This window comes from Pseudoselenomonas ruminis, assembly GCF_008271295.1.
Lineage (GTDB): Bacteria > Bacillota > Negativicutes > Selenomonadales > Selenomonadaceae > Selenomonas_A > Selenomonas_A ruminis.
This window is the reverse complement of record NZ_VTOY01000005.1, coordinates 1-115,343: the sequence shown is the minus strand read 5'-3', so window position 1 is coordinate 115,343 and position 115,343 is coordinate 1. Positions and strand designations below refer to the sequence as shown.

The following is a 115,343-nucleotide window of genomic DNA, read 5'->3' as shown; positions in this document are numbered from 1 at the left end:
TTACGGCATCATTGCTGACGCAGAGACCGATGTATTCGCTAAGAGCGCCGTAAATATCGACTTCGCAGGATACCGGGATGCCCTGGGAAACCATGCGGCTGTTGACATAGCAGGGTTCAAAGCCGAATTCCTTCGGGAAGGCCGGCCAGCATTTATCGGCAAAGGCGACGTAATCGCGGGCACCTTTGTGTTCTGCCATCCAGTCTTTTAACGTGAGTTCAAATTGTGCCATGCGCGGCAGCATTTCCGGATACGGATTGCCTTCCTGACCGAGTTCTTTGGCCATTTCTTCGACGATAGCGGTAATGCGCGGGTCATCCTTATGCGCGCGATAGGAGACGAGCAGGTCAAGCTCGGAATTTTCCTCGATTTCGACCCCAAGGTCGTACAGCGGCTGAATCGGTGCATTGCAGGCGAAGAAGTCCTGCGGGCGCGGGCCGAACGTAATGATTTTGAGATGGGAAAGACCGATGAGCGTGCGGGCAACCGGCTGGAATTCGGCAATCATCGTGGCAATATCGTCAGCCGTGCCGACCGGGTATTCCGGAATGAAGGCTTTGAGGTGACGCATGCCTAAGTTGTAGGAACAATTGAGCATGCCGCAGTAAGCATCGCCGCGGCCATTGATGAGGTCTTTGCCAGTTTCCTCGGCGGCCGATACATACATGACCGGGCCGTCAAATTCTTTGGCAATCAGCGTCTCCGGCGTTTCCGGGCCGAAGTTGCCGAGGAAGACAACCAGCGCATTGCAGCCGGCGTCTTTGGCTTCTTTGACGGCTGCGAGCATATCGGTTTCATTTTCAACGGTTTTCTTTACTTCGTAAAGGGAACCGTATTTTTTGTTGTAACTATCCACAATCGCGTGGCGGCGATTCTCCGACAGGGAAATGATAAAGCAGTCGCGGCTGACCGAGATGATGCCGCATTTGACAGTTGGGATGTTGCTCATTGTCATGGTAAACGCTCCTTTATGAAATAATAACACAGATAACTGTTTTTGCGTGCGTTCATGTGCACGCTTATCACGGTTCTTAGGATAGCACTGAAAAATCCTGTTGTCAATTGTTTTATTTTTATTTATCGCAAAATAAAGGGCGTGGTTTGAAAATGTACCTATTATAGCCCATATTTTTTATTACTCATGCACTTTATTAAATTTTTAGAAAAATACAAAATCGTATTGACGCGTGTTTTATCTTGTGTTATATTGATTACAAGCTCGAGCGTGCATGAGCACGCAAGAGGGCTGTGAAAGAAAAAAATGGGGGGCTAAAGCAATGAACTATCTGATTGGCATTGATATTGGTACTTCAGCTACCAAGACAGTGCTGTTTGACGAAAACTGCCAAGTGGTACAATCGGCGTCACAGGAGTATCCGCTCTATCAGCCACAGAATGGCTGGGCAGAGCAGGAACCGTTGGATTGGTACAGTGCGGTAGTGCGGACCGTAAAGAAAGTGGTTCAGGAGTCAGGCGTACCGGCTGAGGCAATCAAGGGGATTGGTCTTTCGGGACAGATGCATGGTCTGGTCATGCTCAATGAAGCCAACGAAGTCATTCGTCCGGCAATTATCTGGTGCGACCAGCGCACGGGCAAAGAGTGCGAGGAAATCACCCGCCGGGTAGGGGCAAAACGGCTGATTGAGATTACGGCGAATCCGGCGTTGACGGGATTTACCGCGTCGAAAATTCTTTGGGTCCGCAATCATGAAGCGGAAAATTACAAAGCCTGCCGTCATATCCTGCTGCCAAAGGATTATGTCAGATTCCGCATGACCGGGGATTATGCCACGGAGGTTTCCGATGCCAGCGGTATGCAGCTCTTGGATGTTCCGAACCGTTGCTGGTCGAAAGAAATTCTGGAGAAACTCGAGATTGACGAGTCACTGCTGCCGAAAGTATATGAATCGCCGGAAGTGACTGGTCATGTTTCCAAGGAATTTGCCGAAGTCACGGGACTTACAACGGCTACGGTAGTTGTCGGCGGCGCCGGTGACAATGCAGCGGCGGCAGTCGGTACTGGCATTGTGGAAGATGGCCGTGCCTTTACGACTATCGGCACCAGCGGGGTGGTTTTTGCGCATACAAGCGCGCCGCGCATTGACCCGAAAGGCCGGGTGCATACCTTTTGCTGTGCGGTACCTGGGTGTTGGCATGTTATGGGTGTCACCCAGGCTGCTGGTCTGTCGCTCAAATGGTTCCGCGATAATCTGGCCGAAAAATACAAAGACGAAGCTGTTCTGAAGGGCGTTGACTCGTACGACCTCATCAATCAGGATGTGGCCAAGGTGCCGATTGGCAGCCGCCGCCTCTTCTACCTTCCGTATTTGATGGGCGAGCGTACGCCACATCTGAATCCGGATTGCCGGGGCGTATTTTTCGGACTATCCGCTATCCATACCAAAGCAGATATGCTGCGTTCGGTTATGGAAGGTGTCAGCTATTCCTTGCTCGACTGCTTTGATGTGCTCAAAGAGATGCAGGTTGATGTCAATGAAATGATGGCCTGTGGCGGTGGTGGCAAGAGCCGTATCTGGCGGCAGATGCTGGCAGATATGTATGCCTGTGAAGTCAAAACCATCAAAGCACAGGAAGGTCCGGCACTTGGCGTGGCTATCCTGGCCGGGGTCGGGGCAGGCATATTCCCTGATGTTCCGACGGCCTGCCGCCAGTTCATCGAGCAGGATACCTGGTGCCAGCCGGAACCATCGGCACATGCCTACTATGAGAAAGGCCACCAGTTATATAAGAAGTTATATACCCAGCTGAAAGAGTGTTATAGCGAGTTAGCAGTATTATAAGGGCAGTATTATAAGGGAGGAATATCAATGGATGCTTCGTTACCTAAGAACATGGCCGACAAGGCTGCTGAGCGGGCGGCTGCGCATGTCCGCATGTTTATTTATTTCGCCGCTGGCATGGCTGGCCTGTTGTTTGGTCTCGACCAGGGCGTCATATCTGGCGCTTTGCCGTTTATCAGCCAGGAATGGAATCTATCGAGTGCCGCACAGGAATGGGTAGTCAGCTCGATGATGGTTGGCGCAGCTACCGGCGCCATCGTCGCTTCGGTCATGGCCAAGAAAATCGGCCGTAAAAAGAGTCTGATGATTGGCGCAACGCTCTTCATCATCGGTTCGCTCGGTTCCGGCTTTGCCGTCAGTGCTGATATGCTGATTGGCTTTCGCCTGATTCTCGGTCTGTCGGTTGGCATTGCTTCCTATACGGCACCGCTTTATTTGGCAGAGATGTCGGATAAAAATGCCCGTGGACGGGTAATATCCGGCTATCAGCTGATGGTTACTGTGGGTATTCTCGCTGCGTTTCTTTCGGATACGGCATTCAGCTACAGTGGCAATTGGCGCATGATGCTGATGGTCATTGCCCTGCCGGCAGTCCTGCTGCTGCTGACGGTCATCCGTCTGCCGGACAGCCCGCGCTGGCTGGCCGCAGTGGGCCGCATCGAAGAAGCTTCGGGAGTCCTCGAAGCACTGCATGGCAGTGTTGAAATCGCCCGCGAAGAAATGAAGGACATCAAAGATGCACTGAAAATCAAACAGGATGGCTGGGGGCTTTTCAAAGCCAACAAGAATGTCCGCCGCGCCGTATTTTTGGGTGTGCTGTTACAGGCAATGCAGCAGTTTACGGGCTTTAACGTCATCATGTATTACTCGCCGAAAATCCTTAGCCTTGCTGGTTTCTCCACGACGGAAGACCAGATGATTGGTACGGTTATTAATGGTATCGTCTTTGTCTTGTCGACGTTCATCGCCATCTTTATGGTTGATAAGAACGGCCGCAAGCCGACGCTCAAGATTGGCTTCGGTGTCATGGCCCTGTCGATGGCCGTGGTAGGTGTCTGCATGTCGATGCTCGAAGCTGGTACGGCCGATATATCGATTTCGTATCTGGCTGCTATTATGACGATGGTCAGCATTGCCGGTTTTGGCATGAGCGCTGGCCCGATTGTCTGGGTACTCTGCTCGGAAATCCAGCCGCTTAAATCCCGTGAATTTGGTGTAGCCTGCTCGACGATGACGAACTGGATTACCTGTGCAATCGTCGGCGCAACGTTCCTGACGCTCGTCGATACGCTGGGTTCGGCCCATACCTTCTGGCTCTATGCTTTCCTGAATGGCTTGTTTATCGTCCTGACGCTTGCCTATGTGCCGGAGACAAAGAATGTTACGCTCGAAAACATCGAGAAAAACCTCATGGAAGGCAAGAAGCTGCGCAATATTGGCTGCTGATAAATCTGATTGAGAGAGGGATAGAAAATGAAAATCACCAATGTTAACGATAAATCGTTCCGTTCGTATGGCCGCGTGCTGCCGCTTGATGTCGATGGCTTTGTTAAGACAATCAAAGCGCGCCCGGCCGTCAAGGAAGGCGAAGTTGTCTATGAGCCGTCCGTGCGTGAATTTGAGGATTTGCCACTGTATCAGGAATTGAAGGATAAGACATACGGCGAACAGGACATTGAATTCGGCCATTGCAGTGGCTGGAATGAAAAACTCAACGCCGTGGAATACCATCGCTCGTCCGAAATTGATATTGCGGCAACTGACCTGTATCTGATGCTTGGTCATCAGCAGGATATTGATTATGAAACGAATACCTATGATACGGGCAAGATGGAGGTATTCTTCGTTCCGGCTGGTACGGCGGTGGAGCTTTATGCGACGACGCTTCACTATGCGCCGTGCGGCAAGGAGGGCAAAGAATTCCGCTGTGGTGTCGTATTGCCGAAAGGAACCAATGAGGCACTTCAGGAACCGGGCAGCACTGAGGCCGAAAACCGCCTGTTGTTTGCCGAAAACAAATGGCTGATTGCACATAAGGAAAGCGGCCTTGATCGGGATGGAGCCTGGATTGGACTGAAAGGGGAAAACCTCACGCTTTGAGGTGTTTTCATAAGACAAACTGCGAGCCTTCCGTTTGGGGAGGCTCGCAGTAGTTTTGTGCTCCTTCGTTATTTACGAATGATAAAAAAATTGCTAAAATACGACTGAAGAGATTATGAGAAGCAGCTGACAGGAAAGAAAACGTATGGTTACAATGAAGCAAATCGCCGAGCTTTGCGGTGTCTCACGGGGAACGGTTGACCGTGCCTTAAATGGACGTGGACGCGTAAACGCCGAGACGGCAGAAAATATCCGCAAAATGGCCAAGCAGCTTGGCTATGAACCGAATCCGGCTGGCAAAGCGCTGGCCGCCCGCAAACACCGCCCTGTGATTGGAATCATCCTTTCGTCCGAGGGCAATGCTTTCTTTGATCGTGTGATTGAGGGAATCAAGGCCGCCGCCGAGGAATATAAGATTTATGGCTTGCAGGTGGAAATCCATACCATGAAGGGCTATCTGCCTGAAGATCAGCTGGCCCTGATTGAATCCATCCAGGCGGATGTCAATGCGCTGATTTTGAATCCCATCAACGATAAACGGATTGTTCAGAAGATCGACGAACTGGTCGATGCCGGTGTGTTTGTAGTCAATCTGAACAACGATGTTGACGGGTCAAAACGCCACTGCTATGTAGGCAGTGACTATTATAATGGCGGGATTACCGCCTGTGCGCTCTTGGAGGCGATGATTGGCACCTCGGCCAAAATCGGGCTTGTCCTGGGAAGCCGGCAGGTGCTCGGTCATAAACAGCGGCTGGAGGGATTTTATCATCGCATGAAGCGGGTCAAGGACTTCGAGGTCATCGATGTGATTGAACATGAGGACGATGAGATTTTTGCCTATGAGCGGACCAAGGAATTCCTGCGCCTTCATCCCGAGACAACGGCGATTTGTGCCCTGGCGGCTGGCGTTTATGGAATCGGCCGGGCGGTCATGCAGCTGCCTGAGGAAAAGCGGCCGATGGTCATTGCCTTTGACAGTGTGCCGACAACGGTTGAGATGATGAAATTCGGTGTCGTGCGCGCAACCCTGTATCAGCATCCTTACCGGCAGGGACATTTAGCCGTTGATTTAGCGTTTGCCTATCTGGTGAATGGACGTCTCCCCGAAAAACAGGAATACATCATGAAAAATGAAATCCGCCTGCTGGAGAATCTGTGACGTCAAAGAAAACAGCCAGCCATCTTGAAGATGGCTGGCTGTTTTTATTGGGCTGTAACATTTAACTGCTGGTTTTCCCTGGCGGTCTGGGCGGAAGTGAGTTCCTGCCGCAGTCCGTGGTAGAACTGGATAAGACCGCCCAGAATGGCATCGCGGTCGGTATTATTGAGGCTGGCCGTTTTTTTGAGTTCGCGGGTGGTTTCGAGGACGTTGCCGATGGTCAGAATGTAATTGTATTCTTCTTCGAGAATCTGAGCCGCATCGAATGGGTCAAGGCATTTGACGTCCTGGCTCAGTTTATCGTATTCGCGCGAGAGGGATTTGAGATTCTTTTTCTGGGTAAGGGCCAGCGAGAGATTGTCTTCCGTCACGCGGGCGAGGGCTTTATTGATGTCATCGCGCATGGCATGCATATCGCGAAGGCGTTTTTGCAGAGCCTGGATGTTGCGGGTCATGCGCTGGGCTTCCGCAGGGGAAAGGTCGATTTGTTTATCGGTCATATTTACATCTCCTTATCGATTCTGATAGAATCTATTGTAGCGGATTTTGGGTGGAAAGTCCAAGACCTTGACGAGTTTGCTACAATAACTATGGTAGATAGATATAGGGAGAAAACCCATGATTCAAATCGATAATCTCGTGAAGAAATTCCCGCATAAGACAAAGGCGGGGAAAAATAGTGAAAAGACAGCCGTGGATAACTTGTCCCTGTCAGTGGGCGAGGGGGAAATCTTTGGCCTGCTCGGCCCAAATGGTGCCGGCAAGACGACGACAATCCGCATGCTGACGATGCAGACCCAGCCGACGGGCGGCCGCATCCGTTATAAGGATATGGACTTGGCGGAGCATGCCCAGGAGCTGAAGAGCATCATTGGCGTGGTGCCACAACATGTGAATTTTGACCAGGATTTGACGGTGGGAGAAAACTTGGAACTGCATGCACGCCTGCACCACATGAAACGGGCGGAGCGGCAGCAGCGCATCCGTGAACTGCTGGCGTATGTCGAGCTTACCGATGTGGTAAACGATGGCGTCCGGCGCTTGTCGGGCGGTATGAAACGGCGCCTGCTCATCGCGCGGGCGCTTTTGCATCAGCCGCGCATCCTGTTTATGGATGAGCCGACGGTAGCGCTTGATCCCCAGGTGCGCCGCCGCATCTGGCAGCTCATCCGGCAGATGGCCCGCGATGGGGTTACGGTCTTTTTGACGACGCACTACATCGAAGAGGCCGAAAACCTTTGCGACCGCGTGGCTATCCTGAACAAGGGCAGGCTCGTCGCGCTCGATACCCCGCAGAACTTTTGCGAAAAGCTCGGTCGCTATACCGTGGAGTGGGATGGCAGCGCGGGGCGCGAGTACCAGTTCTTTGCGGAAAAGCAGGCGGCAGCAGCCTTTGCCGGCCAGCAGGCGGGGGATGGTTCCATCCTCATCCGGCCGACGAATCTTGAGGACGTATTTATCGAACTCACCGGGCGAAGGGAGGGCATTTGATGCTTTACGATATCTGGACGGTATTCTGGCGCGATTGGGTTGTGCTGAAACGCCGGATGACGAAGTTCATCCTGTCGCGCATGGTCGCGCCGATGCTCTATCTGGTCGCGTTTGGCTGGGGACTTGGCCGCAGCATTCAGGTGGAATCGGGGACGTATCTCGATTTCCTCGTGCCGGGCATCCTCGCCCTCAATTCGATGAACATCAGTTTTAACAGCATCACGCCGGTTCACGCTGAGCGCATTTACCATAAGAGTTTAGAGGAATACATATTGGCGCCGATATGGCCCGATGCGTTTGTCATCGGCAAGGTGCTGGCCGCCGTATTGCGTGGGCTTATATCCTCGGCTATCATTGTGGCACTGGCCTTGGCGTTTGGGGCGCATTTTACTATGACGCCGCTGTTTTTGCTCGTGCTGGTGCTTAACTGCATCATCTTTGCCGAAATTGGTTTTATCGCCGCGATGAAAATCCGGACCTATGAGGAAATGAGTCAGGTCAATACGTATATCCTGCTGCCGATGTCGTTTTTGTGCGGCACGTTTTTTTCCACACAGGCATTGCCCGGAGTGCTGCGCGGTATCATCGAGCTTTTGCCGCTGACGCATACGAGTTATTTGCTGCGGGGGATTGGCAGTGGCAGTGAGATTGCGCTGGCCTCGGTGTTCGTACTGCTCCTTTATGCAGTACTTGGCTTTGTCATCGGGAGCCGGTCGTTCCGCCAGCTGACCCGTTAAGAAAGAGGAGTAACGAATTTGTTTAAGAATATTATGCATCATCATGCGTCTTCCAGTGAGGACTGCGCGAAATTATGCTGCACCCGAATCGAGGATTTTGCCGTAAAAATTGGCCATCTGACGATTTTTGAAGACGTCAATATCCATATTCATTGCGGCCAGCTGACCGCGATAATCGGGCCGAACGGTGCGGGCAAGAGTACGCTTTTGAAGGCAATCCTTGGCGAGGTGCCGCATCAGGGAAAACTTCACTATGTCGATGCCAAAGGCAAGCATACGGGCCATCCGGTCATCGGTTATGTGCCGCAGTACCTGCGGTTTGATGTCAGTGCGCCGACGAGCGTCATGGATATCTTTATGGCGTGCCTGTCGAAGCGCCCGGTCTGGCTTTGCTCGGATAAGAGCCTGCGTCCGCGGGTCGAAAAGAGCCTGGCCCGTGTCCATGCGGAGCATTTGATTGACCGCCGCCTCGGAGCGTTATCGGGCGGCGAACTCCAGCGGGTGCTTTTAGCACTGGCCCTTGACCCCATGCCGGATTTATTGCTGCTCGACGAGCCGGTATCGGGGGTCGACCAGAATGGATTGGAACTCTTTTATGAAATACTCGCAGAGCTGCGGGAAAAAGAGGATATGGCGATAATCCTGATATCCCATGACCTCAATATGGTCGCGCGTCATGCCGACCAGGTCGTCTTGATGAATAAGAGTGTTGTCTTAAACGGCACCCCCGATGAAGTGTTCAGCGATGCACGCACGCGCCATATCTTCGGTATGCTCGCAGGCGGTGAGGCATCGGCTATGGATAGCGGAGAGAAACAGAACGGGAGGGATGCGTAATGGAAATGATTTACAGCTTCATGGATATGGTTCTGCCCTTTGAATGGGCGAGCCACATGTTCATGAAACATGCCTTGCTCGCCATCCTGCTCGTAACGCCGTTGTTTGGCCTGCTTAGCACTATGGTGGTCTCAAACCGCATGGCCTTCTTTTCGGATTCGCTCGGACATGGTGCCTTTACGGGAATTGCGTTAGGAGTGCTGTTCGGCGTGGTATCGCCGCTCGTATCGCTCGTCGTGTTCTCGATCCTGTTTGCGCTTTGCATCACCTATATCAAAAACAAGAGTACGGCATCGACCGATACGATTATCGGAGTGTTTTCCTCAACGGCGATTGCGCTCGGCCTTATGATTATGACAAGTGGCGGCGGCTTCAATAAATTTTCGTCGTTTCTGATTGGCGATGTGCTGAGCATCACGGAAGAGGATTTGCAGGCGCTGGCCGTTGTCTTTGTGCTGGTTTTGGCAGGCTGGGCGTTCCTCTATAATAAACTTTTGGTCTTGTCCATCAATTCCTCGTTTGCCCGCAGCCGTGGCATTGCGACGTTCTGGGTGGAGGGATTGTTTGCGGCAATTCTGGCCGTTGTCGTATCCATCAGCATCCAGTGGGTCGGCATCCTGATTATCAACGCCTTGTTGGTGCTGCCAGCGGCGGCGGCGCGCAACGTGACGAACAACGTCAAGCAGTACCATGTGGTATCTGTCAGCCTGGCACTCATTACCGGTGTCAGCGGCCTGATTCTGGCCTACTACTTCAATATGGCGGCTGGGGCAACGATTGTCGTCCTGTCATCGCTGGTATTCTTTGTGACGATTGTCCTCAAACCACGGTTTATCCGATAAGTTTTTCCCATAACGGGCTATGCTGGCAGCTGCGGCTTCCGGCACAGCCCGATTTTTTATTTGGGAGGAATTATATGCAGCAACTACTAGGATATGTGCGGGTGAGCACCAGAGAACAGAATCTGGACCGTCAGCTGGCGGCAATGAAACGCATGGGGATAAAGCCGAAAAATATTTATATGGATAAACTATCGGGGAAAGATTTTTCCCGGCCGCAGTATCAAAAACTCATGCGGCGCATTAATTCGGAAACCATTTTGTGCATCCATTCGATTGACCGGCTTGGGCGGAATTATAAGGAAGTATTGGAACAGTGGCGGCAAATCACGAAAATCAAAGGAGCAGACATCGTCGTTCTGGATATGCCGCTATTGGATACGCGGAAAGGGCGCGACCTGCTCGGAACTTTCGTCAGTGATGTAATTTTGCAGGTGTTATCCTTTGTCGCGGAGAATGAGCGGCGCAACATTCGCAAGCGGCAGGCCGAAGGCATTGCCGAGGCTCGCAAGCGCGGGGTACGCTTCGGACGCCCCTGCAAGCCGCTGCCTCCGGGATTTTTGCAGGCCTATGCTGCGTGGCGGGAAGGGCGGATGTCAATGAATCAGGCCGCAAGACAAATCAATATGCCTGTATCGACTTTTTACAACAAATGTCAGCAACGAAAAAAGCGCGAACGGTAAACGCTCGCGCCTTGAGCCTATTCAGAAAGGTATACTTTTCTGAATAGGCCTTTTTCTTTATTAATCTACTATATCTATCGGTGAAAATGCTGTTTTTCTTAAATAAAAATTTGTCATTTCAAAAAGTATAGGTTTTAAAAATCCAGATGAAGGTTGAGGCAGATATGAAAGAAATCAGCAAAGTACCAGCTAAGGCCGAGCAAGGAATGGCAGGAATCGGCAGGAGACAGGGAAAGTCGCCAAGACCAGACAAAACGGCATTTGACCGCGAACTGCAAGCGGTGGAACATGGCGTCAAATTTTCGCACCATGCGGCCAAGCGCATCGAGATGCGTGGCGTGAAATTAAGTGACAGCGATATGGAGCGTCTGAACAATGCGGTGGAGCGCATGGCGGAAAAAGGTGTCCGTGATGCGTTGATATGGATGAAACAGACCGCGCTGGTCGTCAGCGTGAAGAATCGCACGGTCATTACCGCAGTGGACGAAGAAAGTGCCAAAGAAAACATTTTCACGAATATAGACAGTGCCGCCATACTCTAAGGCACAAGGGATAAAGGAGAAGTGATTTATTATGATGCGTTCGTTATATTCTGGTGTATCGGGACTTAAAGGACATCAGACGAGAATGGATGTAATCGGCAACAACATTGCCAATGTAAATACGACCGGCTTCAAATCCAGTCGCGTGACCTTTGCGGATACGTTGCTGCAGACTTTATCAGGAGCTGGTTCTCCTAGTGCAAATCTTGGAGGAACAAATCCTAAACAAATTGGCTTAGGTACTGGGGTATCGAGTATTGATATGTTGTTTACAGACGGAGCAGTACAATCAACAGGAAAGAATACAGATTTGTGTCTTTCGGGTAATGGGCTATTTGTGGTAAAAAAAGGAAATGAAACTTTTTATACTCGTAATGGTGCGTTTGAGTTTGATGCTAATGGGAACTTGGTAATGCCGGGAAGTGGTATGAAGGTCCAGGGGTATATAGCTAATAATGGTGATATTAGCAATGCCGCTGGGGATCCTGATGGAGATATTCAAATTCAGGTAGGTAAAGGAATGGATGCTGCAGCAACCACTTTAATATCATATACGAAAAATTTACAGGGAGATATGACTGGCTATGACATTAGTAATATGATTATAAAATATGCTGATGGCACGCAAGAGACTATAAACTCGTATACGCCGACTAAGGTAGATAAGGGGACGATTTCACTCACTACTGATACCGGTGAAGTAATTGAAGTGGATGATACTGCAGGCTTTAATTTTACGACCAATCAGGTTTTGGATGGTGTCAAATTGTGGACGGAGAATATAGATTCTGTTACTGCAAATTCTTCTGGAACAGTTGATGTGCAAGTAAAATCGGGGGCTTCGTCAACTTTAGTTAGTCCTAGCCCTTTGGATCTTAAAGGTTTGACAAATGGTAATTATTCTTATGGCGGTTCAATAGCTCTTTCGGGAACAATTATTACTAATGGTGTTACCGCTATAGGCCCAGCTACAAATCCAAATTCTGCTGTGGAAGTTAGTTTTAAGCTTGATGATACTTATGGGACTTCGGCTGGAACGGTGGTTAAAGTCCGTATCCCAAATCCACAAAATGCTACATATAGAGATGGTGATACGGTAGCTTTTGGTGGATTTACAATTGGTGATATAACGGCTAATACTGGTGCTGTAGTTAATTGTGCTAATGGAAGGACAGATACGTTGACAGCACCGTATAGCGTTACATCTTCTGCACAGTCATATGAGCGGAAGGGCAGAGGTACGGATGGTTCGATAGTAGCAATTACCCGAAATGGAAAGGGAACAGCATATAAATATAACGGTAAAGAGGTTAATTCTTTAAGTATTGTAACATCAGATGGTAAGACTTTGTCTGGGTTATTGGGGAAAAATTATTCGAGTGGTGATACGTTCTATTCGTCTATAACCACAACGGTAACGTTATATGATACTGATGGTGGTGTTCATTCTGTACCAGTTCTGTTTACGCGTACTGCAGGTGCGGAGAGTACCTGGGAATTAAGTTTAGCTGGTGGTAGTGACACCTATAATACTGTAGAAGATGATGGAACAACATTCTCGGTTTCCTTGAACAAAAGTAATTTAGTTTTTGATGGTAATGGTAGATATGTATCAGGCACTGCATCATTATCGACTTCGAGTTCGGGTGATAGAGCTTATGATGATGGAGATGTAACTTTAAATTTAAGCGGTCTTACTCAGTATGCAGGCACAAGTACAATTTCTAATAAAGGGGATGGAAATGCTTCTGGAACATTGCAGAGTGTTTCTATTGACAGTACTGGCGTTATAACGGGAGTATATTCTAATGGAGTAAAACAGGCTGAGGCTAAAATAGCAATAGCTACGTTTAATAATGCCGCAGGTTTGACTAAAACAGGAAATAGTCTTTATCAAGAATCGAATAACTCGGGTAAGGTATCGTATGATTCGACAGGCTCTACAATTACATCGTCGGCTCTGGAGATGTCTAACGTTGACATTGCCAGTGAGTTCTCGGATATGATTGTTACCCAGCGCGGTTTCCAGTCGAACTCTAAGATTATCACGGTTAGTGATGAAATGCTTGAGACAATGATTAATATGAAACGCTAATATAGGCAAGCGGCAATCAATTCGGTTGCCGCTTGTTTTTGCTAAAAGGAAAAAGTAGTAGATTTCGTATAGTTTTCTCAGTGAAATGAAAAAACTATACGAAATCTACTACTTTTTGATATAATATAGAAAAAGGAGGTGGTTGCGATGATACAACGCAAGGATTACTTACAGGAACTATGTCGTTGGCGGGATAGGCAAGTCATTAAGGTGATTAAAGGCATTCGGCGCTGTGGCAAATCGACGTTATTTTCCCTTTTTATCGATAAACTGCGAGAAGAAGGTGTGTCGTCGGAACAGATTATCTGGATTAATTTGGAAGACTTAGCTTATGAAGAATTATTGGACTACCGCAAGCTTTATGTCTACGTGAAGGAAAAATTACAGCCGGGAAGAAAAACATATATTTTTTTGGATGAAGTTCAGAACTGCCAAGATTTTGAGCGAGCCGTTGATAGTTTATTCATCCAGCCAGATACGGACGTATATATCACAGGTTCTAATGCTTTTATGTTATCTGGTGAACTGGCAACTCTTTTATCCGGGCGCTATGTTACGATTACCATGCAGCCCTTATCCTTTGCTGAGTATTATTCTGCGACAGCTCAGAAAAATAGTGGTGAGGCCTTTCAGGAGTATATGCGCTTTGGTGCTTTTCCTTATGTAACGCAGTTGAATCGTAATGAGGAGTCGGTGCGCACTTATTTGGAAGGCATTTATAACACGATTCTCGTCAAAGATGTTGCTATGCGAGAAAAGATTAACGACTTGACGATGCTAGAGAGTGTTGTGCGGACACTAGCCAGCAACATTGGCAGTCCGGTTTCGATAAAGAAAATAGCCGATACGCTGGTTTCTAGTGGACGAAAAATATCAGCCAATACGGTGGAGCGGTTTGTACGGGCGCTTACAGACAGTTTTATTTTTTATAAAGTAGACCGTTATGATGTCAAGGGGCGGCAGTATCTTAAAACTTTGGGCAAATACTATATCGCGGATACAGGATTACGCCGGATATTGACGGCAGAAAGTACTGCTGATTTAGGTCATTTGTTGGAAAATATTGTGTACTTGGAATTGAAGCGGCGTAATATGCGCGTTAACATTGGCAAGGTAGCGGAGTATGAAGTTGATTTCGTCGCTGAAAATGGAGAGGAAGTCACCTATTACCAAGTATCTGCTAGTGTGTTGGATGAGAAGACTAAGGAACGCGAATTACGTGTCTTGCAAAAAATAAAAGACAATCACCCCAAAATCTTGCTGACGCTCGATGTGGTTGGTGCCAATGCGAACTATGACGGGATTCGCCAGTATAATCTGATTGATTGGTTATTAGCAGCGAGGACGCCTTGAAGTTAGGTGGGGGTATGACAGCAAAAGACGACAGCCGATTGGACTGTCGTCTTTTTGTTATTTTCGATGCACGGGCATTTTCTTGTAGATGTCAGCAAGTCTTGTCAATGCTTCGTTTAAGGTGTCGTCATTCTTGGCGAAATGCAGGCGCAGGTAGTCGTTGTTGTCTTCGTGGAAGAAGGCTGAACCTGGGACGGCGCCGACGCCGACTTTTTCGGCCAGCGTCTCGCAGAATTCTTCGTCGCTGGCGAAACCGAAAGCGGATATATCGACCATGACGTAATAGGCACCTTGCGGCTCGGTATGCGGCAGGCCGATTTCGCGCAGGCCATTCAGGAGGAGTTCGCGCTTTTTCGTATAGTGCTGTTTCAGCCAGTCATAGTAGCTGTCGTCAAAGCTAAGGGCCGTGACGGCCGCTTCTTGCAGTGGCGCTGCGGCACCGACGGTCAGGAAATCGTGGACTTTGCGGGCAACTTCGATAACCTCGGGGCGGGCGATGACGTAGCCAAGACGCCAGCCGGTGATGGAATAGGTCTTGGAGAGGGAACCGCAGGAAATCGTGCGCTCCCGCATGTGCGGCAGCGTGGCAAAGTAGATATTCTCGTACGGCTCGTAGACGATATGCTCGTAGACTTCATCGGTGATGACCCAGGTATCGTATTTTTCCGCCAGGTCGGCAATAATTTGCAATTCATCGCGCGTAAATACCTTGCCACAGGGATTGGATGGATTGCAGAGGATCAAGGCTTTGGGGTGCTGCTGGAAGGCTCGTTCGAGTTCCGCGGCATCAAAGGTATAGGCTGGCGGTGTAAGCGATACATAGATTGGCTCGGCACTGCACAGGATTGCATCAGCGCCATAGTTTTCGTAGAAGGGCGAGAAGACTATGACTTTATCGCCGGGGTCAGTGACGCTCATGACAGCGGTCATCATGGCTTCGGTGCCGCCGCAGGTTGTGACGATTTCGGTGTTGGGGTCGATGTCAAGCCCTGTGAAATGCGTTTGCTTCTTGGCCAGTGCCTCGCGGAAGTTTTGCGCGCCCCAGGTGATGGAATACTGATGCGGGCCGTAGGCGGCGATTTCGGCCAGCCGTGCGGTGAGTTTTGCGGGAGGATCCCAGTCAGGGAAGCCCTGGCTCAGATTGACGGCCTGATATTTGAGTGAGACGCGCGTCATGCGCCGGATGACGGAATCCGTAAAGGTCTCCGTGCGTTTGGATAGTCCTGTCATAGTGATTGCTCCTTATTCTGCCGGTACGATGGTACCATGATATTGTTCCTGGATGAATTTTTTGACGGCCTCCGAGTGGAAAATCTGGGCGATTTTCTGATAGTCGGCATTGTCTTTGTCCTTCGTACGGGCAGCCAGTACCATGACCGCCAGCGGTTCCGATTTATCTTCCAGATAGATGCCCTGCTTTTCGACATCGAGTCCGCCGCTCATGACGTAATTCATGGTGATGACAGCGATATCAACATCCTGCAGGCTGCGGGGCAGCTGGGCGGCCTCGAGCTCGACAAACTGGAGATGCTTGGGGTTGGACTGGATATCCTGAATCGTAACCTTGAAATTGTTTTCCGGCAGGGTGATGAGTCCGGCTTTGGCGAGGAGCATCAGCGCGCGGCCGCCGTTGGTCGGGTCATTGGGGATGGCTACTTTTGCCCCATCGGGAATGTCCTTTGTGCTGTGGACTTTGTCACTGTAAATGCCCATGCGCATGAGAATCGTCGTGCCGATGGGGGATAGCTCGGCATTGTGCTGAGCGGAAAAGTTCTTGAGAAATGGTTCGTGCTGATAGCTGTTCAGGTCGATATCGCCGTCAGCGAGCGCCTGGTCGGGCGTAACGTAATCGGAAAACTCGACGACGGTGACCTTGAGCCCCTGATTGGCGGCTTCTTTGGCTACCGCTTCGGCTACTTCGGCATGTGGACCGGACGTTGCGCCAAGTTTTATTTCTTTTTGCGCCTGCTGGCCGCAGCCGCTGATAAATAATGACATCATGGTGAGTGCACCTATCGCAAGAAATGATAATTTTTTCGTATTCATGTTTATCCCTCCAATTCATATTTGTATTATATGATAAGTCGCTGATGTAACTTTGTCAACTATAAACATATATTTTTTATATGTTATAACTTATTTTGTCGATTTCTGAGAAAAGGATTTTGACCTTCCGTGACGAATTCATACCTAGAGATGATGTGGGATATGTGAGGGGCAAAACTAAAAGTGAGGGGTGGCTATGGCGAAGGATAAAGCGTGGCGAAAGCGGCGCGAATTGATGCGGGATATGTTCGAAGAAATGATGGGGCTGCATAAAAAAATGCTGCTGGTGGCAATCGAACTGCATAAGGCCATGGAGGAAGACAAGGACCCAAGGGGAATCCAGCATAGCAAGGAGTTTTTGGACCTTATGCGTCAACAGCGCACGCTGATGATTCTCGGAATGGTTCATAAGGTCAATGCCCTGGACTCGGAAGAGGAGGGCGGCAAGTTAATTCCATTCCCGGTTCAAGCTACCCGTGAAAATATGGAGGCAACGGTCCGGCAGTACATCCCGCGTGACCGGGAGAAGCTGGCCAAAGAACATGCGGCCATCATGCGCATGGCGGAAAAGATTGGATATTTTGCCTGGTCCTTGCCGAAATCCTGCGTGCAGCATGCGAAAAATGGCGGCGTTACCACCTATGAGTGTTCCCGTTGCAGCGTGCTTCGCAATGCGAAGTTTGCGCAGGGCGATGATGGAGAGGGCTATGAGCTGTTACACCGTCAGTTGTTCCGGCTCTATGAAAAATGGAATGCCTGGATGTGGCAGTTTGAGAAGGAAGAACCCAGAAAATGGGATGAGATACAGGAAGAGGTAGTATCGGCGGCTTGCGAGAAACACCTCCGCGAACATTTTGCCGAAAAGGAAACCTTCGACGGAGCTGATTGTTATGGTTGTCCGATTATCCGTCAATCCTTTATGCCACTGCAAAAAAACAATAGCGAAAAATAAAGGGCGAAGCGGTCTTTGAAGGCCGCTTCGTTTTTATTTTTGATTGTTTGTTTCGAAAATGGATTGGTTCGATTGAAACAGCGTTTCACAGGCGGGGTTTTTTGTTGGGGAAAACGATATTTTTTGTGTAATAGTGTTTCAGTTCATCGAGTGCTGATTGTTTAATATTATTTGTTAGTGATAAGCTTAAAGCGAATTAAAGAATACATTATAATACAAAAGGCGAAAACTAGGGGGAGAAGAACGATGAAACTGAAGAGGGAAAGAAATACAGCTCTCGCGCTGACGGTTTTACTTGGTCTTTCGGCTGGCTATATGCCGTCGACGGAGGCTGCTGTTAAAGACACGGCTGAAAAAGCAGTAGAACAGCAGATGGAAGCACCGGTTGGTGAAACGCTTTCGGAGAAGGCACAGCGACTGGCTCATAGCACAGTAACGCTCACCGGCGTCGATGTCGCAGATGGTTCGGCCTATGATAAAAAGAAAATCCTCCTGCTCGTACCGCAGCTCAAAAGCGATAAGGTAAAAGTCCAGGAGCTCAGCCGTACGATTGCCCTGTATAACGATGAAGGCGCCATCAAACTGCATGTCAACTTCCAGCCAGAGGGGAACGGCTATCGGGCAGTGGTAAGTGCAGTAAAGGGCAAGAAGGTTACCTGCGGGGTACAGTTCGCCAATAACGGCAATAAGTACAGCGGCGAGTGGCGTGGAACGACTACCTATGTCAACCGCAACCTCACGGGCCGCGGGGATACGTTGGGTGCAGCACTGGTAAGCACGCTGTCCATGGATAAGGATAGCGCAGTAAGACAGGGCGCTGTTTCCTATCGTTGGAATCTGGCAAATTCCGGTGATACGCTGACGTTCTCGGCCAGCCATTCGGATTCCAAACTGACGAATCTTTCCGCTACGCCGCTGTTTGATTTGTCGGCTACTGGTAAGAGCACCCGCGCTGGTGTGTCGTATCAGCATTATTTCAACCACAGCCAGCGTGAACGCGATTTCCTGGATTTCGGCCTGAACTATCATCAGACGGATAACGGCCTGGAACTGACGATTCCGGGAGGCGGCGCTGCGAAAATCAATTACGACCTGCACCACGAAGATGCAACGCTGTCGTTCAATCATCGTGACCGCGGCGTATCCCATAACTTTGGGTATCGCTTCGGACTTCAGGGGAATCTTGCCGGGGATAAAAAGGATTTCAAAGCTATGACGGCTGATGCCGATACGAAGTACCTGATTTTCCATGCCAATGCCAACTATTTGAAACGTTTGAGCAAGGAAAAGAATTCCTGGCTGCTCAGCACTCGCGCAGCCGGCCAGCTGGCCAATAAGAACCTCATCAGCTGTGAGAAGTTCGGTGTAGGCGGCATGGACAGCGTTCGCGGCTTTGATGAAAATATCCGCACGGCCGATAATGGCGTATCGGGAAGCGTGGAATTCTATACGCCGGAGAAGAGCGGTCTGCGCGGTGTCGCTTTCGTCGATGGTGCCCGCATCAAAAACCATCATGGCAATATGACGACGAATCTGGCATCGACAGGCCTTGGCCTTCGCTATAATACGGCAAACTTCTCCCTGGCTACGGACTATGCCTGGGTCGTACATGAACCGGATAACGTCAAAAATGACCCGGCTGGTCATCGCCGTTGGAATTTATGGGCTGGATTGAGTTTCTAAGTAAGGAGCGGAAGTAAGATGAAAAAAACAACCTTCTCGAAAAAGATTCTTCGTTTTGCTGTGGCCAGTGGCCTGATGTTTTCCCTGAGTGCTCCGCTGGTGCAGGCAATGCCGCAGGGCGGTGAGGTCTTAAATGGCGGTGTCTGGGTCAATGGCTCGAATCGCTGGCTCGACAACAGCAGTGGAAAATTTGATGCCGTTTCTGGTGATGAATTTCAGGCGCAGAAGGTCTATGACCCCAATGATAAAGCGCTGGTTATCAAATGGGATTCTTTTGACATAGCTAGTGGTGAGAAGCTGGTCCTCAATGGACAGGGCGTGCCATTCATCAATATTGTCAACAGCGGGAAAATGTCGACCATTGCCGGAACGCTTGAAACGACGGGCTTGAATCAGGTCTATGTCGTAAATACCAGTGGCATTAACGTGACCGATACGGCAAATGTTACGGCTACGAATCTGACGCTTTCGACGGTTGAGGCAAGTGATGCAGAATGGAAGAGTCTGTCGTTTGCTGATTCTGCAAAAGCCAAGGGCGATATCAAGATTGCCACGCCGAATTCTATCGATGTATACGGCAACTTTACGACGAACAGCGTCAATCTGGAAGTAGCTGATGGCGTTTCGTTTAAAATCAATACCGAGGACAGCAATACCTCGTGGTGGGATGATACCAATAAGGTAAATGTGTCGTCTGAGAAAAACTGGGACCGCTCGACGGTAACCTTCAATGCCGAAAATAATATTACGTTTAGCGGTTATTTTGATACGGCCTGGATTGACCAGAAGGGTGATGTCGCCGGGCATGGGGCGAAAGGCCCCATCGAGGCAACGTTTACGGGCAAGAATGTGACCTTTAATGTGCCGACAAAAACAACGGAATATACGGTGGGAATGAATTTTAACCTGTATAATGATGCCAATACGATAACGGTAAATGGTACGGAAAGCATCGCAATAAACGGTGGTAAATTTGCCGCCGGTTCCGGAAGCATTAACCTCAACAGCCCGAAGATTACGGCAGCCAGCGGCACGGTTTTTGATGCAACGACGAAAAAATCTTCTTCGAAGATTGAGGCAGCCGAAGGCGTTAATGTGGATGACTTCACGGTGACAGGCACGGATTTGCCAAGTGATACTCCGGCAGATACACCGAGCAGCGAACCATCCGATACGCCAAGTGATACGCCGGCAGATACGCCGAGCAGTGATCCATCCGATACGCCAGTTACTCCGGGAGATGAGCCGGCCAAGAAGCCGCTGAGCAATAATGAGACGGTAAATAAGGTCTTGGATACCTTGTCGGTAGCTCAGGAGACGAAAGAGCAGATGGTGGCAACCATTGAAGAGGAAAATGATATGGTGGTAGCCGATGTTGACCAGGAAGCTGCTCCGGCAGAATCCGTCGAAGCGGAAGACAACAATGTCAGAGTTCAGGCAAATGCGATGGAGAACCTGTCCAATGCGCCAGCAGCGGGTGCAGGTCTGGAAGTTGCGGATAACGTATCGTTTACGGCCTGATTGGCAGCTGTTTTGAATCGCGGATAGTAAAATAAACAGGAGTTGTGAAAAAGTATGCTTTTCTGCAGGCTTTTTCGCAGCTCCTTTTGTCGATTCTGGGGCAAAAGAGTCAGGAAGGTGTGGACAAGTGGCTACATTCTTTTATATAATGGCAAGGATGACTCATTATAAAATTTAACTCAGATGTGGAGGATGAAGAAAATGGCAAGAGTCGCAAACTACGACGAGAAGATTAAAAAGGTTTCCGAGAAGATTGAGAAAAAGCAGAGCGAAATCAAAGCGCTGAAAGCAGAGCTGGAATCGGTCAAGGAGAAACAGGCTAAAGTCCAGTATGCGGAACTGCTTGAATACATGCAGGCCAACAACCTTTCGGCAAAAGATATTCTCGAGCTTATCAAAGACTAATAGAAAAACGAGCAGGAAGAATTCTCCTGCTCGTTTTTGTTTGTGGTATAAAAAAAACTTCCCTGACCTGGAATCAAGGAAGTCATAAAATCGTAAGTGGTGCGCTCGGGCAGAGTCGAACTGCCGCCTTCGGCTCCGGAGGCCAACGTCCTATCCACTGGACTACGAGCGCGTTTCACAACAGAAATAATTATATCATTGTTGGAATTTAATGTCAAACCAAGAAAGTTTTGCTAAATTGTTAGGGAAGTGAGAGAAAACATGATATAATAATGACAGATTGTTCTAGGAGGGGACTGAGATGGAACTTAAGAATTACATGGAAGATTTGGTGCTGGAAAAATTGGATGATGTTATGGCCCAGTATCCGTTTTGCTGCACCTGCGACCAGTGCAAGCGGGATATTGCAACCTTGGCGTTGAATCATTTGCAGCCGCGTTATATTTCCTCTCATAAAGGCGATGTTTATACGCGTCTCAATGAAATGAGCGTTCAGTATGAGGTGGAAGTCATACAGGCCATTGCCAAAGCTATCGAGATTGTACATAAGAATCCGCGTCACGAAAAAGCAGACTGATTGTTGTAAGCAAAAAGAGGTATTGCCAGGCCCTAAGGGAAGGCAATACCTCTTTTGCTGTTGTTATTTTTTGTGATTCTTCAAGAAGTTTTCGATGCGGTTGAGTGCTTCGGAAATCTTGTCGATGGAAGTGGCATACGAGCAGCGTACATGACCTTCGCCGCAGGCACCAAAGGCACTGCCAGGAACGAGGGCAACATGCTCGGCTTTTAACAGTTCTTCGGCAAACTCGTTGGAGGTGTAGCCCGTGGAGCTGATGTTAGGGAAAATGTAGAAGGCGCCTTTTGGCTCAAAGCATTCCAGTCCCATCTTCGTCAGTCCGTCGTAAATCAGGCGGCGGCGCCGGTCGTATTCGGCGACCATCTTTTTCATGTACTTCTCGCCGTGGCGAAGGGCTTCGACGGCGGCAATCTGGGCCGTGATTGGTGCACAGAGCATCGTGTACTGATGAATCTTCGTCATGGCGGCGGTCAGCGTGGGATTTGCCAGTGCATAACCGATGCGCCAGCCCGTCATGGCATAGGCCTTGGAAAAGCCGTTTAAGAGAATGGTTCGCTCCTGCATACCGGGCAGGGAGGAGAAGCAGACATGTTCCTCGTCGCCGTAGGTGAGGTCGCCGTAGATTTCATCGGAAATGACGATGAGGTCGTGTTTTTCGGCAAAGTCGGCAATAGCCAAGAGGTCTTTGCGCGTCATGATAGCGCCGGTCGGATTGTTCGGATAGCCAATCAACAGGACCTTGGTGCGCTCGGTGACGTGTTCTTCCAGCTCGGCGGGGGTGATGCGGAATTCGTTTTCGATTTTGGCCGGTACGGCTACCGGCACGCCGCCGGCCAGCGTGGTGCAGGCCTGATAGGAGACGTAGCATGGTTCGGGAATCAGCACTTCGTCGCCGGGGGCCAGAATGGCACGCATGGCGATATCGAGCGCTTCGCTGACGCCGACGGTCACCAGTACGTCGGTAGCGGCGTCGTAGGTTACGTCATAGTTTTTCTGGTAGTGATTGCAGATTTCCTGACGGAGTTCTGGCAGGCCGCGGTTGGCGGTGTAGGAAGTGTAGCCCTGTTCCAGTCCGTAAACGCAGCTTTCGCGAATCGGCCATGGCGTGACGAAATCCGGTTCGCCGACACCGAGCGAGATGACATCGTCCATCTGAGCGGCAATGTCAAAGAATTTGCGGATGCCCGAGGGCGCAATGGCATTTACGCCCGGGGAGAGGCGGCTGGCCCAGTCTTTTTTCGTTTCCATCATGGGCTCACCACCAGTCTGCGGTCACGTTCTTCATCGTCGATAATCGTGCCGTCTTTTTTGTATGGCTTTAACATGAAGTGGCTGCGGGTCTGCGTGACGCCTTCGATGGTGGAGAGGCGTTTGGCGACAAAGTTGGCTACTTCCTTCAGGGATTTGCCTTCGATGATGACCATGAGGTCAAAGCTGCCGCTCATGAGGTAGACCGTGCGGACTTCGTCGAAGCGGTAAATGCGCTCGGCGATGGCATCAAAACCAACTTCGCGCTGCGGCGTCAGGTTGATTTCAATCATGGCGGTGACGGTGTCATCACCGAATTTTTCCCAGTTAATCAGTGTATTGTAGGACAGGATGATTTTGTTCTTTTCCAGATCCTTGATATTTTTTTCGACTTCATACTCACTGCGATTGAGCATGGAGGCGAGTTCGCCTACCGGGCGGCGGGCGTCGTGTTCGAGAAGCTCCAAGAGTTCGCGCATGAATATTCCTCCTTTGATTGATTCGCAACAATAAAAGCCCTCATCCTGTAAAAGGACGAGGGCTTATTCCCGTGGTACCACCTTAATCGGATTCGCAAAGGAATCCACTCGAGGCCTTAACGCGGCAAACGGCAGGGCTTATTGGGCCCGGCAGGCTCGTGAGCAGCTTTCTCTGGTTCTGCCTGACGATTTGCACCGGCCATCGTCTCTCTGGTAGGTTAGAATACAGATACTTCTTCAGTCATTGCCTCTATCAATATAAAACAATCATATCACAGTGAAACAGTTTTTGACAAGTCAAAAATAGCGGTTGTGTGTTTGTGATAGACAGATGATGGAAACAAAAGGCTCATATGTCCTTTTGTTGAAAAATTGTTGTCTTTTTGATAAAGATGGCGGTGTGTTCTTGCAATACGCAGTTGTTTTAGGTAAAATGATAATTGAGTACTGAAACAGCAGTATTTACAGGAGCAAGAGACGGAATTAAGGAAGAAGGTTATTGCATGTTTATCGGCAGCATCGATTCGTTGGATAACGGTCACGCGGATTACCCGGAAATCATACAGAAAGCGCTGGAGTATCTGCGGAGCCATGACTTCACGAAGCTCGAAGATGGACGCTATCCGATTGATGGCGATAAATGCGTGGCGAATCTGCAGCGGTACACGACCCGTGTCCTTGAGGAATGCCGCCCGGAGACCCATAAGAAATATGTGGATATCCAGTTCGTCGTCGAAGGCGAGGAATATATGGGGTGGTGTCCGTTCAGCCCGGACCTCAAGGTGTCGGAGCCCTATAATGCAGAAAAGGACATAACCTTTTATGAAGAATTGATACCGGACAGCAATATCGTGCTGACTCCGGGGCGTTTTGCTGTGCTTTATCCGGAAGATGTGCATCGTCCGCAGGGCGCAGTAGAGGGTGAGCCGGGCCCTGTGACCAAAGTAGTGGTGAAAATTTCGGTGGATTGTTTGTGATGCAATAGGCATAGCAGGCCTTTCGGTTTGCTATGCCTATTTTATCTATATAAAGCTTTATGTTTCATTATTATCTATTTCTATTGGAGGAAAAGAGCACTCATGACTGTAAGAAGAATTTTCGTAGAGAAACGACAGGGATTCTTTGACATCCCGGCCCAGCAGCTCTGCAGCGACCTGAAGGAGACGTTCCGTCTCGAAGAACTCAAGGCCGTCCGGATTATCAAGCGCTATGATATTGAAGGTCTTAGCGATGAGGAGTATGCTGCGGTCAAGTCGGTGGTATTTTCTGAGCCGCCGGTGGATGTAGTATATGAGGAAAAATTGCCGCATTTCCCGAACTCGCGGGTATTTGCGGTCGAATATCTGCCGGGACAGTATGACCAGACGGCAGATTCGGCAGCGCAGTGCGTGCAGCTGGTTACGCAGAAAGAGCGCCCGCAGATTGCTACGGCACGGGTTATCGTCATTGTAGGAGACGTGAGCCGTGAAGATTTCAATAAAATCAAGGATTACTGCATCAACGCTGTGGAAAGCCGCGAGGCAAGCCTGCAGAAGCCGGAGTCGCTGAATGTGACGTATGAGGAACCGGCTGATGTTGAAGTGCTCGAAGATTTCAACGGGCTCGATGAGGAAGGTGTCAAAGCGTTTTGGGAGAGCAAGGGCTTTGCCATGAGCCTGGAGGATTTGCTGTTCTGCCAGAAGTATTTCCGCGATGAAGAGCACCGCGCGCCGACGATTACCGAGCTGCGCGTAATTGATACTTATTGGTCCGACCACTGCCGTCATACGACGTTTACGACGGCAATTGATATGGTCGACATCAAAGACGGGTATTTTTCCCCGGCTATCACGAAGGCTTATGAGAAGTATCTGGCCGACCGCAAGGAAATTTACGCCGATAAGCCGCGCGATGTGACGCTGATGGATATTGCTGTCATCGGCATGAAAGCCCTCAGAAAACAGGGCAAGCTCGATGATTTGGATAAATCGGAAGAAATCAATGCCTGCAGTATCGTGGTAACGGCAGATATCGATGGCAAGGATGAGGAATGGCTCGTCATGTTCAAGAACGAGACCCATAACCATCCGACGGAAATTGAGCCGTTCGGTGGCGCTGCTACCTGCCTCGGCGGTGCAATCCGTGACCCGCTGTCGGGACGTTCCTATGTCTATCAGGCAATGCGTGTGACGGGTGCTGCTGACCCGCGCCGTCCGCTCAAAGATACGATGGCCGGCAAACTGCCGCAGAAGAAAATCACGCTGGGGGCAGCTGCTGGTTACAGTGCGTATGGCAACCAGATTGGTCTGGCTACGGGACAGGTCCGTGAAGTCTACCATGAGGGCTACATGGCAAAACGCATGGAGATCGGTGCCGTTATCGCTGCGGCGCCGAAGGTCAATGTCGTCCGTGAGCGTCCGGCTGCTGGTGACTTCATCGTGCTCGTAGGCGGCCGTACGGGCCGTGACGGCTGCGGCGGTGCAACGGGTTCCTCCAAGGAGCATACGGAGGAGTCGCTGACGAGCTGCGGTGCTGAGGTACAGAAGGGCAACCCGCCGACGGAGCGCAAGATTCAGCGCCTGTTCCGCAATCCGGAAGTCAGCCGCATGATTAAGCGCTGCAATGACTTCGGTGCGGGCGGTGTAGCCGTAGCAATCGGTGAGCTGGCTGATGGCCTCATTATCGATTTGGATGCCGTCAAGAAAAAATATGCCGGTCTTGATGGTACGGAGCTTGCAATTTCGGAGTCGCAGGAGCGCATGGCCGTTGTCATCGACCCGAAAGACCTCGATGCTTTCGTCAAATTTGCCGATGCCGAAAACCTCGAAGCAACCAAAGTCGCTGATGTTACGGAAGAACCGCGGCTTATCATGCAGTGGCGCGGTAAGCCGATTGTGCAGATGAACCGCGAGTTCCTCGACACCAACGGCGTCCGCCAGCATGTCACGGCTGTTATCGATATGCCGGATGAGGGCAAACGCTATCTGCGCGAAGTTCCTGAGGCGGTCAAAAAGTGCGGCGGCGATGTCGAAAAGGCATGGCTGGAAAATCTGCGCGACCTCAATGTCTGCAGCCAGAAGGGTCTGGCGGAACGCTTTGACTCCACCATCGGCGGCAATACGGTGCTCATGCCGTTTGGCGGCAAGAAGCAGTTGACGCCGGCTGAAGGCATGGTGGCGAAGCTGCCGGTTCTCGGTGCTGAGACGAATACGGCTACGGCGATGACCTTTGGTCTCAATCCGGCTTTCACGGAGTGGAGCCCGTTCCATGGTGCCCTGTATTCTGTCGTCGAGGCTGCGGCTAAGATGGTGGCCCTCGGCGGACGTGCCGATAAGATCCGCCTGACGTTCCAGGAATATTTCGAGAGCCTCGGCAAAGACCCCGAGAAGTGGGGTAAGCCGTTTGCGGCCCTGATTGGTGCGCTTTGGGCACAGCATGAGCTGGAAATCCCGGCGATTGGCGGCAAGGACTCGATGTCGGGTACGTTTGAGGACATTCATGTTCCGCCGACGCTGGCCGCATTTGCCGTTGATGTCATGAAGGCCGATTGTGCGGTATCGCCGGAGTTCAAATATGCAGGCAATAAGGTTTATCTGGTGCCGGCACCGAAAGACGATCAGGATTTGCCGCTGTTTGGCAAGATGCGCCATAACTGGGCAAAAATCAGCGAGATGACGGCCAGCCATAAAGTATTCTCGGCACAGAGCATTGGCGTAGGCGGTATTGCTGCAGCCATTACGAAAATGTCGCTGGGCAATGGCATTGGCTTTAAGTTTACGAACTTCATCGCTAAAGACGACCTCTTCAAGCCGGATTACGGTTCTATCCTGTTGGAGGTTGCCGACCATACGGATGTGGAAACGTTACTGGCTGGCACGGGTTGCCGTGAACTGGGTGAGACGACGGCGGGCCCGAGCATTGTCTGCGGTGATACGGTTGTCATGATTGCCGATGCCGAAGAAGCCTTCACGGCACCGCTCGAGAAAATCTTCCCGACGCAGGTCAAAGGACGTTCCAAAGACAAGGCAACCTACATCCCGTATAACAAGGGCAATGTGATTCATGCGCAGCACAGCATCGTTCGCCCGAAGGTATTTATTCCGGTATTCCCGGGCACGAACTGTGAGTACGATTCGGCAAGAGCTTGGCGGCGTGCCGGTGCTGAGGCGGAGACGCTGATTGTCCGCAACCTCACGCCGCAGGCTGTCGAGGAAACCGTCGAGGCAATCGTCAAGGGCATCAAAGAGGCCCAGATGATTATGCTGCCGGGCGGATTCAGCGGTGGTGACGAGCCGGATGGTTCGGGCAAATTCATTGCGGCGATGTTCCGCAATCCGCGCATCAAAGAAGAGGTCATGAATCTTCTCAACAAGCGCGATGGATTGATGCTCGGTATCTGCAATGGCTTCCAGGCACTCATCAAACTGGGGCTGGTACCGTATGGCGATATCCGTGATCTCTCCGAGTCTTCGCCGACGCTTACGCATAACAACATCGGCCGTCATGCGTCCTGCATGGTTCAGACGAAAGTCGTATCGAATCTTTCGCCGTGGTTCAACAACGTCAAAGTGGGCGATACGCATACGATTGCCATTTCGCATGGCGAGGGCCGCTTCGTTGCCGATCAGGAAATCATCGCGAAGCTGCGCGTACGCGGTCAGATTGCTACGCAGTATGTCGATGCGTCGGGCAATCCGTCGCTTTCCATTCCGTTCAATCCGAACGGTTCGGTCAACGCTATCGAAGGTATCACGAGCCCGGATGGACGTGTCCTCGGCAAGATGGGACACTCGGAGCGCATCGGTGAAAATGTTGCGTGCAATGTTCCTGGCTGCAAAGACCAGCAGCTCTTCGAAGCTGGTGTGGCTTACTATAAATAACGCTTACTCTTACGAAAAAAATGACCGGTCATTTGACCGGTCATTTTTGACTCGTCAATTGTCAAAATTTATGTTACAATAATAAAAGTGTTCGATGCGGTCAGGTCCCTGACCGCATTTTGAATAACAATGAAAGAGGTGAATGGGTTGGTTGGTATTGTAATCGTGTCCCATAGTCAGAAGTTGGCGGAAGGGGTCAAGGAACTGGCTGAGATGATGGCTAGGGATGTACAGATTGCAGCGGCTGGAGGATTGGATGATGGCATGCTGGGAACCAGCTATGGAAAAATAATGATGGCTGTCGAAGATGTTTGCGGCCGCGATGGTGCCGTAGTTTTGATGGATATGGGAAGCGCCGTCATGACGGCGGAATTGGTGCAGGAAAATCTCAAGGATGACCAGGTGAAATTGGTAGACTGCCCGCTGGTGGAAGGTGCCGTGATGGCCGCCGTAGCTGCAGCTGGCGGTGCTGATGTCATGGAAGTCGTACGGCAGGCACAAGCGGGACGAGAGATGATGAAGCTTCAGTGAGCGAGTTACGGTTGACGCTTGACGGATTTGTTATAATGATAGGGTATACTACTAACGATAGTGATTATCATCAGGAGGATGAGTGTCATAGAATTTCATGATTTGACGAAAGCCGACAAGCCGCTGCTTGACCGGTATTTTCAAAGTCGTTATTACGAAAATTCCCATTTTACTTTTACAAATCTCTATATGTGGCGTGAACCGTACCAGGTAAAGTGGTGCGAAGAGGACGGCGTCCTCTACATGACCTGTCAATGGGAGGGGCAGCTGATGGCGCTGCAGCCTTATGGTCCTGAGGAAAAAATGGCGGAAGCTACGGAAAAGTTCCTGGCTTATTTTGCGCAGCAGGGACAGCCCTTTGTCATGACCGGCATCGAGAAAAGTTATGCGCAGGTTTTGGAAAATTTCGCTGGTGCGTCATTTGCGATTGAAGCCGACCGCGATAATTTTGACTATGTGTATCTGGCAGAGAAGCTCATAACCCTTTCGGGACGCAAACTTCATTCCAAGAAAAATCATCTCAATGCGTTTCATAAGCTCTATCCGCAGGCTGAGTATCTGCCGATTACGGAGGAAATCCTGCCCGCTTGTTTGGAGGAACTGCAGCGCTGGTACGATATCCGCATTCAGGATGAGCCCGATGACCCCTTTATTGGCTGGGAAAGCCGGGCGATTCGTGAAGTGTTTGCGGATTACGCCTTCTTTGGATTAAAAGGCGGGGCGATTCGTCTCGATGGACGCATTATTGCCTTTACGTTTGGCGAACAGCTAAATACGGATTCGGTAGTGGTCCATGTGGAAAAAGCTGATCCGAATATCCGCGGGGCATATCCGGCAATCAATCAGGCGTATGTAGCAAATTGCTGGCAGGGAATGACCTATATCAATCGCGAGGAAGATATGGGGCATGAAGGACTTCGCAAGGCGAAAGAATCCTATAAGCCGGTCAAGATGATTGAAAAATTCAACGCAAAGCGTTTATCGTAAATAACAAAAAAGACGAGCCGCAAAGGTTCGTCTTTTTTGTTAATGGGCCCCGCAGGTGCCACTGTTTACTGCGGTTTCGTTTTGGTTGGTAAGGCCGAGGTCAGCAAGCATTTGCATGTCCTCTTTGATGGTAGTGCCGGACGTCGTCAGCATATTGCCGGTAATCGATGCGGAAGCACCGGCGCGGAAGGCGGTGGCGCCGTTTTGCGGCAGGAGTTTGCGGCCTGCCGCCAGACGGATATTGGCGGTAGGATTCACGAAACGGAAAATCGCAATCGTACGCAGGATATCTTCGGCAGGCAGTGCAGGCTGGTTAGCAAGACCAGTGCCGGGAATAGCCATAAGGGCGTTGATGGGGATGGATTCGATGCCGAGCTCTTGCAGGCTGATGGCCATATCAATGCGGTCCTCCCAGGTTTCGCCCATGCCGATGATGCCGCCCGAGCAGACGCAGAAACCTTCTTCTTGGGCAATCTTGATGGTCTTGATGCGGTCGTCGTAGGTATGGGAAGTGCAGATTTGCGGGAAATAGCGGCGGCTGGTCTCGATGTTATGATGGTAGCTCGTGACACCGGCGGCGCGAAGGCGCTTGAACTGCTCACGGGTCAGCAGGCCGTGCGAGGCACAGAGGTCAATGGATAGCGTTTCGTTCATTGTTTTATAGGTGTCGATGGCTTTATCAAAATCCTGACCGGCTAATGCGCGCCCCGAAGTCACAATCGCAAAGCGATTGGCACCGGCATCCTGATTGGCTTTGGCATTTTTGATGATTTCCTCTTTGGTCAGGAACGGATATTCATCAATGCCCGTATGATGGCAGGCGGCCTGAGCACAGTACTTGCAATTTTCGCCACAGCGCCCGCTGCGGCCATTGATGATGGTGCAAAGGTCGATATGGTTGCCACAGAAATGGTCCTGCAAACGGCGGGCACCAGCCTGCAATTCCGCAAGCGGTGCAGTGAGCAGATACGATAAATCATCGCCGCGCTTGATGCGCAGCCCAGCGATGATCTTGTCAGTAAGTTTGTTGATAGAAGTAATTTTCATAACGACAGCCCTCACAAAAATAACAGTTTATTGTAAACATTATAAAACTGTATTGGTTAACAGTCAACTCATATGAAATATAAAGTTAACTACATAGCCTAAGTTTTTGAGGTGAGGAGAGGAATTTGACTGGTCGAGTCATAATAGCATCGGGGAAAACAGATGAAAGAAGGTTGCGGGTGATGAAAAACATGAAAAAAAGCCCGACTTCCCGAAGAAAGTCAGGCCGTTTAGGACAGCAGGCTGGTTAGACCTCTGTTTCCTCGTGGGCGTGCCGTACTGGCATGGTTTTACCTCCTATCGTCCCACCACTTGCAAATATAGTGCGCTACTATACCCGCCATGACAGATAGGAAAAAATCGTGAAAAGAAATTGTAATCACCTCCTCTGTGCGCTAAGGCATAGAGGTACGGCGAGATGAGTATATCATGTATTGACGGTATGAGCAATACATGATATACTTTAGGTGATTTCAAATCGTGGAAAGAAATTGTATAGGCCGTGAGGGAGTGGTTACCCTCACGGCTTTTCACTTTGCCTTCCTAACAAGGAGGGCATTTTTTGTATAAGTTTTTGACGCGGGCCTGATATGTGGTACAATGGGACTATGTATGTTTTTTTATTTCAATAAGAAAAAGCAGGTGAACAGGTTCTTTGCAGCAGGCATTAGAAAAGCAGATTGTTTTCCAAGATCATAAAGAGGCTTATTCCCTATTGGGGGAACGGGATGAGTTCCTGCAGGCGATGCGGGATAATTTTGACTGTCAGTTCATAAGCCGTGGCGACCGCATCGAGATACTCGGTGAGGCCTGCATGGTGGAGCCGGCGGCGAAAGTGTTAGAAGAATTGCAGTATCTCTACCGTCAGGGCACGACGATTACGATGCATGAAGTGCGTTACGGTATCGGCCTTGTCAAAGGCGGCAAGGGCGAGGCTCTGCACACTTTGTTTGGCGATACGATCCTTGTGACGTCGCGCGGCCGTCACGTGCGGCCGAAGACGCTCGGACAGCGGCTTTATCTCGATACGATTCGCCGCAATTCCATAACCTTTGGCATTGGCCCAGCTGGTACGGGTAAGACGTATCTGGCAGTTGTTATGGCGGTGGCCGCTTTGCGCAATAAGGAAGTAAATAAGATTATCCTGACGCGTCCTGCCGTCGAGGCTGGCGAGCGTTTGGGCTTTTTGCCGGGCGATTTGCAGGATAAAGTCGACCCGTATCTGCGGCCGCTTTATGATGCGCTGCAGGATATTTTAGGGCAGGATACCTATCAGAAGTTTATGGCCAAGGGAATCATTGAGATTGCCCCGCTGGCGTACATGCGCGGCCGTACCTTAGAAGATGCGTTTATCATTCTCGATGAGGCGCAGAACACGACGGACAAACAGATGAAAATGTTTTTGACGCGTCTTGGCTTTGGCTCGCGCATGGTGGTTACGGGCGATTTGGGACAGGTTGACTTGCCGCGCGGCGTTACCTCGGGACTTCGCGAGGCGTCGGAAGTCTTGAAGGGCGTAAAGGGCATCGGCATCGTGCGAATGGCGCCGATGGATGTCATCCGTCATGAAGTGGTTACGCGCATCGTAGAAGCGTATGGCGATTGGGAAGCCAAGAAGAAAAAGGCCAAGGCAAAGGCTGAGGCAGAGAGACAGGGAAAGGCATAAGGAATGGAAGTAATCATCAGCAATTATCCTGAGGAGCTCACGTTTCCGCAGGAATATATCGACAACGTCAAGGCTGCTGCCGAAAAGGTGGGCGAGCTGTACGATGTGGCCAATGGTGAGGTCAGTGTCACGTTGACCAACAACGAATATATTCACACGCTCAACAAGCAGTATCGCGGCATCGACCGCCCGACCGACGTGTTGTCCTTTGCCCTCAACGAGAGTGAGGAGCCGGAAATCGAAGGCGAGCCGGAAGTGGATGTATTGGGCGATTTAGTCATTTCGGTGGAACGAGCTGAGGAACAGGCGGCAGACTTCGGTCATAGTGTCCGCCGTGAAATGGCCTTTTTGACGGTTCATGGTATGCTTCATCTGTTGGGGTATGACCATATGGAAGAAGCTGACCGCATCGAGATGGAAGAAGAGCAGCGCTATGTTATGGAGCAGCTTGGTATCTCTCGCGATGATGCGAAGGAGAAAAAGGCGCCGAAAGCGGAGCCCCAGCAGCCGGAAGCGGACAAAAAAGCAAAACATAAATCCGGTTTTATAGCGGTAATCGGCCGTCCGAATGTGGGGAAATCCACGCTGGTTAATACGCTTATCGGCCAGAAAATCGCCATCATGAGTGATAAGCCGCAGACGACGCGCAACCGCATCATGTGCGTGCTGACGGAACCGGATGCGCAGATTGTGTTTCTCGACACGCCGGGGATTCACAAACCGAAGCACAAGCTCGGTGAGTATATGGTAAAGGCTGCCGAAGGAACGTTAAAGGAAGTCGATGCCATTCTGTTTGTAGTCGATGCCACGCAGAAACTTGGCCCGGGCGAGATGTATATTCTGGAGCGCTTGCAGGCGACAAAGCGGCCGGTTATCCTCGTCGTCAATAAAATCGATTTGATTGAACGCGAAAAGGCACTGCCGATTATTGCGCATTATACCAGCAAGTATTCGTTTGCCGGTGTCGTGCCCATCTCGGCACGGGAAAAAATGAATCTCGACGGCCTGCTCGATGAGGTCAAGAGCTATCTGCCGGAAGGCCCGCAATACTATCCGGAGGATATGATTACGGACCAGCCGGAGCGATTGATTGTGGCCGAATTGGTTCGTGAGAAGGCCCTTCATCTGACGCGCGACGAGATTCCGCATGCGATTGCCGTCGATGTAGACGAGATGACGACGCGTCCGAATGATGATGTCTATATCCGGGCAACGATTTACGTCGAGCGCGATTCGCAGAAGGGCATCATCATTGGTGCCAAGGGTTCGATGCTGCGGGAAATCGGCGCGCTGGCGCGTACGGATATCCAGAATCTCTTGGGCTCGCGGGTGTTCCTGGACCTTTGGGTCAAGGTGCGCAAAGATTGGCGCGATCGCGACGGGATTTTGCGTAATTTTGGATTTGGTGACGAGCGATGAGTGAGAACGAAGGAAAGAAAAACAACAGCAGCATTTCCGGCAGGGTTTCGCGGCGCTTTATCAATGGCCTTATCCTGCTGGTTCCGGTGGCGATTACTTTTTTCGTCATCGAGGAGACGCTGCATTTTACCGAGGGCGTTCTCGGCAAACATCTGCCGTTTTATTTCCCCGGCATGGGGATTATCACGCTGCTGGCGTTCATTTATCTGACGGGCTGGGCGTCGTCCTATTGGGCGACCCGGCGGCTGATTCACTTAGGGGAGAAGCTGCTCGGCAAGATTCCGGTCGTCAAGTTTATCTACAACAGCGTCAAACATCTTTCCACGGCGGTGTTTGAGTCAAATAACATGTTTGACCATGTTGTGCTGGTGCCCTATCATCAGTCCAAGGCACTTGGCTTCATCATGGCTGATGTGCCGCCGATGCTCAAGGAGCAGCTGGGCGATGATTATGTCTGCGTTTTCGTTCCGTGGAGTCTCAATATGACGTCGGGGACGAATCTCTTTGTGCTCAAAAAAGATGTTGTCTATCTCGATATCAGCAGTGAATCGGCCCTGCAGTATATGCTGACAGCGGGTGCGGTTATGCCCAAACGGCTCAGCCATAAGAATCCGCCGGAAAATCCAGCTGGCAATATCTCGCCGGAGGCCGTGCAGGAACTCGTGAAGAAGGAAAAAAAATAATGGCGCTTTATCAGACGGAAGCGGTAGTCCTCGGGGCCAAAAACTGGGGCGAGGCGGACAAGATGATGACGTTTTTTACCCGGGAACGGGGGCTTGTGCGGGCGGCTGCCTTTGGCTGCCGGCGTCCGCGCAGTCCGCTGGCGGGCGGCATGCAGATGTTTTCGCATCTTGAACTTCAGCTGGCGGAAGGCTCGCGGGTCGATACGGTAAAGCAGTGTACGCTCAAACAGCACTACCGGAATCTCAGCGAAGATTTGACGGTCATGGCCTATGGCAGTTTCGTCGCGGAGTTTTTGCGGGAGTTTTTGCCGGAGGGACAGCCGGAACCGCAGATGTTTGCGCAGCTGCTGCTCATCCTGGCGGCGTTTGAGGTGCGCAATCCGCGCGTGACGGCCGCAGCTGCCGTTTATCAGCTGCTCGAATTTACGGGTATGCAGCTTCATTATGAGCATTGCGTCCATTGCGGCAAGGCGATAACAGGGGATGCTTTTTTTGCGCAGTCCGCGGGCGGTGTCCTCTGTGAGGCGTGCCGTGAGGCGGGCGCGGTGTCATTTCCCGATGATTTGCGCCGCTTTATCTTGAGCCTGCGCGATTTTAACTGGCGGGAAAATGAACCGATTACGATAAGCTCACGGCTTTTGCTGTCAGCGGAGCAGCTGCTGCTCAATTATTTGCAGTCGCTTTTGGGGCGGCCGCTAAAATCCCTGGCGTTTATCCAGGCGCTTTAAGTTGACATTTGTCCGCGTTTTTGTTAAACTCGTAACCAGCAATGATAAAGAGGAGTAGTCTCACCTTTAGCGAGACGGCGATGGTGAAAGGCCGCCAGCGAGACGAAAGGCACTTTGGAGCTGAACCCAATACTTTGAGGTGGGTTTTCTATTGGAAAACCAATCAGGGTGGAACCGCGGGATTTTGAATGATAAGTCTCGTCCCTGTAACGATAACGTTACGGGGACGGGACTTTTTTGCTGCCTCCGTAGCAGATTACTTTTAGAAGAGGAGTTGTTCCCATGAAATTTCAGGAAATTATCCTGGCACTGCAGAAATTCTGGTCGGAACAGGGCTGCATCCTGGCTGAGCCGTACGATGTTGAGAAGGGCGCTGGCACGATGAACCCGTCCACGTTCCTGCGCGTACTTGGCCCGGAGCCGTGGCATGTTGCCTATGTTGAGCCGTCGCGCCGTCCGGCTGATGGCCGCTATGGCGATAACCCGAACCGTCTGTATCAGCACCATCAGTTCCAGGTCATCATGAAACCGTCGCCGGATAACATTCAGGAGCTCTATCTCGAGAGCCTGGAGCGTCTCGGCATCGACCCGAAGAAACACGATATCCGTTTTGTCGAGGATAACTGGGAGTCGCCGACGCTGGGCGCCTGGGGCCTTGGCTGGGAAGTCTGGCTCGACGGCATGGAAATCACGCAGTTCACGTATTTCCAGCAGGTCGGCAGCCAGGACATCAAACCGGTAGCTTCGGAAATCACGTATGGTCTTGAGCGTCTGGCTATGTATATCCAGGGCGTTGAGAACGTCTACGATATCCAGTGGACCGACGACTATACTTATGGCGATGTCTTCCATCAGAATGAGTACGAGCAGTCGGCTTATGCTTTTGACCTTTCCGATGAGAAGCTCTTGTTTGAGCTCTTTGACAAATACGAGGCAGAGGCTGTCCGCGTCATCGCTGAGGGCTATGTTCATCCGGCTTATGACTACGTGCTCAAGTGCTCGCATACGTTCAACCTGCTCGATGCCCGCGGTGCAATTTCCGTATCGCAGCGCACGGCGTTCATCGGCCGCGTCCGCAAGCTGGCCCGCCTCTGCGCAGAGTGCTATTTGAAACAGCGCGAGGAGCTTGGCTATCCGATGTTGCATAGAGGGGAGAAGTGAGCATGAGCAAGGATTTATTACTCGAAATCGGCACGGAAGAAGTTCCGGCCCATGTCATGCCGGGCATCCTTGCCCAGCTTAAAGAGAATGCCGAGAAGGCATTCAAGGAGAACCGCATTGCATTTGGCAGTGTCCGCACGATTGGCACGCCGCGCCGCACGGCTCTTATCGTCAAGGATTTAGCTGAGAAACAGGAAGACGTTTCGAGCGAGAACCGCGGTCCGTCCGTACAGATTGCCTTCGATGCTGACGGCAATCCGTCCAAGGCAGCGCAGGGCTTTGCCCGCGGCCAGGGCGTTGACCCGAAAGACCTCGTGGAAAAAGACGGCTATGTCTATGCGATGGTTCACGAGGAAGGCAAGGCTACGGCAGAGTTACTGCAGGACCTCCTGAAGGACCTCATCTGCGGTTTGTCTTTCCCAAACAACATGCGCTGGGCTGACCTTGACTTCAAGTTCATCCGCCCGCTGCGTTGGATTGTCGCACTGCTCGATGACGAAGTCATCCCGTTTGAGATTGCTGAGGTCAAATCGGGCCGCACCTCTCGCGGTCACCGTTTCCTGTCGCAGGGCGATTTTGAGATTGCAAATGCCGACAGCTACGAAAAGGCCTGCGAGGAAAACTTCATCCTCGTCGATCAGGATAAGCGCAAGGCTGTGATCCGCGAGCAGATTGAAGAAGTCGCTAAAGCTAATGGCGGCACGGCTGAGATTACCGAAGACCTGCTCGAAGAGGTTCTCTATCTCGTCGAGTATCCGACGGCACTTTGCGGCAAGTTTGAAGACAAGTATCTTAAGCTGCCGGCTGAGGCTGTTATCACGCCGATGCGCGACCATCAGCGTTATTTCCCGGTCAAGGCCGCTGACGGCAGCCTGATGCCGCTCTTTATCACGGTCCGCAATGGCGGCAAAGAGCACCTCGAAACCGTTCAGCACGGCAATGAGCGCGTCCTGCGCGCCCGCCTTGAGGATGCGCAGTTCTTCTTTGACGAAGACCGCAAGAAGAGCCTCGAAGAGCACCGTGAAAAACTCAAGACGGTCGTATTCCAGCAGGGTCTCGGTACGATGTATGAGAAATCCGAGCGCCTCATGGAACTGGCTGAGTTCATTGCCGATGAACTCGGTGCCGATGAGAAGGTACACAAACATGCCAAACGGGCGGCTGAGCTCTGCAAGGCTGACCTCGTAACGGGCATGGTTCAGGAGTTCACGGAACTGCAGGGCATCATGGGCCGCGAGTACGCCAAACTCGATGGCGAATGCGAGAAGGTTGCCATCGCTATCGATGAGCACTACATGCCGCGTTTCGCTGGCGACAACCAGCCCCAGAGCGAGGCTGGCCGCATCGTTTCGGTGGCTGACAAGATTGACACGATTGTCGGTACGTTCAGCCGCGGCAAGATCCCGACGGGTTCCCAGGACCCGTTTGCACTGCGCCGTCAGGCTCTTGGCCTTGTCAATATGATGATTGAGGCCAAATATACGCTGAGCCTGTCCAAGGTCGTTGCTAAGGCTATGGACCTCTACCAGATTACGGATGAGGCTGCCCGCACGAAGATGCAGCAGGATGTCGCTGACTTCATGCGCCTGCGTCTCAAGAATGTGCTTGAGGATGTCCGCTATGACGTGGTCGATGCTGTGCTCGAAAATGTCGATGACCTCTATGCCGTCAGCCTGCGTGCTGAGGCAGTGGCAAAATTCGTTGCAAGCGATGCTGCTACGGCTAACATCCAGGCCTTTGTCCGCGCCGCAAATCTCGCGAAGAAAGCGGATGCTGCGGCAATTAATGAGGCACTCTTTAACACGGACGAAGAGAAGAGCCTCTATCAGGTATACACCGCAACGGCAAGCTCGGTTGACAGCCTCGTTGCTGGTCATGACTACGATGGTGCCATTGATGCACTGACGGAGCTTTCAGCTCCGATTGATGCCTTCTTTGATGGCGTCATGGTCATGGATAAGGACGAGAAAATAAAGAACAACCGCCTGGGCCTGCTGAAATCCATTGACGCGCTGGTAAACCGCGTGGCAGATTTCTCAAAGGTGGTACTCTAATCTGTTTCCGGATTATATCAAAACTCTCCCGTGTCTTGGGGGAGTTTTTTCTATAAAGGGAGAGCTGTTATGAATCGCGATACTATTTCAAAATACATTGATCTGCATGCACATCTCGACGGATCTATCACCGTGGAGATTCTCAAAAAACTGGCAGAAATCCAGCAGCTGGAATTGCCAGTGGCAAGTGATGAGGAACTGAAAAAGCTGATTACCGTATCCGAGGACTGCCAGAGTCTCAACGAGTTTTTGCAGTGCTTTGAACTGCCGGGAAAATACATGCAGACCGAGCAGGGAATCCGCGAGGCCGTAAAATTGGTGCTGGCCAACATGGACGATGGCGGTGTCGTCTATGCGGAAATCCGTTTTGCGCCGCAGCTGCATACGTTTGAGGGGCTCAGCCAGTCCCAGGTCATCGAGGCGGCATTGGCAGGCCTCAAAGAGGCGCCGATTCCGGCCAATCTGATTCTCTGCTGTATGCGCGGCGAAGATAACGCTGCGCAGAATAAGGAGACGGTAGAACTGGCCAAGAAGTATTTGGTAGAAGATGGCGGCGTAGTGGCCATTGATTTAGCCGGAGCCGAGGGGCTGTATCCCAATGAGCGCTTCAAAACGATTTTCGAGGACGCGCATGCGGCTGGGATTCCCATTACGATTCACAGCGGCGAAGCCGGCGGGGCGGAAAATGTGGCAAGCGCCATCGAGATGGGCGCTTGTCGCGTAGGACACGGCGTGCGCATTGCGGGCAATGACCGCATCATGCAGCTGGTCAAGGAAAAGGGGATTACGCTCGAGATGGCGCCAACCAGCAACCGCCAGACCAAAACCGTAGCCGATATGAAGGCGGAATATCCGCTTAAACAATTTTTGCAGTACGGGTTAAAGGTCACCATTAACACCGATGATATGGCGGTTGAAGGAACGACGCTGGCCGATGAATTCCGTTATATTGAACGCGAATTTGGGATTACAGCCGAAGAAGAAAAACGCATGCTTGGCTATGCTGTTGATGCGGCCTTTACATCTGAGGCGCGCAAGAGTGAACTTCGAAAAATGTTAGCGATAGAATAAAAGACGGCCCACTGCCTGAAAGAGCAGTGGGCCGTTTTTATTCTATCGGATTGTTATCTTATCGCTGCGATTTGACAAGTCAGCGTATTTTCCCGGTATCCAAATCGTATTCCATATGTCCGGCGGTGCGCTGTTCTCCTTTTTGGATGCAGAGGACGTGGCCGTCGAAGGACGCGATGTGCGTGCACCAGTTGTAGACCATGTTGTCAGAGTGAATGGCCAGGCCCGGCCGTTCGAGGCTGCAATTTGGCCCGAAGAACCAGGCAACATTTGCCTGCAGGTCTGCATAGACAGCACCGCCGTTGAAATGGAGGTCGTCTTCCATGAGTTTGGTGTTGTTTTCCGTCCAGAGCTGCAGCGTTTGGGTGCTGATTTTGGCAGCATCGGTGTGAAACGTCCGGCTGCCGAATTGGATGGTGACATTTCCACGCAGGGTATAGCGGCCTGTGTCGGGATTATAACTGCTGTGGTCAGCGGTCACAATCGCTTTGTCATGTCCCTGAAGGATGCTGTCGGCAGGATTTATGTCGATGGTTTGCCGTGCACTGGCAGCCAGCGGGTTAAGACAGAAGAAGGCTGCCGCCAGCAGCAGGATATGGTGAGTCCTCATGGTGAAACCTCCCTTGATTTGGTGTTTTTTTCTTATATTTTACCGTAAAGGCAAAACTTTTGCAAAAAAAGCAAGACATTTTGAGACAAATAGTGTAATATAAAAAGGAAACCCTGTAAAAGGAGGATTGATTATGAATGTAAGAGAGCGTTTGGAAGCGCAGGAAGATGAAATTTTGTCGTCGTATGCTGCCAAGAGCCGTGACGCCCGCCGGAAATTTCCGATGGAGGAATGCCAGTTCCGGACAAAGTTCCAGCGGGACCGCGATCGTATCTTGCATTCGAAATCCTTCCGGCGTTTGAAACATAAAACTCAGGTTTATATCGTGTCGGGGGATCACTATCGCACCCGCATGACCCATAGCCTGGAGGTCTCACAGATTTCCCGGACGATTGCCCGGGGATTGCGGCTCAATGAGGATTTGGCTGAGGCGATTGCCCTTGGCCATGATGTCGGCCATACGCCATTTGGCCATGCTGGTGAGGCGGCCATGGCCAAGTTGACCGGTCATTTTGCCCATAATGAGCAGAGCCTTCGGGTGGTAGAGTTTTTGGAACGCAGTGGAAAAGGGTTGAACCTTACCTTCGAGGTTAAGGATGGCATTGTGAACCACACGGGGCCGGTGATGCCGAAAACGTTGGAAGGCCGCATTGTCCGCACGGCTGACCGCATCGCTTATCTTTGTCACGATTACGATGACAGTTTGCGGGCAGGACTGCTCCAGCCTGGAGACCTGCCGAAGCTCGTCTATGAACGGCTCGGAGAGGATACTTCGGCGATGATTACGAGCATGGTTTCTGATATGATTGTCAGTTCCATGGACAAGGATGACATTTCCCTTTCGGCTGAGGTCAAAGAGGCGATGGATACGTTCCGCAGTTTCATGTTTGAGCACATCTATCATTCGGAAACACTGGCCCATGAGCGCCGTCAGGCGGTTTATGTATTGCGGGCGCTGTATGAGTGGTTCGTGGAGCATTTCGAGGAACTCCCGGCAGAATTTGTCCGTCGGGAAGAACGCTGGGGCCGGCAGAAAATTGTTACCGATTATGTAGCCGGTCTTACCGATAGTTATGCGGTACAGTTGTTCAATGAGATTTTTATGCCGCCGGTTGGTTTTATGGTTCATTGAGATATTATTTTTCAAATTTGTCAAGGGAAAAAAGGATATTGGCAAATTATGAGGAATATAAATATTGTAAAAAGGGCTGTATGCTTGATCACGGCTAGATAACTTTTTCCTTTTGGCAGGAGTTTTTCTATGAGTGGCGAATGGTATACAGGTGCCTTATTATAAAGTATCTGATTGGTCAATGAGGGGTCTAAGTATGCGCAGCGAGAGAATGGACGAATTTGTGGAACAGGTTCGTTCACAGTCTGATATTCTGAACGTTGTTCAGAGTTATGTTCCCTTGAAGCGTAAAGGCAATCGTTATTGGGGCTGTTGTCCGTTTCATAACGAGAAGACCCCCTCATTTTCTGTCGTTCCGGATAAAGGGTTCTTCTATTGTTTTGGCTGTCATGCTGGGGGAAATGTTTTCAAGTTCCTTTCGATGATTGAAAACGTCACCTATTTTGAAGCAATCAAGCTTCAGGCAGAAAAACTCGGAATACCGCTTCCTGAGCGGCAGCGTACGCCGGAGGAAGTCGCCCGGGAACGGGAGATGTCGGATTTACGCAAGGTCAACGAGATGGCTCGTGATTTTTTCCATAACTGTCTGACGATGACGTCGTATGGACAGGCTGGCAAAGCTTATTTTGCCGGACGCAGCATCTCGATGGAGACCATTGAGGAGTTCAAGCTGGGATTTGCCCCGAATGCCTGGGATAAGTTGTCTACAGCTTTTTCAAAGCGTGGAGTAAAGCAGGAATTTTTGTTGGCAAGCGGGCTCGCAGCGGAACGAAATAATGGCGGCGGTCTCTACGACCGGTTCCGCAACCGTGTAATCATCCCCATAGCGGATGAGCGCGGGCGCGTAGTCGGATTTGGCGGCCGTGTGCTGGATGACAGCAAGCCGAAATACCTCAATACACCGGAAACGATACTATTCAATAAGCGAAAACTCCTTTTTGGACTGGACCGCTCACATCGGGCGATTCAGCAGGCAGGCTATGCCATTGTCGTAGAAGGCTACATGGATGCGATTTCGGTCTTTGGTGCTGGCGTCAAAAATGTCGTAGCATCACTGGGAACTGCGTTTACGGTAGACCACTGCAAGAAACTTTTGCGCTATGCGCCGGAGATATATTTCTGTTATGACAGTGATGAAGCTGGCCAAAAAGCAACAATCCGGGCACTTTCCATTGTGCGGGACACGGGGGCTGTAGTGAAGGTCATCGTGGTACCGGATGGTAAGGACCCGGATGAATATATTCGCAAGCATGGAGCTGATGCGTTCCGCCAGTTGGTGCAAAAGGCGCTGCCATTGGTGGAATACCGCTTGAAGTATGTCCTGGCTCACAACAATATCGATACGTTGGAGGGCAAGGTCAAGGCGCTTCACGAGATGCTGCCGGTTTTGGCCGGCATTCGTGAGCCAGCAGTCCGCAGCGAATATGAAAAGAAGCTTGCGCAGACCTTATTGCTGGACGAGGGTGTCGTGCGTACTGAGCTTCAACACTTTGCCCGTGGGACGGAATATCAGGAAGTGATGCCGTCCCGTGCACCCATCAGACAGGTGGTAAAAAAACAGGACAATGCCCTCAGGCGGGCTGGGCGCATTGTCATCCGCATGGTATGGCAGGATGTTTCGCTCGTCTACCATGTCGGTTCGGTACTGCCGATTGAAGGGATTGGAGACCCCGTCCAGCGGGAGATCCTGAAGTTCCTGCAGGAATTGGGCAGCCAGGGTCAGGCTCCGGATGATGTAACGGCCGCGGAAAACCTCAGCGAGGACGCGGCGGCAGAACTCTCCCGGGCACTGGTAGAAGATTTAGGCGGACGCGAGGAAACCGAGGCCTACAACGACTCCCTGAAAGTGCTCAGAAAATCTTACCTCTACGCGCTATTTATGGAACATTCCCGCAAGGCCAATGAAATGATGCAGGCCGGGGATATGGCGTATGTTGAGGAACTGAATGAGGTTATGAGAATAAAAAATGAAATGGATGAATTGTGATTTGGATAGAGTAGCAGGTATGGAATGTGAGGAAAGGGGGATGCTGAATGGCTGAGGCTAAGAAGAAAAAGGCTGAGGCTGGCAGCAAGAACCGCAGCTCGGAAATTGTGGACAGCCTTCTGTCTAAGGGTAAGAAGAATGGCGGGACGTTGACATACGGGGAACTCGTTGAGGCTTTGCAGACGCAGGATCTGTCGCCGGACGAGATTGATAATATGTATGATATGTTCAGTACCAGAGGTATTGAAATTATTGATGATTCCAATAGCGGTGACCAGCAGGATGATGATGTAGATGCTGATGACAAGGATGAAGAGGTCGAGATTGACCTGTCCGTCCCGGAAGGCATCAGTATTGATGACCCGGTTCGCATGTATCTGAAGGAAATCGGACGGGTTCCACTGCTGACGGCAGAAGAAGAGGTAGAACTGGCTAAGCGCATGCAGGCTGGCGATGAAGTCGCACAGAAGCGCCTGGCTGAGGCAAACCTCCGCCTCGTTGTCAGCATCGCTAAGCGCTATGTAGGACGCGGCATGCTGTTCCTGGATTTGATTCAGGAAGGCAATCTGGGCCTTATCAAGGCGGTTGAGAAGTTCGACTACACGAAGGGCTATAAGTTCAGTACGTATGCCACCTGGTGGATTCGTCAGGCAATAACCCGTGCAATTGCGGATCAGGCGCGTACGATCCGTATTCCGGTCCACATGGTTGAGACGATTAACAAGCTCATTCGCGTATCCCGTCAGCTTTTGCAGCAGCTGGGCCGTGAACCGGCTCCGGAGGAGATTGCCAAAGAGATGGAGATTACGGTCGAGCGCGTTCGCGAAATCATGAAGATTGCGCAGGAGCCGGTATCCCTTGAGACACCAATCGGTGAGGAAGAGGATTCCCATTTGGGCGATTTCATCGAGGACCAGGATGCACCGGCTCCGGCTGATGCCGCTTCGTTCATGCTCTTGAAGGAGCAGCTCGAGGAAGTTCTCGATACGCTGACGCCGCGCGAGGAAAAAGTTCTGCGCCTGCGTTTTGGTTTGGACGATGGACGGGCACGCACGCTGGAAGAAGTCGGTCAGAACTTCGGTGTTACCCGTGAGCGAATCCGTCAGATTGAGGCCAAAGCACTGCGCAAACTGCGCCATCCGAGCCGCAGCCGCAAGCTGAAAGATTTCCTGGATTAAAAATTTTCTTGACATTAATCCGACAGACAGCTATAATTGTTACTGTTGATGCGCGAGCTTCAATAATTATTCCTCGATAGCTCAGCCGGTAGAGCACCTGACTGTTAATCAGGCTGTCGCAGGTTCGAATCCTGCTCGAGGAGCCATTGAGAGCACAAGGGTGTAACGAAATGTTACACCCTTTTTTATTTCCGCAAAGAGGGGAGATTCTATGCAGCTGGATGACAGACTACAGGCATTGGCAGATTTTGTGCCGAAAGGCTGCCGCGCAGCCGATATCGGTACCGACCATGGGTATCTGGCCATTGATTTGATACGGGAGAATAAGGCAACATTTGTCGTTGCCGGGGATTTGAATCAGGGACCTTATGAGGCTGCCAAGCGTACGGTTCATGAAAACGGCATTGCGGAAGACCGGATTTCTGTTCGTTTGGGCAACGGCCTGGAGGTTTTAACGCCGGGCGAGGTCGATACCGTTTGCATTGCCGGTATGGGCGGGATTCTGATGACGCAGATTTTAGAGCAGTCGATGGCGGTGACGGATACGCTCAAGACGCTCGTATTGCAGCCGATGAATGGAGCGATGGAGCTGCGTGCCTGGCTTTATCAGCATAAGTGGCATATTACGGATGAATCGCTGGCCGTAGATGATGGCCGCCTCTACGAAATCATCAAGGCTGAGCCTGGAGCCAAGAAGCGGCCTGAGCCATTGGACCTTTTGATTGGGCCGGTGCTTTGGCAAAAGAAGCCGGCACTTTTGAAACACCATATCGAGGCTTTGCTGTTTCAGCAGCGCCGCATCCTTTCGGGGATGGAGAACAGCGCGCGGGCGATGAAAAGCAAGAAATATGCCGCCATCAAAAAACAGGTGGAAGAATTGGAGGCGCGGCTCACATGGTAAAATGTCAGGTTGTCATGGACGTGTTGGAGACAATTGCGCCGAAGCGTTTTGCAGAGGATTGGGATAATCCGGGGCTTTTGGTTGGGGCACTCAATCAGGATGTCCATAAAATCCTCGTATGTCTCGACGTCAGTGATGAAGTGGTGGAGCAGGCAATTGATGCAGGGGCCGATATGATTGTGGCCCATCATCCGTTGATATTCCGCGGCATCAAGAAGCTGCGGACGGATTTGCCGTTAGGCCGCCGTCTTCAGCAGCTGCTAAAGCATGATATTGCCGTGGCCGCAGCGCATACCAATCTCGATATTGCCGAGGGCGGTGTCAATGATGTGCTGGCTCGTGCCATTGGGCTCGCGAAGCTCTCGTCCTTTGTGATTGAAAGCCAGGATATAGATGGTTCGGTGCTCAGCATGGGCCGTATGGGAAGCCTGACGGCTCCCATGACGGTGCAGGACTTTGCCGCACAGGTGCGTGATGCACTGCCGACGGAGCATGTGCGTCTCGTGGATGCCGGGGCGCGTCCGGTCCGCAAAGTCGCAATCTGCAGCGGCAGCGGCGCGGAGTTCATCCAGAAAGCCGCTTTTATGGGCGCGGATGTTTATGTTACTGGTGACGTGAAATATCACGAGGCACAGCAAGCCGTCGAGCTTGGCATGCACGTCATTGATGCGGGCCATTTCGGCACGGAATTTCCGGTGGTAGAGGTATTAAAACAGCGGCTCACGGAAGAGCTGGCTGAGGCAAAAGGGTCAGTAGAAGTCATGGCGGATCAGTCGTCGAAAGACTTTTTCACGGTGATTTGATTTTGCGGAGTAAGGAAGCTCGAAAATGAGGAAGAAAGATTCGGGATCGCAGTATGAGTAAAATGGAAATCAAGAAACATATGGGACGGTATATACAGATTATCCTGGGATGCTTTATCGTATGCCTGGGCTTTAACCTGTTCATCATCCCCGCACATCTTTTAACGGGCGGCATCAGTGGTATCGCCTTGATTATTTACTATTTGACGGGGCTTCCCGTAGGTGCCCAGAACCTCCTGTATAATCTGCCGATTTTGTATTTGGCGTATCGGGTTTTTGGCAAGCTCTATGCTTGGGATACGATTGTCGGTACGGCAGTTTTGTCCATCATCCTTGACGCTACGCATTTCATGGTGGATTGGAACCTCACCGGTGATGGCATGTTATGTGCCATTTTTGGCGGTGTGCTGGCCGGCATTGGCTTTGGAATGATTTTCCGTGCTAATGCGAATACCGGTGGTTTGGATGTTGTCGGTGCGGTAGCTAAGAAGTTCTATTCCCTTGATGTGGGGACGGTGGTGTTTGTGCTGAACTTCATTATCGTCATGGCATCGGCGTGGATGTTCAGTGTCAATGAGGCACTCTATACGCTGGTATCCATCTATGTGACGGCAGAGCTTACGAACCGTGTGGCGGCTGGCCTTAATCGGGAAAAGTCCATTTTCATTGTTTCGCCGGCGGCCGAACAGATTTGCCAGGATATCATGGAAAATGTTCATCGTGGCGTCACCTATCTCGAAGGGAAAGGCGGCTTTGCCAAGGAACGCAAAGACATCCTCTTTATCGTCGTGCGCCTCACGCAGGTAAGCCGCGTCAAGACTATCGTGGATCATTACGATCCACAGGCCTTTATGATTGTTTCGGATACATCGGAAGTGTCAGGGAAGGGCTTTACGCTGGAATGTGAGTCGTATGCCGACGCGCGGCGTAAATGGCAGGAGGCTCAGGAGAAACAAAAGGAGCTCATGGATGGACATGAGTAACTAACTGTTGACGCTATGGCTATGTTTACGCTATAATAGGCTTTAGCTGTAAAACGCGAATTTCAATCCCCGGCTGCATTTTGCAGGCGGGGATTTCTATATGTAGGAGGAGATCGTTTTGGAGAAGTATTCACCGCAGGCTATCGAAAAGAAATGGCAGGACAAATGGGAAAAGGAGCAGGTCTATAAGACTGAGGCTGACCCGAACCGTCCGAAGTATTACGCCTTGGAGATGTTCCCGTATCCATCGGGCAATCTGCACATGGGACATGTCCGCAACTATGCCATTGGCGATGTCATGGCCCGCTATAAGACGATGGAGGGCTACAATGTCCTGCATCCGATGGGCTTTGACTCCTTCGGTATGCCGGCCGAGAACGCTGCCATCAAACATGGCGTAAGCCCGGCTGACTGGACCTTCAGCAACATCGAGAACATGGAGAAGCAGCAGAAGAAGATGGGCCTCTCCTACGATTGGGACCGCGAAGTTTTGACCTGCACGCCGGAATACTACAAGTGGACGCAGTGGCTCTTTGAGCTCTTCTACCAAAAGGGGCTCGCCTACAAGAAAAAGGCATCGGTCAACTGGTGTGACACCTGTGGTACGGTTCTGGCCAACGAGCAGGTTATCGATGGCAAATGCTGGCGTTGTGACTCCGATGTCCAGAAGAAAGATTTGTCGCAGTGGTTCCTCAAGATTACCGATTATGCCGATGTGCTGCTGAAAGACCTCGACAAGCTCGAGGGCTGGCCGGAGCGCGTCAAGACGATGCAGGACAATTGGATTGGCCGCAGTGAAGGCCTTGAGATTACGCTTGATGTGCCTGAGCTTGACGAAAAACTCGTCGTCTACACGACGCGTCCGGATACGGCCTATGGTATCACGTTCGTCGCCCTGGCGCCGGAGAATGAACTCGTTGACAAGCTTATCGAAAAGAGCGACAAGGCTGAGGAACTCAAGGCCTTCTGCCAGAAGGTCCGCAACCAGTCCGATATCGAGCGCACGTCGAGTGAATCGGAAAAAGAAGGCATGTTTACGGGCTTCTATGCCGTCAATCCGTTTAACGGGGAGAAGGCACAGCTCTGGATTACGAACTATGTTGTCGCTGACTATGGCACGGGGGCTGTCATGGGCGTTCCGTCCGGCGACTCCCGCGACTGGATGTTTGCGAAGAAATACGACTTGCCGATTATCCTGACGCTGCAGCCAAAGGATAAGGAGCTCGTGCTCGAGGAAATGACTGAGGCTTATGTTGAAAAAGACGGCCGTCTGGTCAACTCGGCTCAGTTCACGGGCATGGACATGCATGAGGCCGTCAAAGCCATCATGGACTATGCGGAAGAAAAGGGCTTTGGCAAGCGCAAGGTCAACTTCCGTCTGCGCGACTGGCTGATTTCGCGCCAGCGTTATTGGGGCGCACCGATTCCGGTCATCAACTGCCCGCACTGCGGCGAAGTGCTCGTACCGGAAGAAGATTTGCCGGTCATGCTGCCGACGGACGTTTCGTTTGAGGCTGGTTCAGTTTCGCCGCTGGCCAGCAGCGAGAAATTCCTGCATTGCAAGTGCCCGAAATGCGGCGCTGATGCTACGCGCGAGACCGACACGATGGATACGTTCATCTGCTCGTCCTGGTACTTCCTGCGCTATACGGATCCGCACAATGACAAGGCACCGTTCGACAAGGATAAAGTCAATTATTGGGCACCGGTTGACCAGTATATCGGCGGCATCGAGCATGCTATCCTGCATCTCTTGTACTCGCGTTTCTTCACGAAGGTTCTCAAGGATGCCGGCCTCGTCGATTTCGATGAGCCGTTCAAGAACCTGCTGACCCAGGGTATGGTCCTGAAAGATGGTTCGAAGATGTCCAAGTCCAAGGGCAATGTCGTATCGCCGGAGGAAATCATCGGCAAGTACGGTGCTGATACGGCCCGTCTCTTTATCCTGTTCGCCGCTCCGGTTGACCGCGACCTCGAGTGGAGTGACCAGGGCGTTGAGGGTGCATACCGTTTCCTCAACCGCGTATGGCGTATCCTTGGCCATTTCGAAGAATCCATCAAGGCTGGCAAGGACGACTATGATGTGTCGGCACTGACGAAGGACGAGAAGGAACTGCGCCGCATTCTCCACGTTACCATCAAGAAGGTAACGGAAGATGTCCGCGACCGCTTCATGTTCAACACGGCAATTTCGTCTGTCATGGAGCTCGTCAACGCCTTCTATGGCTTCCAGGACAAGGAGCTCAATGCTGGTCTTGCCCGTGAGATGGCAGTAAACCTCGTCAAGATGCTCGCACCGTTCGCGCCGCATATCACGGAAGAACTCTGGAGCCACTTGTTCGTCGAGGGCAGTGTCCATCAGCAGAAATGGCCGGTCTATGATGAGGCAGCCATGAAACAGGATGAGATTGAAATCGTCCTGCAGATCAACGGCAAGGTCCGCGACAAGATCATGGTATCGCCGGACCTCGACCGCGAGGCAATGGAAAAGGTAGTCATGGAACTGCCGCGTGCCAAAGAGCTGACCGAGGGCAAGCAGATTGTCAAAGTCATCTGCGTACCGAAGAAACTCGTCAATATTGTAGTAAAGGGCTGATTGCCTTAACAAAGTGCTTCTCGCAAGAGAAGCACTTTGTTATATAGCTATAATGTTGTATACGAATCACGAATAAATGTGATATAATAAATACGTTGTGATTGGCAACAAACTAGGACGTGTTAAGAAACCTTGGAAGGGTGATAGTAGTGTTAAAGGCATACGCAGTCGAGAATTTGCGCGCCGGCATGATTGTGGGGCGCGACGTAATGGATGAGAGCGCCAACGTTCTCATCGGTTCGGGCACCGTTATGACAAAAGAATTGATTTATAATTTGCTGGATCGCCCAATCTTTAAGATTTATATTGAGGAAGAAGAAGCTATTATCGACATTCCGGGGAATGAATTCCTGCTTGATGATGATTATATTACCTGCTATAACGATGTGTATCACAAACTGGAGCACATGTTTCTGGCGTTGTCGGAACATGGCACTTTTGACGTGAATGAGCTGCAGGCCATCATGGATGAGAAAAACTTCCGCGAACTTTGTGATGGGGCAAAGGCTGTTTCGCAGATTCACAATATGACGCGCGAAGGCAGCGTCCTGGTCAATCACTGCCTGCATGTTGGGATCCTGGCCGGCCTGATGGGGAAATGGCTCAATTGGTCGGTTCTCGACCAGTATAATCTGGTCATTGCCGGGCTGTTCCTCGACATTGGCAAGATGCGCATCTCCAAGGACATCTTGGAGAAGAAGGGCCGCTTGACGCCGGAAGAATTCGATATGGTGAAGAAGCACACGCAGTTTGGCCACGATATGATTGGCATGACGACGCTTAGTGCTAATCGGGACATCATGGAAGGCGTCTTGCAGCATCATGAGCGTTGCGATGGTTCGGGCTATCCGCACAATCTGCAGGCGGACCAGATTTCTCGCTTTGGCCGGGTGCTGGCGATTCTCGATATTTACGATGCCATGGCTGGCGACCGCGTCTTTGCCAAACGCCGCTCGCCCTTTGATGTATTCGTAATTCTCTACGATGATATCCTCAATGGCAAGCTCGATACCGAATACGGTGTGTTGTTCATCAAGAATCTCTGCCATGCGTTGAATGGCAATTGGGTTTCGCTTAGCAATGGCGAGCGCGGACGTATCGTCTATATCGATGAGAGCCGCGTGACGAGCCTGCCGGTTGTCCAGACTACGCGTGGCGAGTTCATTGACCTCAATACCACCCGCAGTATCAAGATTGATTCCATACTGACGGCCAGAGAGATTTCGGCCTGAGGCAGGTGTCATCGTTTTGGGGCAGCGGAATAACAAATCTTGGCTAGATATTGACGAAAAAGCTTTCGAAGACGTATAATAAACAAGGCCGCCGTGGGCAAAGTGCTCGGCGGTTTATTTTTTTGCAAATTAAATATAATTTGTAGGGAGGAATGATTATGAACAGTATTTTGGAAAGGCTTCAGAGCATTGGTAAAGCATTGATGCTGCCGGTTGCTGTGCTGCCGGCGGCAGCACTCCTGCTGCGTCTCGGTGCGCCGGATGTGTTCAATATCCCGTTTATCACGAAGGCTGGCGGTGCGGTTTTTGACAATCTGGCACTTATTTTTGCTATTGGTATCGCTGTCGGGCTGGCTCGTGAGAACAACGGTGCCGCTGGTCTGGCCGGTGGTATTGGTTATCTGGTTTTGACCTCGGGGCTCAAGGCCATCGATGAGACGCTCAACATGAGCGTACTCGCTGGTATCGTCAGCGGTATCGAGGCCGGGATTTTGTACAACCGTTATTACGATATCAAGATGCCAGAGTTCCTGGGATTCTTCTCAGGGCGGCGGTTTGTGCCAATCGTGACGGCCGTCGTATCCATCGTGCTGGCGGGAATCTTCGGCGTAATCTGGGGACCGTGCCAGACGTTTATCCATGGCATTGGTGAATGGATTATCGGTGCCGGGGTAGTCGGAACTTTTGTCTATGGTGTACTGAACCGTCTGTTGATTCCGTTCGGCCTTCACCATATCCTCAACAGCTTCATCTGGTTCGTATTTGGTGAATATACGACGCCGGCTGGCGTGGTGGCAACGGGCGACCTCAACCGCTTCTTTGCTGGTGACCCGCATGCGGGCATGTTTATGGCTGGTTTCTTCGTCATGATGATGTTCGGTATGCCGGCTGTCGCTTTGGCGATGTATCGCGCAGCTAAGCCGGAAAATCGTCCGGTGATTGCCGGTGCTTTGGCTTCGGTAGCGTTTACCTCGTTCCTTACGGGTATTACCGAGCCGATTGAGTTTATGTTCATGTTCCTGGCTCCGGCCCTTTACGTTGTCCATGCCATTCTCACGGGGTTGGCGCTGTCGGTCACGTATAGCATGGGTGTCCTGCATGGCTTTGGTTTCTCAGGTGGTGCCATCGACTACGTGCTCAACTGGGGCCTGGCTACGAAACCGGCACTCATCCTCGGAATCGGTGCGGTATTCTTTGTGCTGTACTACGTGATTTTCAGCTGGAGCATCCGTCATTTCGACATTCCGACGATTGGCCGTTATGATGATGAAACCGCTGAGGCGGAAGATGGCGTTGAGGCAGCTGAGGAAGGCGCCTATGTTGAGGCGATGATTACGAATCTGGGCGGCAAAGGGAACCTGCTCGAAATCTCTTCGTGCATCACGCGTCTGCGCCTTAAAGTAGAAGACAGCAGCCTGGTGGATGAAGCAGCGCTCAAGAAACTTGGTGCCAAAGGCGTTGTCTGCAAGGGACAGGCTGTTCAGGTTGTTCTGGGAACGCAGGCCGAGCATATTGCCAATGCAATGAAGAAGGCTTGCCGCTAACGAAAGGATTTTATTTATGTTTGGATTGTTTGGATTTGGCAAAAAAGAGAAGGAAATTGCCGCTCCGGTGACTGGCAGTATCCTGGATATTACCGATGTCAACGACGCTGTATTTTCGCAGAAAATGATGGGCGACGGCTTTGCGGTGGAGCCGGCCGAAGGTGCGGATACCGTAACGGCTCCGTGTGATGGTACGGTGAAACTGTTAGCCGACACGCTTCATGCCGTAGCAATTGAATCGGACGGGCTGGAAGTCCTCATTCATGTTGGTATCGATACGGTCGAGCTCGGCGGATGCGGCTTTGAGGCCCTCACGCAGCAGGGAGCAAAAGTCAGCCGTGGTGATGCTTTGATTCGCTTTGATGCGGAGTCTATCAAGAAGGAAGGCAAACCGCTTACGACGGTTATTGCGCTGACCAATGGGGACGAGAAAGCCAAAAAGATTGAAAAGCATTTGGACCAGCCGGAACGCGTTCTTACGGTTCAGCTGTAATCAATAGCCTAAACGAGGTGGGAAGATGAAGCGAACTTGGACGCTGCTGGCCATGTTTTTGGCTTTGGTAATGCTGGTACAGAGTATCCGGCTGTTCATCCCGATGATTCCCGGTCCTGTCAATATGTTTTTGATTGGCAGCCTGCTCAATACGATTATGGTGCTGAGCATCTGGCAGACGGGGAGCCGCTGGGCGGCAATGATTGGCGGTCTGCTTCCCTTCGGGGCTTTTGCTCAGGGGCAATTGCCGATTATCTGGATGATTCCCGTGGTGGCTGGCGGCAATATGGCGTTCACGCTTTGGGCAGGAGCTTTTCGCCAGAGCAGGCTATTATATCTGGCGCCAGTAGTAAAGACCGTGATTTTGTATGGCGGTACGCTGGCAGTCCTGCGTCTGATTCATCTTCCTGAAGCGATGATTGCGGTGCTGCTGTTCATGATGAGCTGGCCGCAGCTCGTGACAGGAACCGTGGGGATTGTGCTGGCCAGAAAAATGAGCCGGAGAATTCCAACGTTCCTGTGACAGCATATATGACAAAAAAGCTGACAATTGACAAGTCAAATTTGACCTGTCAATTGTCAGCTTTTTGCATTATACGGTTTTAGGCATTGCTTTCCGTCTGAAGGCAGGCCAGTTTTTTCTCGAGCCAGTCTTTACCGTCCGTATAGCGCGAGACGATATAGGTGGAGACGTAGTCGCCGGCGGCGTTGACCATCGTAGCGGGCGGGTCGATGAGGTTGCCGATAGCCAGGGCTAGCGTGTAGGCAATCGTCATCTGCTCAGCGCTGTTGTTGAAGAAGAAGGAGCAGAGCACGAGCTCGCCGACACCGCCGCCACCTGGAATGCCCGACATGGCCACCGAGGAGAAAACGGCGATGATGATGGCAAGAATCGCATCACCGCTGTTGAAGTCCATGCCCGAAATGCCGAAGAGGAAGGCGACCTTCACAATGGCGCCCATGGCCGAGCCATCCATGTGCATGGTGGCGCCAAGCGGCATGACGATGTCGGTGACTTCTTTGGAAACGCCGCTGGCTTTGGCGGCTTCCATGTTGGTCGGAATCGTGGCGACCGAGGAGCAGGTGCCAAACGATACGGCTGCTGGTTTGAAGAGGTTGCGCCACATGACCGGAATGGCATGACGGCCGCCGCCGTACCAAGCGTAGAGCGGGAAGAAGATGAACATGTAGACGAAGCACATGCCGTAGTAAACAAGCAAAGTCTTGGCGTAGCCGCCCATGAGGTCAGTGCCATAGGTGGCGGCGAGGTTGGCAAAGAAACCAAAGAAACCAATCGGTGCATAGTAGGAAATAATCGTGACGGTCTTCATGATGCAGCGCGACAGGTCATCGAGCAGTTTGGCCGTCATGGTCTTTTTGCCACCCGACAGCTGGACGCCAAAGCCGAAGATAACGGCAAAGATGATAAGCGGCAGCATGGCGCGGCGTGAGAGCAGTTCGGCAAAGTCCGGTTTCGTAAAGAAGTTGACGAGCAGTTCGCCTGCAGTAATCTTGGTGACTTCTTCGGTAGACGTTACCATCTCACTGACCGAAAAGCCAGCGGGAACGATGTTGATGCAGGAGACAACGGCATACATGACAATCGCGGCAATCAGTGCCGTAACGGAGAAGGTAGCCACGGTAATGCCCATGACCTTGCCCGCGCGGCCCGCAGAATCCATGTTGGCGATAGCCGAGGCAATCGAAACGAAAACCATCGGCACGACGATGCAGAACATCAAGTTGATGAAGAGGTCGCCGAGTGGTTTGAGGCCCTTGGCCTCAGGAAAGTAAAGGCCGAGCAGGGTACCTGCTGCGATGCCGAACAGCATGAAGAGGACGAAGCCGTAATTCTTGAGATAGGATAAGAATGAGCTTGTCCCGGGCGTTGAAAGTTTTTCCATGATAATCACATCCTATACCAGATAAAATAAATGAATAATTCTGTCTTTATTATAAACCGCTATATTTGCAAAGAAAAGCGGGAAAAGATACGAATAATATGCAAAAGATGCGGAGTTATGGAAGCTTTGCTAGTCGACAAAAGGGAGAAAATGGCGTTATAATAGAGTACACACATTCGATAAAAGCTGGAGGAGGTCTTGTTATGGCGATGGTGCCGAAACTGAACACAACGCAATTCGATACGAATATTCCCTTCAAGGTGGTGGCACCGTTTGCGCCAATGGGAGACCAGCCGCAGGCAATTGACGATTTGGCGGCGGGCATCATGAACGGCCAGGAGGCGCAGGTGCTGCTCGGCGCGACTGGCACGGGCAAGACCTACACGATTGCCAAGGTCATCGAGAAGGTGCAGAAGCCGACGCTCGTCATCGCGCACAATAAAACCTTGGCGGCCCAGCTGGCCAGTGAGTTCAAGACGTTCTTTCCGGACAACTACGTCGGGTATTTTGTCAGTTACTACGATTACTACCAGCCTGAAGCGTACATCGCTTCGACCGATACTTATATTGAAAAGGACTCGTCCATCAATGATGAAATCGATGAACTGCGTCACTCGGCGACCTGTTCACTGTTCGAGCGGCGCGATGTCATCATCGTGGCGTCGGTGTCGTGTATCTATGGCTTAGGTTCGCCGGAAAGCTATCATGAGATGGTGCTGTCCCTGCACAAGGGGCAGGAGGTTGAGCGCGAGGCAATCCTGCGCAAGCTCGTGCAGATCCGCTACGAGCGCAACGATATCGCCTTTGAACGCGGCCGCTTCCGCGTGCGCGGCGATGTCGTCGAGGTCTTCCCGGCAGGTTATAACAACCGGGCGGTGCGCATCGAACTGTTCGGTGACGAGATTGACCGCATGGTGGAGTTTGATGTCGTGACGGGTGAGGTGTATGGCGAGCGCACGCATGTGATGGTCTTCCCGGCTTCGCATTATGTCACCGAGGACGAAGACCTCAAAATCGCCATGGCCGATATCCGCACGGAGATGGAGCAGCAGGTCGCGATGTTCGAGCAGCAGGGGAAACTTTTAGAAGCACAGCGCATTGAGCAGCGCACGAAGTATGACCTTGAGATGATGCAGGAGATGGGCTACTGCTCGGGCATCGAAAACTACTCGCGCCACCTCACGCACCGCAAGGCGGGCGATGCGCCGTATACGCTGCTCGACTATTTCCCTGAGGACTTCCTGATTGTCATGGATGAGTCGCACGTTACCCTGCCGCAGGTGCACGCGATGTATGCAGGCGACCGCAGCCGCAAGGTTTCGCTGGTGGAAAATGGCTTCCGCCTGCCGTCGGCGTTTGACAACCGGCCGCTGACCTTTGAGGAGTTTGCTGCGCGCATCAATCAGATTGTCTACGTTTCGGCAACGCCGGGCAAATACGAGCTTGGCAAGGCTCAGCAGGTCGCCCAGCAGATTATCCGCCCGACGGGGCTGCTGGACCCCGAAATTGAAGTGCGGCCGCTCGATGGGCAGATTGATGATTTGCTGGCGGAAATAAAGATACGCATTGCCAAGGATGAGCGCGTGCTGGTCACGACGCTGACCAAGAAGATGGCCGAAAACCTGACCGACTATCTGAAGGAAACGGGCATCAAGGTGCGCTATCTGCACTCGGATATCGCGACGATTGAGCGCGCCGAAATCATCCACGATTTGCGCGCGGGCGAGTTTGATGTGCTTGTCGGCATCAACCTGTTGCGCGAGGGTCTCGACATGCCAGAGGTGTCGCTTATTGCCATCCTCGATGCCGATAAGGAGGGCTTTTTGCGCTCGGATACTTCGCTGATCCAGATTATCGGCCGCGCGGCGCGCAATGCCAATGGTCATGTCATCATGTACGCGGACCGCATCACGGATTCGATGAAGCGCGCGATTGACGAGACCGAGCGCCGCCGTGAAATCCAGCAGGCCTACAATCACGAACACGGCATTGTGCCAAAGACCATCAAAAAGCCCATCAAGCCGCTTATCGAAACGACGTTGGTGGCTGAGTCGCCGGCGGACTATGCCGCTGATGGCAAGCGCAAGAAGAAAAAGCTCACGAAGAAGGACAAGGAAAATCTCATCAAAACGCTTACGCGCGAGATGCAGCAGGCCTCCCGCGCCCTGGAATTCGAACGGGCCGCAGAACTGCGTGATATGATATTGGAGCTCGATGGCACATTGCCAAAAACTAAGGGCTGATGGCCGTTTAGCGCACAGTATTGCGGGGATTTTTTTACTTTGTTATAATGTGGATAGGGGAGAGCGATATGGATATATCGGCCTTGTTTTATACGACTCGGCTGGGGAAAAGCTTAAAGAACTCATTACATAAGTTTGATAAGGATGTTCTTATGGCTGATATCAGCCAGGCTAGAGATTTTTACGATGAAGCTCTTGAGACGATGGATTTTCCCTATGATTATCGCATTAAATCTAGGGAGTCCTGTCGCATTAAGTATGACAGGTATTATCCCAATTATGCAGTAGAGCGAACATATAACGATTTATTTGGCGCAAGGATAATCGTAGAAGATTATCGGCAGGCGTATGAGATGACTAGTATTCAACCAAGCAGAGAGTCAGATTTGACATTGGGAAAGAGGACTGACGATGGATACCGTGGGCTGCATTTGTATTATCAGCCCGACCATTTTGTATATCCGATTGAATTTCAGTTCAATACAGCCAGTGACCGCCGCTTAAATGACTGGTTGCATAGCTATTTGTATAAGAAAGGCTATGCGCCGGAAATAGGTGGACGCCTTAGAGCATTATATGATGCTGGTCATATACACACAGAAGAAGATTTTAGGAGGGAGTTCAATGTGTTACTTGGTTGTTAATAATTTTGGTGAACATGGCAGTATTGCCGTACAAATGCAGCATGGCCCCCGCCTTAGATCCTTGGTGCATTATATTGAGGAAGTGAGAAAGGGCAAGGGAAGTCAGATTATGACGCTGAGCAATCCTGACGCGTACAAAGAGTATGCCCCATACGAAATATGTGCTAATGAATCTGAGTTTGTTCAGAGAGTTCTTGCCATGTAAAAAATGGTAAGGAAATTTGTAGGGAGAGAAGCAGCAATTCTCTCTTTTTTTTTTGAAAGAGGCAGAATATGGAACAGGTTATCAAAATAAAGGGCGCAAGAGCCCATAATCTCAAGAATATCAATGTGGAAATCCCGCGCGATAAGCTCGTGGTCATCACGGGGCTGTCGGGGTCGGGCAAGTCATCGCTGGCTTTTGATACGATTTATGCCGAGGGTCAGCGGCGCTATGTCGAGTCGCTTTCGTCGTATGCGCGCCAGTTCCTCGGGCAGATGGATAAGCCAGATGTCGACAACATCGAGGGCTTGTCGCCGGCAATTTCCATTGACCAGAAGACGACGAGCCACAATCCGCGTTCGACGGTCGGCACAGTCACAGAAATCTATGATTACCTGCGACTGCTCTATGCGCGGGCGGGCCGTCCGCACTGTCCGAAGTGCGGCAAGCCGATTACCCAGCAGACTGTTGACCAGATGATTGACCAGATTAGGGAGCTGCCAGAGCGCACGAAGCTCTTGGTCATGGCGCAGGTAATCCGCGGCAAGAAGGGCGAGCACAAGAAGGTGCTTGAGCATATCCGCCGCGAAGGTTATGTGCGCGTGCGCATCGATGGCGAGGTTCACGATGTCAACGATGAGATTCAGCTCGAGAAGACGAAAAAGCATACGATTGAGGTCGTCATTGACCGTCTCGTGGTGCGCGAGGGCATGGAACAGCGGCTGGCTGACTCGCTGGAGACGGCGCTGAAACTCGGCGAGGGCGTCGTCTATGTGCAGATTGTCGATGGCGAGCTCTTGATGTTCAGTGAGAATTTTGCCTGTGTCGACTGTGGCATCAGCCTGCCGGAAATCACGCCGCGTATGTTCTCGTTCAACAGCCCTTATGGTGCCTGCCCGGTCTGCATGGGCCTTGGCAGCCATATGGAGTTTGATGAGGAGCTAGTCGTGCCCGATGTGACGCTGTCGGTGGCACAGGGCGTCTTTGCGCCGCTGTCGAAGAATCCGCATTCCTATGGCATGTGCGTAATCGCAGCGGTACTCACGGATTATGGTTATACGGTCGATACGCCATGGAAGGATATGGACAAGAAGACGCGCCAGGTCCTGCTGCATGGTGCTGGCGATGAGAAATTCCGTTTCCACTATACGAATATGTTTGGCGAGCGCAAGGAGTACAATGTCGAGTTTGAGGGCGTGCTGCCGATGCTCAACCGCCGCTATCAGGAGACGGATTCCGATGAGATGCGCGAGTCGTATGAGAACTACATGACCGAGATTGACTGTCCGGTCTGCCATGGGGCGCGCCTAAAACCTGAAACCTTGTCGATTACGGTAGGCGATAAGAATATTGCAGAGCTCACGGCGATGACTATCCGCGAGGCTGACACGTTCCTTGCGGGCGTGGCGTTTACGCCGCGCGAGCAGAAGATTGCCGTGCAGATCTTGAAGGAAATCCACGCGCGCCTTAGCTTTTTGCTCAACGTTGGCCTCGATTATCTGACGCTGTCGCGGGCAGCGGGCACCCTCTCGGGCGGCGAGGCCCAGCGCATCCGGCTCGCAACGCAGATTGGTTCGGGGCTCCAGGGCGTGCTCTACGTGCTCGATGAGCCAAGCATCGGTCTGCATCAGCGCGACAACAACCGCCTGCTCGCGACGCTCAAGAATCTGCGTGACCTTGGCAATACGCTGATTGTCGTCGAGCATGATGAGGACACGATGTATGCGGCCGATCATATCATCGACATTGGCCCCGGCGCCGGAGCGCATGGCGGACAGATTGTCGCGCAGGGCACGGCCAAGGAAATCATGAAGGTCAAGGAATCGGTGACCGGAGCCTATCTGTCGCGGCGCAAGTTCATCCCGGTGCCGGGCAAACGCCGTCCGGGAAATGGCAAGTTCATCGAGGTAATCGGCGCGCAGGAGAACAATCTCAAGAATATTGATGTCAAGTTCCCGCTCGGGACGATGACGCTCGTGACCGGTGTATCGGGGTCGGGCAAGAGTACGCTCGTCAATGAAATCCTCTATAAGGGTATTGCCTCGAGGCTCTATCATTCCAAGGGCAAGCCTGGTAAGCATAAGAAAATCAAGGGCCTTGAGCATATCGATAAAATCATCGACATCGACCAGCAGCCAATCGGTCGCACGCCGCGTTCGAATCCGGCAACCTATACGGGCGTCTTCGATGCCATCCGCGAGCTTTTCAGCCAGACGGCTGAGTCGAAGATGCGTGGCTATAAGGCCGGAAGGTTCAGTTTCAACGTCAAGGGCGGCCGCTGTGAGGCCTGCAAGGGCGATGGTATCTTGAAAATCGAGATGCACTTCCTGCCCGATGTCTATGTGCCCTGCGAGGTCTGCAAGGGCGCGCGCTATAACCGCGAGACACTCGAGGTGCGCTACAAGGGCAAGAACATTTCGGAGGTCCTCGAGATGACCATCGATGAGGCCGTCGAGTTCTTCCAGAATGTGCCGCGCATTGCGCGCAAGCTGAAAGTCATCCAGGATGTCGGCCTTGGTTATATCAAGCTCGGCCAGCCCGCGACGACGCTGTCGGGCGGCGAGGCCCAGCGCGTCAAGCTTGCGACGGAGCTGTCGCGCCGCAGTACGGGGCGCACCCTCTACATTCTCGATGAGCCGACAACGGGCCTGCACACAGCCGATATCCATAAACTGCTGAACATTTTGCAACGGCTCGTCGATGGCGGCGATACGGTCGTCATCATCGAGCACAACCTCGACGTCATCAAGACGGCGGACCATATCATCGACCTCGGTCCCGAGGGCGGCAATAAAGGCGGAACCATCGTTGCCGAGGGGCGCCCGGAAGATATTGTCAAAGTAAACGAGTCTTATACGGGAAAATTCCTCAAACCGTTGCTCGAAGAAAAAAATGATTAAGCAGGTATTTGAGGAAGGAAAAACGAAATTATGCAAACAGTGAGTAATGTGATAAACCTCATGCATCAGTCCATCCTGCCGGCAGTGCGGCAGGCAGAAGTCATCGTGGATGCAACGGCAGGCAATGGCGGCGACACGTTGTTTCTCGCGCAGAACATGAAGGAGTCCTGCCATTTATATGCGTTTGACATTCAGGCGGAGGCCATTGAACATACGAAACAGCGCACCAGCGAATTTGCCGGTAAAATTACGTATCTGCAGCAGAGTCATGAACAAATTGACCGCTATGTTGACCGGTCAATCGATGTGGCGATGTTTAATCTCGGCTATTTGCCCGGCGCAGCCCATGATGCCGTGACGAAGCATGAGACCACGCTCAAAGCCGTGAAATGTGTGCTGGCAAAATTGAGCCTTCAGGGAATTTGTGCGATTATGGTCTATACGGGGCATCCTGAGGGCAAGGTGGAAGCCGATTGCCTGGCCAATTTTTTGCAGGCACTTCCGGTCAGGGATTACACGGTTGGCTGTTACCGGCTGTGGAATCACCGCCCGGAGGCACCGTATGGTTTTATTCTTGAACGTACCCGCTGAGGGGAACAGAAAGAAGGGGAGATAATGAAGACGATGCCGATTCGCCTAGGTTATTTTTTGATGGCTATGGTGCTGAGTGCAGCCCTGCTGCTGCCGGTGCCAGCCGTGGCTTCGGTACAGAAGGATGGTGTGCATATCACCATATTCCATACCAATGACATACATGGCCGCGTGCTAGAAAGTGATGACAATGGGAAGGCCATTGGCATGAAATGGATAGCCGCCGCTATCTGGCAGCAGAAGGAGGCGGATGCCGACACGCTGGCGTTTGATGCCGGCGATACGCTGCACGGCATGCCAATTATCAATGTCAGCAAGGGCGAGAATATGGCGCGTCTCATGAATCTGTCGGGCTATGACGGCATGACGCCGGGAAATCATGATTTCAACTATGGGGCAGTGCAGCTGCAGAAGCTGGCGGGGATGCTCAACTTTCCGATGCTCAGTGCCAATTTGGTAGACCAGGCGGAAAAAGGCTATGTGTTCCGTCCGTATAAGAGTTTTGAGTTAAATGGCGTCAGGGTGGCGGTGTTTGGACTCAGTACGCCGGAGACTGCCTATAAGACGAATCCGGCCAATGTCGAACTCGTCAAATTTCTGAATCCGGTGGATACGGCCAGAAAGCTGGTGCCGGAACTGCGCAAGAATCATGATGTGGTAATCGGCCTTATGCACATGGGCCTTGATACAAGTTCGGAATATACCTCGGCGCGCATTGCCAAGGAAGTACCGGGAATCGATTTGATTCTGGATGGACACAGCCATACGAAACTGCCAGTGCCCGTAAAAGTAGGGAAGACGCAAATCTGTCAGACCGAAGCGCAGGGCGAGGCTCTGGGCAAGGTGGAGCTTATCGTAAAAAATCATAAGCTGAAGAAAGTCAAAACAGCCCTGCTGGACCGTGCAGCCATCGTCAATGAGGTCGAAGGACCCGATGAGGGAGTCAGTGAGGCTTTGCAGGCAATTGAGGCCGAGAATCAGAAAGTCATGAGCGAAGTCATTGCGCAGTCACCGCGTGAACTTTCGGGCGCGCGTGAGCTGGTGCGCACGCAGGAATCGGATTTGGGAAATCTGGCGGCGGATGCTATGCGCTGGGGGGCACAGGCCGATATCGGCCTGGTAAATGGCGGCGGTCTGCGGGCCAGCCTGCCAGCAGGTGCTGTTACCCGAGGTGACCTTTGGAAGATTTTCCCGTTCGGCAATACGTTGAAACGCGTGGAACTTTCGGGCGCGGCGATTCAAAAGCTGCTGGAGCATTCGGTGGAGTACGTGCCCGGTTCTTTTGGCGGCTTTATGGATGTCAGCGGTCTTACCTTCACGCTGGATGCTGCGGCTCCGGCTGGCAGCAGGGTAAGCAATGTGAAAGTGGGCGGAGAACCACTGGACAGCCAGCGCCTCTACCAGGTAGCAATCAACGATTTCACAGCTGCCGGTGGAGACGGCTATGATATGGTCAAAAATGCCAAAGTGACGGGAGAATACGGTACACTCGAAGAAGTGTTTACCAACTACTTAAAGCAAAAAGGCTTTGGCAATATTGCCGCCGGCCGCATTCAAATCAAAAAATAAGCAAAAAACGGAGTCCCGATGGGGACTCCGTTTTTTGCTTTAGAATGTATCCGTATGCAGGAATTCGCGTTCTACGACTTTGCCGTCCTGTTTCCAAATACGATAGACGGAAGGACGGGTGCTTGGACCTTCACTGACCAGCGAGATGGTTTTGCCGCCAAGGTCGGCTTTTGTGCCGAGAACGTAAATCGTCAGGGCACTGCCGGAGTTGGACACGCGCAGGACTACCGGATGGGGCAGTGGATTCTGGAAGACGAAATCCAAAAGCCCATCGGCGACTGTCGCATCGCGGCCGGCCGGAACATAACTCGAAGGCAGCGAATGATTGGAGCGTTCCGTTGGCTTGAGGCCGGCGAGCAGAATCGCATTGTACAGGGTGCTGCTGACCTGGCAGACACCGCCGCCAACATCAACGGCTGGTTCGCCGTTGACGATAACGCCGGCGTTCTTATAGCCGGCGGCGCGGGTGCGCTGGCCAACAATATTGTTGAACGAAAGCGTGGCCTGGCTGCGAATCAGAGCTCCCTGCAGGTGGCTGGCAGCCAGCCCGATGTTGTCGCCGCGGTCGCCAGGATAGAACCGCGTAGTATAAGAACCAAGAACGGCATCAATATTCGCGATATCCTCATCTAATATGAACGGCTTGTCTTCTTTGGGTTCCAGCTCGACTTTGGCCGTGAGTTCGAGGGCTTCAAATTTGGGTGCAAGTTCCTCGGCAACCGGAGCAGTATCGAGGGTCAGCCCCGTGACTGCCGGTTTCTTCTGGATGGAGCCGTTAGCCTGCAGACTTACCTCGGCATTTTCTGGTGGCGTATCAACATCTTTTTCGATGGCGGACAGTTTTGCGTTGAGTTTGTCTTTGTCGAAGCTAGCGGTCATGACGACGTTCTTTCCGAAAATCGCCAGTTTCATCTGATTGATGAGATTGGTGACTGTGTTGCCTTCACGACCAATGTTGTAAGCTTCTTCGGCCGCTTCGTCGACCTTTGCCTGCAGCCCGATTTCATTGGGCTGGATATTCCAGCTGCGGTCTTTATAGGATAGCACCGCGGCATTTTTGCTCAGTGCTTTTTTCGCTTCTTGGTCAAAATACTTGCGAACCTCTTTTTTACTCATTCCTGTCAGGGAAGTTCCATTGGATTGAACCCCCATGACTACGCAATCCTGGTTCGCCGTGGATACGGAAATGCAGCTGACTGCAGCTGCGGTAAAGGCTAGCCCTACGATGCCAAGGGCGATAGCCTTGTTCGTGGAAATTGATGAAAAATTCATGTTAACCTATACTCTCCTACAGTAAATTCTAATATATAGTATAATGCTTAGAAAGCGGGGTTGCAATTGCATTTTTCTTAAAGTTGCAAGAAGAAAAGAGATATGATAAAATAAACGCCATATAATGATAAAGGCGAGGAAGAAGAGGAGTACGGTTATCGGCGCTCAAGAGAGAAGACGGTTGGTGAGAGTCTTTGCAGCCGGTATCGGAAGGTAGCTTTGGAGCTGTCTGGCTGAACACAAGTAAGCTGGAACGTTGGCCGCGTTATGGCCAAGAGGCACATGGACAGTTCATGTGTAAAGATTGGTGGTACCACGATAGCAAGCGCTTTCGTCCTTTTGGACGAGGCGCTTTATTTAGTTTTAGGAGGTTTATCATGGCAGAGAATCAGGAACAGGGAAACAACATCCCAAAGGTTTACGACCCGCAGTCGTTCGAGAAGAAATGGTATCAGTACTGGGAGGAAAACAAATTCTTCCATGCTGAGGTAGACAAGAGCAAGAAACCGTACAGCATGGTTATCCCGCCGCCGAATGTCACGGGCCAGCTGCACATGGGCCATGCACTTGATAACACGCTGCAGGATATCCTGATCCGCTATCATCGCATGCAGGGCTTCAATACGGTCTGGGTACCGGGCTGCGACCATGCCGGTATTGCAACGCAGGCCAAGGTTGAGGGTGCTCTGCGCGAAGAGGGCACGAACCGCTATGAGCTCGGCCGTGAGAAGTTCCTCGAGCGCGTCTGGGATTGGAAAGAGCAGTACGGCAACCGCATCATGTACCAGCTGCGCACGCTCGGTTCCTCCTGTGACTGGGACCGTCAGCGCTTCACGATGGACGAAGGCTGCTCGAAGGCTGTGCGTGAAGTATTCGTAAGTCTTTACGAAAAAGGCCTTATCTATCAGGGCACGCGCATCACGAACTGGTGCCCGGACTGCAACACGGCTATTTCGGACATCGAGGTTGAGCATGAGACGGAGCAGGGCCATCTCTGGCATCTGCGCTATCAGGTCAAAGGCACGGACCAGTATGTCGAAATCGCTACGACGCGTCCGGAGACGATGTTTGGCGATACGGGTGTTGCCGTTCATCCGGACGATGAGCGCTATAAGGACATCGTCGGCAAGACGCTGATCCTGCCGATTGTCAACCGCGAGATTCCGCTGTTTGCCGATGAGTATGTCGACAAATCCTTCGGTACGGGTGCTGTTAAGGTCACGCCGGCCCATGACCCGAACGACTTTGAGATGGGGCAGCGCCATCACCTCGAGGAAATCAAGGTCATCAGCAACACGGGCAAAATGATGGAAGGTGCCGGCAAATACGAGGGCATGGACCGCTATGAATGCCGCAAGGCACTTGTCAAAGAGCTCGAGGAGCTCGGCGTCCTCGTATCGGTTGAGGAGCATGAGCATGCTGTTGGTCATTGCTCGCGCTGCCACAGCACGATTGAGCCGCTCGTTTCCAAGCAGTGGTTCGTCAAGATGGAGTCGCTGGCTAAGCCGGCTATCGAGGCCGTAAAGAGCGGCAAGATCCAGTTCGTGCCGGAGCGTTTCTCCAAGACGTATATCCAGTGGCTCGAAAACATCCGCGACTGGTGCATTTCGCGTCAGCTCTGGTGGGGCCATCGCATCCCGGCCTGGTACTGCGATGACTGCGGGCAGACGCACGTATCGCGCACGGACCTTACGGAGTGCCCGCACTGCCACAGCAAGAACATCCATCAGGATGAAGACGTTCTCGATACCTGGTTCTCTTCGGGCCTCTGGCCGTTTGAGACCATGGGCTGGCCGGAAAAGACTGAGGAGCTTGAGCATTTCTATCCGACGGCTACGCTCGTCACGGGTTATGATATCATCTTCTTCTGGGTTGCCCGCATGGTCATGATGGGCCTCGAGTTCGGCAAGGATATTCCGTTCAAGCATGTATTCATCCACGGCCTCGTCCGCGACAGCCAGGGCCGCAAGATGAGCAAGTCGCTCGGCAACGGCATTGACCCGGTTGAAGTCGTTGAGAAGTACGGCGCCGATACGCTGCGCTTCATGCTGATTACTGGCAATACGCCGGGCAACGACATGCGCTTCTATTGGGAGCGTGTCGAGTCGGCGCGCAACTTTGCCAACAAGATTTGGAACGCATCGCGCTATATGCTCATGAACCTTGAAGGCTTTGATAAGGATTTCGTGCCCAGCGAAGAGGACTACACGCTGTCTGACTGCTGGATTCTCTCGCGCTATGCGCGCACGGTCCGCGATGTCACCGAGAACCTCGACAAATTCGAACTCGGCGAGGCTGGCCGCATGATTTACGAGTTCCTTTGGAACGAGTTCTGCGACTGGTACATTGAGCTCACGAAAGCCCGCCTCTATGATACGGAGAATGTCCGCGCCCGCAATACGGCCCTGTATGTCCTGTCGCATGTCCTCGAGGGCACGCTGCGCCTGCTGCATCCGTTCATGCCGTTCCTCACCGAGGAAATCTGGCAGAAAGTGCCGCATGCTGAGGAAGTCAAGAGCATCATGATTTCCGAGTGGCCGCAGGCTGATGCCTCCCGTATCAGCGATGATATCGAGGCACAGATGACGGCTATCATGGAGAGCATCAAATCCATCCGCAACATGCGTGCTGAGGTCGGTGCTGCGCCGAGCAAGAAGAGCGAAGTCATCCTGAACTTCAAGGATGAGACGCTGCGCGCCGTGTTTGCCGAGAATACGGGCTACCTCGACAAGCTCGCTTCGTCGGAACCGGTGACGATCCTGCCGGCTGGCGCTGATGCACCGGAAAACGCTATGGCTGGTGTCGTAAACGGCGTTGAGATTTACCTGCCGCTCAAGGGCCTTATTGATGTCGAGAAAGAGACGGCCCGTCTCAATAAAGAGCTTGAGAAACTCGAAAAGGAAATCAAGCGCCTTACGGGCAAGCTCAGCAACGAAGGCTTCCTCAAGAAGGCTCCAGAGCAGGTCGTCGCTGGTGAGAAAGAGAAACTCGCTGGCTATGAAGAAAAGAAAAAATCGGTGGAGAGCCGCATTCAGGATTTGGCGAAGCTCTAAGATAGGAGAATCGTAACATGAATTATCAGGAAGCCCTCGCCTATCTGGAGGGGCTGAATATCTTTGGCATCAAGCTGGGACTCACGCGTATCCAGCGGCTGCTGGAGCTCCTGGATGTGCCGCAGGAAAGGTACCGCACCATCCATGTGACGGGAACGAATGGCAAAGGGTCGGTGTCGGCGATGCTCGCCGGCATCCTGCGCCGTTCGGATATCCATACGGGCATGTACAGCTCGCCGCATCTGGTCTCGTATACAGAGCGCATCCAGGTCGATGGCCAGCCGATAAGCGAGCAGGAATTTGCCGACTGCCTGAGCACCATCCGCACCTACGTGGAACAGATGGTGGCTGAGGGCGACGAATGCCCGACGCAGTTTGAAGTGCTTACAGCCCTGGCATTTTTCTACTTTGCCATGCGCCATGTTGAGTATGCGGTCATCGAAGTCGGCCTTGGCGGCCTGCTCGATTCGACCAATGTCATCACGCCGGAGGTCTCGGTCATCACGAACGTGACCTTTGAGCATGCGGACCGCTGCGGCGGAACTATCGAAGGAATTGCGCATCATAAAGCTGGTATCATCAAAGAGGGCGTTCCCGTGGTTACAGCTGCCAAGGGGATTCCGCTGGAAATTCTCCGTCAGGAAGCAGCCGCGCGGAATGCGGATATCTTTGTGGCGGGTGAGGATTTCCAGACGGATTATATATCCTGTGACGGGCGCACACAGAAGCTGGAATTTACTTCGGCCCTGCTGGGGGTCATGAAGGTTCCCTATGAGCTGCATCTGCTGGGACGCCATCAGGTAGAGAACAGCGCTGTGGCAGTGATGGCGGCCAATCTGATTCACAATATCGATGAACGGGTCAAGGAGGAGCATATTGCCGAAGCCTTGAAACTCGTCACCTGGCCGGCGCGGTTTGAGCGGGTGGATTATAAAGACCAAAAGGTGATTATCGATGGCGCGCATAATCCTGCTGGCATGGAGGCCTTGCGCAGCAGCCTGGATTTATATTTCCCGGCTGAACAGCGGGTACTGCTGCTGGGCATTTTGAAGGACAAGGATATCGACGCTATGCTTGATATTTTACTGCGTCCCAATGATACTGTGGTGGTAACCGTTCCTGATTCGGAACGGGCATCCGACCCGCAGGAATTGGCGAAGCAGGTTGCGCCTCATGTGCAGCATGTCGAGGCGATTGCTGACAACGGCGAAGCGTTGAATCGTGCGTTGGAGCTGGCCAATCAGGAAAAACTGCTGGTTATGGCCGGTTCATTATATCTCGTTGGCGGAGTCCGTCAGCTCTTATTGAAACGGAAGGGGTGATTCTATGTCATCAAAATCCGAAGCGGCAGCTATGCGGGAATTGCGTCAACGCCGCCGCCAGGCTGCCAAAGAAAAATGGTGCCAGCGGTTTAAGAACTGGTCCTGGTATGCCGTTTTGGCTGAAGCATTCCTGTTGGCACTTTGGCCGCCGGGGGCGACGATTGCCCTGCTCATTGGTGTTGTTTTTACGCTGCTGCGGTTTCGTAGGGATAAGGAATTCAAGTTCCGGCATTTTTCGTTCGATGTTCCCGTATGCCTGTTCATTCTGATTAGTGGCGTTTCCGTGCTGGGGTCACCGGACCGCGGATTCAGTTTTTATAACTGGTACAATCTGGTCGGTGTTTATGCGTTGACTTATTTTCTGGTCGGACAGCAGGTGCGGGACGTCAAACAGTTCAAACAGCTGGTGATGGCTTTGGGCTTAGCGGCTGTGATGGTTATTCTTTACGGATTTTACCAATACCTTTTCGGCATTGACATCAGTGCGATGAAGTGGGTGGATGGTGATGCCTTCCCGGAACTGCGCAAGCGCGTATTTTCCACTTGGGAAAATCCAAATATCCTGGCTGGTTATTTGGACATTATTATCTGTCTGGCGTTTGGCTTCTTTGTCAAAGCGGACAGCCGGCCCAAACGCATCGTGCTGGGGATTTTTATGCTGGCTGCAGTCGCGTGCCTCGCAATGACTTATGCGCGTGGGGCACTGCTGGTCATCGTGGCGATTTTTATCTTGTATGGCATGGTAAAGGATTTGCGGGTATTGGCAGCCTGCGCCGTGATAGGCGGTGTCCTGCTGCTGGCTGACCCGGTGCTGTATGAGCGCCTTACTTCGGTGTTTACCAAGGTGGATACATCTTCTGAAATGCGGCTGGCATTTTGGGAGAGTTCCGTGGCCATGATTCAGGACCATCCGTTCCTGGGAATTGGCTGGGGCGCTTATTGGATGGTTTATCCAGAATACGACTTCTATCTTCAGGGAGCCGATATCCGCATTGTCCATGCGCATAATTTGTATCTCAATTATGCCGTGGAAATCGGTATCCCGGGAGCACTGGCCTTCTTATGGTATCTTTTTGGAACCATGTTTATGGCACTGCGGCAAAAATTCTTGCCGCCTGTGCCGGAAACGGTGGAAGAGACTCCGTTTGATTACAACGAAGAGGCTGCTGCCGATGTAGAACTGCAAAAGGTGGCTGAAAGTGTTAAGCAGGAAGAGGCGAAGCCGGCAATTCCATTCTGGAAGGATTTTGCCGCCTGGCTGGATTACCGGCTGCTGGCTGGTCTGTCATTGGGCGTGGGCCTGGCCCTTTTGTCGGTTGCTCTCAATGGTCTTACGGATGATTTGCTGTTTAATATACCATCGTCGATGTTCTTATGGATGCTTTCCGCATTGGCGGCAGCAGCCGTCAGTGCGGGAAATGAGGACATGAGCGAAGAAGAATAAGGGAGGCGTTTCGATGAAAGGTCAGGTAAATATATCCAAGGCAACGGTTGACCGCCTTCCGTTATATTTTCGTACCCTGCGCCTGGCTCAGGATGAGGGGATTGATATCATTTCCTCGGATGAACTGGGGCGCAGATTGGGCATCACACCAGAGCAAATCCGCAAGGACCTTGCCTCGTTTGGCCAGTTTGGCAAAAAGGGTGTGGGCTACTATGTCAACGAGCTCAAGCGCAATGTTGGCAAAATCTTAGGACTGGACAATCATTGGAATATTGCCGTGGTTGGTATCGGTCATCTGGGTGAGGCATTGGCGAACTACCAAAATTTTGTGAGCCTGGGCTTTAATTTGGTCGCTTTATTTGACCAGGACCCGAAGGTTATCGGCAAAACGGTCAATCATGTTGTGGTAGAAGATATTCGCAATATGCAGCAGGTGGTCAAGGAACGCAATATTCAGATTGGCATCATCGCGGTACCGGCAGCATTCGCGCAGGGAGTAGCGGACAAACTGGTAGAAGCAGGTGTCAAAGGTATCTGGAACTTTGCGCCAATCAAGATGGAAGTCCCCGATTCGATGCATATCATCAATGAGGATTTATCGATTGGTCTTAGTAGCTTGTCCTATTACATCACCAGAAAGTGATTAATAAAATTCATATCATATTGATTTTTGCACAGTTGTGTAAAAATGTCGGAAAACGGCGTCAAGTCAATCTTGACGCCGTTTTCTTTTCGTGTTATTCTTAGGCAAGGGACATAATTATAGCATACTGTTACGATAATCTATGATTATAATTCATGGTGTCAATAACTTCATGTTATACTTTAGCGGCACCATGAATCATAAAAAAGAATATAAAACAAGATGCGGCGTCCTAATCGTTAAAATCTGTTGCCGGAACCGAAGATGGGTCGGCACTGATGAGGGAGGATTTTCTATGATTGATATTCTCGATCGCGTGCGTAACAAAGCATTGCAGGCGAAAATTGTCACGGCTGAGGAAGCAGCAGCGTTCTTTAAACCGGACATGAATGTAGCCATGAGCGGATTTACGGCATCGGCTTATCCGAAAGCTGTTCCGCTGGCACTCGCTGAACGTATGAAAAAGGAACCATTCACGATTAACCTATGGACAGGAGCCTCGACAGGTCCGGAGCTTGATGAAGCTTTGGCAGCTGTTCATGGCATCAAGAAACGTCTGCCGTATCAGACGGATAAGATTTTGCGCAGTGAAATCAATGATGGCTCGGTGGATTATCTCGACCTTCATCTTTCGGAATCGGCGCAGTTAGGCCGTTGTGGCTATCTCGGCAAGACGGACGTAGCTGTTGTTGAGGCATGCGCCATTACCGAGGAAGGTAATATCATCCCGACAACGTCCCTGGGGAACGCCGCTTCTTATGTACAAAGTGCTGATGTGGTCATTGTCGAGGTCAACACCTCGCAGCCTCTTGACCTTGAGGGCATGCATGATGTCTATGTTCCGATGGATCCGCCAAACCGCCTGCCAATTCCAATCGTAAAGGCTAATGACCGGGTCGGAACACCGTATATCCCCTGCACGCCGGAAAAAATTAAATACATCGTGCCGTGTGATATTCCGGACCATACCCGTCCGCTGAAACCAATCGATGAAGATTCGAAGAAGATGAGCCAGTTTACGCTGGAATTCCTCAATAAGGAAATCGAAGCTGGCCGCATGCCGAAGAATCTGCTGCCATTGCAGTCTGGTGTCGGCAACGTAGCCAACGCGGTTATCGCAGGCTTCGTCGATTCAGATCTCAAAGACCTCACGGTTTATACCGAAGTCATTCAGGATGGTATGCTTGACCTCATCGATGCCGGTAAACTAAACTTTGCATCCGGTACGGCGTTCAGCCCATCGCCGGAAGGAATGGCTCGTTTCTACAAGGATGTAGCAAAATATAAAAAATATCTGCTGCTGCGTCCGGAGGAAATCTCCAACAGTCCGGAAGTCGTTCATCGTTTGGGCGTCATTGCCATGAACACGGCTATCGAGGTTGATATTTACGGCAACGTCAATTCGACGCATATCACGGGTACGAAGATGATGAACGGTATCGGCGGCAGCGGCGATTTTGCCCGCAACGCATACCTGACCATTTTCTATACGCCGTCGATTGCCAAAGAGGGCAAGATTTCGGCTGTCGTTCCGTTCTGCTCGCATATTGACCATACGGAGCACGATGTCGACATCATCATCACGGAGCAGGGTATTGCCGATTTGCGTGGCAAAGCACCGCGTGAACGCGCATTAGAGATAATCAACAACTGTGCGCATCCGAGCTACCGCCCAATCCTGCTGGATTATTTCAAACGGGCTGATGAAGAACTCAAACATGCGCATACGCCGCATCTTCTCCACGAGGCGCTTTCCTTCCACGAACGCTTCATTGAGAAAGGCAGCATGGCAAAATAAAAATTGAAAAACGATAGATATATAGATACTGAATGAATCAGGAGGAGTTTCCTAATGAGCAATGAGAAAATCCAAGCTGAGCTTGCAAAATACGAAGCCAGTGTAGAAAAAGCAATCGCACGTTTCCCAGAGCGTGAGCATCTGCCGGAAAAACGCCTTTATACGCCGCTGGATATCAAGGATACGGATTATGCCGATGAACTGAGTTTCCCAGGTGTTTATCCGTATACGCGCGGCGTTCAGCCGACGATGTATCGCGGCCGTTTCTGGACGATGCGTATGTATGCTGGTTTCTCTACGGCTGAGGAGTCCAACAAGCGTTATCGTATGCTGATTGAAAATGGTGCAACCGGCCTGTCCTGTGCTTTTGACCTGCCGACGCAGATTGGTTATGATTCCACAGACCCAATCTCCGAGGGCGAGGTAGGTAAAGTCGGTGTTGCCATCGATTCGCTGGCTGATATGGAAACGCTGTTTGACCAGATTGACCTTGGCAAGGTCTCCACATCGATGACCATCAATGCACCAGCTTCGGTTCTTTTGGCTATGTACATTGCTGTGGCTGAGAAACAGGGCGTACCTGCTGACCAGCTGCGTGGTACGATTCAGAACGATATCCTCAAGGAGTATGCTGCCCGCGGTACGTATATCTTCCCGCCGCGTCCATCCATGCGCCTGATTACGAACATCTTCGAGTATTGTTCGAAAAACGTACCGAAATGGAATACGATTTCGATTTCCGGTTACCATATCCGTGAGGCAGGTTCCACGGCTGCTCAGGAAATTGCCTTCACAATTGCCGATGGTATTGCTTACTGCGAGGCTGCAATCAAAGCCGGCCTCAAGATTGACGACTTTGCTGGACGCCTTTCCTTCTTCTGGAATGCTCACAACAATGTTCTCGAAGAGGTTGCCAAGTTCCGTGCTTCCCGCCGCATTTGGGCAAAAGTCATGAAAGAGCGCTTCCATGCACAGAGTGAAAAGAGCATGAAACTGCGTTTCCACACGCAGACGGCTGGTTCGATGCTGACGGCTCAGCAGCCGAACAACAACATCGTCCGCGTTGCTCTGCAGACGGCAGCTGCTGTCATGGGCGGCACACAGTCCCTGCACACAAACTCCCGCGACGAGGCACTGGCTCTGCCGACGCAGGAATCCGTTACGATTGCCCTGCGCACGCAGCAGATTGTTGCGTATGAGAGCGGCCTGGCTGATGTCATCGACCCGCTGGCTGGTTCCTACTACGTCGAGGCTATGACGAATAAGATTGAGGCTGAGGCTTGGGACTATATCAAGAAAATCGACGACCTCGGTGGTGCAGTTGCTGCTATCGAGAAGGGCTACATCCAGAAGGAAATCCAGGATTCTGCTTACAAATGGCAGATGGATGTTGAATCTGGTGCCCGCACGATTGTCGGTGTCAATAAATTCCAGATGGAAGAAGAACCTCCAAAAGGTCTGCTGAAAGTCGACGAAGCTGTCGGCGAGCGTCAGAAGGCTAAGGTTGAGGCTATGAAAGCGAAACGCGATAATGAGGCGGTAAAGGCTGCGCTGGCTGACCTCAAGAAGGCTTGCCAGGATGAGAATGAAAACCTCATGCCGCATATCCTCGCTGCTGTTAAGACGTATGCAACGCTTGGCGAAATCTGCAACGTCATGCGTGAGGTATTCGGCGAATATGAGGCACATGTCAGCCTGTAATCGTTCATTAAGAAAAGAATCGTACTATAGCGTTTGCGTTTTTGGAGGAATTCAAAATGGAAAAGAAAATCAGAGTTTTAGTTGCTAAACCAGGTCTTGACGGTCATGACCGCGGTGCTAAAGTCGTTGCCCGCGCACTGCGTGATGCTGGCTTTGAGGTCATTTATACGGGCCTTCGCCAGACGCCGGAACAGATTGCTGAGGCAGCTTTGCAGGAGGACGTCAACGTCGTTGCTATGAGCATTCTCTCGGGTGCCCATGGTCACCTGTTCCCGAAAGTTGTTGACCTCGTTCGCAAAAATGGCATGACGGATGCGCTCATCATCGGCGGCGGTGTTATTCCGGAGGGCGATATCCCGGCTCTTAAAGAAGCTGGTGTTTCGGCCGTATTTACCCCGGGAACGCCGACCAGTGAAGTCGTTAAATACATCAATGAGAATGTAAAACTTTAAAAAGAGGTGGTGCTGGGAATAGGACCAGGGGAGCGGGTTCCGGTCTCCTGGTCCAACCTGGCACTATTTTACTGTTTCGTAATGTGAACTGGTTTTAGCGTTAAAGTTCACAATAAAAACTACCGAAAAGGTGGTGGCAGGATGGACATAGCAGAAGAATTACTTAAAGGCAATCGGCTGGCACTTTCTCGGGCAATTACTGCCATTGAGAACGAGTATGATGAAGCGACGGAAATCATGAAGAAGCTTTATCCGCATACCGGTCATGCCTATGTATTGGGGATCACCGGTCCACCAGGGGCAGGCAAGAGCACGCTGTCCGATAAGATAGCGCGTGAGTACCGTGCACAGGGCAAGACCGTTGGTATTATAGCTGTCGACCCGACAAGTCCGTTTACGGGCGGTGCCATTTTAGGCGACCGCATCCGCATGAATGGACTGACACTTGACGAAGGAGTCTTTATCCGCAGTATGGGCACCCGCGGGAGCCTCGGGGGTTTATCCCATAAAACCGCTGACGCTGTCAAAGCAATGGATGCTTTTGGAAAGGACATCATTATCGTTGAAACGGTCGGTGTCGGGCAGTCAGAAGTGGATATCGTCAAAGCTGCCGATACGACCATGGTTGTATTGATTCCCGGCATGGGCGATGATATCCAGGCAATCAAGGCCGGCATTTTGGAGATTGGCGATCTGTACTGCATCAACAAGTCAGACCTAGATGGGGCAGACAAACTAGTTCGTGAAATCAACATGATGCTGGACCTCGACAGCCTGATGACGGAATGGCGGCCGCCGATTACCAAGGTGGTAGCCAGCCAGAATGAAGGCATCAAAGAACTTTTGGATACCGTTGAAAAACACCGGACGCATATCGAAGGCAACGGCCAATTGGCCGAAAGGCGCACGAAGCGTACCCGTGATGAAATACTCGATATCCTCAGCAGCAACATCGGCACATACATCAAGGGCAAGATCGTGGACAGCGGTCGCCTTGATGGCTATGTCGAGCAAATCAAACAGCATGAGACAGACCCGTATACCGTTATTGGCCAGGTCATGGATGAGATGCTGAAATAATTATTTTATCCGAATGGAGGAGTCATTATGTTTAAAGTATTGGGCGTAGATCATATCGGTATTGCAGTTTCGGACCTCAAGGAAGTCGGTTCTTTCTGGGGGGATACGCTTGGCCTTCCGGCAAATGGTGAGGAAACCGTTGCTGAGCAGAAGGTAACGACAGGATTCTTCCCGACGCCGAATGGCAGCGAAATTGAGCTGCTGGCGGCAACGGATGAAACGTCGCCGATTGCCAAATTTATCGAAAAGAACGGCGGCCGCGGCGGTATCCAGCACATTGCGCTGCGCGTTGACAATCTCGAGGCTGCTTTGGCAGATCTCAAAGAGCAGGGTGTTCGCCTGATTGATGAGAAACCGCGCCTTGGTGCCGGCGGTGCGAAAATTGCCTTTGTTCATCCGAAGGCTTCCCATGGTGTTCTCCTGGAACTCTGCCAGCGTGATTAATACCTGGTATTAAATTAGTCTTGCAATTTTCACACAAATAGTGCAAAATAGAGATTGCAGTACATGAGAAATTTGTCGCAGACTATTTTCTCACAAGCTAATTATAGGAGGTATATAATGGCTACTGTTCAGGAAAAAATTGACTTAATGAATGCAAAGAAAGAGCATATCATGCAGGGCGGCGGTCAGGCCCGCATCGAAAAGCAGCACGCAAAGGGCAAACAGACTGCCCGTGAGCGTATCAACAAGCTGTTCGATGAAGGATCTTTCGTTGAGCTCGATATGTTCATGAAGCATCGTTGCACGAATTTTGGTCAGGACAAAAAAGAACTTCCGGGCGAGGGTGTAGTAACGGGATATGGTACGGTTGACGGCCGTCTTGTCTATGCTTATGCACAGGATTTCACGGTTGAGGGTGGATCTCTTGGTGAAAAACATGCGCATAAAATCTGGAAAGTAATGGACCTTGCCATGAAGATGGGTGCACCGTGCATCGGTATTAACGACTCGGGCGGCGCTCGTATCCAGGAAGCCGTTGACGCACTGTCTGGTTACGGTGGTATCTTCTATCGCAACACGGCAGCTTCTGGCGTAATCCCGCAGATTTCCGTAATCATGGGACCGTGCGCTGGTGGTGCTGTATACAGCCCGGCTATCACGGATTTCATTTACATGGTCAAGAACACCAGCCAGATGTTCATCACAGGCCCGGCAGTTATCAAATCGGTAACGGCTGAGGAAGTTACCGCTGAAGCTCTGGGCGGTGCTATGACGCATAACACGCGCAGCGGTGTTGCTCATTTCGCAGCAGAGGATGAGGATGACTGCATCAAGCAGATTCGTTACCTGCTGTCCTTCCTGCCGAGCAATAATATGGAAGATGCTCCGGTTATGGAGACTGGTGATGACCCGGATCGTCAGGATGAGAGCCTGAACACGGTTATTCCGGATAACCCGAACATGCCATACGATATGAAGGATGTAATCCGTTCGCTGGTTGATAACGGTGAATTCTACGAAGTACAGGAATTCTTCGCCACGAACATCATCTGCTGCTTTGCCCGTTTTGATGGCCGCAGCGTTGGTATCATTGCCAACCAGCCAAAAGTCATGGCAGGCTGCTTGGATGTTGATGCGTCGGATAAATCCGCCCGCTTCATCCGCTTCTGCGATGCGTTCAATATTCCTCTTGTCAACCTCGTTGATGTACCGGGCTTCCTGCCAGGCGTTAACCAGGAGCATAACGGCATTATCCGCCATGGTGCGAAGATGCTCTATGCATACAGTGAGGCTACGGTTCCAAAAGTTACGGTTATTACCCGTAAGGCATACGGCGGTTCCTACATCGCTATGTGCTGCCGCGAACTCGGCGCAGACCAGGTTATGGCTTGGCCGACGTCGGAGATTGCTGTTATGGGTCCGGCTGGTGCAGCCAACATCATCTTCCGCAAAGATCCGGATAAAGATGCTAAGACGGCAGAGTACGTTGAAAACTTCGCAACGCCGTATGTTGCCGCAGAGCGTGGCTATGTTGATATGGTTATTGAGCCGAAAGAGACGCGTCCGCGCATCATCACGGCTCTCAATGCACTGGCTAGCAAGCGCGAAGTTGGCCCGTCCAAGAAACACGGCAATATTCCGCTTTAATCAAAGAGGTGCACGTTATGAAAACCGAAGCAAATGGCGTATCGCCTGAGGTAGTAGCCGCTATCACGGCTGCTGTCCAGATGATGATGTCGAATAAAGTTATCGCTGTACGCATCAAGCGCAGCGACGTTTGGGCTTTGTCCGCGCGTGGCGGCTTGGTCAAACAGTTCTGATTGATTCCGAAGTAGAACGTATTTGGAGGAATTCTTAATGAAAAAGTTCAATATCACCGTTAACGGCACGGCTTATGAAGTAGAGGTTGAGGAAGTAAAATCCGCAGCTGCAGCTGCTCCGAAGGCTCCGGCAGCTCCGGCTGCACCGAAAGCAGCACCGGCACCGGCTCCGGCAGCACCAGCTGCTCCGGCTAAGGCTGCTGTTGCCGCTGGCGCAGGTGAGCATTCCATCGATGCTCCGATGCCGGGCAAAATCGTTAAACTCGTAGCAAGCGAAGGCCAGGCTGTTAAAGCTGGCGAAACGCTGCTGATTCTCGAAGCTATGAAGATGCAGAATGAGATTGCTGCTGATGCTGATGGCGTTGTCAAGACGTTCAACGTTGCTGCTGGCCAGAGCGTCAAAGCACATGATTCGCTCGTAATTCTTGGCTGATTTGCTGAGAAAAAGGCCTTCCCGTTTGGGAAGGCTTTTTTGCTTTCTATTTGCTAAAGGAGTATTTTGTGAAGAAATTAGTTATTATCGTATCTTTGCTGTTACTGTTTTGTTTTGTTTTGACTGGCTGCAGTAAACCACAGCCGGCAGCCAAGAAGAATTTTACCATCGTCACCTCGTTCTACCCCATGTATATTGATGTCATCAATATCACCAAAGATGTCGATGGTGTTGAGGTCATCAATATGACAAAGCCGCAGACGGGCTGTCTGCACGACTATCAGCTGACTACGGAGGATATGAAGGTGCTTGAGAAAGCCGACGTGCTGGTCGCTAGTGGTGCTGGTATGGAAAGCTTCCTCGACAAGGCAGCTAAGCAGAATAAGAAGTTAAAGATAATCGAAGCATCTAAGTATGACCACATCCAGCTGCTAAAAGATGGCGAAGAAGATAATCCGCATGTGTGGACGTCGGTTACTTATGCGATTGACCAGGTAAAGGCAATCACCGTTCAGCTCTGCGAGGCTGACCCCGCGCATAAGGATCAGTACCGCAAGAATGCGTTGGATTACGTCATGAAGCTTGAGGCACTGCGCAAGGAGATGCACGAGCAGCTCGACGATTTGCCTCATAAGGATATCGTGACGTTCCATGAGGCGTTCCCGTATCTTGCCAAGGAGTTTAAGCTGAACCTGGTGGATGTGATTGAACGAGAGCCTGGGACGGAACCGACGCCGCAGGAACTTGAGCAGGTCATTGACAAGGTAAAGAAATTGCCGGTGAAAGTTCTCTTTACCGAACCACAGTATTCGCCAGCGGCGGCGGAAACGATTGCGCGAGAGACGGGCGCAAGGATTTACACGCTTGACCCCGTGGTAACTGGTGAGGCAACACCGGAAGCTATGGATGCCTATATCAATACGATGAAAAAGAACATGGAAGTGCTCAAAGAGGCATTACAATAAAAGCAGAGCTGCTGGCTTAGCTGAATTTGACAGATTCCATTCGGTTATTTACAATATATGTATTATTTTTCATCTCGGTTGGAGACTGACCAATGAATTGGAGGTCCCAGACAACGTTGTCGAACGATGTCTGGGGCTTTTTTTATAGGAGGGATGGATATGGTTCCAGAATATGAAATTCTTTTTCGGCTGGCACTGGCAGCTATATTAGGAGGACTCGTTGGCTATGAAAGGCAGTCCAGGAAAAAGTCGGCCGGGCTTCGTACCAATCTAATCGTGTCAATGGGCGCCTGCTTGATGATGGTGCTTTCACTGGCTATGTATTGGAGCATGGAAGATAAGAGCAATGGCGACCCTGCCCGAATTGCAGCGCAAGTGGTAAGCGGAATGGGCTTTTTGGGGGCAGGGGCGATTATGAAAGAGGGGCTGACGGTTACTGGCCTGACAACTGCTGCCTGCTTGTGGATAGTGGCAGGTATAGGCCTGGCCGTGGGCGCTGGCTTATACATTGAGGCTTTGTTTACCACGGCATTTGTTTTTGTGGCGTTGAATGCCTTGACGCATATCGATGATTTTTTTGAACACAGAAAGAAAACAGCGGTAGAAATCTGTCTCGTCAACAATCCTGGTGAGCTGAAGCGCATTCACAAGAAGCTGGAGGCATTTCAGTTAAAGGTCGGGCGTTTTAGTGTGCAGGAAAATGGTGAAGGACTGGGGACAGACAGTGCCTATCTGATTCTCAAAATGGATTTGCTCTTTGAAAAGGAAGCGGCAGTCATCGATATAATTGACTATCTCAATTCTTTGGATACGGTGTTGTGGGTAGAGAAGCGCTGATGGCATAATTTGTTCTTGGCAAAAACTCCGCAATGGCGTTATAATAGAATAAAAGTCAAATGGTCAATTTTTATAGAAGGTGATTATTGTGAGCAATATCGCAGATTTAATTGAAGCGTATATCCTGCGGCAGCTGGCAGCCCAACAGGATGGCAAAGTAGAGCTACGGCGCACGGATATTGCCGATGAGATTTCCTGTGCCCCGTCGCAGATTAGTTATGTGCTGTCGACACGGTTCACGCAGGATAAGGGGTTTGTCGTGGAATCGCGCCGTGGCTTGGGCGGATTTATCCGCATCGTACAGGTGCCTACGCGCAATATGGTTTACCAGGACATGCTCGATAAGATTGATAAGGATACGGAAATGCCAATGGTGCAGTCCATGGTGCATTATCTGCTCCAGCATCAGATGATTACGAATCGCGAAGCGGCATTGATGATGCAGGTGGTAGTCTTTGCCTATCAATCGGAGCATGTAACGGCTGAGGAACGGGTTCACTTGTTAAAATCCATGTTCCTGACCCTGGAAAATTTTTCCTGAGCGGAATGATAGTATCTTGAAATAGTTTACCATAGAAAAGAGGGATTCCGGATGTTATGTGATGATTGTGGACGCAACGAAGCGGTAGTCCATATCACCCAGATTGGGCCGGATGGACGGATTGAAAAAAATTTATGTGAAAAATGTGCGGCAGCTTATGGGGAATTTGTCCCGGCAGCGAAGCAGGGCCGCAGTGTATCGATGGATGATTTCCTCAAGGGCATTTTCAGCAGTGCCGCTGAGCGCGGCGAGAAACGGACGCTCGACCAGAACCAGCTCGTATGCCCAAACTGTGGCATGAGCTACCGCGATTTTCAGCAGACGGGAAAGATTGGCTGTGCCGAGTGCTATAATACGTTCCGCCAGCAGATTGAACCGATGCTGCGGCGCATCCATGGCTCGAGCGTACATCGTGGCAAGATACCGCATCGCAGTGGCAGCACCCTGGAAATCAAGCATGAAATCGGTTTGCTGCGCCAAAAGCTGCAGGACAGCGTAGCCCGGGAAGAATACGAAAAGGCCGCGGAGTATCGTGACAGAATCCGCAGTCTCGAGAAAAAGATAGAAGTCCAGGAAGGAGGCGTGGCTGATGGCAATCAATGATTTGCTGCGCAGCAGTGAACTTACCTGGCTGAAGAGTGGCGGCACGGATGGCGATGTAGTAGTGGCCAGCCGCATACGCCTGGCCCGCAATCTCAAAGGGGTTCCTTTCCCGAATCGGGCGGATATGAACCAGCTTTCGCAGGTGCTGGTCGCTACCGATGAAGTACTTCCGGAACTGGAAAAGTCGATGGGGATGCCATTTGACCGCGTGGATGTCGAACGGCTGTCGCCTCTTCAGCGGGAGGTTTTGATCGAAAAGCAGCTGATTACCGATAATCTCATCAAGAATCCACAATACCGTGCGACTTATGTGTCCGATGACCGCTGCATTAGCATCATGATCAATGAGGAAGACCACCTGCGCATTCAGTGCTGGGCGCCGGGACTCAATCTCGATCTGCCGATGAGCACGGCCTTTACGCTCGATGACCTCATAGAATCCAGGCTGGATATGGCCTTTGATGAGAAGATGGGCTATCTGACGTCCTGTCCGACGAATCTGGGAACGGGGCTGCGGGCATCGGTTCTGCTTCATTTGCCCGGCCTGGTGTTTACCCGCAATGTCAGCAGTATCATCAATATTTCCCCGCAGCTCGGGCTGGCCGTCCGTGCTCTGTATGGAGATGACAAAGAGCCGGTCGGCAGTTTATTCCAGATTTCCAATCAGCTGACGTTAGGTTTCTCGGAGGAAGAGCTCATAGCCAATCTGAAGAGTGCCGTAACGGAAATCGTTGCCCATGAGCGCCGGGCGCGCAAGGCTTTGGCTCTTTACCGCAAAGAGCAGCTGGCTGATGAGGTTTGGCGGGCGTATGGCACGCTGGCCTATGCGCGCATGCTTTCCGAACGCGAGGCCATGGAGCTCTTGTCCAAGGTTCGCCTTGGGATAGATTTGAAACTTATTCATGAAGTAAAGGCAGATTGTTACGCGGATATCCTCATTGCCAGCCATCGCAGTTTCCTGCAAAATCTGGCAGAAAATGAGAATATGTCCAAAATCGAAATCGACCAGCTCAGAGCGCGCAAGGTACGGGAAATACTTGGCGGGCATCGCATGAGCTCGGAGGAAAAATCATGAATTACCGAAATCACTTTACCAATCGTGCCATTAAAGCGGTGGAGTTTGCGCAATATGTAGCGCAGGATTTGCAGCAGGACTATATCGGTACCGAACACATCCTGCTCGGCTTGCTGCATGAGCGCAATGGTGTGGCAGCGCAGGCAATGTATGCGTTAGGACTCACCTTTGAAAACGCCATGGCAATGGTCAATACGATGGATTCACAGGAGGCCGAATATCCATCGGATAATCCGTACTACACCCCGCGGGCAAAGCGGGTCATGGAAGGGGCGATGGAGGAGTCGCAGACGCTCGGTCATACCTATATCGGGACGGAACACATCCTGCTTAGCCTGCTCTCGGAAACGGAGGGGGCGGCCATTGAGGTGCTGAACCGCTTGGGTATCGACCCTGACAACTTGCAGGACGAGGTGCTTGAGCGCATTGATATGCCGCATCCTTCCGATGATGGTCCGCAGCTCGAAAAAGGCAATGGACGGACGCGCAGCCGCCGCGAGGGCGGCGCACCGCTGCTGAAAAAATATGGCCGTGACCTTAACCGGCTGGCCGAAGATGCCAAGATGGATCCCGTTATCGGACGCGAGAAGGAAATCCAGCGGGTCATCCAGATTCTTTCGCGGCGGACGAAAAACAATCCGGTGCTGCTCGGAGAACCTGGCGTAGGCAAGACCGCGATTGCCGAAGGCTTAGCCCAGCGAATTGTCGAGGGTGCCGTCCCGTATATGCTTCAGGACAAGAAAGTCATTTCGCTTTCGATGGCTTCGCTGGTGGCGGGGGCAAAATACCGCGGCGAGTTTGAGGAACGGCTCAAAGGCGTCATTGAAGAGATTCATCAGCTCGGCAATATCATTTTGTTCATCGATGAAATGCATACGCTGGTAGGCGCCGGAGCCGCCGAAGGGGCACTGGATGCCGCCAATATCTTAAAGCCGGCTCTTTCGCGTGGGGAGATTCAGATTATTGGCGCTACGACGCTGGATGAGTATAAGAAATACCTGGAAAAGGATGCCGCGTTGTCACGGCGCTTCCAGACCGTAATGGTAGAGGAGCCGACGCCCGATGATGCCGTGCGCATTTTGCAGGGGCTGCGCAGTAAGTATGAGGAATTCCACCGCGCGAAAATTGAAGAGGAAGCCATCGAAGCGGCGGTTCATCTTTCGCACCGCTACATAACGGACCGCTTCCTGCCGGATAAGGCAATTGACCTCATGGATGAAGCTGCATCGAAGGTGCGCATGGGAAAAGTTGCCCCGCCGAGCCGCGTTCATTCTATCCGTGAGCAGCTCGATAAACTTCATACGGAGAAGGAAGCGGCGATTGCCGCACAGGATTACGAACGGGCGGCCAAGCTGCGCGATGAGATGCAGGCGGTAAAGGAATCGCTGGATGAAGCGCGCCGCAACTGGGAAAAGAAAGACCATAACCGCATTACGGTAACGGCTGATGATATTGCCGATGTGGTGGCACAGTGGACAGGGGTTCCGGTCCGTCAGCTGGCGGCAAAGGAATCGGAGCGCCTGCTGAATATGGAGAAAATCCTCACCCGCCGTGTCATTGGGCAGGAAGATGCTGTAAAGGCAGTATCCAAGGCAATAAGGCGGGCAAGAGCCGGATTGAAAGACCCCAAGCGGCCGATTGGCTCGTTTTTATTCCTGGGGCCTACTGGTGTCGGCAAGACGGAACTTGCCCGGGCGCTGGCTGAAGCACTTTTCGGCAGTGAAGATGCCGTCATCCGCTTTGATATGTCCGAGTACATGGAAAAGTACAGCGTATCGCGTATGGTTGGTGCGCCTCCGGGCTATGTCGGCTATCAGGAGGGCGGCCAGCTGACCGATGCTGTGCGCCGCAAGCCGTACTCGATCATCCTGCTCGATGAGATTGAGAAGGCCAATCCGGATGTATTCAATATCCTGTTGCAAGTTCTCGACGACGGCCGGCTGACAGACGGGCAGGGGCGTACGGTTGACTTCCGCAATGCGGTCATCATCATGACGTCCAATGCAGGTGCCAGCTTTTTGCGGAAACAGAATCAGGCGATGGGCTTTTCCGTCCGTGGAGACAAGGAAGAGGCCAAGCAGGAAGAAGAAAATGGCCGCAAGCGTGTGCTCAGTGAAGTCAAACGAATCTTTAAGCCTGAGTTCCTGAATCGCATCGATGAGCTACTGGTGTTTCATCCGCTCGGACGGAAGGAATTGGTGAAAATTGTCGATATACTGCTCAAGGATGTAAAGAAACGCTTGCTGGAAAAAGATATCAAGATGGAAATCAGTCCATCGGCCAAGAATAAACTCGTGGAAGCGGGAACCGACTTCAAATATGGAGCGCGTCCGTTGAAGCGTGCCTTGCAGAAACACATCGAAGATGAAATAGCAGAGCGGCTGCTGCGGCACCGGTTTAAAGCCGGGGATACCATCTGCGTCCGCAAAAATGGTGATATGCTGGACTTCATCAAAAAAGAAGTGAAACCAAAGGCAGTCAGGAAGGTGAAGGCAGATGCCAAGAAATAAACTGGCACCGGCAAGCCTGTCAGGAAAAATCCTCGATTTTGCGGCCAATCTCCTATGGTCCATCGTCTGGTTAGGACGATGGACTATTCGTCTGCTAAAAGGGCTGATAAAGAATATTTTGCGTTGATGTTGTTGGAGAAGATTTATGCCTAAGAAAAAGAAAACTGTATATGTCTGCCAGGAATGCGGCTATGATGCCCCCAAATGGCTGGGAAGATGCCCAGGGTGCGGTGCCTGGAATACGATGGTGGAAGAAGTCGTCGCGCCCGAAGTCAAGGGCAGTGGCGGGCTTCGCCTTGGCCTGTCCGACGCTGTGAAGCCGCAGCCGATAGGTGACGTACAGCTGGAGGATTTGCCGCGTTTTTTGACCGGTTCCGGCGAGCTTGACCGCGTATTGGGAGGCGGTGTTATCCCAGGGTCGATGGTGCTGATTGTCGGCGACCCGGGCGTTGGCAAATCCAGTCTCACGCTCAAGGTCTGTGCTGATGTGGCACGTTCGGGGCGGCGGGTACTGTATGTGACCGGTGAGGAGAGCACGCGGCAGGTGCGCATGCGGGCAGACCGGCTCGGGGCAATAGCCGACAGCCTGCTGGTTGTCAGTGAGACCAATCTGGAAACCATTGAGGCGCATGTGTCCAATACGAAGCCGGACCTTTTGGTCATCGATTCGATACAGACGATCTTTAAGCCGGAGGTCCAGAGTGCACCGGGCAGCGTTTCCCAGGTCCGGGAGTGTTCGGTAGAGCTGCTGCGCATTGCGAAGACCAATGGCATTGCCGCTTTTGTCATTGGTCATGTGACGAAGGATGGCAATCTTGCTGGCCCGCGCGTGCTGGAGCATATTGTCGATACGGTCCTCTACTTTGAGGGTGAGCGCAATGCCGAGTATCGCGTCCTGCGGGCCGTAAAGAACCGCTTTGGCAGCACCAACGAATTGGGGCTGTTTGAAATGCGGGATGTGGGACTTGTCGATGTTCCCGATGCCTCCAAGATGTTTTTGTCCGAGCGCGAATGCGACAGTGGTACGGTTATCATCCCGACCGTGGAGGGAACCCGGCCGCTGTTGGTGGAGCTGCAGGCGCTGGTAGCTCCTACGCCCTATGTGCCGCCGCGGCGTACCGCCGATTCGGTGGATATCAAAAGAATCCAGCTGCTATTAGCCGTTTTGGAAAAGCGCGTTCATCTGCAAATTGGTGCCTGTGATGTTTATGTCAAGGTTGCGGGCGGAATCCGTATCGATGAACCGGCAGCTGACCTTGGCATCTGTGTAGCCATGGCATCGAGTTTTGCCAACCGGCTGATTCGCCCGAAGACTATCGTGTTTGGTGAAGTTGGCCTTTCGGGGGAGGTTCGGGCTGTCGGACAGGCCGATATCCGCATCAATGAGGCCAAACGGCTAGGATTTGAGCATGTAATCCTGCCGATGAAAAATTACCGCCAGCTGGCCAGGGAGGTAACGGGAATCAACCTGTATGGGGCTGAGACTATCCGCGACGCCTTGCGGCTGGCCATGCCCAAGGATTGATATTTCCCACAGGGGAATTTGTCCTTGGCAAAAAAAACGAATTAGCGTTATAATATTAGAGCCTTCCTCTTTTATGAGTGAGGCTCTTTAGTTTTTGTTGGGAGGATTATAGAGACATGAAGGTTTTTCGTGGAATCATGGCAGGGATACTTACGGTGTGCCTGCTTGCGATACAGCTGCCAGCAGCGATGTCTCAGGGATGTGACGCGGAGCCGCAGGTAACGGCACAAGCAGCCATATTGATTGAGGCATCTACGGGACGCGTAATCTGGGAGAAAAATGCCGATGAGGAACATTATCCAGCCAGCACCACCAAGATGATGACTGGCATACTGGGACTTGAGAATATCGGCCCGCGCACCGAGGTATTCATTTCGCCCCAGGCGTCGGGAACGGAGGACTGTTTCCTCGATATTCATGCAGGGGAACGGCTTACAGCAGAAGAACTCATCACCGGAATGCTGATGGTATCGGATAATGGAGCGGCAGTGGCGGTGGCCGAACAGGTCGATGGCAGTGTGCCGACCTTTGCCAACCGGATGAACGCCAAGGCAAAGGAATTGGGGATGGAACATACGCATTTTGAAAACCCAAATGGCCTGCCTAACCCAAATCATCATTCCACGGTCAGGGATATGGCCAAGCTGGCGCGATACGCGATGGAAAATCCCAAGTTCCGTGAGATTGTGGGAACGAAAAATCGTACCATCAAATGGGCGTTCCCAGCGACAAAACAGCTGGCCGTGGAAAATACCAATAAACTGCTGGGCCGATATAAAGGCATGACGGGAATCAAGACGGGCTGGACCTCTGCTGCTGGCGGTTGTCTGGCCGCCGCTGCCAAACGGAATGGCGTTGAGCTTATCGTTGTACTCATGAAGACGCCAACACCCGATGACCGTTTCCGTGATGCGGAAAAGATTTTGGACTATGGATTTAGTCATGTGACGATGGTAAAGGGAATTTCCAAGGAACGTGTCTCGCGGAATGTCTGGGTCAAGAATGGCAAAGAAGCATCGACTACGGCCCATCTGGTAAGCGATATCGATTATCCGCTGATTAACAACGAAAGTCCGGAAAAGTACACGGTAACGTACGATATTCCCCGCGTGGTTTCAGCGCCAGTAAAAGAGGGCGAAGTCATTGGCAAGGCAGTCATCAAATACGATGGAAAAGCTGTTGGCAGTGTCGATGTTGCCGCTGGCAAGGTAAACAAGGGAAATAGTATTGGTTCCTGGCTCGTTAGCCTCTTTGAAGGGCTGTTGGTAAGGCTTTGAGGATAATTGCCTTGCGCAAACTTTGACAGTAAAACCTGAAATATGGTATAATAATTGCGTTCTTGCGGATGTGGCGGAACTGGCAGACGCGCTGGACTTAGGATCCAGTGTCTTACGACGTGCAGGTTCGACCCCTGTCATCCGCACCACTATCGATGGTTAAAATCCTTCCAGTTTTTGGAAGGATTTTTCTTTTTGTCAACAGCAAAATGGGAAAGATTGCCGTTGACAATTCAGGCGAAACACTATAAAATAATAACTAATAAAAAGTAACAATAAGAGAGGCGCACGACCTGTCCTATTGTGAACCATTAATCCCTCTTGAAGCCCTGCAGCAATGCAGGGCCTTTTTCTTATGCCGGAAATAGAAAAAGCCGATGGTCATTGACCATCAGCTTTAAGTGGAACAATCGCTTATGCGAAGTACTTGCCTTTGTTGTCTTCTTCCTGTGCTTCGTAAACAGCAATGCGGTTCTTGATGAACTGCGTATCGATATTGCCGGTACGGAAGTAGGTGTCTTTGAGAATTTTTTTGTGAAGGGATACCGTAGTTTTTACGCCATCGATGCGGAATTCCTTCAGGGCACGTTCCATGATCTTGATAGCGTCACCGCGCGTGCGGCCATGAACGATAATCTTGGCAATCATGGAATCGTAATACGGCTCAATAGCAAGGCCAGCCGTTACACCGCTGTCAAAGCGGACGCGCGGGCCGCTCGGCTCATGCAGGAATGTGATGTCGCCCGGGGACGGCAGGAAGTTGTTGTCCGGGTCCTCGGCGTTAATGCGGCACTCGATAGCATGGCCTGTGAAATGAACATCTTTCTGCGTGAACTCAAGAGCCTCGCCAGCAGCAATGCGAATCTGCGTGCGGACAAGGTCGATACCCGTGACGGCTTCCGTGATGCCGTGCTCAACCTGAATGCGCGGGTTGATTTCCATGAAGTAGAACTCGTTGTTCGAAAGGTCGAGCAGGAACTCTACTGTACCGATGTTGGAGTAGTGGACGCTCTTAGCTGCTTTTACTGCCAGCTGGCCGACACGCTCGCGCATATCCTGCGTCAGGGCAATCGACGGGGATTCCTCAAGGAGTTTCTGGTTGCGGCGCTGCAGGGAGCATTCACGCTCGCCAAGGTGCAGGACTTCACCGTAGTTATCGGCAACAATCTGAACTTCGATGTGACGGGAACGCTCGATGTAATGCTCGAAGTAGTATTTCGTCTTGGTGATATCGACGAGCATCGAGAGGATGTTGCGCAGGTCTTCTTCGTTGTGGGCTACGCACATGCCTTTGCCGCCGCCACCCGATACTGGTTTGAGGATGACCGGATAGCCGACTTCCTTGGCAACTTCGATAGCTTCTTCGTTGCTGGTCAACGGGTCGCTGCCTTTAGCCATCGGAATACCGGATGGAGCGATGGAAGCGCGGGCGATATCTTTGTCGCCGACGAGGCGGATGGTTTCCGGCATCGGTCCAATCCAGGTAATACCGGCATTAGTTACCTGCTCAGCAAAGTCTGCATCCTCGGAGAGGAAGCCATAGCCCGGATGAATTGCATCAGCCTGGGACTGTTTAGCAGCTGCCAGCAGGGCGTCTTTGTTCAGATAGCTTTCCAGAGCATCAGCCGGGCCTACGCAGATAGCCTGGTCAGCCAGCTGGACATGCAAAGCATTGGCATCGGCCTCGGAGTAGACAGCGACGGTTTCAATGTCGAGCTCCTGGCAGGCACGAATAATACGAACGGCGATTTCGCCGCGGTTAGCAATAAGAATGCGTTTAAACATAGGATTACCTCCTAAATTTACAAATAGGTTTATATTATTGACGATTATTTGGTATGGTTGTAAATTAACAGGTATTAGAACCTGCTGCTAAAACAACTATGACATGAATTGTAGCACAATTTGAAAAGGGGGTCAATGATAAAGTGAAGGTATAAGCACCATGCGTGAAAAGAATAATGAATGGTGTATACAGATTCGAAAGCCAATTTGTGGTAATATAGAAAGATGAAAGGAAGTGAGCGTGTGACCGATATCGTTGAAGAAAAATTGAAATTGCTGCCGGATCGTCCTGGCGTCTATATTATGAAGGACAGCCAGGGCAAAATCATTTATGTGGGCAAGGCCGTGGTGCTCAAGAACCGCGTGCGGCAGTATTTCCAGTCGAATAAAAATCACACGCCGAAGGTCCGGGCGATGGTCTCGCATATCGCGGATTTCGAAATCATCATGACCCATACGGAAGTCGAAGCGTTGATTTTGGAATGCAACCTTATCAAGAAACATCGTCCGCGGTATAATATCAGCCTCAAGGACGATAAGACTTATCCTTATGTGAAAGTCACGGTGCAGGAGGAATTCCCGCGCGTCTTTATCACGCGCCGCGTTCTAAAGGATGGGGCCCGTTACTTTGGCCCGTATACGAATGCGACAGCTGTTCATGAGAGTTTAAAACTATTGCGGCGGCTGTTTCCGCTGCGGACTTGCAAGCATCTGCAGGAGCGGCCCTGTCTCGAGTACCATATCAAACGCTGTCTGGCGCCTTGTGCTGGCAAAGTCGAGAAGGACGAATATGATGCGATGATCCGGGCGGTGCTGCTGTTTTTGGAAGGGCGGACGGAAGAAGTCGAAAAGGAATTGCAATATCGCATGGAGGCGGCGGCTGAGGCTTATCATTTCGAGATCGCGGCCCGCCTGCGCGATCAATTGCTGGCCGTCCGCAAGATTGCGGAAAAGCAGAATATCGTGACAGGCTCTGGCGATCAGGATGCCGTCGGCATGGCGCGCTCGGAAATTGGTGTCGTCGTGCAGATTTTCTTCATCCGCGCGGGCAAGATGATTGGCCGGGAACATTTCCTGCTGCGCGGAAGCGAAGAAGAAAGCGATGAGGCAATCCTCACAGCGTTTTTGCAGCAGTATTACCATCGGGCGGCGTTTATACCGCGGGAAGTTCTCCTGCCACGGGAATTGCCGCAGGAGGACCGGCAGCTGATGGAGGCGTGGCTGTCTGAAAAGAAAAAGCGGGCCAAAGTGCAGCTTGTCTGTCCGCAGCGTGGCACGAAACATGATATCGTGGTCATGGCGGCTGGTAATGCGGCTAAGTACCTGCAGGATGAAGCGGCCCGCATCAAGCAGGCTAATGCGCAGACCCGTGGGGCGGTTGAAGAACTGGGACGTTACCTGGGGCTGAAGAATCCGCCTGAGCGCATGGAATGCTTTGATATATCCCATATACAGGGAAGTGAAACCGTCGCGTCGATGGTGGTATTTGAAGGCGGCCTGCCGAAAAAATCAGATTACCGCCGCTTCAAGATACGGAGCACTGAGGGAAAGCCCGATGATTTCCTGTCGATGCGTGAGGTGACCACCAGACGCTATGTGGGACTTCCTGAGGCGGAACTGCCGGACCTCATCGTCATCGATGGCGGTAAAGGCCAGCTTTCTTCCGCGCTGGAAATCATCCGCCAGCAGGCCGGACACAAAAAGGTTCCGGTAGTAGGCCTTGCCAAGCAGTTTGAGCTGGTGTTCCGGGAGGGGGAATCCGAGCCGGTTGTCCTGCCGCGTCACAGCCAGGCGCTTTATCTCATTCAGCGCATTCGCGACGAGGCGCACCGCTTTGCCATTACCTATCACCGGAAATTGCGTGGCAAGCGCAACCTGGTTTCGGTTTTGGACCATATTGTAGGAATTGGCCCGAAACGGCGGCAGGCGCTTTGGTCTCATTTTGGGACGCTGGCAAAAATCAAGTCGGCCAGCGTGGAAGAACTGGCGGAGGTGGATGGCATGAATATGCCGGCTGCCGAAGCAGTGTATAATTTCTTTTTAGCACAGGAAAAGTTTCGAGGAAAGGAAAAAGAATCATAATGAAGATAGTGGATTTGCATGTTCATTCCCGCGTTTCCGATGGCAGTTTTCGTCCGGAGGAATTGGCCAAACAGGCGAAAAAATGTGGCCTGTCGGCGTTTACGCTGACGGACCATGACAATATTGCCGGAAACGATGAAGCCGCGGCGGCTGCCAAGCGGGAGGGCATCGAGTTTATCAATGGCATGGAACTTACGGCAGAGTACAGCGGCCGCAAGATTCATATCGTCTGCATGGGCTTTGACCCCAATCATCCATCGTTTCAGCTGATTTACCAGCGAATCCGTTCCATCAAGGAGGGGCGGATTCCGGAGATGATTGATTTTGTGGCGCACAAGGGCGTGGATATTTCTCTGGATAAGGTAAGAGAATTTGCTCAGGGGCGTTCCATCGACCGGTATGCAATCATGCGTTATTTGGTTTCCCTTCATCTTTATGACCGCGCCCAACCACTTTGGGATAACTATCTTGACCCCGCAGCTGTGGCGCTGGGACTCGATGTGAATATCACGGCCGAAGAAGCTTTGCCGCGTATACGGGAAGCTGGAGGCGTGACGTCGCTGGCGCATTTCCATAAAGAAATCGGTCTCAAAGGGCTGACGCGCAAGGAACAGGAGACGGCGATTCTGCACCTACACAGCATGGGCTTAAATGGCATGGAACGCTTCTATCCGAATTATTCGGACGATGATGCGGCGTTTGCTGGCTATATGATTGAAAAATATGATTTGATGCCTACGGGCGGCACTGATTTTCATGGTGCCAACCGTCCGGACGTGGCCATGGGAACTGGTATTGAGGGCAATATGGCGGTGCCGTATGAGTTCTTTGCCGGAGTCAAACGGCGCTGCGGCATAATTTAATTTTTCTTTGGCAGGATTTCATTTTAAACAGGGCGAACCCTTCCTAATAGAGATGATTCTATTTGTATTGTTAGGAGGGGCATTATGAAAACTTGGGTTTGCACCGTATGTGGCTGGATTTACGATGAAGAAAAGGGCGATCCGGATTACGATTTGGCTCCCGGCGTACCGTTTGAAGAGCTTCCGGATGATTTTGTCTGCCCGCTCTGTGGTGTCGGCAAGGAGGACTTTGAAGAGCAGTCCTGATGTGATAGTTTTTAGTGGATTTTGCATACTGTTGACGGGAAAGAGACCCTATTTAGAAAGGGGTCTCTTTTGTTGTCTGACTACTTATTAGCAGGTCTTAAAAATATAATCTTAATTTATGATAAAATAAAAAAACTAAAGGAAAAAGATTGATTTTTACAACCGACTTTGTTATAATTTACACGTAATGAATCATAAGTGTGATTCATGATAAAAGGCATTCCGAAAGCGGTTTCTGTTATGGTAAATGGACAGGCCGTTTTCAAATTATAAGGAGGCAATTTATTATGAAAGTAACAGTTGTTGGTGCAGGTAATGTAGGTGCTACCGTCGCAAATGTTCTCGCAGTCAAGAATTTCTGCAGCGAGGTTATGCTCGTGGATATCAAAAAAGGATTTGCCGAAGGCAAAGCTATGGATATCATGCAGACGGCTCATATGCTGAACTTTGATTCGACGGTCGTTGGTGTAACGGCTGAAATCGGGGATGAGAACGGCTATGCTCCGACGGCTGGTTCTGATGTAGTTGTCATCACTTCCGGCATGCCGCGTAAACCGGGTATGACTCGTGAAGAGCTTATCGGTGTCAACGCTAAAATCGTTAAGAGCGTTGTTGACCAGGCTGTTAAATATTCTCCGAATGCCATCTTCATCATCATTTCCAACCCGATGGATACGATGACGTTCCTGACGCTCAAAGATTCCAAACTGCCGCGCAACCGCGTTATTGGCCAGGGCGGTATGCTTGACAGCAGCCGTTTCCGTTATTTCCTGTCCAAGGCTCTGCAGGAAGCAGGCTATCCGGCTACGCCGACGGACATCGATGGCATGGTTATCGGTGGCCACAGCGATAAGACGATGGTCCCGCTTACGAGCATTGCTACGTATCGCGGCATTCCGGTCACGAACTTCCTGTCCAAAGAGCAGCTCGATGACGCTGTTGCTCAGACGAAAGTTGGCGGCGCTACGCTGACGGGTCTGCTGGGTACTTCCGCTTGGTATGCTCCGGGTGCTGCTGCCGCTGCCATGGTTGAGGCTATCGCTCTTGACTCCAAGAAGCTCATGCCGTGCTGTGTATACCTCGATGGCGAGTATGGCGAGAAAGACCTCTGCATTGGTGTTCCGGTTGTCCTCGGCAAAAACGGTATGGAGAAGATTGTCGAGTACAAACTCGAGGGCGATGAGAAAGCTAAGTTCGATGAGAGCGTAGCTGCTGCCCGCAACACTAATTCCAAACTTGGTGACGCTTTGAAATAAGCGCTGTTTTGCTAATTTGCCATAGCAGTGATATAAGAAAGACCTGTGCAAGGATTGCACAGGTCTTTTTTTTGAAAAAATAGGTCAAAAGACTTAATTTTTAGTGATAAGTTGACGATATATAAATTGTAGAGTAATATTGACTGCATTAGCAGAAATACACCGAGGAGGTGTTTGCTATGGTAGACCGCGTTGCGCGGGTATCCGCTTTGAAACCTGTTGAGTCAGGAATTGGAAAGTTTTTCGAACGCAAGGAAGGGTATGAGGACAATCCAAAGAACAAGAAGCAGTTCGCGGAAATACTCAACCACGAAATAGAAAAGGAAGCGCGTCCGGAAAATGAAGCAGGGCCGGGAGTACCGAATGCCTATCGATTGGAGTTGAGGGCTCGGCCAACACAGTCACTGTTCTATCAGAACGAGGTAGATTTGAGTAAAGCAGAAGGGAAGATACACGACGCTGGATGACGAGAAGTATATGAGACTGGCGCTGGAAGAAGCGCAGTTAGCCTATGACGACGAAGAAGTGCCTATCGGTGCCGTTCTTGTGGATGAGAACGGCACCGTTGTGGCGCGTGGGCATAACATGAGGGAAAAATGGCATGATGCTACGGCTCATGCCGAGCTCATTGCCATCCAACAGGCTTGTAAAGACTTGGGGCGATGGCGGTTATCGGGGTTGACCCTCTACGTGACGATTGAGCCATGTCCGATGTGTGCCGGGGCCATTGTTATGAGCCGGGTGGACCGCGTGGTCTATGGCAGTACGGATGCCAAGGCCGGTGCGTGCGAATCGGTGTTTAATATCCCTGGAAATCCGACGCTTAATCATCGTCCGGAGATTACCGCGGGCGTTTTGCAACAGGAATGTGCCGATATTATGAAACGGTTCTTCAAAATGCGCCGTCAGCAGCGCAAGGCAGCAAAACAAAAGCCTTCCCCTGTGGAGAAGGTGGCAGACGAAGTCTGACGGATGAGACAAATCTATCTCATCCGCCCCTGACGGGGCACCTTCCCGAGTGGGAAGGCTATTTTTTTAGCTGTATGGTTTATATATCCCAGTGCAGTTTTTCCGGGTTCGGCGTTGCTTTATCGACTTCGCTGAGAATCCACGAAGCGTTGTCATGCGTAGCGGCAAAGGCTTTTTCGAGTCCTGCTTCGTAGGCAGCCGGAATTTCCATGGAGTGGATGGCCATGTGCATGTAGTCCTTGGCCACCAGCGTAACGCCGCGTTCGGCGGAAAGCTGGGCTTTGAAGCGGTAGCCATAGTACAGATAGCTGTTGTGGTCTACCGGGATATCCTTGTAGAAGTCGATGCGTTCATCGGCTTCGGCTTCGGCTTCCTTGGTCATGCCCATGGCGTGGAGCAGGTTCCAGCGGTCGGCCCAAAGTTCCCCGCGCAGGATGTACTTGTAGAGGAAGTCCGTAGACTCTGCCAGTTCAATGGCCTGATTGATGTGGTTGAGGGCGTCGTCGTTTTTCTTTTCATCGCGCTCGATTATGCTGAGACGCTGAAGGGCATATACTTTTTCCTCGACGTCTTCCGAGTTCTCCTCATCGATTTCGGCTTCGACGACACTGTGGAAGAGTTCTAATGCCTCTTCGGTCTTGTCAATGCCTTCCATGGCGAGAAAATGCGCCAGACGGGCACGCGCATGCCAGTTGTCCATGCCGCCTACAAAGAGCGAATGAGGCGGTTTGGCCGGAGTTTCCATTACGAAGTGGACTAATTTATGAAATTCATCTTGTGTCATGAATAATCCTCCTATATCATGATATAATGACATTATTATATCATGAATTTCGCGACAGGGTAGGGGGCTTTTGGGTGCGTTTTAAGGCATTTTTCTTGAAAGTATGGGCCAGGATGCAACAGACGGTAGAGCTGTGTCCCGGATTGATACTGGGGCTTTTTTGCTTGAATTTCTTTACGATTGCCTGGCAGAATATCCATATGTATAAGACACAGCAATTGACGGTATTGGCAATTGACGCGATATTTTTGCTGGCTGGGGTTATGCTGCTAGTCATTGGTATCGGCATGATTCCCTATCAGCGGCTGCGGCAGGGGCTCATTCGTGCGCTGCTGGTGGTATCCGTACTCCTCGGCGCTTTGGAATGTTTTTCTATCTACAATTATCAAGCCCTTGTCGGTGCGGGAATTGTTACGGCACTTTTACAGACGAATTTCCATGAGGCCGGCGAATTTTTGCGGATGTATGTTGGGGGGAAGGGGCTGGCCGGCGGTCTGTCATTGGCAGTCGCTTTCGCAGCAGTTTACCGCTATGGCCATCAGCCGCGAATTACCTTTACGACCCGTCATACCCGGAGCCGGCTGCTTCCGGCTTTTTTGCTCGTTGGACTTGGCGCGGGGATTTGCCTTTGGCAGCAGTACCATTCCTTTGTAATCAATGATTCGCTGGATATTCCCGCGGTTCGTGTGGGGCGGGCCGTGGACACATCCGTGCGGAATATCCAGGCCTTTGAGGAACTCAAGCAGCAGGCGGCGGCCGATGTGGAAATCACGGAAAACAACAGCGACGTTCCATATGTCGTGTTTATCCTCGGTGAATCCACCAACCGCGATCGGCTGCATCTTTACGGTTATCCGCTTGACAATACGCCGAATTTCGACGAGCTGAACCGGAAAGGGGAGCTGGCAGTATTTCGCGATACCATCAGCCCGCAGGGCGCTACGGTGGCAGTGCTGCGGGAACTCTTTACGTTCCATGATGTTGAATCCGATAAGGAATGGTATCAATACAACAATCTCGTCGATGTCATGAAGGCTGCTGGCTATAAGACGTACTGGCTTTCCAATCAGGAAAGTTCGGGCATCTGGGGAAACGTGGCGCAGCTCTTTGCGGGCCGAAGTGATGTAAAGCGTTTTACCCAGCTGCGCGAGTCGCATGAAGATGGCGGCCGGCTCGATGAGGAACTCTTTCCGCTGGTGGATGAGGCCTTGCAGCAGCCAGCCGGAAAGAATTTTTATGTACTCCATCTCATGGGCGGCCACGGTCTTTATTATATGCGTTTCCCTTATATATTCACGAAGTTTACGAAGGATGACATCCCCGCACCGCAAAATGAATTGTCCGAAGAAAAGCGCACGGAAATTGCCCAGTATGAAAATGCCATGTTTTATAACGATTTTGTGGTAAGTTCGCTGCTGGGGAAGTTCCAGGACAAGGAAGCCATTGTCATCTATCTGCCGGACCACGGCGAGACGATTTATGATAATGGCAGCAATTTCGCTGGTCATGTGGAAGAAAATCCGAATCATCAGCAGCTCGAAGTTCCACTAATATTCTGGGCATCGCCGAAATACAGGGAAAAGCATCCGCAAAAATGGCAGGCCATTTGCGCGGCCGTCAATCGGCCCTACATGACCGATGATATGATTCATACGATTATGGACCTCATCGGGATAAAGACGCCAGAGTATCGGCCGGAAAAAAGTGTGATAAATCCGAAATTCGATGCAGCCCGCAAGCGCATGGTACGCGGCAGGAATTATGATACGGAAATGAAATAGTTAAAGATGGATGACCTGTTTCATCTGGAAAGCAGCCGGTGAATCATGGGTAATCAACAGCAGCGTCCGCTGCTGTTCGTCGAGCTCGGACAGGAGCCCGGTGAGCAGTGCGGAGGCTGTTTTTTTGTCGAGTCCGGCTGTTGGTTCGTCGAGAATCAGCAGTTCGCCAGGCTTGGCCAAGGCAAGGGCTGTGAGCAAACGGCTGCGCTGGCCGCCAGAGAGGTTTTGGGCGTCGGCGGCAAGGCTGGTGTCAAGTCCGGCGGGCTGCTCGTCCAGCCAGCCGGACAGCTGAGAAATTTGCAGGCAGTGAAGAATGGCTGCGTCGGATATTCCGGGGATAAGACGCTGGAAGTTGTCGCGAATTGTCCCCGTAAAGAGAAAGGCGTTTTGAAGATTGGCCGAAATTTGACCGGTCAACTGTATAGAGCCACTATCGATGGGCCAAAAGCCGCAGATAAGCCCCGCCAGTGTTGTCTTGCCGGAACCGCTGTCGCCGACAAGGGCCGTGTGCTGTCCGCGCATGATGTGAAATGAAAGGCCGTGAAGGATGGGAATCTTTGGATGATAGCCAAATGTCAGCTGCTCGACCGTCAGCAGGGAATTTGACCTGTCAGAATGCGAAATGTTTTTGGTTGGGGACTGGGGGCGAGGTTGTACCAGAATCGATTGTGCGGCCTGCCGGCTTTGGTAAATGCTGCGGGCGGCCGCTGTGAGCGGCTGCAATTCTTGAAGCTCTGCCAGCAGTATCATCAGCCAGACCGAGAGGTCAATGAAGTTCAGGGAAGAATCAATCAGTACGCTTTGGGCTAGGCTTGCCAAAAGCAGGCTAAAGACGAGGGCATCAAGCAGTTGGAGCAGCAAATCGCAGCGGTAATTGCGGGCAGATTCCTGCTGCTGCTGTTCTTTTAAGGTGTTTGCCTGCTGGTCTAACTGTGGAAGGAAGGCAGGCCAGCTGCCAGCAGCACAGAGTTCGTCGCGTCCGTTAATCGAATCGTCCAGCAGGGTCCGGTAGGTGCCAGCTGATTGTATTGGTTCCAATGATGTCCAATAGGGAAGCAGAAGGTGCAGGAGAAAGAGCGGGATAAGAAGCAGGGCAATTTTTCCTGCTACTGGATAGAGTCCTGTGATGATGGCGATGAGCAGCAGCAGGTTTATGACAGGCGGCAGCAGGCCGCGCACATAAAAATCCCGCAGAGTGCTGCATCCCGACGTCAATGCCTGCAGCCAATGTCCTTGGGCGGTCCTGCCCTCGCGTAGGGGGATGGCGGCTGCCGCCTGGTCGTAGAGAAATAATTGAAGTTTGGTAAAACTGTGGAAAGCCAGCTTATGGGATAAATAGCGTTCCAAGTAGCGGAAGACGGCCCGGCCAATACCAAAAGCGCGGACGGCGGTGATGGCAAGCGTAAGAGCAGCAAGCGGCGGATGAAGGGCGGCAGAGGAGATAAGCCAGGCGGCAGCTCCCATAAGGCCAATCGCAGAGCCAGCGGCCGCCAGCGCAGCCAGAAGGGAAGAAAGTAGTACAGCAGGCCGTGGCAGTTTTAGCAGCGTTTTTAGAAAAATTTGAGTGGCAATCATGCGGGCTCACCTCCTGGCGCTAGTTCTACGATGGTATCAGCAATGGCCTTGACCGCCGGACGATGGGAGACCAGAATAATTGTCCGATGACGGGAAAAGGCGGTAATGGCACGCAGGACGTTTGCTTCGAGTGTTTCGTCCATGCCTGCAGTTGGCTCATCGAGCAGGGTGATGGGACGGTTCTGGAGCAGTGCCCGTGCAAGGCCGAGGCGTTTGCGCTGCCCTTCGGAAAGCGGAAGCCCGCCTGCGCCTAAGTGTGTGTCAAGTCCGTGGGGCAGGGAAAAATACCAAGTTTCCAGTGAGGCAAGCCGCAGTGCCTGTGCGATGCGTTCGTCCGGGACAGGCTGAAAGAGGGCTATGTTGTTGCGGAGACTGGCGGAAAAGAGATAAGGATCCTGCGGAACATAGGCAATGAGTTTTTGCCGGCTGGATTCTGCCATGGTAGCCAGTGGCTGATTGTTGAGGGTTATTGTGCCGGAATCCGGCTGGCAGAGTCCGGCAAGGAGTTTTAGCAGCGTGGTTTTTCCGCTACCACTGGAACCTGTGAGTAAGGTGATTTTGTCAGCGGGAATGGTCAGCGTCAACTGCTCGATGACTGGTGTGCTGGTACCTGGATAGCTATAGCTTAACGTGTCGAGATTTATAGCGGGAGGAATCTGGAGCTGCTGATTATGCCCCGTGGGCGAATCCTGACCGGCATCGCCCAGGAAGTCCTGTAATTTTTGCCAGGCGGTATGCGCGTCCATAATGGTGTGGAAGGCAAGGCCGCCCTGCCGCAGGGGGTCGTAGAATTTGGGGGCCAGCAGCAGGAGAAAAAAAGCAGTGGAAAAGGCAAGGCTGTCCGCGAGCAGCCGCAGGCCAGTGCTGACTGCAATGATGGCAATGGATAAGGTGGTGATTAATTCCAGGGCAAAGGAACTGACAAAGGCAAGCTGCAGAACGGCCAAGGAGGCTGTGGCAAAGGCATGGCTTAAGGCGGCGAGTCGTTCCCGCTGGCGGTTTTCCTGGCCGAACAGTTTTAGCATGGCCATGCCGCGCAGTAATTCGTGAAAGCCGCTGGTCAATGCTTCCAGGTGGTGCCATTCCCGTTCGCTGGCTTTCTTTGTTGCCTGTCCGATGAGATAGAGTAAAAACGGGGCAATGGGCAGGGTGAGGGCAAACAGGGCAGCGGTGATCGGGTCGATGAGGAGTATGGCCGTGAGCAGCAGCGGTATGCGCAGGCATAAAGCCAGCAGTATGGGAAAGAATTTGGTAACAAGGTTATCCAGCGCGTCAACCGTTTCAACAGCCAGCAGCGAATAATCGCGGACAGAGGCTGGTTGGTTGGGGAGCTGCTGATGGATGAGCAGACGGTATTTTTCACGCAGTAGGGCGGATAGTTTTTTTAGGTTTAACTGCTGCTGATAACTCAACCAGGCGCGCAGGCAAAGCATAAGAAACAGCGCCAGCAGAACTGGCGCCGTTTCGGCTATGTGGCTATAATCTTGCTGGCAGAAATGGTTCAAAAGCCCGGCAAAATCCTTGGCAATGGCTAGAATGAGCAGGCTGCCGCTGAGTTCATAGGCGGCCAAAAGCGCCAGGGATTTTCTGGGCAGAGAGATGAGTTGTTGAAATAGTTGGCTAGTCATAATTTATTACCTGTAATACGGGATTTAATGGGTCTCTTCGCAATCCTTGGGGGAAATCCGCTGGCGGAAAATCCAATAGGTCCAGCCCTGGTAAATCAGTACGATGGGCACCAGAACCGCAGCTGCCATTGTCATGATACCAAGGGTGTATGGAGTGGAGGCGGCATTATGAATGGTGAGGCTCCAGGCCGGATTGAGGCTCGAGACCATGAGCCGCGGAAAGAGACCGGCAAAGAAGGCCAGCGTGGTGGCGACAATCGTAAGGGAACTTAGAATAAAGCTGCTTTGGTAATGCGCGCGAAACATTTGCCGGTATCCAAGAATGAAGAAGACTCCGGCGGCTAGTAAGGCGGTCCCACCAATACAACTCTGGAATAAATCGGTTTTTATCAGGGTCATCAGCAGGCAGAAAACAAAGGCGATAATGGCAAAGGCCCCCGCGCGTTGAGCCCATTGCTGGGCTTTTTTGATAAGGCCGATATTGGTCAGACGCTGGGTAAGGAACGCCGCGCCATGGACGAGGAATACCAGCAGGAAGGTGAGGCCGCCGACGATGCTGTATGGCGTCAAAAGATCCAGAAAACCGCCCGTGTAAATCATTTTCTCATTGATGGGCAGGCCTTGGATGAGGTCCGTGACGGCAACGCCCCAGAGAAATGCCGGAACGGCACTGCCAAAGCAAATAGCTCCGTCCCAAAAGCGGCGCCAACAGATGCTTGGATGGCGCCCGCGCAGCTCGAAGGCAACTCCGCGCAGGATGAGGGCGACGAGCATCAGGAAAAGTGCTAGATAAAAGGTGGAAAACATCGTGGCATAGACATGAGGGAAGGCGGCAAAAAGAGCACCACCGGCAGTAATCATCCAGACTTCATTGCCATCCCATACGGGAGCGATAGTGCGCAGCACTTGCGTGCGTTCGTCATCATTGGGACTTATGAAGGGCAACAGCGTCCCCACGCCGTAATCGAATCCCTCCAGGAAGAAGAAGCCGGTAAAGAGTACGGCAATCAGTATGAACCAGATAACATTGAGCTCCATTATAAATCCCTCCCTTCGTCGGGAATCGTGGTATTTTTGATATGGCGGAACGCGATGTAAAGTGCTGCCAGAATGAGCAGCAAATAAAGGACCGTAAAGCCAATGAGCGTCAGCCATACCGAACAAGCCGTGAGATTTGGCGAGATGGCTTCGGCCGTGCGCTGAAGTCCGACGACAATCCATGGCTGCCGGCCGGCTTCGGTGATGAACCAGCCGGTAGAGTTAGCCAAAAATGGCAGCGGCAGCAGGAATGGAAGAATTTTTAGCAGCAGCGGGAAGGACAGGATACGTCCTTTCCAAGAAAGCAATGCCGTTCCCAGGGCCAGCAATAGCATAAAGCCGCCAGCACCGACCATGATGCGGAAACTCCAGAATAAGGCTGGAACATCCGGACGATAGTCACCAGGGCCGTATTTTGTCTGATATTCTTTTTGAATCGCATTGATGCCGCGGACTTCTCCGCTGGGCTTATTGTAGAGCATAAAGGAAAAAACGCCGGGAACAGCGATTTCTGCATCGTTGCGGGATTTTTCCATGTTGACATCGGCCGCGATGGCAAAGGGGGCCGGGTCAGCCGTTTCCCAAAGCGCTTCGATGGAGGAAAGTTTCATGGGATTGGCGGTGGCAAGATATTGCGTGTGCATGTGGCCGCTGCCCATGACGCCCAGCAGGCCGATCGCCATGAAGATGGCACCGCCTTTTAGCGACTGGGTGAAGGCATAACGGGAAGCTTCATCGTGAAGCAGTTTCCAGGCGGATATTGCCAGCACGACAAAACCGCCGGTGCTGATGCCTGCAAAGAGTGCATGCGAATATTCTCCGCAGACGTAGGGATTGGTGACCAGGGCCAGAAAATCCGTCATGACGGCGCGGCCGTTTTCAATGGCAAAGCCAGCCGGATGCTGCATGAAGCTGTTGGCAACGAGAATCCAGAAGGCGGAAAGGTTGCTGCCAATCGCTACAATCCAGATGCAGGCACAGTGCAGTTTCTCGGACAGCTTATTCCAGCCGAATACCCAGATGCCCAGGAAGGTGGATTCCAGGAAAAAGGCGGTAAGGGCTTCGAGGGCAAGTGGTGCCCCAAAGATATCTCCCATGAACCGAGAGTATTCGGACCAGTTCATGCCGAAGTGAAATTCCTGCACGATACCGGTGACCACGCCCAGGGCGAAGTTAATGAGGAAGATGGTGCCAAAGAAGCGCACTAAGCGTTTGCTGGCAGCTTTCCAATGCGGCCGTTTCGTCATGACGAAGCAGGTTTCGAGCAGTGCTACGAAAATCGAAAGGCCAAGGGTTATGGGGACGAAAAGAAAATGATACGTGGTTGTGATGGCAAATTGCCATCGGGATAAGAGCAAAGCATCCATGAATTCTTCCCTCCTTTGCCGGGATTAAAAATGAAAAGAAATGACTTCGATTTCTTTTATTATATGTCAGAATATTAAGAACTGCAATAAAATAAAATAGACCTTCCCGAAAAAGGAAGGTCTATGAGTCAGGCGCGCAAAGAATTAAAGAGAATCATCAGCGAAGCGCAAAGTTGACCGGTCAAGGCGGCAGCTGGCGGCAGAAATGGACCGCCAAAAGTTTTGACAAGTCCCATTGCCGGTGGCAGCAGGAGCAGCCAGAAGAGCAGAGCCACAATACGGTTTTGCTGGACGATATCCATGACCTTGTGACTGAGCTTTGACAAGTGGAGGAAATCGCTGAGGTTGTTGTTTTCCAAAACGATTGAACTGTTTTCGGGCAGGTCGATGTCGTGGGCGGCATCACCGGTTTTTTCCGGCAGCGGTCCTAAATGGATGCGCAGGTCGGCCTCGGCCATAGCTGCTTCATCGCGGACACCGTTGCCAATCATTGCTACGGTGCAGCCGTGGGTTTGCAGCAGTTTTATTTCGCGGGCTTTGCCCTGGTCTGTGAGTTCGGAACGGGCCGTATCGATGCCGGCCTGTTTACTGATGGCATTGGCCGTCCGCCGGCTGTCACCGGACAACATGACGATCTGGATACCCTGCTGCTGCAATTGGGTGAAGGCGTCCGTCGTTTCCTTCGGGATATTGTCATCCAAAACAATGATGCCACGGCAGTACTTTCCGTTGGCAACAAATACTGTGGATTGGCCACGCTGCGCAATCTGGTCGGCACGGGTCAGAAGGTCAGCGGTGATGTCAACGCCCTCTTCGAGCAGCCACTCGGCCTTGCCGACGCGGACAGGCATGCGGTTGATTAGTGCTTCCATGCCGCAGCCCGGGATTTCATTGGATGCGGATAGCGGCTGCATGCGGGCCTGCCGGGCAATAGCCGCCTGATAGATAGCCTGTCCAAAGGGATGTTTGGCTTCGCGCTCGGCGGAGGCGGCCAGCCCTAACAGTGTTCCCTGGCTCAAGCCGGCAGGAACAAGACCGGCAACGTATGGTTTGCCTTCGGTGACAATGCCTCCCTTGGATACGGCCAGGGCATTGATTTTATCCAGTGTAGCCAGCACCTCGGGCGATTCAAGTCTGATGTTTGCTTTACTGGCCTTGGCAGCGCCGCGGGCAAGGGGCAGTGATTGGGCCAGCCAAAGGGGGAGCGGCAGTCCGGCAATCACGATGGCAAGAAAGATATTGCTGGCAGTTTCTTTTGATTCACCAGCGGATAACCAGTAGGCACTCATGGCAATAGCCAACAAAACGGCAAGAACGGTAAAATAACCGATTGATGTTTGTTTTTTCATGCGATTTACCTCGATTTCGCAGTATTCTAATCCTATTATCCTGCAAAACGTGGAAATGTGCAACAGAATCCATGGAAACACTTGAACCCGTGGTCAAATATTGCTATCCTATTATAGATAATGATTGCGAAAGGATGTGTCGATGGTGATTACGGTTGATGGAAATGCGAAGATAAACCTGACCCTTGATATCCTCGGTACGCGGCCGGATGGTTATCATGAGGTAGCCATGGTCATGCAGGCAATTTCCCTCCATGACACGATTGAGATGGAAAAGACGGATGGCGACATCACGTTGTCTATCAATGTTCCCTGGCTGCGGGCGGACGAGAAAAATCTGGCCTGGCGGGCAGCTAAACTCATAAAGGACGAATACGGCCTGCAGGGCGGTGTTGCGATGAAGCTCGTAAAGCGGATTCCGGTGGCTGCTGGCCTGGCCGGTGGCAGCACGGACGCAGCGGCGGTATTGCGCGGCATGAATGAACTCTACGCGTTGAATCTTTCCGATGAAACACTTTGTGAGTTGGGGGCTCGTCTCGGTTCGGATATTCCGTTTTGCCTGATGGGCGGCACGATGCTGTCCACGGGGCGTGGGGAAGTCCTCAAGCGCCTGCCGGATATGCCGGCTACCTGGGTGGTTCTGGCCAAACCGCGCATTTCGGTTTCGACCGCATGGGCATATACGAATTACGATGAGCACGGTGCGGAAAAGCATCCGGATAACGAGCGGATCCAGCAGGAAATTGCCCGCGGCGACCGAAAAGCCGTAGCTGGATTGTTGTGCAATGTGCTCGAAAGTGTTACTATTAATAAGTATGATGTAATTTCTGAATACAAGCAGATGATGATGGAGCAGGGGGCGCTGGCCAGCATGATGTCCGGCAGTGGTCCGACTGTCTTCGGCTTGGCAGAAAGCAAAGCATCCGCTGAGAAAATAGCCGCATTCCTGCGGGAAAACACCGACGCCAATGTGTTTGTGACGCGTACGGTGGGTATGACAAAAAAATCCTAACAGTATCAAAACCAGAATTGAGGGAATCGTAAATGGACAACAGATTAGCTCCCATTAAGCTTGACAGCTATCAGCCGCTGCGTGAGGTTGTATGTGAATCCCTGCGTGAGGCAATTCGCACGGGGATTTTGAAACCCGGTGAGCGCATTATGGAGATACAGCTTGCCGAGGAATTAGGGGTAAGCCGTACGCCGGTGCGTGAGGCCATCCGCAAGCTGGAATTGGAGGGCTATGTAGTCATGATGCCGCGCCGCGGTACTTATGTGGCTAACATGTCTATCCGTGACATCAATGAAATCTTTGAGATTCGTACCGCCTTGGAATCCCTTTCAAACGGGTTGGCGGCCGATCATATCACGGACGAGGAGCTGGAGCATTTGCAGCGCCTGCTCGTCATGATTGGTGGTTATATCAAAGAAGGAAACATGGAAAAGATTGTCGAGACGGATATTGAGTTCCATGACACCATGTACCATGCGGCCCGCAATAACCGTTTGGTCGGGATTATCTCGAACCTTCGCGACCAGCTGACTCGTTTCCGCACGCTCTCAATGTCTTATCCGGGCCGGTTGGAAGCAACCCTTGAGGAGCATCGCCTGATTGTTGAAGCTATCGCCCAGGGCGACCGTAAAGCTGCCAGCAAGGCGGCCGAGCGTCATATGGAAAATTCCGAAAAGACCCTGCTTCAGGCTATGGATGCGATGAAGAAAAAGAACGAGTCCAAGGCCAAATCGAAAAAGAAAAAAGCTGAGGCATAAACCTCAAAGCATAAAGGAGTATTTTCAACATGTCTGATTTAGTAACAGTTATCCTGGCTGCCGGTAAGGGCACCCGCATGAAATCTAAATTGCCGAAAGTCCTGCACAAGGCTGCCGGTAAGTCCATGGTACAGCATGTCATCGATGCGGCAAAAGCTGCCGGTGCTAAGCGCAACATCGTGGTAACGGGCTTCGGCGGCGAGATGGTCCGCGAGGCTATCGGTGACCAGGCTGAGTTCGCCGAGCAGAAAGAGCAGCTCGGTACGGGACATGCCGTTATGCAGACGGCAGAGCTTTTGAAAGATGAGACGGGAACGGTCATGGTTCTCTGCGGAGATACGCCGCTTCTGACTGGTGACTTGTTAAAGAAACTCTTTGATGCGCATATTGAAGCCAAGGCCAAAGCAACGGTATTGACGGCTATCATGCCGGATGCTACGGGGTATGGCCGCATTATCCGCATGGCGGACGGTTCGGTGCAGAAAATCGTCGAGCATAAGGATGCTACGGAAGAAGAGCGTCAGGTCAAGGAAGTAAACTCGGGTATCTATTGCTTTGATGCTAAGGCACTGTTTGAGTCCCTGAAGAAAGTCACGAACGACAATGCACAGGGCGAGTACTATCTGCCGGATGTGCTGGAAATCCTGCAGAAACAGGGCGAGAAGATCTGGGCAGTGGCTGCCGATGATTACGAGTCGACGCTCGGCATCAACTCCCGCCAGCAGCTGGCTGGTGCAGAAAAAATCCTGCGCCGCCGCAAGAACGAAGAGCTCATGGCTGAGGGCGTAACGCTGATGGACCCGGATACGACTTATGTCGATGCTGATGTCAAAGTTGGCCGCGATACGGTCATCTACCCGATGACCTGGCTCGAGGGCAATACGGTAATCGGAGAAGAATGTGAAATCGGACCGAGCATCCGTTTCCAGAATGTCAAAGCAGGCAACCATGTGACGGGCCAGTTTACCTATGCCCATGACTGCGAATTGGAAGATGGTGTCATTCTTGGCCAGTTCACGCATATCCGTCCGGATACCCATCTGGCAGAAGGCGTCAAAATCGGCAACTTCGTTGAGGTCAAGAATTCTACGGTTGGCAAAGGTTCCAAGCTGCCGCATCTTTCCTATATCGGCGATACGGACATGGGCTCGGGCTGCAACATGGGCTGCGGTACAATTACGGTCAACTATGACGGCAAAACGAAATTCCGCACGAAAATCGGCAACGATGCTTTCATTGGCTGTAACTCGAATCTCGTTGCACCGGTTGAGGTTGAAGATGGTGCCTATGTAGGGGCAGGCTCCACCATTACCAAGAAGGTTCCTAGTAACACGTTGGCTATCGCCCGTGCACGCCAGACGAATATCGAGGGCTGGAAAGACAAGCGCAACAGCTAAGCGAATTTTTAATAAATTTTTAAAAACAAAGTAAAAGCTTTATGTTATTTTGGTACAAACAGTGCTATACTGTTGTATAAAGGGTGACTTTGCTCACTCAGGAGAAGAAACTACTAGTAAAATGATTTGGAGGATTTTTACAAAATGGCTTTAGACACTGGAAACTTATGCATCCTTACCGGTAACGCAAATCCGGAACTGGCAAAAGAAATCGCTGATCACATCGGCGTCAATCTCTGCGATGCATATGTCGGTCATTTCAACAACGGTGAGACGCAGGTCATGATTAGCGAAAGCATTCGTGGCAAGGACATCTTCATCATTCAGCCGACTTCTTATCCGGTCAACGACAACCTGATGGAACTTCTGATTATGGCAGATGCCTGCAAACGTGCTTCCGCACACAGCGTTACGGCGGTAGTACCGTATTATGCTTATGCACGTCAGGATCGTAAGACTCGCGGCCGTGAGCCGATTTCGGCTAAACTCGTCGCTAATCTCATGGTTACGGCAGGTGTTACCCGCGTCGTTACGGTTGACCTCCATGCTGGTCAGATTCAGGGCTTCTTTGATATCCCGGTTGACCATCTGGCTGCTGCTCCGGTTATTGCCAACTACTTCCGTGAGCAGAAACTTGAGGATGTTGTCGTTGTATCCCCGGACCTCGGTGGTGTTACGCGTGCCCGCATCCTGGCTGACCATCTCCATGCGCCGATTGCCATCATCGAGAAACGCCGTCCGAAACCGGGCTGCGCTGAGGTCATGAACCTTATCGGCGATGTCGAGGGCAAGACGGCTATCATCATCGACGATATCGTTGATACGGCTGGTTCCCTTTGCGAGGGGGCTAAAGCACTCGAGAAACGCGGTGCAAAACGCATTTTCGCTTCGTGCTCCCATGCAATCCTCAGTGATCCGGCAGTTTCCCGTATCAATGAGTCTCCGATTGAGAAGCTCGTTATCACCAACACGATTCCGGTACCGCCGGAGAAAAAATCCGAAAAAATCGTTTCGCTGTCCCTGGCCGATGCTCTCGGCGATGTCATCATGCGCATCCAGAGCCATCGTTCGGTCAGCCAGCTGTTCCGTTAATTCGCTGGATTGACAATACAAGCAGTCTGTTCCTTTGGGAGCAGGCTGCTTTTGTGCATAAGTTACAGAAAAGCGGATTTGGGTGAGGTATAATAATGGTACGGATTATCGAAGAGGAGGAATTGATTTGGATAAAGCGCAAACGGTTACGGACCTTTTTATCGAACACTTTAGTTTTTGGCCTCATCTGACTGCGCAGGAAAAGGAACTTATCAATACGCATAGCCGTATTGTCCGCTATAAAAAGGGAACCCAGGTCCATCAGGGACCATTGGACTGCATTGGCGTGCTGCTGGTAAAACATGGTCAGCTGCGTGTCTACACTATGTCTGAAGACGGACGTGAAGTGACCCTCTACCGCCTGTTCCCCGATGATGTGGGAATACTGTCGGCATCTTGTGTATTTGATGCCGTGACGTTTGACGTCTACATCGATGCGGCGGAGGATACGGAAGTGCTGCTGACGGACTCGGCAGCCTTTCGCAAGCTGGCGGATGACAATATCTATGTGCGCTGCTATGGCTACGAGATGGCTTCGAACCGGTTGTCGGAGATGCTTTGGAAGATGCAGCAGGTGTTGTTCCTGTCGGCGGATCGGCGGCTCGCGATTTTCCTATTGGAGGAAAGCAGCAAAAAGAACAGTTTGGAAATTCATTTGACCCATGAGGAAATAGCCCGTTTTATGGGAACCGCCCGGGAAGTGGTCAGCCGTTTGGTGAAATACTTCAGCCAGGAAGGCTGGGTCAAGACATCGCGGGGCTGTATTTCCCTGACAAATTATGAGGCTTTGAAGGAATTAGCCGGCTGATAACGAAATTAACGTTGAGAAACAATGGTAGTATGGTTTCTCAGCGTTTTTTTATGCAAAAGGCGTATTATGGCAACGAGACTTAAAATAGCAAACAAAATACATGGTATCAGGATAGCAGCAGAAGGGGGAGGAGCTTATGGGACTCATAAAAGCAGCAGCCGGTGCAGTGGGCGGCGTTTTGGCTGACCAGTGGAAGGAATTTTTCTATTGTGACAGTTTGACTGCTGATACGTTAGCGGTCAAAGGACAGAAGCGCACCAGTGCTCGCAGTTCGAATACCAGTGGTGAGGACAATATCATTTCTAATGGCTCGGCTATTGCCGTCAACGAAGGGCAGTGCATGCTAATCGTCGAGCAGGGCAAAGTGGTGGATATCTGCGCCGAGCCAGGCGAATACATTTATGACAAGTCAACGGAACCGTCAATCTTTGGCGGCAATCTGCGTGAGGACATCAAAGCGGTGTTTGAGCGGATAGGAAAGCGTTTTACCTATGGCGGCGATACGGGCAAGGACCAGCGGGTATACTATATCAACACCAAGGAAATCATGGGCAATAAGTACGGAACGCCGAGTCCGATTCCCTTCCGGGTGGTCGACCAGAATATTGGTCTGGATGTGGATATCTCCATCCGGTGCTTTGGGGAATACAGCTACCGGCTCACGAATCCGATTCTCTTCTACACGAATGTCTGTGGCAACATCGAGGAACGCTATGACCGCAGTGAAATCGATGGCCAGTTGAAGACGGAGCTAATGACTGCTTTGCAGCCGGCTTTTGCCAAGATTTCTGCTATGGGAATCCGTTATAGTGCGCTGCCGGGACATACCCAGGAAATTGCGGATGCCTTAAATGATGTATTGAGTGCGAAGTGGGGAGAACTTCGCGGCATTGATGTGATATCGTTTGGTGTCAGCAACGTCAGTGCCAGCGAAGAGGACCAGCAGTTCATCAAGGAGATTCAGCGCAATGCTGCCTTCCGGAATCCCAATATGGCAGCCGCACATCTGGTGGGGGCACAGGCAGAGGCAATGCAGGCTGCCGCAGCCAATGAGGGCGGCATGGGCGCTGCGTTAGGCTTTATGGGGATGAATATGGCCGGTCAGGCAGGCGGCATGAATGCAGGCAATTTGTATGCTATGGGAAACGCCCAGGCAGTACCAGCTGCTGCTCCAGCTGGTCAGCCGCCAGCTGCGGGCAATTGGACTTGTGCCTGCGGCGCGGTAAATGACGGCAAGTTTTGTTCAGAATGTGGCAAGCAGAAGCCTGAGGCAGTTGGTGCCTGGGATTGCAGCTGCGGCCATAAGGGTAATACGGGCAAATTCTGTTCGGAGTGCGGTGCGCCAAGGCCGGTTGGACCATGGACTTGTGCCTGTGGTGCCGTAAATGATGGCAAGTTCTGCTCGAACTGTGGGAAACCACGCCCGTAATGTGAGAGGGGGGAACGTCAATGGCAGAGAGCTCGGTAAGTTATAAATGCCCCAATTGCAGTGCCCCGCTTACCTTTCGTCCTGGTCATGCGAAAGTGACCTGTGAGTATTGCGGCAATGAATTTGACGTAAAGACCATCGAGGAACTGTTTAAGCGTCAGGAAGAGCGGGCCGCCAAGGAAGCGGCCGCCCAGCAGGCGAAATGGGCGACGGAACAGGCCGGTTCGGAATGGGCGGCAGATGAAGCGGCGGCGTTGCACGTTTGTACTTGTTCTTCGTGCGGGGCGGAAGTCGTTACCGATAATAATACTATGGCTACAGAATGTTGTTATTGTGGCAATCCCACAATGATACCGAAAAATTTTGCAGGCATGCTAAAGCCGGACTACATCATTCCGTTCAAAAAGACAAAGGAAGATGCTGTGGCGGCGCTGAAAGATTTTTATAAGGGGAAAATCCTGCTGCCATCGGCATTTACGGCCAACAATCGCGTGGAGTCCATTCAACCGATGTATGTGCCGTTCTGGCTCTTTGATTCTTCGGTTTCAGCCCATGCCAATTTCCGGGCCACCAAGTCGGTCGTCTATGATGACGGGGATGAAACCGTCACGGAAACATCGCATTTTGCCTGTGAGCGCGGTGGGCGCATGGCGTTTAATCATATCCCTGTGGATGGAAGCCAAAAGATGGATAACGACTATATGGAAAGTATCGAACCCTTTGACTATCAGGAGCTCGTTCCGTTCAGTACGGCGTATTTGACCGGCTATTTGGCCGACCGTTACGATGAGGATGCCGAAACTTCGGCACCGCGGGCGGATAAACGCGTAGAACACAGTGTCCTGGGTGTTCTGGAGGACAGCGTCCGGGGTTATGATTCGGTAAATCTTGAGGATTCGGCCATCATTAAGGAAAAAAGCGGAGTCTCCTATGGCATGGTACCAGTGTGGATACTGACAACCCGTTATAAGGACCAGCCCTATACCTTTATGATGAATGGGCAGACTGGCAAGATGGTTGGCAGTCTGCCCGCTGACGGAACGAAAGAGATTTTGTATCCGGCGGTGGTATTTCTGCTTACCTTGCCCGTTCTCTACTATCTCGCGAAATATATCGTGGTGTAAGGAGGGGGCAAAATGATTCGGAAAAAATTACTGGTTTGGCTGCTTGTACTCCTGGTAGTGGTCATAGGATGGACCGTCTTTCCGGCAGCGGGTTTTGCCAATGTACCTCAGACTGATGCCGTACCCAGCGTGGTAGATTCTGCTGGCCTGCTTACAGATCAGCAGAAAAAAACTTTGCTTGCCAGAATCCAGGAAGTGGAGCAGGAACACGGTGTCCGCATTGGCATAGTGACGATGAAATCCCTTAAGGGGAAAGAACCCAAAGCGGCCGCCGATGAAATTGTGCTTCGGGATTATGCGAACGGGACGCATGGGGGGATGGTACTGCTTTTGGTAATGTCATCACGCGACCGGTATGTATCGACGGACAGTCACATGCGTAAGATAATTACCGATGAGGAAGGCTTCCCCTATCTGAGTGACCAATTCCTGCCAGATTTGAAAGATGGAAATTATGCCGATGCTTTTATGGCGTATGTAAATACGGCCGATATGATGCTCACTTACTATGAGACCGAGGGAGAGCCTTACGACCCCATCGTGGAGTTTAGTCTGCTTTCCCTAGTTATCGCCATTTGTTTGGCGGGGCTTATCGCCGCTCTGGCGTGGAGCATCCTTATGGGCCAGCTAAACAATGTGCAGCCGGCAGTATCTGCCGATGATTACCTGCAGCGCGACAGCATTCAACTGGATGAAAGTAAGGATACATTCCTTTACATGAATGTGACCCGGGTTAAAAAAGCCAAAAAACGGGACAGCTCCTCCTCTGGCAGCAGCAGTTGCGGCGGAGGCGGAGGAAAGTTCTAAATAATACGCATTACCACAGTAAATAGTTGTTGGTAATGCGCATTTTTATGGGTAGAGAACTCAATTCATGAGGACTTTACAATGATTTTGTCGAATTATGAAAAAGAATAGATGAAGTGCCTGAAGTTTATATCAGTAAAACGGGAGGACTCTCAGTGCTGTTCCTGAAATAGTGTAATCAACCAGTTGATATACAAAATAATTTACATTGTATTATATAGGTGGGTGAAGATGAATGAGTATATATATGGAATTGGAAATACCAAATGAATGGGGGTTGTATTTGTATGATATATTAAAAGGAATAAGAGAAGATAATAATTTGCGTTGGATAATTAACTCCAGTGAAATACTGACAAAAGAGAAAGATGATTTCCCTGAATTGTTAGATAATAACGCTTATGAAAATGCTACGCTTTTTAATACTATCAATGAGGTATGCTACGTAATAAGCTTGGATATGCATGCATTGGGGGATGACGGAAGCGAAGATATGCATGTGAGAATTTCAGATTCATTTTATGTTGAAATATGGATATATGAAAATGCTATTTGGGATAAATTTAAAAATAATGATGTAATATCGAATTATGTAAAGAGGTATGGAGAAGAAGCAAAATAGTGAAAAGCTGTATCTTTTGTCAGATCGTAAATGATTGCATACGAAAAAAGGCTCCTGTACATGCGGAAATGTGCAGGAGCCGCTTTGGGCATGCAATTTTTTACTGAATCAATTCAGTAACTTTTTCTTTGGGAATCAGGCCGACGGATTCGTTTACTTTCTGTCCGTCCTTGAAAACTACGAGCATGGGGATGCTCATGACGTCAAACTGGGCTGCCAGTTCCTGTTCTTCGTCTACGTTTATCTTGCCGACTTTGATGTCGGGGTGTTCGTCGGCGACTTGGTCGACAATGGGGGACAGCATACGGCAGGGGCCGCACCAGCTGGCCCAAAAGTCAATCAGGACGGTTCCCTTGGCACTAAGCACTTCGGTCTGGAAATTGTCTTTGGTGATGGTAATGGCACTCATGATAGCCCTCCTTATATATTGGAAATGTATTACTGATTTGGATAGCTTGATTATAGCAGGTGCATAAGGGGGATTCCGTGATTCGCTCACACAAATGGAGTACAGAGGATAAAAGTATAGAGATTTCAGCAGAAAGTCATGCACAAGGCGCTTGGGCTGTGCTATAATGGGACTTGCTTTGAAATTTTGCAACAGGATATGTTTAGGAGGAAGCGTTACAGTGGATTTGAGCATAATGGATTTGTTAAAGACCATCATTCTCGGTGTGGTTGAGGGCCTGACGGAATGGCTGCCGGTTTCTAGTACGGGCCATATGATTCTCGTGGATGAGTTTATCAAGCTGGATGTTAGTCAGGCGTTTATGGATATGTTCCTGGTGGTCATCCAGCTGGGAGCCATTCTGGCAGTTGTAGCACTTAATTTTGAGAAGCTCAATCCCTGGTCCGCGTGGAAGACGAGACAAGAGAAGAAGGATACGTTCAGCCTTTGGAAGAAGGTTATTCTGGCCTGTGTTCCGGCGGCGGTTATCGGTCTCTTGTTTAATGACTACATGGAAAAGCACTTTATGACGGCGCCGGTGGTAGCGGCAACGCTTATCTTCTATGGTATCATGTTTATTCTGGTGGAGAATTACAACAAGCATCGCCGCCCGCGCATCAGCGATTTGGCTCGTCTGGACTATAAGACAGCCTTTATCATTGGTATGTTTCAGGTATTGTCGCTGATTCCGGGAACCAGCCGTTCCGGCTCTACGATTCTCGGTGGTATTATCTTCGGCACGAGCCGTTATGTGGCCGCAGAGTTTACGTTCTTCCTGGCCATCCCCGTTATGTTTGGAGCGAGCCTGCTGAAAATCGTGAAGTTTGGTTTGAATTTCAGTGGTTCGGAACTCGTCATTCTGCTGGTAGGTATGATTACGGCGTTTGTTGTCTCGATTTTGTCTATCAAATTCCTGATGGGATATATCAAGACAAATGATTTTAAAGCTTTCGGCTGGTACCGCATCGTTCTCGGTATCGTGGTTATCGCGTATCTGTTTATGATTGGCGACCCGACAGCGAATAATTGATAGAGTAGAATCCCGCTTTGAGCCTG

The 115,343-nt window shown here is 51.5% G+C and carries 101 protein-coding genes, 3 tRNA genes, 1 pseudogene and 2 other annotated features (1 of these 107 running past the window's edge); of the genes and pseudogenes, 86 read left to right on the top strand and 19 right to left on the bottom strand.

The window, feature by feature from the left end:
• On the bottom strand, positions 1-955 hold the 5' portion of the coding sequence (locus FZ040_RS08150; RefSeq protein WP_149171528.1) for an L-fucose/L-arabinose isomerase family protein. The gene continues 536 nt to the left of window position 1, outside the view; only the first 955 of its 1,491 coding nucleotides appear in the window; the start codon lies at positions 953-955; the stop codon falls past the left edge of the window.
• 322 nt (positions 956-1,277) lie between these two features.
• Here FZ040_RS08150 and xylB point away from each other — a divergent pair, with 322 nt between their 5' ends.
• The 4 genes from xylB to FZ040_RS08130 all read left to right on the top strand — a co-directional run bounded on the left by xylB (position 1,278) and on the right by FZ040_RS08130 (position 6,063).
• On the top strand, positions 1,278-2,801 hold the full coding sequence (xylB, locus tag FZ040_RS08145) for a xylulokinase (RefSeq protein ID WP_149171527.1): 1,524 nt from the start codon (positions 1,278-1,280) through the stop codon (positions 2,799-2,801).
• A gap of 27 nt (positions 2,802-2,828) precedes the next feature.
• A complete protein-coding gene (locus tag FZ040_RS08140; RefSeq protein ID WP_149171526.1) occupies positions 2,829-4,247 on the top strand; it encodes a sugar porter family MFS transporter in 1,419 nt (472 codons plus the stop codon).
• A 27-nt stretch (positions 4,248-4,274) separates the two neighbouring features.
• Positions 4,275-4,901 carry a DUF4867 family protein gene (locus FZ040_RS08135; RefSeq protein WP_149171525.1) on the top strand — a complete coding sequence of 209 codons (627 nt, stop codon included), beginning with the start codon at positions 4,275-4,277 and terminating at the stop codon, positions 4,899-4,901.
• Between the two features lie 145 nt (positions 4,902-5,046).
• Positions 5,047-6,063: a LacI family DNA-binding transcriptional regulator gene (locus FZ040_RS08130; RefSeq protein WP_149171524.1), complete on the top strand. Its 1,017-nt coding sequence runs from the start codon at positions 5,047-5,049 to the stop codon at positions 6,061-6,063.
• A gap of 44 nt (positions 6,064-6,107) precedes the next feature.
• Here the strand turns inward: FZ040_RS08130 and FZ040_RS08125 are convergent, their stop codons facing one another.
• On the bottom strand, positions 6,108-6,563 hold the full coding sequence (locus tag FZ040_RS08125; RefSeq protein WP_149171523.1) for a sporulation-specific protein 15: 456 nt from the start codon (positions 6,561-6,563) through the stop codon (positions 6,108-6,110).
• 118 nt (positions 6,564-6,681) lie between these two features.
• Here FZ040_RS08125 and FZ040_RS08120 point away from each other — a divergent pair, with 118 nt between their 5' ends.
• The 8 genes from FZ040_RS08120 to FZ040_RS08085 all read left to right on the top strand — a co-directional run bounded on the left by FZ040_RS08120 (position 6,682) and on the right by FZ040_RS08085 (position 14,640).
• On the top strand, positions 6,682-7,554 hold the full coding sequence (locus tag FZ040_RS08120) for an ABC transporter ATP-binding protein (RefSeq protein WP_149171522.1): 873 nt from the start codon (positions 6,682-6,684) through the stop codon (positions 7,552-7,554).
• Positions 7,554-8,291: an ABC transporter permease gene (locus tag FZ040_RS08115; RefSeq protein WP_149171521.1), complete on the top strand. Its 738-nt coding sequence runs from the start codon at positions 7,554-7,556 to the stop codon at positions 8,289-8,291. The genes FZ040_RS08120 and FZ040_RS08115 overlap by 1 nt, the downstream gene beginning before the upstream one ends.
• A gap of 18 nt (positions 8,292-8,309) precedes the next feature.
• Complete coding sequence (locus FZ040_RS08110) at positions 8,310-9,128, top strand: metal ABC transporter ATP-binding protein (protein ID WP_149171520.1); 819 nt, start codon at positions 8,310-8,312, stop codon at positions 9,126-9,128.
• Complete coding sequence (locus tag FZ040_RS08105) at positions 9,128-9,970, top strand: metal ABC transporter permease (RefSeq protein ID WP_149171519.1); 843 nt, start codon at positions 9,128-9,130, stop codon at positions 9,968-9,970. The genes FZ040_RS08110 and FZ040_RS08105 overlap by 1 nt, the downstream gene beginning before the upstream one ends.
• Before the next feature lie 74 nt (positions 9,971-10,044).
• Positions 10,045-10,650 carry a recombinase family protein gene (locus FZ040_RS08100; protein WP_149171518.1) on the top strand — a complete coding sequence of 202 codons (606 nt, stop codon included), beginning with the start codon at positions 10,045-10,047 and terminating at the stop codon, positions 10,648-10,650.
• A gap of 164 nt (positions 10,651-10,814) precedes the next feature.
• Positions 10,815-11,192, top strand: coding sequence for a TIGR02530 family flagellar biosynthesis protein (locus FZ040_RS08095; protein WP_149171517.1), 378 nt, complete (start codon positions 10,815-10,817; stop codon positions 11,190-11,192).
• Positions 11,193-11,223: 31 nt separating this feature from the next.
• Positions 11,224-13,287 (top strand): flagellar hook-basal body complex protein, encoded by a 2,064-nt coding sequence (locus FZ040_RS08090; protein ID WP_149171516.1) that lies wholly within the window; start codon positions 11,224-11,226, stop codon positions 13,285-13,287.
• 147 nt (positions 13,288-13,434) lie between these two features.
• Positions 13,435-14,640, top strand: coding sequence for an ATP-binding protein (locus tag FZ040_RS08085; protein ID WP_149171515.1), 1,206 nt, complete (start codon positions 13,435-13,437; stop codon positions 14,638-14,640).
• A 57-nt stretch (positions 14,641-14,697) separates the two neighbouring features.
• On the opposite strand, the gene FZ040_RS08080 is transcribed toward FZ040_RS08085, so the two are convergent.
• Positions 14,698-15,870: a pyridoxal phosphate-dependent aminotransferase gene (locus FZ040_RS08080; protein WP_149171514.1), complete on the bottom strand. Its 1,173-nt coding sequence runs from the start codon at positions 15,868-15,870 to the stop codon at positions 14,698-14,700.
• Between the two features lie 12 nt (positions 15,871-15,882).
• Positions 15,883-16,686, bottom strand: coding sequence for a MetQ/NlpA family ABC transporter substrate-binding protein (locus FZ040_RS08075; RefSeq protein ID WP_149171513.1), 804 nt, complete (start codon positions 16,684-16,686; stop codon positions 15,883-15,885).
• A 196-nt stretch (positions 16,687-16,882) separates the two neighbouring features.
• On the opposite strand from FZ040_RS08075, the gene FZ040_RS08070 reads away from it, so the two are divergent.
• The 4 genes from FZ040_RS08070 (at position 16,883) to FZ040_RS08055 (ending at position 21,247) form a co-directional block, all read left to right on the top strand.
• Positions 16,883-17,638, top strand: a complete 756-nt coding sequence (locus FZ040_RS08070) for a hypothetical protein (RefSeq protein WP_149171512.1) — start codon at positions 16,883-16,885, stop codon at positions 17,636-17,638.
• Between the two features lie 246 nt (positions 17,639-17,884).
• Positions 17,885-19,321 (top strand): ShlB/FhaC/HecB family hemolysin secretion/activation protein, encoded by a 1,437-nt coding sequence (locus tag FZ040_RS08065; RefSeq protein WP_149171511.1) that lies wholly within the window; start codon positions 17,885-17,887, stop codon positions 19,319-19,321.
• Between the two features lie 18 nt (positions 19,322-19,339).
• The gene (locus tag FZ040_RS08060) at positions 19,340-20,842 is read left to right on the top strand and encodes a filamentous hemagglutinin N-terminal domain-containing protein (RefSeq protein WP_149171510.1); all 1,503 of its coding nucleotides are present in this window, start codon (positions 19,340-19,342) and stop codon (positions 20,840-20,842) included.
• 201 nt (positions 20,843-21,043) lie between these two features.
• On the top strand, positions 21,044-21,247 hold the full coding sequence (locus FZ040_RS08055; protein ID WP_149171509.1) for a protein kinase: 204 nt from the start codon (positions 21,044-21,046) through the stop codon (positions 21,245-21,247).
• Positions 21,248-21,344: 97 nt separating this feature from the next.
• On the opposite strand, the gene FZ040_RS08050 is transcribed toward FZ040_RS08055, so the two are convergent.
• Positions 21,345-21,419, bottom strand: a tRNA-Arg gene (locus FZ040_RS08050).
• A 129-nt stretch (positions 21,420-21,548) separates the two neighbouring features.
• Between FZ040_RS08050 and FZ040_RS08045 the strand changes: the two genes are divergently transcribed.
• Positions 21,549-21,824 carry a late competence development ComFB family protein gene (locus FZ040_RS08045; RefSeq protein WP_149171508.1) on the top strand — a complete coding sequence of 92 codons (276 nt, stop codon included), beginning with the start codon at positions 21,549-21,551 and terminating at the stop codon, positions 21,822-21,824.
• Positions 21,825-21,887: 63 nt separating this feature from the next.
• Here FZ040_RS08045 and FZ040_RS08040 read toward each other — a convergent pair whose 3' ends face one another.
• Complete coding sequence (locus FZ040_RS08040) at positions 21,888-23,072, bottom strand: aminotransferase class I/II-fold pyridoxal phosphate-dependent enzyme (protein WP_149171557.1); 1,185 nt, start codon at positions 23,070-23,072, stop codon at positions 21,888-21,890.
• Complete coding sequence (locus FZ040_RS08035; protein WP_033170304.1) at positions 23,072-23,551, bottom strand: Lrp/AsnC family transcriptional regulator; 480 nt, start codon at positions 23,549-23,551, stop codon at positions 23,072-23,074. Before FZ040_RS08035 ends, FZ040_RS08040 begins: the two co-directional genes overlap by 1 nt.
• A 48-nt stretch (positions 23,552-23,599) precedes the next feature.
• Positions 23,600-23,805 (bottom strand) — a binding site (T-box leader).
• Between the two features lie 249 nt (positions 23,806-24,054).
• On the opposite strand from FZ040_RS08035, the gene FZ040_RS08030 reads away from it, so the two are divergent.
• From FZ040_RS08030 to FZ040_RS08015, 4 genes are all read left to right on the top strand, one after another.
• Positions 24,055-24,528, top strand: coding sequence for a NanQ anomerase/TabA/YiaL family protein (locus tag FZ040_RS08030; RefSeq protein WP_149171507.1), 474 nt, complete (start codon positions 24,055-24,057; stop codon positions 24,526-24,528).
• A 102-nt stretch (positions 24,529-24,630) separates the two neighbouring features.
• The gene (locus FZ040_RS08025) at positions 24,631-28,410 is read left to right on the top strand and encodes a phosphoribosylformylglycinamidine synthase (protein ID WP_149171506.1); all 3,780 of its coding nucleotides are present in this window, start codon (positions 24,631-24,633) and stop codon (positions 28,408-28,410) included.
• A gap of 138 nt (positions 28,411-28,548) precedes the next feature.
• Positions 28,549-28,941, top strand: coding sequence for a dihydroxyacetone kinase phosphoryl donor subunit DhaM (gene dhaM / locus FZ040_RS08020; RefSeq protein ID WP_318260888.1), 393 nt, complete (start codon positions 28,549-28,551; stop codon positions 28,939-28,941).
• Positions 28,942-29,019: 78 nt separating this feature from the next.
• Positions 29,020-29,928, top strand: a complete 909-nt coding sequence (locus FZ040_RS08015) for a DUF2156 domain-containing protein (protein ID WP_149171505.1) — start codon at positions 29,020-29,022, stop codon at positions 29,926-29,928.
• 39 nt (positions 29,929-29,967) lie between these two features.
• Here the strand turns inward: FZ040_RS08015 and bioB are convergent, their stop codons facing one another.
• Positions 29,968-30,975 (bottom strand): biotin synthase BioB, encoded by a 1,008-nt coding sequence (gene bioB / locus FZ040_RS08010; protein ID WP_149171504.1) that lies wholly within the window; start codon positions 30,973-30,975, stop codon positions 29,968-29,970.
• Positions 30,976-31,630: 655 nt separating this feature from the next.
• On the opposite strand from bioB, the gene FZ040_RS08005 reads away from it, so the two are divergent.
• The 8 genes and pseudogenes from FZ040_RS08005 (at position 31,631) to add (ending at position 39,757) form a co-directional block, all read left to right on the top strand.
• Complete coding sequence (locus tag FZ040_RS08005) at positions 31,631-32,641, top strand: PhoH family protein (protein WP_149171503.1); 1,011 nt, start codon at positions 31,631-31,633, stop codon at positions 32,639-32,641.
• Positions 32,642-32,644: 3 nt separating this feature from the next.
• Positions 32,645-33,106 (top strand): annotated as a pseudogene (ybeY, locus tag FZ040_RS14120) (rRNA maturation RNase YbeY); the annotation flags it as partial.
• Positions 33,080-34,060 carry a GTPase Era gene (gene era / locus FZ040_RS14115; protein WP_439653914.1) on the top strand — a complete coding sequence of 327 codons (981 nt, stop codon included), beginning with the start codon at positions 33,080-33,082 and terminating at the stop codon, positions 34,058-34,060. The pseudogene ybeY and the gene era, both read left to right, overlap by 27 nt.
• Positions 34,057-34,743, top strand: coding sequence for a DUF502 domain-containing protein (locus FZ040_RS07995; protein WP_149171501.1), 687 nt, complete (start codon positions 34,057-34,059; stop codon positions 34,741-34,743). The genes era and FZ040_RS07995 overlap by 4 nt, the downstream gene beginning before the upstream one ends.
• Entirely contained in the window at positions 34,743-35,471 is a 729-nt protein-coding gene (gene recO / locus FZ040_RS07990) for a DNA repair protein RecO (protein WP_149171500.1), read from the top strand. Before FZ040_RS07995 ends, recO begins: the two co-directional genes overlap by 1 nt.
• A gap of 282 nt (positions 35,472-35,753) precedes the next feature.
• Complete coding sequence (gene glyQ, locus FZ040_RS07985) at positions 35,754-36,632, top strand: glycine--tRNA ligase subunit alpha (RefSeq protein WP_033170319.1); 879 nt, start codon at positions 35,754-35,756, stop codon at positions 36,630-36,632.
• A 2-nt stretch (positions 36,633-36,634) separates the two neighbouring features.
• Positions 36,635-38,686 carry a glycine--tRNA ligase subunit beta gene (gene glyS, locus FZ040_RS07980; RefSeq protein ID WP_149171499.1) on the top strand — a complete coding sequence of 684 codons (2,052 nt, stop codon included), beginning with the start codon at positions 36,635-36,637 and terminating at the stop codon, positions 38,684-38,686.
• 69 nt (positions 38,687-38,755) lie between these two features.
• The gene (add, locus tag FZ040_RS07975) at positions 38,756-39,757 is read left to right on the top strand and encodes an adenosine deaminase (protein WP_149171498.1); all 1,002 of its coding nucleotides are present in this window, start codon (positions 38,756-38,758) and stop codon (positions 39,755-39,757) included.
• Between the two features lie 79 nt (positions 39,758-39,836).
• Here the strand turns inward: add and FZ040_RS07970 are convergent, their stop codons facing one another.
• A complete protein-coding gene (locus tag FZ040_RS07970) occupies positions 39,837-40,367 on the bottom strand; it encodes an LptA/OstA family protein (protein WP_149171497.1) in 531 nt (176 codons plus the stop codon).
• 133 nt (positions 40,368-40,500) lie between these two features.
• Here FZ040_RS07970 and FZ040_RS07965 point away from each other — a divergent pair, with 133 nt between their 5' ends.
• From FZ040_RS07965 to FZ040_RS07910, 12 genes are all read left to right on the top strand, one after another.
• Entirely contained in the window at positions 40,501-41,499 is a 999-nt protein-coding gene (locus FZ040_RS07965; protein WP_149171496.1) for a deoxyguanosinetriphosphate triphosphohydrolase, read from the top strand.
• A 196-nt stretch (positions 41,500-41,695) separates the two neighbouring features.
• Positions 41,696-43,486 carry a DNA primase gene (gene dnaG / locus FZ040_RS07960; protein ID WP_149171495.1) on the top strand — a complete coding sequence of 597 codons (1,791 nt, stop codon included), beginning with the start codon at positions 41,696-41,698 and terminating at the stop codon, positions 43,484-43,486.
• A gap of 47 nt (positions 43,487-43,533) precedes the next feature.
• Positions 43,534-44,664 carry an RNA polymerase sigma factor RpoD gene (gene rpoD, locus FZ040_RS07955; RefSeq protein WP_149171494.1) on the top strand — a complete coding sequence of 377 codons (1,131 nt, stop codon included), beginning with the start codon at positions 43,534-43,536 and terminating at the stop codon, positions 44,662-44,664.
• A gap of 70 nt (positions 44,665-44,734) precedes the next feature.
• Positions 44,735-44,810, top strand: a tRNA-Asn gene (locus FZ040_RS07950).
• Between the two features lie 65 nt (positions 44,811-44,875).
• A complete protein-coding gene (locus FZ040_RS07945; protein ID WP_149171493.1) occupies positions 44,876-45,565 on the top strand; it encodes a tRNA (adenine(22)-N(1))-methyltransferase in 690 nt (229 codons plus the stop codon).
• Positions 45,559-46,368 (top strand): Nif3-like dinuclear metal center hexameric protein, encoded by an 810-nt coding sequence (locus FZ040_RS07940; RefSeq protein WP_149171492.1) that lies wholly within the window; start codon positions 45,559-45,561, stop codon positions 46,366-46,368. Before FZ040_RS07945 ends, FZ040_RS07940 begins: the two co-directional genes overlap by 7 nt.
• Before the next feature lie 53 nt (positions 46,369-46,421).
• Positions 46,422-47,351: a YitT family protein gene (locus FZ040_RS07935; protein ID WP_033170328.1), complete on the top strand. Its 930-nt coding sequence runs from the start codon at positions 46,422-46,424 to the stop codon at positions 47,349-47,351.
• Positions 47,352-47,469: 118 nt separating this feature from the next.
• Positions 47,470-49,947: a leucine--tRNA ligase gene (leuS, locus tag FZ040_RS07930; RefSeq protein ID WP_149171491.1), complete on the top strand. Its 2,478-nt coding sequence runs from the start codon at positions 47,470-47,472 to the stop codon at positions 49,945-49,947.
• Positions 49,948-50,096: 149 nt separating this feature from the next.
• Complete coding sequence (locus FZ040_RS07925; RefSeq protein ID WP_149171490.1) at positions 50,097-51,179, top strand: HD-GYP domain-containing protein; 1,083 nt, start codon at positions 50,097-50,099, stop codon at positions 51,177-51,179.
• A gap of 158 nt (positions 51,180-51,337) precedes the next feature.
• Complete coding sequence (gene nagE / locus FZ040_RS07920; RefSeq protein WP_149171489.1) at positions 51,338-52,723, top strand: N-acetylglucosamine-specific PTS transporter subunit IIBC; 1,386 nt, start codon at positions 51,338-51,340, stop codon at positions 52,721-52,723.
• 16 nt (positions 52,724-52,739) lie between these two features.
• The gene (locus FZ040_RS07915) at positions 52,740-53,216 is read left to right on the top strand and encodes a PTS sugar transporter subunit IIA (RefSeq protein WP_149171488.1); all 477 of its coding nucleotides are present in this window, start codon (positions 52,740-52,742) and stop codon (positions 53,214-53,216) included.
• 25 nt (positions 53,217-53,241) lie between these two features.
• Positions 53,242-53,739 (top strand): hypothetical protein, encoded by a 498-nt coding sequence (locus FZ040_RS07910; RefSeq protein WP_149171487.1) that lies wholly within the window; start codon positions 53,242-53,244, stop codon positions 53,737-53,739.
• Positions 53,740-53,818: 79 nt separating this feature from the next.
• Here FZ040_RS07910 and FZ040_RS07905 read toward each other — a convergent pair whose 3' ends face one another.
• On the bottom strand, positions 53,819-55,120 hold the full coding sequence (locus FZ040_RS07905; RefSeq protein WP_149171486.1) for a dicarboxylate/amino acid:cation symporter: 1,302 nt from the start codon (positions 55,118-55,120) through the stop codon (positions 53,819-53,821).
• A gap of 203 nt (positions 55,121-55,323) precedes the next feature.
• On the opposite strand from FZ040_RS07905, the gene uvrB reads away from it, so the two are divergent.
• From uvrB to FZ040_RS07875, 6 genes are all read left to right on the top strand, one after another.
• On the top strand, positions 55,324-57,363 hold the full coding sequence (gene uvrB, locus FZ040_RS07900) for an excinuclease ABC subunit UvrB (RefSeq protein ID WP_149171485.1): 2,040 nt from the start codon (positions 55,324-55,326) through the stop codon (positions 57,361-57,363).
• 68 nt (positions 57,364-57,431) lie between these two features.
• A complete protein-coding gene (locus FZ040_RS07895) occupies positions 57,432-58,007 on the top strand; it encodes a nucleotidyltransferase family protein (protein WP_187620283.1) in 576 nt (191 codons plus the stop codon).
• Positions 57,988-58,212: a DUF6718 family protein gene (locus tag FZ040_RS07890; RefSeq protein WP_149171483.1), complete on the top strand. Its 225-nt coding sequence runs from the start codon at positions 57,988-57,990 to the stop codon at positions 58,210-58,212. The genes FZ040_RS07895 and FZ040_RS07890 overlap by 20 nt, the downstream gene beginning before the upstream one ends.
• Before the next feature lie 68 nt (positions 58,213-58,280).
• Positions 58,281-61,109 carry an excinuclease ABC subunit UvrA gene (gene uvrA, locus FZ040_RS07885; protein ID WP_149171482.1) on the top strand — a complete coding sequence of 943 codons (2,829 nt, stop codon included), beginning with the start codon at positions 58,281-58,283 and terminating at the stop codon, positions 61,107-61,109.
• A 30-nt stretch (positions 61,110-61,139) separates the two neighbouring features.
• Positions 61,140-61,700 (top strand): tRNA 5-(aminomethyl)-2-thiouridylate-methyltransferase MnmM, encoded by a 561-nt coding sequence (gene mnmM, locus FZ040_RS07880; protein ID WP_149171481.1) that lies wholly within the window; start codon positions 61,140-61,142, stop codon positions 61,698-61,700.
• Between the two features lie 24 nt (positions 61,701-61,724).
• Entirely contained in the window at positions 61,725-63,269 is a 1,545-nt protein-coding gene (locus FZ040_RS07875) for a bifunctional metallophosphatase/5'-nucleotidase (RefSeq protein WP_149171480.1), read from the top strand.
• Positions 63,270-63,308: 39 nt separating this feature from the next.
• Here FZ040_RS07875 and FZ040_RS07870 read toward each other — a convergent pair whose 3' ends face one another.
• Entirely contained in the window at positions 63,309-64,541 is a 1,233-nt protein-coding gene (locus FZ040_RS07870; protein ID WP_149171479.1) for a VanW family protein, read from the bottom strand.
• Between the two features lie 127 nt (positions 64,542-64,668).
• Positions 64,669-64,883: a binding site (T-box leader), on the top strand.
• 35 nt (positions 64,884-64,918) lie between these two features.
• Here FZ040_RS07870 and FZ040_RS07865 point away from each other — a divergent pair.
• The 22 genes from FZ040_RS07865 (at position 64,919) to FZ040_RS07765 (ending at position 88,213) form a co-directional block, all read left to right on the top strand.
• Entirely contained in the window at positions 64,919-67,594 is a 2,676-nt protein-coding gene (locus FZ040_RS07865; protein ID WP_149171478.1) for a valine--tRNA ligase, read from the top strand.
• 17 nt (positions 67,595-67,611) lie between these two features.
• On the top strand, positions 67,612-68,916 hold the full coding sequence (locus FZ040_RS07860; RefSeq protein ID WP_149171477.1) for a bifunctional folylpolyglutamate synthase/dihydrofolate synthase: 1,305 nt from the start codon (positions 67,612-67,614) through the stop codon (positions 68,914-68,916).
• Between the two features lie 4 nt (positions 68,917-68,920).
• Positions 68,921-70,360 (top strand): O-antigen ligase family protein, encoded by a 1,440-nt coding sequence (locus FZ040_RS07855; RefSeq protein WP_149171476.1) that lies wholly within the window; start codon positions 68,921-68,923, stop codon positions 70,358-70,360.
• Positions 70,361-70,373: 13 nt separating this feature from the next.
• Entirely contained in the window at positions 70,374-71,003 is a 630-nt protein-coding gene (locus tag FZ040_RS07850) for a redox-sensing transcriptional repressor Rex (protein ID WP_149171475.1), read from the top strand.
• 295 nt (positions 71,004-71,298) lie between these two features.
• On the top strand, positions 71,299-72,801 hold the full coding sequence (gene scpC, locus FZ040_RS07845; protein ID WP_149171474.1) for a succinyl-CoA:acetate CoA-transferase ScpC: 1,503 nt from the start codon (positions 71,299-71,301) through the stop codon (positions 72,799-72,801).
• 54 nt (positions 72,802-72,855) lie between these two features.
• Positions 72,856-74,502: an acyl-CoA mutase large subunit family protein gene (locus FZ040_RS07840; RefSeq protein ID WP_149171473.1), complete on the top strand. Its 1,647-nt coding sequence runs from the start codon at positions 72,856-72,858 to the stop codon at positions 74,500-74,502.
• Between the two features lie 56 nt (positions 74,503-74,558).
• A complete protein-coding gene (locus FZ040_RS07835) occupies positions 74,559-74,954 on the top strand; it encodes a cobalamin B12-binding domain-containing protein (RefSeq protein WP_033170865.1) in 396 nt (131 codons plus the stop codon).
• A 141-nt stretch (positions 74,955-75,095) separates the two neighbouring features.
• A complete protein-coding gene (gene meaB / locus FZ040_RS07830; protein ID WP_149171472.1) occupies positions 75,096-76,034 on the top strand; it encodes a methylmalonyl Co-A mutase-associated GTPase MeaB in 939 nt (312 codons plus the stop codon).
• Between the two features lie 27 nt (positions 76,035-76,061).
• Positions 76,062-76,478 carry a methylmalonyl-CoA epimerase gene (gene mce, locus FZ040_RS07825; protein ID WP_033170863.1) on the top strand — a complete coding sequence of 139 codons (417 nt, stop codon included), beginning with the start codon at positions 76,062-76,064 and terminating at the stop codon, positions 76,476-76,478.
• A 117-nt stretch (positions 76,479-76,595) separates the two neighbouring features.
• Entirely contained in the window at positions 76,596-78,125 is a 1,530-nt protein-coding gene (gene mmdA, locus FZ040_RS07820; RefSeq protein WP_149171471.1) for a methylmalonyl-CoA decarboxylase subunit alpha, read from the top strand.
• Between the two features lie 17 nt (positions 78,126-78,142).
• Positions 78,143-78,298: a methylmalonyl-CoA carboxyltransferase gene (locus FZ040_RS07815; RefSeq protein ID WP_074513584.1), complete on the top strand. Its 156-nt coding sequence runs from the start codon at positions 78,143-78,145 to the stop codon at positions 78,296-78,298.
• 37 nt (positions 78,299-78,335) lie between these two features.
• Entirely contained in the window at positions 78,336-78,731 is a 396-nt protein-coding gene (locus FZ040_RS07810; RefSeq protein WP_149171470.1) for a biotin/lipoyl-containing protein, read from the top strand.
• 68 nt (positions 78,732-78,799) lie between these two features.
• Positions 78,800-79,696, top strand: a complete 897-nt coding sequence (locus tag FZ040_RS07805; protein WP_149171469.1) for a metal ABC transporter substrate-binding protein — start codon at positions 78,800-78,802, stop codon at positions 79,694-79,696.
• A 159-nt stretch (positions 79,697-79,855) separates the two neighbouring features.
• Entirely contained in the window at positions 79,856-80,533 is a 678-nt protein-coding gene (locus FZ040_RS07800; RefSeq protein ID WP_149171468.1) for an MgtC/SapB family protein, read from the top strand.
• Between the two features lie 88 nt (positions 80,534-80,621).
• Positions 80,622-81,074 carry a CtsR family transcriptional regulator gene (locus FZ040_RS07795; protein WP_149171467.1) on the top strand — a complete coding sequence of 151 codons (453 nt, stop codon included), beginning with the start codon at positions 80,622-80,624 and terminating at the stop codon, positions 81,072-81,074.
• 51 nt (positions 81,075-81,125) lie between these two features.
• The gene (locus FZ040_RS07790; RefSeq protein ID WP_149171466.1) at positions 81,126-81,677 is read left to right on the top strand and encodes a UvrB/UvrC motif-containing protein; all 552 of its coding nucleotides are present in this window, start codon (positions 81,126-81,128) and stop codon (positions 81,675-81,677) included.
• On the top strand, positions 81,664-82,752 hold the full coding sequence (locus FZ040_RS07785) for a protein arginine kinase (protein WP_149171465.1): 1,089 nt from the start codon (positions 81,664-81,666) through the stop codon (positions 82,750-82,752). Before FZ040_RS07790 ends, FZ040_RS07785 begins: the two co-directional genes overlap by 14 nt.
• Positions 82,749-85,262 carry an ATP-dependent Clp protease ATP-binding subunit gene (locus tag FZ040_RS07780; protein ID WP_149171464.1) on the top strand — a complete coding sequence of 838 codons (2,514 nt, stop codon included), beginning with the start codon at positions 82,749-82,751 and terminating at the stop codon, positions 85,260-85,262. Before FZ040_RS07785 ends, FZ040_RS07780 begins: the two co-directional genes overlap by 4 nt.
• The gene (locus FZ040_RS13995; protein ID WP_187620282.1) at positions 85,249-85,389 is read left to right on the top strand and encodes a hypothetical protein; all 141 of its coding nucleotides are present in this window, start codon (positions 85,249-85,251) and stop codon (positions 85,387-85,389) included. Before FZ040_RS07780 ends, FZ040_RS13995 begins: the two co-directional genes overlap by 14 nt.
• An 18-nt stretch (positions 85,390-85,407) precedes the next feature.
• On the top strand, positions 85,408-86,787 hold the full coding sequence (gene radA, locus FZ040_RS07775) for a DNA repair protein RadA (RefSeq protein WP_149171463.1): 1,380 nt from the start codon (positions 85,408-85,410) through the stop codon (positions 86,785-86,787).
• A 116-nt stretch (positions 86,788-86,903) separates the two neighbouring features.
• On the top strand, positions 86,904-88,064 hold the full coding sequence (locus FZ040_RS07770; protein ID WP_149171462.1) for a D-alanyl-D-alanine carboxypeptidase family protein: 1,161 nt from the start codon (positions 86,904-86,906) through the stop codon (positions 88,062-88,064).
• Between the two features lie 64 nt (positions 88,065-88,128).
• Positions 88,129-88,213, top strand: a tRNA-Leu gene (locus FZ040_RS07765).
• 265 nt (positions 88,214-88,478) lie between these two features.
• On the opposite strand, the gene FZ040_RS07760 is transcribed toward FZ040_RS07765, so the two are convergent.
• Entirely contained in the window at positions 88,479-89,849 is a 1,371-nt protein-coding gene (locus tag FZ040_RS07760; RefSeq protein WP_149171461.1) for an acetyl-CoA carboxylase biotin carboxylase subunit, read from the bottom strand.
• Between the two features lie 243 nt (positions 89,850-90,092).
• Here FZ040_RS07760 and uvrC point away from each other — a divergent pair, with 243 nt between their 5' ends.
• The 6 genes from uvrC (at position 90,093) to tadA (ending at position 95,265) form a co-directional block, all read left to right on the top strand.
• Positions 90,093-91,931 carry an excinuclease ABC subunit UvrC gene (gene uvrC, locus FZ040_RS07755; protein ID WP_149171460.1) on the top strand — a complete coding sequence of 613 codons (1,839 nt, stop codon included), beginning with the start codon at positions 90,093-90,095 and terminating at the stop codon, positions 91,929-91,931.
• Positions 91,931-92,794, top strand: coding sequence for a PHP domain-containing protein (locus FZ040_RS07750; protein WP_187620281.1), 864 nt, complete (start codon positions 91,931-91,933; stop codon positions 92,792-92,794). The genes uvrC and FZ040_RS07750 overlap by 1 nt, the downstream gene beginning before the upstream one ends.
• Positions 92,795-92,878: 84 nt before the next feature.
• Entirely contained in the window at positions 92,879-93,040 is a 162-nt protein-coding gene (gene rd, locus FZ040_RS07745; RefSeq protein WP_033171277.1) for a rubredoxin, read from the top strand.
• Between the two features lie 287 nt (positions 93,041-93,327).
• Positions 93,328-94,296 (top strand): malate dehydrogenase, encoded by a 969-nt coding sequence (locus tag FZ040_RS07740; protein ID WP_033171278.1) that lies wholly within the window; start codon positions 93,328-93,330, stop codon positions 94,294-94,296.
• Positions 94,297-94,475: 179 nt separating this feature from the next.
• Positions 94,476-94,763, top strand: coding sequence for a hypothetical protein (locus tag FZ040_RS07735; RefSeq protein ID WP_149171459.1), 288 nt, complete (start codon positions 94,476-94,478; stop codon positions 94,761-94,763).
• Positions 94,764-94,773: 10 nt separating this feature from the next.
• Positions 94,774-95,265, top strand: coding sequence for a tRNA adenosine(34) deaminase TadA (tadA, locus tag FZ040_RS07730; RefSeq protein WP_255448804.1), 492 nt, complete (start codon positions 94,774-94,776; stop codon positions 95,263-95,265).
• 79 nt (positions 95,266-95,344) lie between these two features.
• On the opposite strand, the gene FZ040_RS07725 is transcribed toward tadA, so the two are convergent.
• Complete coding sequence (locus FZ040_RS07725) at positions 95,345-96,049, bottom strand: tetratricopeptide repeat protein (protein WP_149171457.1); 705 nt, start codon at positions 96,047-96,049, stop codon at positions 95,345-95,347.
• Between the two features lie 74 nt (positions 96,050-96,123).
• On the opposite strand from FZ040_RS07725, the gene FZ040_RS07720 reads away from it, so the two are divergent.
• The gene (locus tag FZ040_RS07720) at positions 96,124-97,830 is read left to right on the top strand and encodes a phosphoethanolamine transferase family protein (protein WP_255448802.1); all 1,707 of its coding nucleotides are present in this window, start codon (positions 96,124-96,126) and stop codon (positions 97,828-97,830) included.
• Here FZ040_RS07720 and FZ040_RS07715 read toward each other — a convergent pair whose 3' ends face one another.
• From FZ040_RS07715 to FZ040_RS07695, 5 genes are all read right to left on the bottom strand, one after another.
• Complete coding sequence (locus FZ040_RS07715) at positions 97,831-99,405, bottom strand: amino acid ABC transporter ATP-binding/permease protein (protein WP_149171455.1); 1,575 nt, start codon at positions 99,403-99,405, stop codon at positions 97,831-97,833. It abuts the gene before it with no gap.
• Entirely contained in the window at positions 99,402-101,033 is a 1,632-nt protein-coding gene (gene cydD, locus FZ040_RS07710; RefSeq protein WP_149171454.1) for a thiol reductant ABC exporter subunit CydD, read from the bottom strand. The genes FZ040_RS07715 and cydD overlap by 4 nt, the downstream gene beginning before the upstream one ends.
• Positions 101,034-101,057: 24 nt before the next feature.
• Positions 101,058-102,071, bottom strand: a complete 1,014-nt coding sequence (gene cydB, locus FZ040_RS07705) for a cytochrome d ubiquinol oxidase subunit II (RefSeq protein ID WP_149171453.1) — start codon at positions 102,069-102,071, stop codon at positions 101,058-101,060.
• Positions 102,071-103,438, bottom strand: coding sequence for a cytochrome ubiquinol oxidase subunit I (locus FZ040_RS07700; protein WP_149171452.1), 1,368 nt, complete (start codon positions 103,436-103,438; stop codon positions 102,071-102,073). Before FZ040_RS07700 ends, cydB begins: the two co-directional genes overlap by 1 nt.
• Positions 103,439-103,566: 128 nt before the next feature.
• The gene (locus FZ040_RS07695; protein WP_149171451.1) at positions 103,567-104,787 is read right to left on the bottom strand and encodes an HAD-IC family P-type ATPase; all 1,221 of its coding nucleotides are present in this window, start codon (positions 104,785-104,787) and stop codon (positions 103,567-103,569) included.
• A 145-nt stretch (positions 104,788-104,932) separates the two neighbouring features.
• Between FZ040_RS07695 and ispE the strand changes: the two genes are divergently transcribed.
• The 9 genes from ispE (at position 104,933) to FZ040_RS07650 (ending at position 113,839) form a co-directional block, all read left to right on the top strand.
• Positions 104,933-105,799 carry a 4-(cytidine 5'-diphospho)-2-C-methyl-D-erythritol kinase gene (gene ispE / locus FZ040_RS07690; protein ID WP_187620286.1) on the top strand — a complete coding sequence of 289 codons (867 nt, stop codon included), beginning with the start codon at positions 104,933-104,935 and terminating at the stop codon, positions 105,797-105,799.
• A gap of 32 nt (positions 105,800-105,831) precedes the next feature.
• On the top strand, positions 105,832-106,557 hold the full coding sequence (locus FZ040_RS07685; RefSeq protein WP_149171449.1) for a GntR family transcriptional regulator: 726 nt from the start codon (positions 105,832-105,834) through the stop codon (positions 106,555-106,557).
• A gap of 29 nt (positions 106,558-106,586) precedes the next feature.
• The gene (gene glmU / locus FZ040_RS07680) at positions 106,587-107,954 is read left to right on the top strand and encodes a bifunctional UDP-N-acetylglucosamine diphosphorylase/glucosamine-1-phosphate N-acetyltransferase GlmU (RefSeq protein ID WP_149171448.1); all 1,368 of its coding nucleotides are present in this window, start codon (positions 106,587-106,589) and stop codon (positions 107,952-107,954) included.
• A gap of 144 nt (positions 107,955-108,098) precedes the next feature.
• Positions 108,099-109,046, top strand: coding sequence for a ribose-phosphate diphosphokinase (locus FZ040_RS07675; protein WP_074513560.1), 948 nt, complete (start codon positions 108,099-108,101; stop codon positions 109,044-109,046).
• Between the two features lie 127 nt (positions 109,047-109,173).
• Complete coding sequence (locus FZ040_RS07670; protein ID WP_255448801.1) at positions 109,174-109,854, top strand: Crp/Fnr family transcriptional regulator; 681 nt, start codon at positions 109,174-109,176, stop codon at positions 109,852-109,854.
• Positions 109,855-109,993: 139 nt separating this feature from the next.
• A complete protein-coding gene (locus FZ040_RS07665; RefSeq protein WP_149171447.1) occupies positions 109,994-111,286 on the top strand; it encodes an SPFH domain-containing protein in 1,293 nt (430 codons plus the stop codon).
• A 20-nt stretch (positions 111,287-111,306) separates the two neighbouring features.
• Complete coding sequence (locus FZ040_RS07660; RefSeq protein ID WP_149171446.1) at positions 111,307-112,410, top strand: TFIIB-type zinc ribbon-containing protein; 1,104 nt, start codon at positions 111,307-111,309, stop codon at positions 112,408-112,410.
• Between the two features lie 12 nt (positions 112,411-112,422).
• A complete protein-coding gene (locus FZ040_RS07655) occupies positions 112,423-113,217 on the top strand; it encodes a TPM domain-containing protein (protein WP_149171445.1) in 795 nt (264 codons plus the stop codon).
• A 247-nt stretch (positions 113,218-113,464) separates the two neighbouring features.
• Positions 113,465-113,839, top strand: a complete 375-nt coding sequence (locus tag FZ040_RS07650) for a DUF2691 family protein (RefSeq protein ID WP_149171444.1) — start codon at positions 113,465-113,467, stop codon at positions 113,837-113,839.
• Between the two features lie 100 nt (positions 113,840-113,939).
• Here the strand turns inward: FZ040_RS07650 and trxA are convergent, their stop codons facing one another.
• Positions 113,940-114,248, bottom strand: coding sequence for a thioredoxin (gene trxA, locus FZ040_RS07645; protein WP_149171443.1), 309 nt, complete (start codon positions 114,246-114,248; stop codon positions 113,940-113,942).
• Positions 114,249-114,483: 235 nt separating this feature from the next.
• Here trxA and FZ040_RS07640 point away from each other — a divergent pair, with 235 nt between their 5' ends.
• Positions 114,484-115,317, top strand: a complete 834-nt coding sequence (locus FZ040_RS07640) for an undecaprenyl-diphosphate phosphatase (RefSeq protein WP_149171554.1) — start codon at positions 114,484-114,486, stop codon at positions 115,315-115,317.
• Positions 115,318-115,343: the final 26 nt, after the last annotated feature.

Excerpts from the sequence above, each read along its gene's own strand:
- xylB (WP_149171527.1), top strand. The coding sequence starts at position 1,278 with ATGAACTATCTGATTGGCATTGATATTGGTACTTCAGCTACCAAGACA.
- FZ040_RS08140 (WP_149171526.1), top strand. The coding sequence starts at position 2,829 with ATGGATGCTTCGTTACCTAAGAACATGGCCGACAAGGCTGCTGAGCGG.
- FZ040_RS08135 (WP_149171525.1), top strand. The coding sequence starts at position 4,275 with ATGAAAATCACCAATGTTAACGATAAATCGTTCCGTTCGTATGGCCGC.
- FZ040_RS08130 (WP_149171524.1), top strand. The coding sequence starts at position 5,047 with ATGGTTACAATGAAGCAAATCGCCGAGCTTTGCGGTGTCTCACGGGGA.
- FZ040_RS08125 (WP_149171523.1), bottom strand. The coding sequence starts at position 6,563 with ATGACCGATAAACAAATCGACCTTTCCCCTGCGGAAGCCCAGCGCATG.
- FZ040_RS08120 (WP_149171522.1), top strand. The coding sequence starts at position 6,682 with ATGATTCAAATCGATAATCTCGTGAAGAAATTCCCGCATAAGACAAAG.
- FZ040_RS08115 (WP_149171521.1), top strand. The coding sequence starts at position 7,554 with ATGCTTTACGATATCTGGACGGTATTCTGGCGCGATTGGGTTGTGCTG.
- FZ040_RS08105 (WP_149171519.1), top strand. The coding sequence starts at position 9,128 with ATGGAAATGATTTACAGCTTCATGGATATGGTTCTGCCCTTTGAATGG.
- FZ040_RS08100 (WP_149171518.1), top strand. The coding sequence starts at position 10,045 with ATGCAGCAACTACTAGGATATGTGCGGGTGAGCACCAGAGAACAGAAT.
- FZ040_RS08095 (WP_149171517.1), top strand. The coding sequence starts at position 10,815 with ATGAAAGAAATCAGCAAAGTACCAGCTAAGGCCGAGCAAGGAATGGCA.
- FZ040_RS08090 (WP_149171516.1), top strand. The coding sequence starts at position 11,224 with ATGATGCGTTCGTTATATTCTGGTGTATCGGGACTTAAAGGACATCAG.
- FZ040_RS08085 (WP_149171515.1), top strand. The coding sequence starts at position 13,435 with ATGATACAACGCAAGGATTACTTACAGGAACTATGTCGTTGGCGGGAT.
- FZ040_RS08080 (WP_149171514.1), bottom strand. The coding sequence starts at position 15,870 with ATGACAGGACTATCCAAACGCACGGAGACCTTTACGGATTCCGTCATC.
- FZ040_RS08075 (WP_149171513.1), bottom strand. The coding sequence starts at position 16,686 with ATGAATACGAAAAAATTATCATTTCTTGCGATAGGTGCACTCACCATG.
- FZ040_RS08070 (WP_149171512.1), top strand. The coding sequence starts at position 16,883 with ATGGCGAAGGATAAAGCGTGGCGAAAGCGGCGCGAATTGATGCGGGAT.
- FZ040_RS08065 (WP_149171511.1), top strand. The coding sequence starts at position 17,885 with ATGAAACTGAAGAGGGAAAGAAATACAGCTCTCGCGCTGACGGTTTTA.
- FZ040_RS08060 (WP_149171510.1), top strand. The coding sequence starts at position 19,340 with ATGAAAAAAACAACCTTCTCGAAAAAGATTCTTCGTTTTGCTGTGGCC.
- FZ040_RS08055 (WP_149171509.1), top strand. The coding sequence starts at position 21,044 with ATGGCAAGAGTCGCAAACTACGACGAGAAGATTAAAAAGGTTTCCGAG.
- FZ040_RS08045 (WP_149171508.1), top strand. The coding sequence starts at position 21,549 with ATGGAACTTAAGAATTACATGGAAGATTTGGTGCTGGAAAAATTGGAT.
- FZ040_RS08040 (WP_149171557.1), bottom strand. The coding sequence starts at position 23,072 with ATGGAAACGAAAAAAGACTGGGCCAGCCGCCTCTCCCCGGGCGTAAAT.
- FZ040_RS08035 (WP_033170304.1), bottom strand. The coding sequence starts at position 23,551 with ATGCGCGAACTCTTGGAGCTTCTCGAACACGACGCCCGCCGCCCGGTA.
- FZ040_RS08030 (WP_149171507.1), top strand. The coding sequence starts at position 24,055 with ATGTTTATCGGCAGCATCGATTCGTTGGATAACGGTCACGCGGATTAC.
- FZ040_RS08025 (WP_149171506.1), top strand. The coding sequence starts at position 24,631 with ATGACTGTAAGAAGAATTTTCGTAGAGAAACGACAGGGATTCTTTGAC.
- FZ040_RS08015 (WP_149171505.1), top strand. The coding sequence starts at position 29,020 with ATGAGTGTCATAGAATTTCATGATTTGACGAAAGCCGACAAGCCGCTG.
- bioB (WP_149171504.1), bottom strand. The coding sequence starts at position 30,975 with ATGAAAATTACTTCTATCAACAAACTTACTGACAAGATCATCGCTGGG.
- era (WP_439653914.1), top strand. The coding sequence starts at position 33,080 with ATGGAGCAGCTTGGTATCTCTCGCGATGATGCGAAGGAGAAAAAGGCG.
- FZ040_RS07995 (WP_149171501.1), top strand. The coding sequence starts at position 34,057 with ATGAGTGAGAACGAAGGAAAGAAAAACAACAGCAGCATTTCCGGCAGG.
- recO (WP_149171500.1), top strand. The coding sequence starts at position 34,743 with ATGGCGCTTTATCAGACGGAAGCGGTAGTCCTCGGGGCCAAAAACTGG.
- glyQ (WP_033170319.1), top strand. The coding sequence starts at position 35,754 with ATGAAATTTCAGGAAATTATCCTGGCACTGCAGAAATTCTGGTCGGAA.
- glyS (WP_149171499.1), top strand. The coding sequence starts at position 36,635 with ATGAGCAAGGATTTATTACTCGAAATCGGCACGGAAGAAGTTCCGGCC.
- add (WP_149171498.1), top strand. The coding sequence starts at position 38,756 with ATGAATCGCGATACTATTTCAAAATACATTGATCTGCATGCACATCTC.
- FZ040_RS07970 (WP_149171497.1), bottom strand. The coding sequence starts at position 40,367 with ATGAGGACTCACCATATCCTGCTGCTGGCGGCAGCCTTCTTCTGTCTT.
- FZ040_RS07965 (WP_149171496.1), top strand. The coding sequence starts at position 40,501 with ATGAATGTAAGAGAGCGTTTGGAAGCGCAGGAAGATGAAATTTTGTCG.
- dnaG (WP_149171495.1), top strand. The coding sequence starts at position 41,696 with ATGCGCAGCGAGAGAATGGACGAATTTGTGGAACAGGTTCGTTCACAG.
- rpoD (WP_149171494.1), top strand. The coding sequence starts at position 43,534 with ATGGCTGAGGCTAAGAAGAAAAAGGCTGAGGCTGGCAGCAAGAACCGC.
- FZ040_RS07945 (WP_149171493.1), top strand. The coding sequence starts at position 44,876 with ATGCAGCTGGATGACAGACTACAGGCATTGGCAGATTTTGTGCCGAAA.
- FZ040_RS07940 (WP_149171492.1), top strand. The coding sequence starts at position 45,559 with ATGGTAAAATGTCAGGTTGTCATGGACGTGTTGGAGACAATTGCGCCG.
- FZ040_RS07935 (WP_033170328.1), top strand. The coding sequence starts at position 46,422 with ATGAGTAAAATGGAAATCAAGAAACATATGGGACGGTATATACAGATT.
- nagE (WP_149171489.1), top strand. The coding sequence starts at position 51,338 with ATGAACAGTATTTTGGAAAGGCTTCAGAGCATTGGTAAAGCATTGATG.
- FZ040_RS07915 (WP_149171488.1), top strand. The coding sequence starts at position 52,740 with ATGTTTGGATTGTTTGGATTTGGCAAAAAAGAGAAGGAAATTGCCGCT.
- FZ040_RS07910 (WP_149171487.1), top strand. The coding sequence starts at position 53,242 with ATGAAGCGAACTTGGACGCTGCTGGCCATGTTTTTGGCTTTGGTAATG.
- FZ040_RS07905 (WP_149171486.1), bottom strand. The coding sequence starts at position 55,120 with ATGGAAAAACTTTCAACGCCCGGGACAAGCTCATTCTTATCCTATCTC.
- uvrB (WP_149171485.1), top strand. The coding sequence starts at position 55,324 with ATGGCGATGGTGCCGAAACTGAACACAACGCAATTCGATACGAATATT.
- FZ040_RS07895 (WP_187620283.1), top strand. The coding sequence starts at position 57,432 with ATGGATATATCGGCCTTGTTTTATACGACTCGGCTGGGGAAAAGCTTA.
- FZ040_RS07890 (WP_149171483.1), top strand. The coding sequence starts at position 57,988 with ATGTGTTACTTGGTTGTTAATAATTTTGGTGAACATGGCAGTATTGCC.
- uvrA (WP_149171482.1), top strand. The coding sequence starts at position 58,281 with ATGGAACAGGTTATCAAAATAAAGGGCGCAAGAGCCCATAATCTCAAG.
- mnmM (WP_149171481.1), top strand. The coding sequence starts at position 61,140 with ATGCAAACAGTGAGTAATGTGATAAACCTCATGCATCAGTCCATCCTG.
- FZ040_RS07875 (WP_149171480.1), top strand. The coding sequence starts at position 61,725 with ATGAAGACGATGCCGATTCGCCTAGGTTATTTTTTGATGGCTATGGTG.
- FZ040_RS07870 (WP_149171479.1), bottom strand. The coding sequence starts at position 64,541 with ATGAATTTTTCATCAATTTCCACGAACAAGGCTATCGCCCTTGGCATC.
- FZ040_RS07865 (WP_149171478.1), top strand. The coding sequence starts at position 64,919 with ATGGCAGAGAATCAGGAACAGGGAAACAACATCCCAAAGGTTTACGAC.
- FZ040_RS07860 (WP_149171477.1), top strand. The coding sequence starts at position 67,612 with ATGAATTATCAGGAAGCCCTCGCCTATCTGGAGGGGCTGAATATCTTT.
- FZ040_RS07855 (WP_149171476.1), top strand. The coding sequence starts at position 68,921 with ATGTCATCAAAATCCGAAGCGGCAGCTATGCGGGAATTGCGTCAACGC.
- FZ040_RS07850 (WP_149171475.1), top strand. The coding sequence starts at position 70,374 with ATGAAAGGTCAGGTAAATATATCCAAGGCAACGGTTGACCGCCTTCCG.
- scpC (WP_149171474.1), top strand. The coding sequence starts at position 71,299 with ATGATTGATATTCTCGATCGCGTGCGTAACAAAGCATTGCAGGCGAAA.
- FZ040_RS07840 (WP_149171473.1), top strand. The coding sequence starts at position 72,856 with ATGAGCAATGAGAAAATCCAAGCTGAGCTTGCAAAATACGAAGCCAGT.
- FZ040_RS07835 (WP_033170865.1), top strand. The coding sequence starts at position 74,559 with ATGGAAAAGAAAATCAGAGTTTTAGTTGCTAAACCAGGTCTTGACGGT.
- meaB (WP_149171472.1), top strand. The coding sequence starts at position 75,096 with ATGGACATAGCAGAAGAATTACTTAAAGGCAATCGGCTGGCACTTTCT.
- mce (WP_033170863.1), top strand. The coding sequence starts at position 76,062 with ATGTTTAAAGTATTGGGCGTAGATCATATCGGTATTGCAGTTTCGGAC.
- mmdA (WP_149171471.1), top strand. The coding sequence starts at position 76,596 with ATGGCTACTGTTCAGGAAAAAATTGACTTAATGAATGCAAAGAAAGAG.
- FZ040_RS07815 (WP_074513584.1), top strand. The coding sequence starts at position 78,143 with ATGAAAACCGAAGCAAATGGCGTATCGCCTGAGGTAGTAGCCGCTATC.
- FZ040_RS07810 (WP_149171470.1), top strand. The coding sequence starts at position 78,336 with ATGAAAAAGTTCAATATCACCGTTAACGGCACGGCTTATGAAGTAGAG.
- FZ040_RS07800 (WP_149171468.1), top strand. The coding sequence starts at position 79,856 with ATGGTTCCAGAATATGAAATTCTTTTTCGGCTGGCACTGGCAGCTATA.
- FZ040_RS07790 (WP_149171466.1), top strand. The coding sequence starts at position 81,126 with ATGTTATGTGATGATTGTGGACGCAACGAAGCGGTAGTCCATATCACC.
- FZ040_RS07785 (WP_149171465.1), top strand. The coding sequence starts at position 81,664 with ATGGCAATCAATGATTTGCTGCGCAGCAGTGAACTTACCTGGCTGAAG.
- FZ040_RS07780 (WP_149171464.1), top strand. The coding sequence starts at position 82,749 with ATGAATTACCGAAATCACTTTACCAATCGTGCCATTAAAGCGGTGGAG.
- FZ040_RS13995 (WP_187620282.1), top strand. The coding sequence starts at position 85,249 with ATGCCAAGAAATAAACTGGCACCGGCAAGCCTGTCAGGAAAAATCCTC.
- radA (WP_149171463.1), top strand. The coding sequence starts at position 85,408 with ATGCCTAAGAAAAAGAAAACTGTATATGTCTGCCAGGAATGCGGCTAT.
- FZ040_RS07770 (WP_149171462.1), top strand. The coding sequence starts at position 86,904 with ATGAAGGTTTTTCGTGGAATCATGGCAGGGATACTTACGGTGTGCCTG.
- FZ040_RS07760 (WP_149171461.1), bottom strand. The coding sequence starts at position 89,849 with ATGTTTAAACGCATTCTTATTGCTAACCGCGGCGAAATCGCCGTTCGT.
- FZ040_RS07750 (WP_187620281.1), top strand. The coding sequence starts at position 91,931 with ATGAAGATAGTGGATTTGCATGTTCATTCCCGCGTTTCCGATGGCAGT.
- rd (WP_033171277.1), top strand. The coding sequence starts at position 92,879 with ATGAAAACTTGGGTTTGCACCGTATGTGGCTGGATTTACGATGAAGAA.
- FZ040_RS07740 (WP_033171278.1), top strand. The coding sequence starts at position 93,328 with ATGAAAGTAACAGTTGTTGGTGCAGGTAATGTAGGTGCTACCGTCGCA.
- FZ040_RS07735 (WP_149171459.1), top strand. The coding sequence starts at position 94,476 with ATGGTAGACCGCGTTGCGCGGGTATCCGCTTTGAAACCTGTTGAGTCA.
- tadA (WP_255448804.1), top strand. The coding sequence starts at position 94,774 with ATGAGACTGGCGCTGGAAGAAGCGCAGTTAGCCTATGACGACGAAGAA.
- FZ040_RS07725 (WP_149171457.1), bottom strand. The coding sequence starts at position 96,049 with ATGACACAAGATGAATTTCATAAATTAGTCCACTTCGTAATGGAAACT.
- FZ040_RS07715 (WP_149171455.1), bottom strand. The coding sequence starts at position 99,405 with ATGATTGCCACTCAAATTTTTCTAAAAACGCTGCTAAAACTGCCACGG.
- cydD (WP_149171454.1), bottom strand. The coding sequence starts at position 101,033 with ATGACTAGCCAACTATTTCAACAACTCATCTCTCTGCCCAGAAAATCC.
- cydB (WP_149171453.1), bottom strand. The coding sequence starts at position 102,071 with ATGGAGCTCAATGTTATCTGGTTCATACTGATTGCCGTACTCTTTACC.
- FZ040_RS07700 (WP_149171452.1), bottom strand. The coding sequence starts at position 103,438 with ATGGATGCTTTGCTCTTATCCCGATGGCAATTTGCCATCACAACCACG.
- FZ040_RS07695 (WP_149171451.1), bottom strand. The coding sequence starts at position 104,787 with ATGAAAAAACAAACATCAATCGGTTATTTTACCGTTCTTGCCGTTTTG.
- FZ040_RS07685 (WP_149171449.1), top strand. The coding sequence starts at position 105,832 with ATGGACAACAGATTAGCTCCCATTAAGCTTGACAGCTATCAGCCGCTG.
- glmU (WP_149171448.1), top strand. The coding sequence starts at position 106,587 with ATGTCTGATTTAGTAACAGTTATCCTGGCTGCCGGTAAGGGCACCCGC.
- FZ040_RS07675 (WP_074513560.1), top strand. The coding sequence starts at position 108,099 with ATGGCTTTAGACACTGGAAACTTATGCATCCTTACCGGTAACGCAAAT.
- FZ040_RS07665 (WP_149171447.1), top strand. The coding sequence starts at position 109,994 with ATGGGACTCATAAAAGCAGCAGCCGGTGCAGTGGGCGGCGTTTTGGCT.
- FZ040_RS07660 (WP_149171446.1), top strand. The coding sequence starts at position 111,307 with ATGGCAGAGAGCTCGGTAAGTTATAAATGCCCCAATTGCAGTGCCCCG.
- FZ040_RS07655 (WP_149171445.1), top strand. The coding sequence starts at position 112,423 with ATGATTCGGAAAAAATTACTGGTTTGGCTGCTTGTACTCCTGGTAGTG.
- FZ040_RS07650 (WP_149171444.1), top strand. The coding sequence starts at position 113,465 with ATGGAATTGGAAATACCAAATGAATGGGGGTTGTATTTGTATGATATA.
- trxA (WP_149171443.1), bottom strand. The coding sequence starts at position 114,248 with ATGAGTGCCATTACCATCACCAAAGACAATTTCCAGACCGAAGTGCTT.
- FZ040_RS07640 (WP_149171554.1), top strand. The coding sequence starts at position 114,484 with ATGGATTTGTTAAAGACCATCATTCTCGGTGTGGTTGAGGGCCTGACG.